This window comes from Streptomyces sp. iso_384 (assembly GCF_056172905.1).
This window is the reverse complement of sequence record NZ_JBWBTT010000001.1, coordinates 2,160,934-2,274,585: the sequence shown is the minus strand read 5'-3', so window position 1 is coordinate 2,274,585 and position 113,652 is coordinate 2,160,934. Positions and strand designations below refer to the sequence as shown.

Genomic DNA, 113,652 nt, shown 5'->3' with positions numbered 1-113,652 from the left:
CCGGCGCTCCATGGCACCGGTGTCCACGGAGACCAGCGGAGCGCCGATCGGAGCTGCGGCAACCGCTTCCACTTCCTCGCGGGTCAGGACCTCGACGCCGCTCGTGGTGACCTTCTCGACGCGGAGCCAGGAGGAGCCGTAGAGCACCCAGATCACGAACGCGGCGAGCAGGGCTGCCACGACGCCGATCAGGATCAGCAGCAGACGGCGGCTGATCCGGGGCCCCTCGGGGCCGATGTGCGGCGGGCGGGCGGAGGTGTCCGCCCGCCCGGGTGCGCCGCGCTGTGCGGTCGTCGGTCCGGCCACGCTCGCTCCTTCGCCGGACCCGGGGCACCCGCCCCGGGTCCGCACCGCATCGCGCCGTACGCCTAACGGCGTGCGGCGATCGCTTCGTACACCATGCCGACGAGCAGGTCGTCGGCGTCGCGCCGGCCGAACTCGGCCGCGGCGCGGGACATTTCGTACAGCCGGTGGGGGTCCGACAGTACCGGCAGGACGTTGCCCTGCACCCATTCCGGGGTGAGCGCCGCGTCGTCCACCAGCAGGCCGCCGCCGGCGTTGACCACCGGCTGGGCGTTGAGCCGCTGTTCGCCGTTGCCGATGGGCAGCGGGACGTAGGCGGCGGGGAGCCCGACGGCGGAGAGTTCGGCGACGGTCATCGCGCCGGCACGGCAGAGCATCATGTCGGCCGCGGCGTACGCGAGGTCCATCCGGTCCACGTACGGTACCGGGATGTAGGGCGGCATTCCGGGCATGTTGTCGATCCGCGGCAATTCGTTCTTCGGGCCGACCACATGGAGGATCTGGATCCCGGAGCGCTGGAGCAGCGGCGCGACCCGCTGGACGACCTCGTTGAGGTGGCGCGCGCCCTGCGAGCCGCCGGAGACCAGCAGCGTGGGCAGGTTGGGGTCGAGGCCGAAGGAGGCGCGGGCCTCCGGGCGGACCCGGGCGCGGTCCAGGGTGGCGATGGTGCGGCGCAGCGGGATGCCGATGTAGCGGGCGCCGCGCAGCTTGCTGTCCGGGGTGGAGACGGCGACCCCGTGGGCGTAGCGCGAGCCGATCTTGTTGGCCAGGCCCGGGCGGGCGTTGGCCTCGTGGACCACGATCGGCACACCGGCCCGCTTGGCGGCGAGATAGCCGGGCAGCGCGACGTAGCCGCCGAAGCCGACCACGCAGTCCGCCTTGGTGCGCTCCAGGATCTGCTCGGCCGCCTTGATGGTGCCGCGCAGCCGGCCCGGGACGGTGATCAGTTCGGGCGTGGGCTTACGGGGCAGCGGGACCGCGGGGATGAGCGCCAGCTCGTACCCCCGCTCGGGCACGAGCCTGGTCTCCAGTCCGCGTTCCGTGCCGAGGGCAGTGATTCCCACGGTCGGGTCCTGCCTGCGCAGGGCGTCTGCGAGGGCAAGCGCGGGCTCGATGTGTCCGGCGGTCCCCCCGCCGGCGAGTACGACATGCACCGAAATTCACCGCTCTCCGGACGAACGCTTCTTGACGCGCCGTCTCATCGTCTTCCATCTCACCCCGGGCCTCCGCATGGCCAGGGCCGCCTTCGCTGCGGGATCCTCCCGTGCGAAGGCGATCATCAGCCCGACCGCGAACATCGTCGGCAGCAGGGCCGACCCCCCGTAGGAGAACAGCGGGAGCGGAACCCCGGCGATCGGCAACAGGCCGAGCACCGCACCGATGTTGATCACGGCCTGGGCCGTGATCCACGTGGTCACGCCTCCCGCGGCATACCTCACGAAGGGGTCCTCCGTGCGTCCGGCCACGCGGATACCCGCATAGCCTAGAGCCGCGAACAGGGCGAGCACGGACAGCGTCCCTGCCAGACCCAGTTCCTCACCGGTGATCGCGAAGATGAAGTCGGTGTGGGGTTCCGGGAGTTGACCCCATTTTTCCACACTCGCACCCAGCCCGGAACCGAACCATCCGCCGGACGCCAGAGCATAGATTCCGTGGGCGGCCTGCCAGCAGCCGCCCTCCGGATCGGGTTCGCTCACGCCCATGCAGGCGAGCCGGGACATCCGGTTCGGGCTGGTTCTGATCAGCAGGAACGCGAGGACGGCGGCGAAGCCGAGGACTCCGGCGAAGAGCCGGGTGGGGGCGCCGGCCAGCCAGAGCAGACCGAACAGGATCGCCGTGAGAATGATCGCGGTTCCCATGTCGCCGCCGAGCATGATCAGTCCGAGCAGCATGAAGGCGACCGGGACGAGCGGCACGAGCATGTGCTTCCACTGCGTCAGCAACCGCTTGTCCTGCTTGCGGGCCAGCAGGTCGGCGCCCCACAGGATGAGGGCCAGCTTGCCGAACTCGCTGGGCTGGAGCTGGAACGGGCCGCCCAGGTAGAGCCAGTTCTGGTTGCCGTTGACCGACATCCCTATCCCCGGCACCTGGACCAGGATCATCAGGAATACGGTGACCATCAGTATCGGGTAGGCCAGCGCCCGGTGGAGCTTCACGGGCATCCGGGCGGCGATCAGCATCAGAGCGCCCCCGATGACGGCGGCGAGGAACTGCTTGCCGAAGAAGTACGTCGAGGGCTTGCTGATGTCCAGCGCCTTGATCATCGAGGCGGAGTAGACCATCACCAGGCCCAGCACGGTGATCAGGAGGCTGGAGCCGAGGATCACGTAATAGGCGGTCAGTGGCCGGTCCCAGGCCCGCCGTGCCCGCTCGTAGGCCCGGCGCGGTCCGCCGCCGCGCCCGGAGCGCGGGGTACGGGAGCCGGAGCCGCCGCGTCCGGAGCCGCGCGGTGTCTCGGGGCGCCGGGCGCCGGTGGCGAGGCGTCCGCGCAGGGCGAGCCCGGGGGGCTGCGGTACGCCGGCGGGTGCGGGCGCCGCGAGGGGGCGGGGTACCGAGGCCCGTGCGCTCTCCCGCCGTACGGCGAATCTCTCGTCGGCCGGCATTGTCGCTGTCCCCTCCACTGCTCGTGCCCGGGGCGGTGACCCCGGGCGCGGAGGCCCGGTCGGTCAGGCGCTCTCGTCGGCGCGTGCGCGGACCGCGTCCGCGAACGCCTCGCCCCGCTTGTTGTAGTTGGTGAACATGTCCATCGAGGCACAGGCCGGGGCCAGCAGCACCGTGTCGCCCGGCCGGGCGAGCTCGGCGGCCCGCGCGACCGCTTCGGACATCGCACCAGTGTCGGTCCGGTCGAGGTCGACCACCGGGACTTCGGGGGCGTGTCGCGTCAGGGCTTCGTGGATCAGCGCCCGGTCGGCGCCCATCAGCACGACACCGCGCAGCCGCTTCGCCGCGCCGATGACCAGCTCGTCGAAGGTGGCGCCCTTGGCCAGTCCGCCGGCGATCCAGACGATGGAGTCGTAGGCGGCCAGCGACGCTTCGGTGGCGTGGGTGTTGGTGGCCTTGGAGTCGTCCACGTAGGCGACCTCGCCGATGTCCGCGACGTGTTCGATGCGGTGGGCGTCCGGCCGGAAGGCGCGCAGCCCGTCGCGGACGGCGGCCGGCTCCACGCCGAAGGCGCGGGCGAGGGCGGCGGCCGCGAGGGCGTTGGCGATGTTGTGCGGGGCCGGCGGGTCGACATCGCTGACCTCGGCCAGCTCCTGGGCCTGCTTCTGGCGGTTGGCGACGAACGCCCGGTCGACGAGGATGCCGTCGACCACGCCGAGCTGTGAGGGGCCGGGGGCTCCGAGGGTGAAGCCGATGGCCCGGCAGCCCTCCTCGACGTCGGCCTCGCGGACCAGGTCCTCGGTGGCCGGGTCGGCCACGTTGTAGACGCAGGCCACGGTGTTGCCCTCGTAGACGCGGCCCTTGTCGGCGGCGTACGCCTCCATCGAGCCGTGCCAGTCGAGGTGGTCCGGCGCCAGGTTGAGCACGGCGGCGGAGTGGGCGCGCAGCGAGGGCGCCCAGTGCAGCTGGTAGCTGGAGAGTTCGACGGCGAGGACGTCGTACTCCGTCTCGCCGAGGACCGCGTCCAGCAGCGATACGCCGATGTTGCCGACGGCCGCGGTGCGCAGGCCCGCCGCCTCCAGGATGGAAGCCAGCATGCGTACGGTCGTGGTCTTGCCGTTGGTTCCGGTGACCGCGAGCCAGGGCGCGGCCTTGCGGCCGTTGTCGCCGCGCAGTCGCCAGGCCAGTTCGACGTCGCCCCAGACCGGGACGCCCGCCTCGGCGGCAGCCAGGAAGAGCGGCTTGTCCGGCTGCCAGCCGGGGGCGGTGACGACGAGTTCCGTGGACGGCGGCAGGGTGGCGCCGTCGCCGAGGCGCACGGTGATGCCGAGCGCCTCCAGTTCGGCCGCCTGCGCGCGGGCGCGTTCGTCGTCGCCGTCGTTGACGACGGTGACGAGCGCGCCGCGCTCGTGCAGGGCGCGGGCTGCGGGGATGCCGCTGACGCCGAGCCCGGCGACGGTGACGTGCTTGCCCTGCCAGTCCACGGTGCTCACTTCTTGGCTGCCCATCCCGCGTAGAAGAGGCCGAGTCCGACGATCACGCACATGCCCTGGATGATCCAGAAGCGGACCACGACAAGGACCTCGGACCACCCCTTGAGTTCGAAGTGGTGCTGGAGCGGCGCCATCCGGAAGACCCGCTTGCCGGTCATCTTGAACGAACCGACCTGGATGACCACGGACATGGTGATCATCACGAAGAGGCCGCCGAGGATGGCGAGCAGGAACTCGGTGCGGGACAGGATCGCGAGGCCCGCGAGGGCGCCGCCGAGGGCGAGCGAGCCGGTGTCGCCCATGAAGATCTTGGCGGGCGAGGTGTTCCACCACAGGAAGCCGAAGCAGGCGCCCATCAGCGCGGCGGCGACGACGGCGAGGTCGAGCGGGTCGCGTACCTCGAAACAGGCGCTCGGGTTGGTCAGCTTGTCCGCGTTGGCGCAGGACTCCTGGAACTGCCAGAGGCCGATGAAGGTGTAGGCGCCGAAGACCATGACGGAGGCGCCGGTGGCCAGACCGTCGAGGCCGTCGGTGAGGTTCACGCCGTTGGACATGGCGAGGATCATGAACAGCGCCCAGACGCAGAAGAGCACCGGGCCGATCGACCAGCCGAAGTCCTCCACGAAGGAGAGCCGGTCGGAGGCCGGGGTGCTGCCCGCGGAGTTGGGGAACTGGAGCGAGAGCACCGCGAAGGCGATGCCGACGATCAGCTGCCCCGCCATCTTCGCCTTGGCCCGCAGACCGAGCGAACGCTGCTTGACGATCTTGATGTAGTCGTCGAGGAACCCGACGAGGCCCATGCCCGCCATCAGGAACAGCACGAGGACGCCGGAGTAGCGGATGTCCTCACCCGTGATGACCTTCGCGAGAAGGTACGCGACGATCGTCGCCAGGATGAAGGCGATGCCGCCCATCGTGGGCGTGCCCTTCTTGCTGCCGTGCGTGCGCGGGCCGTCGTCCCGGATGAACTGCCCGTAGCCCTTGCGGGCCAGCAGCTTGATCAGCAGCGGAGTACCGACCAGGGTCAGGAAGAGCCCGATGGCCCCCGCGAAGAGGATCTGCCTCATCGGCCGGCGACCTCGCCCTCGGTCGAGTTCTCCAGCAGTGCCAGGGCGACCTTCTCCAGGCCGACCGACCGGGACGCCTTCACCAGCACGACGTCTCCCGGGCGCAGTTCACTGCGCAACAGGTCGACGGCCGCCTGTGCGTCGGACACGTGCACCGACTCCTCACCCCACGAACCCTCGTTATATGCGCCCAGTTGCAGCCAGGAGGCTTCTCTCCCCCCGACAGCGACGAGCTTGCTGACGTTGAGCCGGACGGCGAGCCGTCCGACCGCGTCGTGCTCGGCGAGCGACGCGTCACCGAGCTCGGCCATCTGACCGAGCACCGCCCAGGTGCGCCCCCCGTCGGCCCCTCGGGCCTGGCCCATGGCAGCCAGCGCACGCAGTGCGGCTCTCATGGATTCGGGGTTCGCGTTGTAGGCGTCGTTGACGACCGTCACACCGTCCCCGCGCTCGGTGACCTCCATGCGCCAGCGGGAGAGGGTGCCCGCCTCCGAGAGCGCCTCGGCGATCTCGGTCACGGACATGCCCAACTCATGGGCGACGGCGGCCGCGGCGAGCGCGTTCGACACGTGGTGCTCACCGTACAGGCGCATGGTCACGTCGCTGCACCCGGTGGGTGTGTGGAGCTCGAACGCGGGCCGCCCGTCGGGGGTCATCCTGACCTTCTCGCCCCGTACGTCCGCTTCCGGGGCTTCTCCGAAGAGCAGGACCCGGGCCTGGGTGCGCGAGGCCATGGCGCGGACGAGCGGGTCGTCCGCGTTGAGCACGGCGCAGCCGTCCTCGGGCAGGACCTCGACCAGCTCGCCCTTGGCCTGGGCGATGGCCTCCCGGCTGCCGAACTCGCCGAGGTGGGCGGAGCCGACGTTCAGGACGAGGCCGATCCGGGGCGGGGTGAGGTCGGCCAGGTAGTGGATGTGGCCGATGCCGCGGGCGCCCATCTCCAGGACCAGGTGCTCGGTCTCGGCGGTGGCCGTCAGCGCCGTGATGGGCAGGCCGATCTCGTTGTTGAGGGAGCCGGGCGTCCAGACGGTCGGGCCCTTGCGCTGGAGGAGCTGCGCGATCAGGTCCTTGGTGGACGTCTTGCCGGCGGAGCCGGTGAGGCCGACGACGGTGGTGCCGAGGCGTTCCACGACGGCGCGGGCGAGGGCTCCGAGCGCGCCGACGACGTCGTCCACGACGATCGCCGGAACGCCGACGGGGCGGGCCGCCAGTACGGCTGCCGCGCCCGCCTCGACGGCGCGCTGGGCGTAGTCGTGACCGTCGACCCGTTCGCCGGCGAACGCGGCGAACAGGCTGCCGGACACGACCTCGCGGGAGTCGATGACGACGGGTCCGGTCACGGTGACTGCCGGATCCGGTATGTCGTACGACTGCCCGCCGACGATTTCGGCGATCTCGGCGAGGGAAAGGGTGATCACTTGGTCATCCCTGACTGTTGTTCTCGTGATGAGGGGCACGGTCCGCGGCGCCGGGGCGCGTCAGGGACCGCTCGATGGCTGCGTGCAGGACCTTGCGGTCGTCGAAGGGGCGTACCACCCCGTGGATGTCCTGGCCCTGTTCGTGCCCCTTGCCCGCGACAAGGACGGTGTCGCCCGGTTCGGCGCGGGCGACGGCGGCGGCGATGGCCGAGGCGCGGTCGGCGTCGACCAGCACGTCGCCGCGCTCGTGGACGGGCACTTCGGCGGCGCCGGAGAGCATCGCGGCGAGGATCGCGAGGGGGTCCTCGGAGCGGGGGTTGTCGGAGGTCAGTACGGCGGTGTCGGCGAGCCGGGCCGCGGCGGCGCCCATCGGGCCGCGTTTGGTGGTGTCGCGGTCGCCGCCGCAGCCGAGGACGATGTGCACCCGGCCCTCGGTGACCTTGCGCAGGGAGCGCAGGACGGACTCGACGGCGTCGGTCTTGTGCGCGTAGTCGACGACGGCGAGGTAGGGCTGTCCGGCGTCCACCCGCTCCAGCCGACCCGGGACTCCGGGGACGGCGGCGACGCCGTCGGCGGCGATCTGGGGGTCGACACCCGCGACGGCCAGCGTGACGATCGCGGCGAGGGTGTTGGCGACGTTGAACGGGCCGGGCAGCGGGGCGCGGGCGGTGATCCGCTCGCCCTTGGGGCCGACGGCGGTGAAGGTGCTGTCCTGCGGTCCGACCTCGACGTCCTCGGCGTGCCAGTCGGCGTCCGGGTGGCCCTCGGCGGAGAAGCTGGTGACCGGCACCCCGGACTCGGTGAGGAGCCTGCGGCCGTACTCGTCGTCGAAGTTCACGACGCCGCGATGGCTGCGCTCGGGGGTGAAGAGCCGTGCCTTGGCCTGGAAGTAGTCCTCCATGCCGGAGTGGAACTCCATGTGCTCCGGGCTGAGGTTGTTGAAGACGGCGACGTCGAAGACGCAACCGTCGACCCGGCCGAGCACCAGGGCGTGGCTGGAGACCTCCATCGCGACGGCCTCGACGCCGCGTTCGCGCATGACGGCGAACAGCGCCTGGAGGTCGGTGGCTTCGGGGGTGGTGCGCTCGGACTTGATGCGCTCGTCGCCGATCCGCATCTCGACGGTGCCGATCAGCCCGGTGGGCCGCCCGGCGGCGCGCAGTCCGCCCTCGACGAGGTACGCGGTGGTGGTCTTGCCGGAGGTTCCGGTGATGCCGATCTGGAGGAGGCCGATGCCGGGCCGCCCGTAGATGTCGGCGGCCAGCTCGCCCATCACGGCGCGTGGGTTCTCGGTGACCAGGACCGGCAGACCGGTGGCGGCGGCGCGTTCGGCGCCGGCGGGGTCGGTGAGGACGGCGGCGGCGCCGAGCCCGGCGGCCTGGGCGGCGAAGTCGGCGCCGTGGAGGCGGGCGCCGGGCAGGGCCGCGTACACGTCGCCGGGGCGCACGGCCCGCGAGTCGTGCGTGATGCCGGTGATCTCACCGGACCCGGCCGTTTCGACGCCGAGCCGGCCGGCCAGCTCGCCGAGAGGGGTGGGCCGGAGCCGGTCCGGTCGGGGCGCTCCCGGGTAGGTCACAGGCGCGTCCTTCTGAGAGGTTTGGGACTGATCAGCGTGGGGCACGGCGGTGAGCGTACCGGGCCGGTGCGGGCTCTCGCGAAGCGAGGCACCCTGGTTCCGGCGGTTCTCGTTCCGGTTCCCGGGATCGGGGGTGATGGTTGTCACTGAGGGTTCCCTTGGAGGAGATGCTCGCGCATCCCCGTGTTCACTCGCCGGGCTTGAAGGACACCGGCAGCCGGGGCGGCTCGCTGCCGGACGGGGGGGTCTGGAGCGTCTTGAGCGCGAACTCCATGACCTGCTTGTAGATCGGGCCGCAGATCTGGCCGCCGAAGTAGCTGCCCTTGGTGGGGTTCTGGATCGCGCAGTAGACGGTGACCTGCGGGTTGTCGGCGGGGGCGAAGCCCGCGAAGGAGGCGGTGTAGCCCTTGTAGACGCCGCGGACGGGGTCGACCCGGTTGGCGGTGCCGGTCTTGCCCGCGACCCGGTAGCCGGGGATGGCGGCCTTGGTGCCGGTGCCTTCGCGGTCGTCGACGACGGACTCCAGCATCGTCGCCAGGGTCTTGGCGGTCTTCTCGCTGACCACCCGGTTCTCCTCGGGCGCCTCGGCCGGGGTGAACCGGCCGTCGGAGCCCTTGGTTCCCCGTACGAGGGTGGGGGCGATCCGTACGCCTCCGTTGGCGACGGTGGAGTAGACCGAGGCGGCCTGGACGGCGTTGAGCGAGAGGCCCTGGCCGAAGGGGATCGTGTACTGCTGCGAGGTCGACCAGTCCTTCGGGTGGGCCAGCAGGCCGGGCGACTCCCCGGGGTAGCCGAGCCCGGTCTTCTTGCCGAGGCCGAACTTCCGCAGGTAGTCGTAGAGGACCTGGTTCGACTCCGCCTGGGTCTTGCCGAGCTGACCGGTCGCCAGGATGGTGCCGATGTTGCTGGACTTGGCGAGGACCCCGTTGAGCGTGAGGTACCAGGTGGGGTGGTCGACGTCGTCCTTGAAGAGCCGGTCGCCGCGGTGCAGCCGGTTGGGGACGGTGACGTGGGTGCCCGGCGTGGCGGCCCCCTCCTCCAGCACGGCGGCCATGGACATGACCTTGCTGGTGGAGCCGGGCTCGTACACGTCCTGAAGGGCCGCGTTGCCGAGGGATGCCGAGGTGGCCTGGGAGAGGTCGTTGGGATCGTAGCCCGGGGCGTTGGCCATGGCCAGCAGTTCGCCGGTCCTGGTGTTCTGCACGATGACGTAGCCGCGGTCGGCCTTGGACTTGACGACCTGGTCGCTGATGGCCTTCTGGGCGGCCCACTGGATGTCACGGTCGATGGTCAGCTCGATGTCGGAGCCGGGGACGGCCGGGATCTCGCTGCTGCCCGCGGTGGGAACACGGCGTCCGCCGGCCTGTGCGTAGCGGATCCTGCCGTCCTCGCCAGCGAGTTCCTCGTTGAGCTGTGACTCCAGGCCGCCACCGCCCTTGCCGTCGTCGCTGACGAATCCCAGTATCCCGGCGGCGAGGTCCCCGTTGGGGTAGACGCGCTTGGTGGTGGGCTCCTGGAGGACGCCGGCCAGGACGTTGGCTCCCGGGCCGCCGTTGAGCTTGTCCTCGGACGCCTTCTCGGCGAAGACGGTCTTGAGGTCCTTGATCTGCTTCCAGACCTGGGGCGTCTGCCGGTAGGCGAGGACGGTGTAGCGCGACTTGGGCGTCGAGAGCTTCTTGACGAGCTCGTCGACGTCCTTGCCGAGGATAGGGGCTAGCAGGGCGGCGGCCTGCTGGGGCGCGTCGGGGGCCTTGCTGTCCTCGGGCGTGAACATCTTCGGGTCGGCGGTGATGTTGTGCGCGTCCACGCTGGTGGCGAGGGCGACGCCCTTGCGGTCGGTGATCTCGCCGCGCTCGGCGGCGACCGTGTACTCCAGGTAGCGGTTCTTCTCGGCCTTGGCCGCGTACGCGCTGGCGTCGACGGCCTGGACCTGGAGCAGCCGGGCCACGAAGGCCAGCATGACCAGCGTCAGCCCGAGGCCGACGAGCCGCAGCCGGGGGCGCGGGCTGCCCAGGCGCAGGGAGCGCGGGGTGCCTCCGCGCGCGGTGGCGCGCCCCGGGGCGGGGCGGGGGCGGCGGGCCGGTGGGCGTGCGCCGGAGCGGCCGGAGCCCTGTCCCGCGTTACGGGGGCGGGCCGGTCCGGGTACGCGGCGGCGCGGCGGTTCCTTGGGCGGCACTGCGTCACCTGCCGGGGCTCGTCGGGGGCGGGCTGTTCTCCGCCGAGGGGGCGGCTGCGGGGTCGGGGCCGGTCGCGGACACCGATCCGGAGGGCGACGGGGAGCCGGAGGTCCCGGCCGGGGCCCCGGCCTCGGGGGCGTCGGGGTCCGGGGTGGCGTCGGTGCTCGGGCTGGGGCTGGGGCTGGGCGACGGCGGGGCGGTGGCCTCGGCGGGGTCGCCGCGGACCGTGCCGTCGGGGTTCAGGAAGGCGGGGCTGCCGCCGGGGACCATGCCCAGCTCCCGGGCGCGTTTCTCCAGGGCGTCGGGCTGGGAGCGGCTGTCGACGTCACGCTGGAGGGCCTGCTGCTCGTCGGTGAGCTCGGTGGTGTCCCGCTTCAGCTCGCTGAGCCTGAACGATCCTTCGTTGAGGGCGGAGTTCAGCAGGAGCAGGGTGATGAGCCCGCCGCCCAGGAGCAGGACGACCAGCAGGACGAAGGGCGTGCGGGCCGCGGTGCTGGGCCCGGTGGACGGCATCAGCCGGGCGAGCCGCGCGGCCCTTCCCTTCAGCGGTGCGGCCGGTCTGCTCACCCCGCGACTCCCCCGGTGCGGTGCCCGGCCCCGGTGGTCACCGCTCCTCCTCGCGGATGCGCTGGGCGCCGCGCAGCCGGGCGGGGGCGGCGCGCCGGTTCTCGGCGACCTCCTCCTCGGTGGGCAGCTCGGCACCCCTGGTGAGCTGCTTGAGCCGGGGCTGGTAGCGCTCGGGGACGACGGGCAGTCCGGGGGGCGCGGTGTTGGCCGCGCCGGCCGCGAAGACCTGCTTGACCAGGCGGTCCTCCAGCGAGTGGTAGGAGAGCACCGCGATCCGGCCTCCGACGGCGAGGCTGTCGACGGCGGCCGGAATGGCCCGCTCCAGGACGCTCAGCTCGCCGTTGACCTCGATGCGGAGGGCCTGGAAGGTCCGCTTGGCGGGGTTGCCGCCGGTGCGCTTGGCGGCCTGCGGCAGCGCGTCACGGATCAGCTCGACGAGCCGGGCGCTGTTGCTGAACGGCGCCTTCTCGCGCTCGCGCACGACGGCGGAGACGATCCGCTTGGCCTGCTTCTCCTCGCCGTACGCGCGCAGGATCCGGACCAGTTCGCCGGGCGGGTAGGTGTTGAGCACCTCGGCGGCGCTCACGCCGGTGGACTGGTCCATGCGCATGTCGAGCGGGGCGTCCTGGGCGTACGCGAATCCGCGGTCGGCCTCGTCCAGTTGCATGGAGGAGACGCCGAGGTCGAACAGCACGCCCTGGACCTTCGGGACGCCGAGCCGTTCGAGGACCTCGGGGAGCTCGTCGTAGACCGCGTGGACGAGGGTGGCCCGGTCGCCGTAGGGGGCGAGCCGTTCACCGGAGAGGCGGAGCGCCTCCTTGTCGCGGTCCAGGGCGATCAGCCGGGCGGTGGGGAAGGAGGCGAGCAGGGCCTCGCTGTGACCGCCGAGGCCGAGGGTGCAGTCGACGACCACGGGCTCCGGGTGGGCCGGGTCCTGGAGAGCCGGGGCCAACAGGTCCAGACACCTCTGGAGCATCACCGGGACGTGTCGGGTCTGGCTCAATGCGCCCTCTCAGGCTCTGTCCCGCGCGGCCGGCACGTACGTCCTGGTCCCCGCCCGCTCTGAAGGGGAGGTCCGCCGGCGCCGGGGAAGTGGCGTCGGCCGACCGAGAGCGGGAGAGGGCCGGGTCGCACGTACGCCGCACATCACGGGGGAAATACGGAATATTGCAGGAGGTGCGGGGGGTGCGATGGGGCAGTGGGTACGGAGGTGGATGGTGACTTCGCGTTACTTTAGTCCACCCTGCCATTCGATCGATGCGCGATCAACGAACCGCGCAGCGCGTCGCTCCACCCGTACGGATGCGCCGAACTCACTCGAACAGGCGCGTCCCCCGGAGTTCTGTGGGTTAGCTCACAACAAGCCGTGTTGACGTTCTTTGTCCGCTCTCACAGCACGCCCGTGCCAGGTGGGAACGCTAACGTCGTATCCATGTCGACTTCCGCTACCCCCGCCGCCGAGTCCGTGACGTCCTCCGCTCCGGCGGTCCGCGAAGGGGGCCAGGTCACCGACCGGCTCGTCGCGCTGAACGCCGGATACGCGCAGGACTTCCGCGATCCGGGCATGGACGCGCGCCCGGTCCTCCAGGTCGCCGTGGTCGCCTGCATGGACGCCCGTCTCGACCTGCACGCCGCGCTCGGTCTGGAGCTCGGCGACTGCCACACCATCCGTAACGCGGGCGGTGTGGTCACCGAGGACGTGATCCGTTCGCTGACCATCAGCCAGCGGGCGCTCGGCACCCGCAGCGTGGTCCTCATCCACCACACCAACTGCGGTCTGGAGTCCCTCACCGAGGACTTCCGTCAGGACCTGGAGCGCGAGGTGGGCCAGCGTCCGGCCTGGGCCGTGGAGGCCTACACGGACGCCGACCAGGACGTGCGCCAGTCGATGCAGCGGGTGCGCACCTCGCCGTTCCTGCTGCACACCGACGACGTGCGCGGGTTCGTGTTCGACGTGACCACCGGTCTGCTGCGCGAGATCGACTCCGTTTCCTGAACGCATCCCCCTCGTTCTCCGGCCCTCCGCCGCACCTCACGCACCCAACACCGTGGCTCACGGTGGCGAAATCGTGACAGAAGCTGACTTTTCACACCCACTTATCCACAGGCGAGTGACACGAAGCGGTAACGGCAACAAGAATGCGGGTGTGACATCCCCGGGCCTTCCGGAGGAGTGTCCGATTTTTCGGGGTGGGCCGCGCGGGTACGCGCGACGGCCCCTGCGCAAAGGGCCGAGGAGGGCCGGGTGACGACCTATGACGATCGAGCGAGCCTCACGGATCTGACCACCACAGCAGAGCGGGTGCGCAGGTCGGTGGAGGGTGTGATCGAGGGCAAGCCCGAGGTCGTACGGCTCTCGCTGACCGTGCTGCTCGCCGAGGGGCATCTCCTCATCGAGGACGTTCCCGGGGTCGGCAAGACCATGCTGGCCAAGGCGCTGGCACGGTCCATCGACTGTTCGGTGCGACGGATCCAGTTCACGCCGGACCTGCTGCCCTCGGACATCACCGGTGTGTCGATCTTCGACCAGCAGCGGCGGGACTTCGAGTTCAAGCCGGGCGCGATCTTCGCCCAGATCGTGATCGGCGACGAGATCAACCGCGCCTCGCCGAAGACGCAGTCGGCACTGCTGGAGTCGATGGAGGAGCGCCAGGTCACCATCGACGGGCACAGCTACGAGCTGCCCGACCCGTTCATGGTGGTGGCCACCCAGAACCCGGTCGAGATGGAGGGCACCTACCCGCTGCCCGAGGCCCAGCGCGACCGGTTCATGGCCCGGGTCTCCATCGGCTATCCCAGCCCGGAGGCCGAGCTCCAGATGCTCGACGTGCACGGGGGGCTCTCCCCGCTGGACGACCTCCAGCCGGTGGCACACGCCCACGACATCGTGAAGCTGATCGACGCCGTCCGTACGGTGCATGTCGCCGACGCCGTGCGGCGCTACGCCGTGGAGCTGGTCGGAGCCACCCGCAGCCACCCCGATCTCAGGCTCGGCGCCTCCCCGCGCGCGACGCTGCATCTGCTGCGCGCCGCGAAGGCGTCCGCCGCGCTCAGCGGGCGCGACTACGCCCTGCCGGACGACGTCCAGGCGCTGGCCACGCCGGTGCTCGCGCACCGGCTGCTGCCCACCGCCCAGGCGCAGCTGAACCGCCGCACGGCGGAGCAGGTGGTCCTGGAGATCATCCAGCGCACCCCGGTGCCGACCTCGGCCGGCGGCGCCGCGCCGCCCTCGCCCGCCGGGCAGGAGCCGGGCCGCCCGCTGTACAACCAGCAACACGGCGCACGGCGGCTGTGATGGCGGGCGGCGAGCCCGGCGCCGTGCAGGACGGCGACAGCAAGGGCGGTCTCCGGGCGGCCCTGGGCGGACTGACCACCCGGGGACGCTCCTTCCTGGCCGCCGGTCTGGCCGCCGCCGTCTGCGCGTACGTCCTGGGCCAGGGCGACCTGCTGCGGGTCGGGCTGCTGCTGGCCGTGCTGCCGCTGGTCTGCGTGACCGTGCTCTACCGCACCCGCTACCGGGTGACGGGCACCCGGCGGCTCTCGCCGTCCCGGGTGCCCGCGGGCGCGGAGGCCCGGGTGCACCTGCGCATGGACAACGTCTCCCGGCTGCCCACCGGTCTGCTGATGCTCCAGGACCGGGTTCCGTACGTGCTCGGTCCGCGCCCCCGCTTCGTCCTGGACCGGGTGGAGGCGGGCGGCCGGCGCGAGGTGTCCTACCGGGTCCGCTCCGACCTGCGCGGCCGCTATCCGCTGGGCCCGTTGCAGCTGCGGCTCAGCGACCCGTTCGGCATGTGCGAGCTGACCCGCTCCTTCAGCGCCTACGACACCCTCGTCGTCATTCCGCGTACGGTGCCGCTGCCCGCGCTGCGGCTGGCGGGCGAGGCCTCCGGGTACGGCGACGGGCGGCAGCGGTCGCTGGCGCTCGCCGGTGAGGACGACATCATTCCGCGCGGCTACCGGCACGGCGACGACCTGCGCCGGGTCCACTGGCGCTCCACCGCGCGCCACGGCGAGCTGATGGTGCGCCGCGAGGAACAGCCGCAGCGGGCCAGGTGCACGGTCCTGCTGGACACCCGGCAGATCGCCTACCAGGGCGCCGGGCCCGACTCGGCGTTCGAATGGGCGGTCTCGGGGGCGGCGTCCGCGCTGGTGCACATGCTGGAGCGCGGCTTCGCCGTACGGCTGCTCACCGACGACGGCAACGCGGTGCCCGGCGAGGGGTCCGGCGGATTCGCGGGCTCGACCCAGGAGTCCGCGGACTCGGCGGGGCTGATGCTCGACACGCTCGCGGTGGTCGGCCACTCCGACGGCGGGGGTCTCTCCCGCGCCCATGACGTGCTGCGCGGCGGCAACGAGGGGCTGCTCATCGCCTTCTTCGGCGATCTGGACGAGGAACAGGCCGCGGTCGCGGCCAGGATGCGGCAGCGCGCCGGCGCGGGCGTCGCCTTCGTCCTGGACAGCGCCGCCTGGGCCGGCGAGGAGGCCGCACCGGGACGGTCCGAGGAGCGGCTGCGACGGCTGCGCGAGTCGGGCTGGACGGTGGTGCCCGTAGAGCCGGGGGCCGAGCTGCCCGCGCTGTGGCAGCTGGCGGGCCGGATGCGCACGGATACGCCGTCCGCCCCGAGCGGCGGCACGACAGGTTTCGCGGGGGGATGGTCATGAGCGGGCGGGCCAGGCTGGCGCTGTGCGCCTATGCGGCGACACTGCTGGCGGCGGGGTCGCTGATCCCGCTGGTGGAGGGGGTCGGCTGGCTGGTGCAGGCAGGGGTGCTGCTCGGCGTCCAGAGCGGGGTCGGCGCCCTCGCGCGCCGGGTGCCGCTGGCCCGGACACTGACCATCGCCCTCCAGACGCTGGTCACCCTGGTGCTGCTGACGCTGGTGTTCGCCCGGGACCACGCCCTGTTCGGGTTGCTGCCCGGACCGGGGGCCGTGATGCGGCTCGGTGAGCTGCTGGTGGCGGGCGGGGAGGACGTCGGCACGTACTCCACCCCGGCCCCGCTGACCGACGGCATCAAGCTGATGGTGATCGGCGGGGTGGTGCTGATCGGTCTCGTGGTGGACGCCCTGGCGGTGACCTTCCGCAGCGCGGCACCGGCCGGACTGCCGCTGCTCGCCCTGTATTCGGTCGCGGCCGGTCTCTCCGACGGCGGCGCGAGCTGGCTGTGGTTCCTGCTGGCCGCCTCCGGCTATCTGCTGCTCCTGCTGGCGGAGGGCCGGGACCGGCTCTCCCAGTGGGGGCGCGTCTTCGGCGGCGCCGCGCGGAATGCGGGCGGTCTGTCCGACGGCCTGGCCGGGGTGGGCGGCGGCACCTCCCCCGTCCGCACCGGCCGACGGATCGGTGTGCTGGCGCTCGGCATCGCGCTGGTCGCCCCGTTGGCGCTGCCCGCGCTGGACAGCGGTCTGCTGGGCGGCAGCGGTCCGGGGAACGGCAGGGGCAGCGGCGGCGGCACCATCTCCGCGGTGAATCCGCTGGTCTCGCTGCAGAACAACCTCAACCAGCCGGACAACCGGGAGGTGATGACGTACCGCAGCAACATCGAGGACCCGCAGAGCCTCTACCTCCGGATCCTGGCCCTGGACGAGTTCAACGGCAGCGAGTGGCGTTCCTCCACCCGGCGGCTGACGGACGTGCCCGAGCGCCTCCCGCAGCCCACCGGGCTGAGCGGGGACGTCGCGGTCACCGAGGTCCGGACGAACATCTCCGCCTCGCGCTCCTACCAGCAGACCTATCTGCCGCTCCCCTACCCGGCGAGCGAGGTCCGCGTCGGCGGCCGCTGGCGGTACGAGCCCGAGGGCCGCACCCTGGTAGGCGACGACGGACAGACGACGCGCGGCGCGCAGTACGAGGTCGGCAGCCTGGTCGTCGAGCCCACGGCGGACCAGCTCGCCGCCGCGGGTACGCCGCCGGAGGAGCTGGTCCGTGAGTACACCCAGGTGCCCGGCTCGCTGCCGGGTGTGGTCGCCGACACCGCCGAGGAGGTCACCGAGGGCGCGGCCAACGCCTACGAGCAGGCGGTGAAGCTCCAGGACTGGTTCGCGTCCGACGGCGGCTTCACCTACGACACGACGGTCACCTCGGGGACCGGCTCGTCCGCCATCGCCCGGTTCCTCCGCGACAAGGAGGGCTTCTGCGTCCACTTCTCGTTCTCGATGGCGGCGATGGCCCGGACGCTGGGCATTCCGGCCCGGGTCGCGGTGGGCTTCACCCCGGGCACCATGAAGGCGAACGGCGCGACGTCGGTCGGGCTGCGTGACGCGCACGCCTGGCCCGAGCTGTATTTCGAGGGGGTCGGCTGGACCCGGTTCGAGCCCACCCCGAGCCGGGGCAGCGTTCCCTCGTACACCCGGCCCGAGGTCCCCACGGACAGCGCGAGCGACGTGGCCGAGCCCTCCGCGGACGCCTCGGACGCACCGTCCGCCGCGCCCTCCGCCGATGACAGCTGCCCGCCGCAGCTGCGCCAGGAAGGCGGGTGCGGGCCCTCGCAGGAGGCGGGAGCGGCGTTGCCGACCGACCGGGGCACCCCGGCCGGGACGGTGCTGCTGGTGGTCCTCGCGGCGGTCCTGGCGCTGGTGCTGCCGTTGTCACCGCTGCTGTGGCGGACCCGGACGCGCAACCGGCGGCTGGGCTCCGGGGGCCGGACGCCCGCGGACGCCGCAGCCCGCACCCTGGCCGCCTGGCGGGAGATCACCGATACGGCCTGGGACCACGGCATCGGTCCCGACGAGTCGCTGACGCCGCGGAAGGCGGCGGCCAGGATCGTGCGGCTGGGCCGGCTCGACACCGGCGCGGCCGGGGCCGTGCACCGGATCGCTGGCTCGGTGGAGCAGGTGCTGTACGCCCCCGAGCCGCGCCCCGCGGCCGGACTGGCCGAGGACGCACTGGCGGTACGGGCGGGTCTGCGGGCGTCGGCGGGCCGGGGCACCCGGCTGCGGGCAACGCTCCTGCCCCGCTCGTCCGTCCGGGTGGTGTGGGCCGTCGCGGAGCGCCGTACCGCGCTCGCCGAGCGCTGGGCGAACCGTCCGGGAGCCGGTCGCTGGACGGCCCGGCTACGGCGCCTCTCGCGCCAGCACGGCTGAGGCGGGCGCACACGCACATGGGTGAGGGGCGGTCGCGGAAAAGCGACCGCCCCTCACCCATCGGTGTCATGCGTCGTGCCGTGGCACGGCCCGGTGCGGGAACGGCACCGAGACGTTCGGCCGACTGCTACTGGCCCTGTTCGTCGCGGCGGCGCTGCCACCGCTGTTCGATGCGGTTCATCATCGACCGGCGCTGTCTCGGTCGGCGGCGTCCGCCGCTGTCCCCGCCGTCCGCGGCGGCCGGCTGTTGTTCACCGGGCTTGGGCGCTTTGCGCCATCCGGTGACCGCGAGCACGGCACATCCGAGCATGACGAGGAACCCCACCACGCTGATCCAGATCTGCTGGGCGACCATTCCGGCCATGAGGAGCGCGATACCCACCAGGAAGCCAGCGACCGCCTGGTAGACCCTTTTCCGGGTGTACGTACGCAGTCCGCTTCCCTCGAGCGCTGTCGCGAACTTGGGATCTTCGGCGTACAGCGCTCGCTCCATCTGCTCGAGCATGCGCTGCTCGTGCTCCGAGAGCGGCACGGGATCCTCCTCGTCGTCGGCCGCGGGGGCGACCGGTATGCGGCCCTTCCAGGATAGGCAGGGATTCGCCCCCGTGAAACCCGCCCTCTAGCGTTCAGCCAGTCCGGACCGCTATGTCGGCTCGGCTGCTGAGGCGTAGATTCCCCGACGACCGATCCGCCATGCCGGATGGTGTCACCCGATCATACGGGGCGCACGCCCCTTACGGGGGTCCTGAGTCCCACTCCGTCCACAGCTGCGTTGCTGATCAGCGGCGCTTCTCGCCCAGAACGTGCAGCTGGGTGGCGACGGAATGGAACGCGGGCTGCTCGGCCACGGCCGCTTCCAGCTTGAGGAGCGCCTCCATGGCGCCGGGCTCGGTGTCCACCAGGACGCCCGGCACCAGGTCGGCGAAGACCCGGACGCCGTGCACCGCGGCGATCTCCAGTCCGGCATCGGAGACCAGGTCGGAGAGCTGCTCGGCGGTGAACCTGCGGGGCACCGGGTCGCCCTCGCCCCAGCGCCCGGCCGGGTCGGTGAGCGCCTGCCGGGCCTCGGTGAAGTGACCGGCGAGCGCGCGGGCCAGGACGGCCCCGCCCAGGCCGGCGGCGAGCAGGCTGAGCGCGCCGGAGGGGCGCAGCGCCTCGACCGCGTTGCGTACGCCCTCGGCGGGCTCGTCGACGTACTCCAGGACGCCGTGACAGAGCACCGCGTCGAAGCCGTCGCGCTCCACGACGTCGAACAGCCCGAGGATGTCGCCCTGGACGCCCCGGACCCGGTCGGCGACCCCGGCCTCGGCGGCGCGGCGCTCCAGCGCGAAGAGCGCGTTGGGGCTGGGGTCGACGACGGTGACCCGGTGGCCGAGCCGGGCCGCGGGCACCGCGAAGTTACCGGTGCCGCCGCCGGTGTCCAGTACATCCAGGGCGTCCCTGCCGGTCGCCTTGACCTGACGGTCCAGAGCCTCCTTGAGGACCTCCCAGACCACGGCGGTACGGAGGGAGGCGCGGGGGCGCGGCTGGTCCGACACGGCAGATGACTCCTCGGCACGGTGCCGCCGGGGACGGCGGAGCGTGAACAGTGCGGGTGGTGATGTGAGCGGTCACCACCCTATTGCCTCGCACCGTGTCCGGGTCACCCGCCGCCGGGACGCTCCGGACGTGTCCGGGTCACCCGCCGCCGGGACGCTCCTGGCGGGGTTGCGGGAGGACCGGCTGGAGCACCAGCAGCCGTTCCACCAGGCGCAGGAACATGGCCGCGTCGCGGAGCAGGTCGTCGGCGTCGCGCTCGCCGGCGGCTCCGGGAACTCCGGCCTCGGCGCGGGCCCGGCGGTCGGCGCCCGAGGCGAAGAGGGCGCTCCATTCGGTCAGTTCCGGTGCGGTTTCCGGGAGGACTTCCCAGGCGCTGCGGATGCGGTCGCGGCGGCGCTTGTTCGTCTCGGGGCGGCCGCGGGCGGCCAGCACGGCCGCCGCGGTGCGCAGGGCGGCGAGGTGGGCGGTGGCGTACCGCTCGTTGGGGTCGTGGAGCACGGCGGCCTCGTCGAGGCCGGAGCGGGCCTTGGCGAGCAGTTCGAGAGCGGCGGGCGGCGCCATGCTGCGGCGCAGCACGGGGTGGACATCGCCGGCCGGACCGGTCAGTGAGGGGGCAGGGCTGACGGCGCGGCGCCGCGGGGCGGCGGCTGCGGACGAGCTGGCCATGACGAACCTCCTGTCGTCGTGTGACGGCTCCGTGGCCGTCTGTGTCCATGGTGGCGGGCACCACTGACAATCGATCCGAATGCGGCCCTGACCTGCTGTTTTGCTTCGAGCGCAAGTTCGGACTACCTTTTTGCACTGACTGGTCAGTTCAATTAGGGGAGGGTCTCTGTGGAGAGCCCGCACGGCGCGGCTGTCAGCGCCGAGGACTTCGGACTGGAGGGACCGCGCGGCCGGGTCTTCCGGAACGTGACGTTCAGTGCCGAGCCAGGGGCGCTGGTGGCCATCGAGGGGCCGTCGGGATCGGGCCGCACCTGCTTGCTGCTCGCCCTGACCGGCCGGATGCGCACCACCGAGGGCCATGCGGAGACCGGCGGGCTCCGGCTGCCCAAGCAGGCCGCCGCGGTCCGCAGGATCGCCGCCCTGGGCCCGGTGCCGGGCGTCAGCGAGCTGGACCCCGCCTTCACCGTCGCCGAGCACCTCGGCGAGCGCGCCGCCCTCCTCCAGGGCCGCTACGGCGCCTCCCTGCGCACCCTGCTGCGCCCGCGCGCCGAGCGCCGGGCCGCGGCCGAGGCCCGGGTCGACGAGGCCCTGGAGGCCGCTGGCCTCGACCCCGCCACGCTGCCCAAGTCGGGGCGCACCTCCGTACGGGATCTGGAGCGGCTGGAGGCGCTGCGGCTGTCCGTCGCCCTGGCGCTGATCGGCAAGCCGCGGCTGCTGGCCGTCGACGACACCGACCTCAAGCTGTCGGACGCCGAGCGCGACCAGGCCTGGACTCTGCTGCGCTCCGTGGCCGACGCCGGGACGACCGTGCTCGCCGTGTGCAGCGAGGCCCCGGAGAACACCCAGGTCGTGCGCACCGCACCGGTCACCGGGGAAAGCGCCGCCGAAGAACCCGCCCCCGCACCCACCACCGACGAGGAGACGGCCGATGCGATCGCCGAAGCTGGCCGCGCTTGAGCTGAAGCGGTTCGGCAGGGGGAAGCTGCCGGCCGCCGCACTGGTGGCCCTGCTGCTCCTGCCGCTGCTCTACGGCGCCCTGTACCTGTGCTCGTTCTGGGACCCGTACGGAAAGCTCGACAAGCTGCCCGTCGCACTGGTCAACGACGACAAGGGGGCCACCAGCGACGGCAAGCGCGTCACGGCCGGGGACGAGATCAGCGAGAAGCTCCTCGACTCCAAGGTCTTCGCCTGGCACGAGGTGAGCTCCGCCGAGGCCGAGAAGGGCGTCGAGGAGGGCACGTACTACCTCTCGCTGACGATGCCGTCCGACTTCAGTAAGAAGATCGCGTCCAGCGGCGGTGACTCCCCCGAGACCGGCGCGCTCCAGGTGCGGACGAACGACGCCAACAACTACATCGTCGGGCAGATCTCCAAGACGGTCTTCGGCGAGGTGCGCAACGCCGCCTCCACCAATGCCTCCCGGTCCTTCCTGGACCGCATCTTCATCAACTTCTCCGATCTGCACGACAAGACCGCCGAGGCGGCCAAGGGGGCAGACGACCTCAAGGGCGGCATCTCGAAGGCGAAGAAGGGTTCCAAGGACCTCGCGGACGGCCTCAAGGACTCCAAGGAGGGCAGCAAGAAGCTCTCCGACGGGATCGTCAAGCTGAACAAGGGCTCGCGCGATCTCGCCACGGGCTCCGCCCAGGTCGCCGGAGGCACCCAGGTCCTGGCCGACAAGGTCAACGGCATCGCCACCGACGTACGGCCCTTCTTCCAGGACAACGGGAAGTCCATCCGCGACACGGCACGTCTGGTCGCCGACACCTCCGCGGCCGTACGCCACAACCTCGACCTGCTCGTGAAGAGCGCGCCGACCGCCGCCGCCGGCGCCAAGAAGGCGGCCGACGAGCTGACCGAGATCCACCGCACCCAGTGCGAGGAGGCCGAGGAGCCCGACGCCACGGTCTGCCCGCCACTGGAGCGCGCCCAGGTCACGGCCGTCGACGTCGCGAAGATCGCCGCCGATGTGAACACCCTGGTCACCAACCAGAACGGCGACCTGAAGAAGCTGAGCACCCAGCTGACCGCCTTCCAGAAGCAGGCCGAGGACCTCGCGAAGCGCGCACCGACGCTGGACGACGACCTGGCGTCGGCCGTGGCCAAGGTCAACGAGCTCAACACCGGCGCACACAAGGTCGCCAAGGGCGCGCAGGCGCTGCACACCGGACTCGGCGGCGCGCAGACCGGCTCCAGCAACCTGGACACCGGCGTCGGCAAGCTGAAGACCGGCGCGGAGACCCTGGACGGCGGGCTGTTCCGGCTCGGCGACGGTTCGGCCGAGCTGGCCCAGGGCCTCAACGACGGCGTGGACAAGATCCCGGACTACGACAAGAAGGACCGCGACGCGCGGACCGACGTCATGGCCGACCCCGTTCAGCTGGCCTCCAAGTCGCTGCACGCCGCGCCCAACTACGGCACCGGCTTCGCCCCGTACTTCATCCCGCTGTCCCTGTGGGTCGGCGCGATGGTGGCGTACATGCTGATCCAGCCGATGAACCGGCGCGCCCTCGCCGCCGGGGCCTCCTCCTGGCGGATCGCGTTCGCCGGCTGGCTCCCGGTCGCCGCCATCGGCACGGCCCAGGTCGGCGCCCTGATGGCCGTCCTGCACTGGGGCCTCGGTCTCCAGATGGCCCACGCCGCCGGAACGATCGGCTTCCTGGCCCTGGTGACCTGCTGCTTCGCCGCGATCGTGCAGTGGCTGAACGCCTGCTTCGGCGCGGCCGGGCGGATCCTGGTGCTGGTGGTGCTGATGCTCCAGCTGACCTCGGCCGGGGGTACGTACCCCGTCCAGACCAGCCCCGGCTTCTTCGGCGCGATCCACCCGTACCTCCCGATGACGTACGTCGTCGAGGGGCTGCGCAGGCTGATCACCGGCGGGCCGCTCACCCCGGTGTGGCTGGGCTGCGCGGTGCTGGCTGCCTTCACGGTCGGCGCGCTCGCCCTGACCGCGTTCACCGCCCGCCGCAAGCAGGTGTGGAGCCTGAGCCGGCTGCACCCGGAGCTGAGCCTGTGAGCGCGCCGGGTACCGGGCCGGTGAGTACGCCGGGGCCTGGAAGAATCGGGTTCATGGAAAGCAGTGGCACCACGCGCCGCCAGGCCACCCGGCAGAAGCTCTACGAGGCTGCGGTGACGCTCATCGCCGAGAAGGGCTTCTCGGCGACCACCGTCGACGAGATCGCCGAGCGGGCCGGGGTCGCCAAGGGCACGGTCTATTACAACTTCAAGAGCAAGACCGAGCTGTTCGAGGAGCTGCTCCGGCACGGCGTGGGGCTGCTCACGGCCTCGCTGCGGGCCGCCGCCGAGGAGTCCGCGGAGCGCGGCGGCACCCGGGTCGAGGCGCTGGACGCGATGATCCGGGCCGGGCTCGCCTTCATCGACCGTTACCCGGCCTTCACCCAGCTGTACGTGGCCGAGCTCTGGCGCACCAACCGCGCCTGGCAGTCCACGCTGCTGGTGGTGCGTCAGGAGGCCGTCGCGGTCGTCGAGGACGTGCTGCGCGAGGCGGTGCGCAGCGGAGAGCTGAGCGAGGAGATCGACATCCCGCTGACGGCCGCCGCGCTGGTCGGGATGGTGCTGGTGGCGGCGCTGGACTGGCAGGCGTTCCAGCCGGAGCGCTCGATCGACGAGGTCCACTCGGCGCTGTCGCTGCTGCTGCACGGGCGGGTCAGCGGGCACTGAGGCCGCACATCCGGTGAGCCGCCGGGAAAGCCGAAGACGCCGGCCGCCGAAGTTCGCATCCCCCGCGAACCTCATCGGACCGGCGTCTTCCGTGCTTGCCGGAAACCCGTTCCCCGTGACCCCGTATGTCCCCCGTGGTCCCCGGGCCTCCGTCGTGCACCCCCGTTGCGTCGGGGGAACCGCGCCGTTCCGCCGCCCCGTGCCGGCGGTCCTGGCGCAGCGCCCCTTCCGTGGTCATCACTCTGCCGTCCGCGCAGGTGGGGGCCCATCCGCACAGCTACTCATCTGTGTTCCTGAGTACGGGTACTCAGGGGTCCGCACCGAACCCCACCCGGGTCCGGCGCGGGGTCGTTACGATCGCCTGCGTGTCCGTAATCCCCCTGGTGTTCACAAGCGGCTGGGCGAGCGGGATCAACGCGTACGCGGTGGTCCTGCTGCTCGGCCTGTTCGGCGCCACCGGCGTGTCCGACGAGGTGCCCGCCGCCCTGCAGCGCACCGACGTCCTGATCGTGGCCGGCGTGCTGTTCCTCTGCGAGGCGGTGGCGGACAAGATCCCGTACGTGGACTCGGCCTGGGACACGGCGCACACCGTGATCCGGCCGGTGGCCGGGGCGGTGATCGCCGCACTGCTGGCCGGGGAGAGCGGTTCGCTGCCCGAGCTGGCGGCCGGTGCGATCGGCGGGTCCACGGCGCTGATGAGCCATCTGGTCAAGGCGGGCACGCGGATGGCCGTCAACACCTCTCCGGAGCCCTTCAGCAACGTCGGGATGAGCATCGCGGAGGACCTCGGGGTCGCCGGGGTCGTCACGTTCGCCATATTCAATCCGGTGGCGGCGGCCGTGATCGCGGCCGTGCTGCTGGTACTCGGCACCGTCGTCGTGGTCTTCCTCGCCTCGCGGATCCACCGCTTCCTGCGTCGCCGGGCCCAGCGCCGCGAGGAGAAACGCCTGTCCGGGGCGGGTGGGCCCTGGCCTCCTGGCTGAGGTGTCGGTGCCGGTCGATAAAGTCACCGGCATGGCACGAATTGCGGTGATCGGCGCCGGGACGGGCGCGATGGCGGCGGCGGCCCGGCTCGCCGTGGCGGGCAACAGGGTGACGGTGTACGAGCGGTCCGCGAGCTACGGCGGCTCGGTGGGCCGCCATGAGCACGAGGGTTTCGTCTTCGACACCGGGCCCGGCCTGCTGCACCTCCCCGCCGTCCAGCGCGATCTCTTCGTGAAGACCGGCAAGGAGTCGCTGGAGCAGTGCGTGACGCTGACCCAGGTCGATCCCGCGAGCCGTCATCTCTTCGCCGACGGCACGGCGGTGTCGCTGCCCAACGCCTCCCGGGCCGGGGTCGCCGCCGCTCTGGACGGTGCGCTCGGCGCGGGCGCCGGGGCGCGCTGGAGCGCCTTCATGGACCGGGCCCGGGACACCTGGGACCGGTCGCGGCGACCGCTTCTGGAGGAGCCCCTGTGGGCGGACCACCAGGTGCTGGGACGCGATCCGTATCCGGCGGTGCGGCAGCGGCGGCTGCTGCGCGGGGCCCGGCAGGCGGGCACGGTCGCGGAGATCGGCGCGTGGGAGCTGGCGGACGACCGGCTCTCCGCCCTGCTCGACGGGTACGCGCTGCACCACGGCCTCGACCCGCGCTCCGCCCCCGCGAGCGCCGCGCTGCTGCCGTACATGGAGCAGACCTTCGGCAGCTGGTACGTGCTGGGCGGGATGCGGGAGCTGGCGCGGGCGGTGTACGAGCGGTGCGTGGCCCGCAGGGTGGAGTTCGTCTTCGGCGCCGAGGTGGTCCGGGTCGTCGAGAAGGACGGCCGGGCGGCGGGCGTGGAGCTGGCGGGCGGTGAGGTGGCAGAGGCGGACCGGGTGGTGCTCGGGGTCCGGCCGCGCCCGGATCTGGTGCCAGGTCAGCAGCCGGGGGGCGAGGGCGATGTGCCGGTCCGGGCGGGCTCCGGCGCGGGCGCGGCGGGCCGGTTCACGGTGCTGCTGTCGCTGCGCGGGGCCCGGGAGGCGGACGCGGTGCACCGGACCGTGGTGCACAGCGCGCAGGGGGCGGCGGAGCAGGAGGCGGTGTTCGGGGGCCGGGTCGCCGGGCACCCCACGGTGACGGTGCTGCGCCCCGACGATCCGGCGACCCGGCCGGACGCGGAGCACGAGGCGGTGACGCTCACCGCGACGGTGGCCCCGCAGGGGCCGGTCGACTGGCGGGACGCGGCGGTGCGGCAGCGGTTCGCCGACGTCTTGGCGGAGCGGGCGGCGGCGGCCGTGCCCGGGCTGCGGGAGCGGATCCTGCACACGGAGATCCGCACACCGGCGGAGACCGAGGCGGAGACGGGGGCCGAGGGCGGTGCGGTGCCGCCGCCCGCGCTGGCCGGGGCGGGCGGCGCGTATCTGCACCCGGGCAATCTCACCCGGCTGCCGGGGCTGTATCTCGCGGGCGGCTGGTCGCACCCCGGCGGCGGGCTCGCGCACGCCGGGATGTCGGGGACGCTGGTGGCCGGACTCGTCGTGGAGGGCGACGACTTCCGCGGCTCGCGCTGAGGGCGCCCGGCTGCCGGGGCGCGCCCCGACAGCCGGGGGGCTCAGTAGCGGTACTGCTCGTTCTGGCCGGTGTCGTAGCCGTTGCCGTACGAGGCGGGCCCGGCGGGCTGCTCCGGCCCCATCGGGGGGTACTGCTCGGCGTCGCGCTGCTGCGGGACCCAGACGCCGCCGGGCGGGGTGTCCGTGCCGTACGTCTCCGCGCCGTAGCTCTCGGCGTAGGGGTCGGCGTAACTCTGCTGACCGCCCTGGCTGTCGTAGCCGTTGCCGTAGGCGTCGTAACCGCCGTAGGAGGGGGCTCCGTTGGTGGTGCCGATGTACGGGTCGGAGTAGGCGGCGTAGCTCTGCTGGCCGGTGCCGTAGTCGTACGTTCCGGCATAGGGGTCCTGGGCGGGCTGCTGTTCGTAGCCGGTGTACGGGTCGTACGCGGCGTACTGCGGCTGTGCCGAGGGGTCGGCCCCGTGTCCCTGGTCCTGGTCCTGGTGGGCGTTGCCGTTCGTGTCGTAGCCGGTGTCCCCGTACACGCCGTACTGGCCGGTGTCGTCGGGCATCGGCTGCGTCTCGTAGACGGACGGCGTGGGCGGCGCGGACGGCGGGGGCGGGGCCTGGTCGTACCCGAGGTCGGCGACCTCCAGGTCCGAGACCTCCAGCGTGGGTTCCTTCACGGCGGCACCCTCGCCGCCGCCCTTGCGACGCCGGCTCTCCCCCGGGCTGCCGCCTATGGCCCAGCCGGTGGAGAAGCCGCGCCGGAAGGACAGCGTCACAAAGGTCTGGCCGGTGGCGAAGGCGATCGTGCCGACGACGATGACCGGAACGGAGGCCAGCAGCACCCCGACCACCACGCCGAGGAAGCCGGCGAAGGCGAGGAGCCGCCAGCGCAGCCGCGCCTTGTACTGCAGCAGCACCTCGCCGAGCAGCCACAGGGCCACCAGACCGAATGCGATGTAGAGGACCGTCCAGCCCACGCCCGCCCCCTCCTTCGGCCGTAGCCGCATCGGCGGCGGGTACGACCGGTCACGACTGCTTGTGCAGTCCGAGTTTCTCGTAGATTTCGAGCGTAGCCGTCGAGTTGTTGAGCGTGATGAAGTGCAGTCCGGGCACACCCTCGGACAGCAGCTTCGCGCAGAACTCCGTCGCGAACTCGATGCCAATGGAGCGTACAGCGGCCGGATCGTCCTTGGCTGCGAGGATGCGCTCTTTCAACGACGCGGGCACGGTCGCGTTGCTGAGCTGGGAGAACTTTTCCAATTGCTTCACGCTGGTAAGGGGCATGACCTCGGGGATCACCGGCGTTTCGCAACCCGCAGCGACCACGCGGTCACGCATCCGCAGATAGTCCTCCGGGCGGAAGAACATCTGCGTGATCGCATAATCCGCGCCCGCCCGGCACTTGTCCACGAAATGGCCGATGTCCGTCTCCCAGTCGGTCGACCGGGGGTGCATTTCGGGAAATGCCGCGACGCCGACGCAGAAGTCGCCCGATTCCTTGATGAGCCGGACGAGGTCGGCGGCGTACTTCACGCCCTGCGGGTGCTCCACCCACGGGCCCATCGGGTCGCCCGGCGGGTCGCCGCGGACCGCGAGGATGTTCCTGATGCCCGCGTCGGCGTACTGCCCGACCATGTTGCGCAGCTCGGCGATCGAGTGGTTGACCGCGGTGAGGTGGGCGACGGGGGTGAGCGTGGAGTCCGCCGCGATCTCCTGGGTGGCTTTGACCGTCCCGGCGCGGGTGGAGCCGCCGGCTCCGTACGTCACGGAGACGAAGCTCGGGCGGACCGCCTCGACGCGGCGCAGCGCGTTCCAGAGGTTCCGCTCACCTTTTTCCGTCTTGGGCGCCCAGAACTCGAAGGAGTACGACGTTTTACCGGTCGCCAGCAGATCACGCACCGTGCGGGCGTGATCCGTCCTGGTGGAAGGTGTGCCAAGGGCCATAGGGGGAGGTTAACCAGGGGGTGGACACTCACCCAACCAGAGCAGCAAACTTTGCGCCGATTTGTCGGCCTCTTGTCCATCCCTCGGACAGAAGCCCGAGATATCCCCCATTCGCGCGAGCCGGAACACGTGAGCCGGACGGCCGGGAAGATCAGAGCGCGTGCGCCCGGATGCGTCGGGCCAGATCGGCGGTGGCGGCGGCCGGATCGTCGGCCTCGGTGATCGCCCGGACGACGACCACACGGCGGGCCCCGGCGTCCAGCACCTGGTCCAGATTGCCCGCGTCGATCCCGCCGATCGCGAACCAGGGGCGCGGCTGGTCGAGGGAGGCCGCGTGGCGCACCAGGCCCAGGCCGGGGGCGTGGCGGCCGGGCTTGGTGGGGGTGGGCCAGCAGGGGCCGGTGCAGAAATAGTCCACGCCGTCCTGGGCGACGGCCGCGTCGACCTCGGCCTCGGCGTGCGTGGAGCGGCCGATCAGCCGGTCGGCGCCGATGATCGCGCGGGCGGCGGGGACCGGCAGGTCACCCTGTCCGAGGTGCAGGACGTCGGCGCCGATGGCGTGGGCGACGTCCGCGCGGTCGTTCACCGCGAGGAGCTTGCCGTGCCGGCGGCAGGCGTCGGCGAACACGGCGAGGTGTTCCAGCTCCTCGGCGGCCTCCATGCCCTTGTCCCGGAGCTGGACGATGTCGACCCCGGCGGCGAGCACCGCGTCCAGAAAGGCCGGAAGGTCGCCCTGGCGCTTACGGGCGTCCGTGCACAGATAGAGCCGGGCGTCGGACAGCTGCTCGCGAGGCGTGGACATGGTGGAACTCCCCCGTGGTCGTGACGGGGCACGGGCCGCACCGCGCGGCCCGTGCCCCGCTCTCCGTCGTGTCGGTCAGACGGCGAGCGCCTGGGCTCGGCGCTTCACCTCCGTACCGCGATTCTCGCTCAGCGCTTGGGCGGGGGTGCCGGGCAGGGTCGGGTCGGGAGTGAAGAGCCACTCCAGCATCTCTTCGTCGGAATAGCCGTCGTCCTTCAGGAGGGTCAGGGTGCCGGAGAGGCCCTTGACCACCTTGTTGCCGTCGATGAAGGCGGCGGGCACCTGGAGCGTCCGGTTCTCACCACGGCGTACGGCGATGAGCTGGCCCTCCTTGACCAACTGCCGTACGCGCGTCACCTGGACATCGAGCATTTCCGCGATGTCGGGAAGGTGGAGCCAGGCGGGGACGAGAGCATCGGTCTTTGCGTCAATCTCGGTCACAAGGACAAGCGTGCCATCCCGGACTGACAGCCGGTAGCCGGGCCGACCGTACGGGGGTGTCCGCGGCGGCCCCGGGGCGCTCAGAGGGCGGCGGACTTCAGCGGTACGGCCGGGTCGGCCACCTTCGCCGGGTCGAGGACGGCCCCCGACTCGATGAGCCTGCGGCCCTGGGCGAGGTCCCGCGGGCGGCCCACGGCGAGTACGGCGACGAGCGCGCCGTCGCGCAGCCAGCACACCGACCAGGCCGCGTCCGACCCGTCGCCGCGCCACAGCAGGGTGTCGGCGTCCGCGTGGTGGCCGGCGTACTGCACGAAGCGGCCGAACTGCTCGGACCAGAAGTACGGGACGGGGTCGTAGACCGGGAGCGGTTCGCCGCTCTCCGCCGCCAGGATCGCGGCGGCCGCGGTGCGCGGGCCCTGGAGGGCGTTGTCCCAGTGGTGGACCAGCAGGCGTGATCCGTAGCGGGCGGAGGGGAAGGAGGCGCAGTCGCCGACCGCGTACACATCGGGCAGCGAGGTGCGCAGCGCGCTGTCGGCGGTGACCGAGCCGTCCGGGCCGAGCTCGGCCCCGGAGCCGGCCAGCCAGCCGGTGGCGGGGCGGGCGCCGATGCCGACGACCACCGCTCCGGCGGGCAGGGTACGGCCGTCCGCGAGGACGACGACCCCCTCCTCGACGCGGTCGACCCGGGCTCCGGTGAGGAGTTCGGCGCCGCTGTCGGCGTACCAGCCGGCCATCGGGGCGGCCACCTCGGCGGGCAGGGTGCCCGCGAGCGGGCGGGCGGCAGCCTCGACGACGGTGACCGCGCAGCCGGCGGCCCTGGCGGCGGTGGCGAACTCCGCGCCGATCCAGCCCGCCCCGACGACGACCACGTCGTGCTGCCGGTCCAGGACGGGCCGCAGCCGGGCGGCGTCGTCGAGGGTGCGCAGCAGATGGACGCCGGGCACGCCCTCGGCGCCGGGCAAAATGATGGGCTCCGCGCCGGTCGCGAGGATGAGGGAGTCGTAGGGGACGGGGCCCTCGGCGGTGTCCAGCACATGGTCGGCGGCGCGCAGGGCGGTGACGTCCAGGCCGAGGCGCAGGGTGATGTCCAGCGCCTCGAAGTCGACGTCGAAGGCGGAGTGCTCGGCCTTGCCCAGCAGGACGGCCTTGGAGAGCGGCGGGCGGTCGTAGGGCTGATGGGGCTCGGCGCCGATCAGAGTGACGGGCCCGGCGAAGCCCGCCTCGCGCAGGGCCACGGCGCTCTGCACGCCCGCCATGCCCGCTCCGACGACCACGACGTTCCGGTCCGGACTCTTCTGCGTCTGCTGCTCGCTCACCTGTCCACCTTAATCACCTGACGGAACGTCAGGAAAGCGGTCGCCGGAACGACGGCCGTCAGGACGCCACTTCCTCCACCACGCTGGTCCCGCTGCCCTCCTGGGACTCCCACGCCCACCGCTCCTCCAGCCGGACCCGGCCGTCCGCGAGGTCGACGACGGTGGAGAGGCAGTGCCCGGACGAGGTCGTTCCGTCCTGCTTGAGCTGGACGTAGCGGAAGTCCAGCGCGTCCCCGTCCCGGGTCCCGACGAGATGGCCGCGGACGACGTCGCCGCCCGTGTACTCGGCCCAGATCCGGCCGCCTCGCTCGTGGTACGTGAAGCGGGTACGGGTGCCGACCTGGCCCGGGGCCTGGTCGGCGACGGGCGCGAGGACGAGTCCGTCGAGCGAACGGGCCATGGTGGCTGCTCCCCTACTGGGCGAGAGGCGGGTGGGCAGAACCTGTCGTCAAACTGCCGTCGTCGCCCGAAGGGCGGCCGGGCGGCGCATGGTGCGTGCGATCGCAAGGCGCCGGAATGGTCTCGTAGGGGAGCTACTCGGCCATTTCGGCAACGCCGCGAGCGTGCGTGCCAGGCGTCGCCCGGCAGACGGCAGTTTGACGACAGGCCCTATAAGGTGACCAACGTAGAACACTCGCGGGAGCCCGGACGCACCGGGCTGAGAGGGAGGCTGGACGGCCTCCGACCGTACGAACCTGCTCCGGGTCATGCCGGCGAAGGGAGGGGTTGGACACCCATGTGCGCCTCGGGGAACACCTCAGGAGCCTCGCGGAGAACCGCCGGATCCGACGTTCTCGTCATCGGGGGCGGCATCATCGGCCTGGTCACCGCGTGGCGGGCCGCCCAGCGGGGGCTGCGCGTCACGGTGGCGGACCCCGCACCGGGCGGCGGCGCCGCACAGGTCGCGGCGGGCATGCTGGCCGCCGTCACCGAACTGCACTACGGCGAGCAGATGCTGCTCCAGCTCAACCTCGCCTCCGCCGCCCGCTATCCGGCGTTCGTGGCCGAGCTGGAGGAGGCGAGCGGCCGGGACACCGGCTTCCGCACCTGCGGCACGCTCGCCGTCGCGCTGGACTCCGACGACCGCGCGCATCTGCGCGAACTGCACGCCCTCCAGGAGCGTTCGGGGCTGGAGTCGACCTGGCTGAGCGGCCGTGAGTGCCGCCGTCTGGAGCCGATGCTGGCCCCGGGCGTCCGGGGCGGCCTGCGGGTGGACGGCGACCACCAGGTGGATCCCCGCCGCCTCGCCATGGCGCTGCGAGCCGCGTGCGAGCGGGCCGGGGTCGCGTTCCGCCGGACGACCGCCGAGCGGCTCACCGTCGCCGGGGGCCGGGCGGCCGGGGCGCTGCTCGGCGACGGCACGGAGTTCGCGGCCGATCAGGTCGTGCTCGCCGCAGGCAGCCTCAGCGGCCGGCTCGCAGGGCTTCCGCCGGAGCTCGTGCCGCCGGTCCGCCCGGTCAAGGGCCAGGTCCTGCGGCTCACCGTGCCGCCGGCGTACGCCCCCTTCCTCAGCCGCACCGTGCGTGCCGTGGTCCGCGGCGGCCACCTCTACCTCGTGCCGCGCGAGAACGGCGAGCTGGTCGTCGGCGCGACCAGCGAGGAGCTGGGCTGGGACACCACGGTGACCGCCGGCGGGGTGTACGAGCTGCTGCGCGACGCCCATGAGCTGGTGCCCGGCATCACCGAGCTGCCGCTCACCGAGACCCTGGCCGGTCTGCGTCCCGCCTCGCCCGACAACGCCCCGCTGCTCGGCCCGACCGCCCTGCCCGGTCTGCTGCTCGCCACCGGCCACCACCGCAACGGCGTCCTGCTGACGCCGGTCACCGGGGACGCGATGGCCGACGCCCTGACCACCGGCGAGCTGCCCGAGACGGCCCGCCCCTTCGCCCCCGGCCGTTTCGCGGCGACCGCCCCCGTACTCCAGGAGCAGCCCGTATGACCCAGCAGCCCGCCGTCCCGGAAGCCGCCGCCGCATCGGAAACCGCCGCCGCTTCCGTACCGTCCGGAGCCACCGTTTCCGTCTCGGTGAACGGGGAAGCCCGTGCCGTGGTGGCCGGGACCGCCCTGGACGCCCTCGTCGCCACCGTGACCCCGGCCCGTTCCGGGGTCGCCGTCGCCGTCAACGAGAGCGTCGTACCGCGCGGCCGGTGGGCCGCCACGGCGCTCGGCGAGGGCGACCGTGTCGAGATCCTGACCGCCGTGCAGGGAGGCTGACCATGTCGGACGACGTCTTCTCGCTGGGGCCCGCCGCCTTCGGCTCCCGGCTGATCATGGGCACCGGCGGCGCCCCGAGCCTGGAGGTGCTGGAGCGCTCGCTCATCGCCTCCGGCACCGAGCTGACCACCGTGGCGATGCGCCGGCTGGACCCGACGGTGCAGGGTTCGGTGCTCTCGGTGCTGGAGCGGCTCTCCATCCAGGTGCTGCCGAACACCGCGGGCTGCTTCACCGCAGGTGAGGCGGTGCTGACCGCCCGGCTGGCCCGGGAGGCGCTCGGCACCGACTGGGTGAAGCTGGAGGTGATCGCGGACGAGCGGACCCTGCTGCCGGACACCGTCGAGCTGCTGGACGCGGCCGAGACCCTGGTCGACGACGGGTTCGTCGTGCTGCCGTACACCAACGACGATCCGGTGCTGGCCCGGAAGCTGGAGGACGTGGGCTGCGCGGCGATCATGCCGCTCGGCTCCCCCATCGGCTCCGGCCTCGGCATCCGCAACCCGCACAACTTCGAGCTGATCGTCGAGCGGGCCGGGGTGCCGGTGATCCTCGACGCGGGCGCCGGGACGGCCTCGGACGCGGCGCAGGCGATGGAGCTGGGGTGCGCCGCTGTGATGCTGGCCTCTGCGGTGACCCGGGCCCAGGAGCCGGAGCTGATGGCCGGTGCGATGCGTCATGCGGTGGAGGGCGGGCGGCTCGCGTACCGGGCGGGGCGGATTCCGCGCCGCCACTTCGCCGAGGCGTCGTCGCCGGTGGACGGGCGAGCGGTGCTGGATCCGGAGCGGCCGGCCTTCTGAGCCGCGTTGCGTATTCGGGGGCGCTGCCCCCGGACCCCCGCTCCTCGATCGCCGGAGGGGCTTGAACCGGTCGCCGGAGGGTCTTTCGTCGCCCCCGGCGTGTCCCTGTCACGGATCGGCTGCAGAACGACCCCGGGAGTGCCCCGGCCCGTCGGGAGTGTCGGTGGCGGCTCGTAGACTCTCGGGGTGGACACGACCCTCCAGGACCCTCTCGTCGGGCAGCTGCTCGACGGCCGGTATCGCGTAGAGGCGCGCATCGCCGTCGGCGGGATGGCCACGGTCTACCGGGCCGTGGACACCCGCCTGGACCGGGTGCTCGCCCTCAAGGTGATGCACCCGGCGCTCGCCACCGACGTCTCGTTCGTCGAGCGCTTCATCCGTGAGGCCAAGTCGGTGGCGCGCCTGGCGCACCCCAATGTCGTCGCGGTCTTCGACCAGGGCGCCCAGGGTGCGTACGTCTATCTCGCGATGGAGTACGTGGCGGGCTGCACCCTGCGCGATGTGCTGCGCGAGCGCGGGGCCCTGCAGCCCCGGGCGGCCCTCGACATCCTGGAGCCGGTCCTCGCCGCGCTCGGCGCCGCGCACCGCGCGGGGTTCGTGCACCGCGACATGAAGCCGGAGAACGTCCTGATAGGGGACGACGGCCGGGTGAAGGTCGCCGACTTCGGCCTGGTCAGGGCGGTCGGCACGGCCACCGACACCACCGGCTCGCTACTGGGCACGGTGTCGTATCTGGCTCCCGAGCAGATCGAGCACGGCACCGCCGACACCCGCAGCGATGTGTACGCCTGCGGGGTCGTGCTGTACGAGATGCTGACCGGCGCCAAGCCGCACACCGGCGAGAACGCCGCCCAGGTCATCTACCAGCACCTCAACTCCGACGTCCCGGCCCCGTCCGCCGTGGTGCCGGGGCTCCCGGTCGCGCTGGACAGCCTGGTGGCGAGCGCGACCGCCCGCAATCCCGAGGTGCGCCCGCACGACGCGGTGCTGCTGCTGGCCGAGACCCGTGAGGCGCGCGTCGCGCTGACCGACGCCGAGCTCGACGCCGTACCGCCGCAGGCGCTGTCAAAGACGCACGACGGCGCGGACGACCGTACGAGCGTGATCCCGCGAGCCCTCCCGGCGGACGGCGACGGGGCCGGAGTGCACCGCACCAGCCGGCTGGAGATGCCGCCCGCGGGCCCCGCTGCTCCTCGGCGCGGGACCGCCCGGCGCGGCCCGTTCGGCGGGCCGCACCGCAAGCTGATCACGATCCTCACCGCCGTACTGCTGACGCTCGGCATCGGCACGGGCGTCTGGTACATCAACTCCGGCCAGTTCACCCAGGTCCCCTCGCTGCTCGGCCAGACCCAGCGGACCGCCGAGAAGCGGCTCTCCGACGAGGGGCTCGGGCTCAAGGGCGTGGACCGGGTCTTCAGCGACACCGTCGAGCGCGGCTCGGTCGTGAGCAGCGACCCGGCCTCGGGCGCGCGGATCCGGGGCAACGGCTCGGTGAAGCTCGTCGTCTCGCGGGGCCCGGAGATCGTGCGGGTGCCTGATGTCGTGGGCAGCTCCCTCGCGGACGCCCGGCGTGCCCTGAAGAAGGTGGGCCTGGCCCCCGGAATGGTGACCAAGGAGTTCAGCGAGGACGTGGCCCGCGGCGAGGTGATCCGTACGGATCCGCGCGCGGGCACGGACCGCAACCCGGACACGGCCGTGGCGCTCGTCGTCAGCAAGGGCGCCCCCGTGGAGGTCCCGGACGTCAGCGGCCTGTCGGTCGAGGACGCCACCGCCGAGCTGGAGGCCGAGGGGCTGAAGGCCGAGGTACTGCCCGGCCGGGTCCACTCCGCCAAGGCCGAGGGCGATGTCGCCGAGCAGTCCCCCGGCGAGGGCGCCGAGGCCGCCGAGGGCGACACGGTCCAGCTGACCGTCTCCAAGGGCCCCCGGATGCTGGACGTCCCGGACGTCACCGGCCGGGACGTCGACGAGGCGCGGAGCACCCTGGAGGAGGCGGGCTTCGAGGTGAAGGTGGAGCGGCCGTTCCTCTCCTTCAGCGACACGATCGCGAGTCAGTCCGTGGACGGCGGCGAACAGGCCCCCGAGGGCTCCACGATCACGATCAAGACCAAGGGGTTCTAGAAACCAGATGGACGCACTGCGCAATCCGGTCGGCGGCCATGTCCCGGTGGCCGGCGGGCTCGCCAAGGTCGGCCTGGAGTACGCCCGTGAGCTGGCGGCGGAGACCGTGCAGGTCTTCGTGGCCAACCCGCGCGGCTGGGCGACGCCTGTCGGGAACCCGGCGCAGGACGAGCTGTTCCGCGCCGAGTGCGCGGCGGCCTCGATCCCGGCGTACGTCCACGCCCCGTATCTGATCAACTTCGGCTCGCACACCGAGGCGACGGTCGAGAAGTCCGTGGAGTCCCTGCGCCACTCGCTGCGGCGGGCCCGGGAGATCGGGGCGCTGGGCGTGGTGGTGCACACCGGTTCGGCGACCGGCGGGCGGCCGCGTGCCGAGGCGCTGGCCCAGGTGCGGACGCATATGCGCCCCCTGCTGGACGAGCTGACCCACGACGACGATCCGGATCTGCTGCTGGAGTCGACGGCCGGCCAGGGCTTCTCGCTCTGCTCGCGGACCTGGGACTTCGGGCCGTACTTCGAGGCGCTGGACTCCCACCCGAAGCTGGGCATCTGCCTGGACACCTGCCACATCTACGCCGCCGGGCATGATCTGGCCGGCCCGTCGGGGATGCGGGAGACGCTCGATCTGCTGGTGGAGACGGTCGGCGAGGGGCGGCTGAAGCTGATCCACGCCAACGACTCCAAGGACGTGGTGGGCGCCCACAAGGACCGGCACGAGAACATCGGCGCCGGTCACATCGGGGCGGAGCCCTTCCGGGAGCTGTTCACACATCCGGCGACCGAGGGCGTACCGCTGATCATCGAGACGCCCGGCGGCAAGGAGGGGCACGCGGCGGACGTGGCCCGGCTGAAGGAACTCCGCGGGACCGGTTAGGGCGTGTCCGGCGGATCAGGACCCCGGTCAGGATCCGCCGGACACGCCCTAGAGCTCGGGGCCGTCCCCGGGCTCCTCCTGGTAGGAGTAGCGCTGCTCGCTCCAGGGGTCGCCGATGTTGTGGTAGCCCCGTTCCTCCCAGAATCCGCGCCGGTCCGCCGTCATGTACTCGATGCCCCGGACCCATTTCGGGCCCTTCCAGGCGTACAGATGCGGGACGACGAGTCGCAGCGGGAAACCGTGCTCGGCGGTGAGGAGTTCGCCGTCCTTGTGGGTGGCGAAGAGGGTGCGCCCGGAGGCGAAGTCCTCCAGCCGCAGGTTCGAGGAGAAGCCGTACTCGGCCCAGACCATCACATGGGTGGCGTCGGGGGCGGGCGGCGCCAGTTCGAGGACCGTGCGGGCGGGGATCCCGCCCCATTCGGCGCCGATCATGCTGAACTTCGTCACGCAGTGCAGATCGGCGACGACCGTGGAGAACGGCAGTGCCGAGAAATCCTGGTGGTTCCAGCAGTGCTTGTCGCCGTCGGCGGTGGCCCCGAAGACCCGGAACTCCCAGCGGTCGGGCTTGAACTTGGGAACGGGCCCGTAGTGGGTGACCGGCCATCCGCGTTGCAGTCGCTGTCCCGGCGGAAGCTCGGACTGCTCTGTTTCGCGATTTTCCCGGCTTTCCGGCTGACCCATGCCTCCATGGTGACAGACAGGCAGGGGTGGTCATGACCAGGAAGGACCTCATACGGGCAACTCGTACTAAGCGTGCACTTACTGGACGGCCGCTGAGCGCGGTGCGAGGATCTGGCCAACTTGCCAGATCGATCACCGGTTGGAAGGAGCCTTTGCCATGCAGGGCGACCCCGAGGTCCTTGAGTTTCTCAATGAGCAGCTGACCGCCGAATTGACTGCCATCAACCAGTACTTCCTGCACGCCAAGATGCAGGACAACTTCGGGTGGACCAAGCTCGCCAAGTACACCCGGGCCGAGTCCTTCGACGAGATGAAGCACGCCGAGATCCTCACCGACCGGATCCTGTTCCTCGACGGGCTGCCGAACTATCAGCGACTTTTCCATGTCCGGGTGGGCCAGACGGTCACCGAGATGTTCCAGGCGGACCGCCAGGTCGAGGTGGAGGCGATCGACCGCCTCAAGCGCGGTATCGAGGTGATGCGCGGCAAGGGCGACATCACGTCCGCGAACATCTTCGAGTCGATCCTGGAGGACGAGGAGCACCACATCGACTATCTCGACACCCAGCTGGAGCTGGTCGAGAAGCTCGGTGAGCCGCTCTACATCGCCCAGCTGATCGAGCAGCCGGAGAGCTGACCCGGACGGTCGGCGACGAGAGTCAGGCGGCGTCGGAGAGGACCGGGCGGACGACGGCGGGGACCACGGGCTCCTGCCGCTGGTCGAGCAGCTCGCGGCGCGGGCAGTCACCGCGTCCCAGCAGAGCCTGGATGCGGCGTACACAACCGCCGCAGTCCGTGCCGGCCTTGCAGGCCGACGCGATCTGCCGGGGTGTGCAGGCACCGGCGTCCGCATGCTTCTTCACCTGCGCCTCGGTGATGCCGAAGCAGGAGCAGACGTACATGCGGTTCACCTCCCTGCGGGTCGGTCGCTGGCGCCGCCCCGGTCTTCGTCGGTGAGGCTAACCTAACCTTACCCGCCCCCCGGGCAGCGGAAAAGTCCTGGGACGACCTGTGGGGCACGGATCACATCGATCCGTGCCCCACAGGTGTGTCCGGCGGAGACTTCTACTGGTCGCGGTACATCTCGGCGACGAGGAAGGCCAGGTCGAGCGACTGGCTGCGGTTGAGCCGGGGGTCGCAGGCCGTCTCGTAGCGCTGGTGCAGATCGTCCACGAAGATCTCGTGGCCGCCGCCCACGCACTCGGTGACATCGTCGCCGGTCAGCTCCACGTGGATGCCGCCCGGGTGGGTGCCGAGGCCCTTGTGCACCTCGAAGAAGCCCTTGACCTCGTCCAGGACGTCGTCGAAACGGCGCGTCTTGTGGCCGGAGGCGGCCTCGAAGGTGTTGCCGTGCATCGGGTCGGTCACCCAGGCGACGGTCGCGCCCGAGGCGGTGACCTTCTCGACCAGCTCGGGGAGCTTGTCGCGGACCTTGTCGGCGCCCATGCGGACGATGAAGGTCAGCCGGCCGGGCTCCCGGTCCGGGTCGAGGCGGTCGACGTAGCCGAGCGCCTCGTCCACGGTGGTCGTCGGGCCGAGCTTGATGCCGATCGGGTTGCGGACCTTCGAGGCGAACTCGATGTGCGCGCCGTCCATCTGGCGGGTGCGCTCACCGATCCAGACCATGTGGCCGGAGGTGTCGTACAGCTCGCCGGTGCGCGAGTCGGTGCGGGTCAGCGCCGTCTCGTAGTCCAGCAGCAACGCCTCGTGCGAGGCGTAGAACTCGACCGCCTTGAACTCGGCCGGGTCGGTGCCGCACGCCTTCATGAAGTTCAGCGCGTTGTCGATCTCGCGGGCCAGGGCCTCGTAGCGCTGGCCGGCCGGCGACGACTTCACGAAGTCCTGGTTCCAGGCGTGGACCTGGCGCAGGTCGGCGTAACCGCCGGTGGTGAAGGCGCGCACCAGGTTCAGCGTGGAGGAGGACGCGTGGTACATCTGCTTCAGCCGCGCCGGGTCCGGGACCCGGGCCTCCTCGGTGAAGGCGAAGCCGTTCACCGAGTCGCCGCGGTAGGTCGGCAGGGTCACGCCGTCGCGGGTCTCGGTCGACTTGGAGCGCGGCTTGGAGTACTGGCCCGCGATCCGGCCGACCTTCACCACGGGCACGGAGGCCGCGTAGGTCAGGACGGCGCTCATCTGGAGCAGCGTCTTCAGCTTGGCCCGGATGTGCTCGGCGGACACGGCGTCGAAGGCCTCGGCGCAGTCGCCGCCCTGCAGCAGGAACGCCTCGCCCTTGGCGACGGCTCCCAGGCGGGCGCGCAGCTGGTCGCACTCGCCGGCGAAGACGAGCGGCGGATACGACGCGAGGTCCGCGAGTACATCGCGCAGGGCCTCGGAGTCGGGGTACTCGGGCTGCTGCGCCGCGGGAAGGTCTCGCCAGGTGTTGCCACCGGCGACGGAGGTATTGGCGTTCACGGTCACGTGGACAACACTACGGGGTCGCGGAGGGCGTCCATTCGAGCGCTCAATAGTTGAGACACCCGCTCCGATGCCCGGAACGTCCGCTAGGGTCGCAGCATGTCGACGCAACAGATCCAGATCTCGATCCAGAACTGGTGGTGGACCGCTCATCCGGCGGCCCGCTGATTCATCGCGCTGACACTTCGCGAAGGCCGCCCGAGGGGCGGCCTTCTCTGTGTTCAGGAGCCGTTCCTCTCCCTGTGAACCCCGTGCGGATCCCGTTGTGGACCCCGTACGGGCCGTCCGGAAGGAACCTGCTCCCCATGTCCCAGACCTCGTCCCGGTCCGCCTCCGCCCTCATCGGCCGGCTGCTCGCCGACGACGCCCCGCCCTTCGCCCTGCTCCGCCGGCGTACGCCCGGCCGTGACCACGATCACGTCGAACTGCTGATCGGCGGGGTGCGGGAGGCGGAGCGGCTGGCCGATCTACCGGTGGGCGCGTCGCCCGTGCTCGCCCTGGTGCCGTTCCGGCAGATCGCCGAGCGCGGCTTCGACGTGCGCGACGACGGCACCCCGCTGAGCGTGCTGGTCGCCGAGGAGACGCATGAGCTGGAGCTCGCGGAGCTGCTGGCGGCGCTGCCCGCCCATGACGTGAGCGTGACGGACCACGGCTTCGATGTGCCGGACGAGGAGTACGCCGACATCGTGCGGCGGGTGATCCGGGACGAGATCGGACAGGGCGAGGGCGCGAACTTCGTGATCCGGCGGACGTTCCGGGGCGAGATCCCCGGGTTCGGGCGGGCGGACGCGCTGGCGCTGTTCCGGAGGCTGCTGGCGGGCGAGCGGGGCGCGTACTGGACGTTCGTCGTCCACACGGGAGACAGCGGGACCGAAGGGACCTCCGTCTCGGGGCGGCGGCGGGCGACGGGTGGGCGGACGCTGGTCGGGGCCAGCCCCGAGGTGCATGTGCGGATGTCCGGCGGGACGGTCGTGATGAACCCGATCAGCGGAACGTACCGCTACCCGGACGGGGGGCCCACCGCGACGAGCCTGCTGGCGTTCCTCGGCGACCGCAAGGAGAGCGAGGAGCTGTCCATGGTGGTCGACGAGGAACTGAAGATGATGTGCACGGTGGGCGACATGGGCGGGGTGGTCGTCGGGCCCCGGCTCAAGGAGATGGCGCACCTCGCGCACACCGAGTACGAACTGCGCGGGAAGTCCTCGCTGGATGTGCGGGACGTGCTGCGCGAGACGATGTTCGCGGCGACCGTGACCGGCTCCCCGGTGCAGAACGCGTGCCGGGTCATCGAGCGGTACGAGCCCGGGGGCCGCGGCTACTACGCGGGTGCGCTGGCCCTGCTCGGCCAGGACGCCAACGGGGCGCAGACGCTGGACTCGCCGATCCTGATCCGTACCGCCGACATCGCCCCGGACGGCTCGCTCGGCGTGCCCGTCGGCGCCACGCTCGTACGCCATTCGGACCCGGAGAGCGAGGTCGCCGAGACGCACGCCAAGGCCGCCGGGGTGCTGGCCGCCCTCGGCGTGCGGCCGGGCCGCCCGACGGCGGAGGCGGACCGGCCGCGGCTGGCCTCCGACCCCCGGGTGCGGGCGGCGCTGGACGACCGGCGCGGCTCCCTCGCCCCGTTCTGGCTGCGGATGCAGGAGCGCGTCCGGGACCTGGCCGGGCACGCGCTGGTGGTGGACGGCGAGGACACGTTCACCGCGATGCTGGCCCATCTGCTGCGGGCCTCCGGTCTTGACGTCTCGGTGCGCCGCTACGACGAGCCGGGGCTGCGCGAGGTGGTCCGGGCGCACGAGGGGCCCGTGGTGCTGGGCCCCGGTCCCGGCGACCCGGGCGATCTCACCGACCCGAAGATGCGGCTGCTGCGCGAGATCACCGCCGAGCTGGTGCGGGACCACCGGCACGGGCTGCTGGGCGTCTGCCTCGGGCATGAGCTGATCGCGGCGGAGCTGGGGCTGGAGATCGCGCGCAAGGCGGTGCCGTACCAGGGGGCGCAGACCCGGATCGAGCTGTTCGGGCGACCGGAGACGGTGGGCTTCTACAACAGCTTCACCGCCCGGTGCGACGGTCCGGCCGCCGCCGAGCTGGCCGCGCACGGCATCGAGGTGAGCCGTGACGAGGAGAGCGGTGAGCTGCACGCGCTGCGCGGGCCGGGCTTCGCCTCGGTGCAGTTCCACCCGGAGTCGGTGCTGACCGTGCGGGGCTCGGCGATCGTGACGGAGCTGCTGGCGGGGCTGCCCGTGCCGAGCTGAGGCAGGACGCCCTCAGGTGTTCCTGGGTACGAGGACGTTCTCGCTGTGGCGGCGGGCCAGGTAGTCGGTGACGTTCTGGACGGTCGCGTCGATGATCTGGCCCACCGCGTCCTCGGTGTAGTACGCCTGGTGGGAGGTGACGACGACGTTGGGGAAGGTCACCAGCCGGGCGAGGGTGTCGTCGTCGATGCCCTCCAGCGACTTGTCGAGGAAGAACAGCCCGGCCTCCGCCTCGTACACATCGAGTCCGACACCGAGGAAGCGGCCCGCGCGCAGTTCGGTGACCAGGGCGGCGGTGTCGATGAGGCCGCCGCGGCTGGAGTTGACGAGGATCGCGTCGTCCTTCATCGCCTTGAGGGCTGCCTCGTCGATGATGTGCTGGGTGCTGGGCAGCAGCGGCACATGCAGGCTGATCAGGTCGGCCTCGGCGAACAGCCGGTCCTTGTCGACGTACTCCATGCCCAGTTCGACGCAGGCCGGGTTCCGGGCCACGTCCCAGCCGAGCAGCTTCATGCCGAATCCGTGGGCGATCCGGGTGAACGCCTCGCCGATCTTCCCGGTGCCGAGCACGCCGACGGTCCGGCCGCGCATGTCCCGGCCGAGCAGTCCGTCGAGGCGGAAGTCGAAGTCACGGGTGCGGCTCGCGGCGCGGATGATGCGCCGGTTGACGGCCATGGCGAGCGTCCAGGCGAATTCGGCGACCGAGTACGGCGAGTAGTGCGAGACCCGGGCGACGCGCAGGGCCAGGCGCTCGGCGACCTCCAGGTCGATGTTGTTGAAGCCGGTCGAGCGCTGGGCGATCATCTGCGTGCCGCCCGCGGCGAGCGTCTGGAGCACCGGGGAGCCGAGGTCGGCGTTGACGCTGGTGGAGATGATCTCGTGACCGGCCGCGATGGGCGCGGTGTCCCGGTTCAGGAAGACGTCCAGGCAGCGGACCCCGTACAGCCCCTCGAAGGCCTTCTCGATCAGGGGCTTCTCGTCGGACTGCACACCGAAGGCCAGGATTTCCACGGGTTCTCCCGAGCTGTGTCTGGGGGCAGGGCAGGGGCAGCGCCGCGTATACGCGAATATCGCGCATATTACGGCGCTGCCTCCGGGCCCGCCGGATCAGACGTCGTCGAGGCCGCGCTCGATGGCATAGCGCACGAGCTCCACCCGGTTGTGCAACTGGAGCTTGCCGAGGGTGTTCTGCACGTGGTTCTGCACGGTGCGGTGCGAGATGACCAGGCGTTCGGCGATCTGCTTGTACGAGAGGCCCTTGGCGACCAGCCGCAGCACCTCGGTCTCCCGGTCGGTGAGCTGCGGTGCCTTGGGCTCGTTCGACGCCACGGGTGCGGGGTCGGAGGCGAGCCTGCGGTACTCGCCGAGGACCAGGCCGGCCAGGCCCGGGGTGAAGACCGGGTCGCCGGCCGCGGTGGAGCGGACGGCGTCGGTCAGCTCCTGGGTGGAGGCGGACTTCAGCAGATAGCCGGTGGCTCCGGACTTCACCGCCTCCAGGACGTCGGCGTGCTCGCCGCTCGCGGAGAGGACCAGGACCCGCAGGCCCGGGTGGGAGCCGACGAGTTCCTTGCAGACCTGGACGCCGGGCATGCCGGGGAGGTTCAGGTCGAGGACCAGGACGTCCGGGTTCGCGGCCTTGGCCCGGCGTACCGCCTGCGGGCCGTCCCCGGCGGTCGCGACGACGTCGAAGCCGGACTCGGCCAGGTCGCGGGCGACCGCGTCGCGCCACATGGGGTGGTCGTCGACGACCATGACCCTGATGGGCCGGTCCGCCGCCCCCTGCTCGCCCTGTGGTGTGTTCTGCGTGCTCATCGGGCCGATCCTGCCTTCCCCCGGGAAACCTTCGGTGCTTTCGGAACCTTCAACTCGACCTCGCAGCCCTGTCCGGGCACCGAGATCAGCTCTGCCGTGCCGCCCAGGTCGCGCAGCCGACCGCGGATGGACAGCGCGACCCCGAGCCGCCCCTCCCCCTCCGCCTGGGCGAGCCGCCCCTCCGGGATGCCGGGGCCGTCGTCCCGGACGGTGACGATCACCTCGTCCGGCTCGTCCTCGACCAGGATCCACGCCTGGGCGTCCGGGCCGGCGTGCACCCGTACGTTGTCCAGGGCGGCGCTGACGGCGGCGGCCAGTTCCCGGGCGGACGCGGCGGGCAGCAGCACCGGGGCGCCCGGTTCGGCGAAGCTCGTGCGGGATCCGGCGTGCGGGGCGAGCAGGGCCCTGAGGTCACAGGTGGCCCCGTCGCCGGAGCTCTCCGGCCCGTCCGGCTCGTCCACCTCGACCGTGCGGACCACGGCCCCCTCGGCGGCGTCCTCGGAGACCCGGGTCGGCGGGACCAGGCCGCTGGAGACCAGGGTGCGCAGGGCGACCTCCTGTTCCCCGGCCATCCGGCCCAGCTCGGCCGCCTCGCCGCCGATGGCGGTGCCCCGGCGCTGCACCATGGCGAGGACCTGGAGGACGCTGTCGTGGATGTCGCGGGCGAGCCGTTCGCGTTCGCGGGTGGTGGCCTCGATCTCCAGGGCGCGGGCGAGGGTGCGCTCACTGGCGCGGGCGACCTCGACGACGTACCCGATGGCGATGGAGGCGACCCAGACCAGCAGGACGTTGTGGTAGGTGTCCCGGCTGGGCTCGCCGCGCTGGATGATGTTGGCGGCGGCGACGAAGGTGGAGGCGAAGGCCGCCCACCGCCAGCCGCCCTTGATCGCGAAGGCGAGGACCGCGCCGGCCGTCCAGATCGACGGCAGCGTCGGGCCGTCGAAGGACTGGGAGTCGAAGTCGGCGAGCGGGGTGAGCAGGATGCCGGTCAGCGCGACGACCAGGTCCGCGACGAGGAAGCGCTTGGTGCAGCTCGCTGCCGAGCGGACCTTCGGCAGCGTGGCGAGCGTCCAGACGAAGAGGAACGCCAGATACGCGACGGCCACCCAGGGCCGCTCGAACCTCTGCTGGCCGGCGTTGTCCTTGCCGAAGACCGCGAGGAGTACCGCGTAGATCATCGTCAGGACGCGGTAGCCCGTCAGCGCACGCCACAGCGGCAGCTCGACCGACATCCGTACGACCCGCTCACGCTTGGCCATGGCCCACCCCCCGGACGGTGAACGACGCGGCTACGCGCCGGACCGTTCCGTTCCGTTCTCGTCGCTCGCGGCGGCCTGCTTCTGGGCCCGCTTCGCCTCTTCGGCCTTGGCCTTCGCCTCCTCCGCCCTGGCCTTCGCCTCGTCGGCGATCTGGCGCTTGGCGGCGGTGGCGTAGATGTCCACGTACTCCTGGCCGGAGAGCTTCATGATCTCGTACATGACCTCGTCGGTCACCGAGCGCAGGATGAAGCGGTCGCCGTCCATGCCCTGGTAGCGGCTGAAGTCCAGCGGCTTGCCGATCCGGATGCCGGGGCGCATCAGCTTGGGCACCACCTGGCCGGGCGGCTGGATCTTCTCGGTGTCGATCATGGCGACCGGGATCACGGGGGCGCCGGTGGCCAGCGCGACCCGGGCCAGACCGCCGGGCTTGCCCCGGTAGAGGCGGCCGTCGGGCGAGCGGGTGCCCTCGGGGTAGATGCCGAAGAGGCCGCCGCTCTCGACGACCTGGATGCCCGCCCTGATCGCCGCCTCGCCCGCGCCGCGGGCTCCGGAGCGGTCGACGGGGAGCTGGCCGACGCCCTTGAAGAAGGCGGCGGTGAGCTTGCCCTTCACTCCGGGTGCGGTGAAGTACTCGGCCTTGGCGATGAACGTGACCTTGCGGTCCAGCACGGCCGGGAGGAAGAACGAGTCGGAGAACGACAGGTGGTTGCTCGCGAGGATCGCCGGACCGCGCTCGGGGATGTTCTCCAGGCCCTCCACCCACGGCCGGAAGGCGAGCTTCAGGGACCCGCCGATGGAGAACTTCATTGCGCCGTAGATCAACTCTTGTGCCTCCTGTGTGCTGTCGGTCAGACCTTAACCTGTGAGGCCGTCGCGGCCTTTGCCCGGCATGGGAGACCCGGCTGCGTACCCGGGCCGTGCGGGGCGGCCTCCGGGGGCGTGACGGCCCTGGTCGGTGTCGGTCCGGTCGCGTACGGTGAAGTCATCCGTCGAGCACTCCCCCAGGTGCCCCACCCGCCCCCGCCCCGTCCCACGAACAGGAGACCCTGGTGCCGGTCCTCCCTGGAGCCGAGCCGTTCCGCCACGAGGGCGGAGAGGTCGGCGTCCTCCTCTGCCACGGCTTCACCGGATCCCCGCAGTCGCTGCGCCCCTGGGCCGATCACCTCGCCGAGCGCGGGCTGACGGTCTCGCTGCCGCTGCTGCCCGGCCACGGCACCCGCTGGGAGGACATGGCGGTCACCGGCTGGCAGGACTGGTACGCGGAGGTCGACCGGGAGCTGCGGGTCCTCGCGGAGAAGTGCGAGCAGGTCTTCGTCTTCGGGCTGTCCATGGGCGGCGCGCTGAGCCTTCGGCTGGCGGCCAAGCACGGGGACGCGATCAGCGGTCTGGTGCTGGTCAATCCGGCCAACAAGGTGCACGGCCTCTCGGCGTACGCGCTGCCCGTCGCCCGCCACCTGGTGCGGACGACGAAGGGCGTGGCCGACGACATCGCGCTGCCGGGCTCGCACGAGGTGGGTTACACCAAGGTGCCGCTGCACTCCGCGCACTCGCTGCGGAAGTTCCTCCGGCTGGTCGACGGGGAGCTGCCCCAGGTGACCCAGCCGGTGGTGCTGCTGCACAGCCCGCAGGACCATGTCGTACCGCCCGCGGACAGCACGCGGATCCTCAGCCGGATCTCCTCCACGGATGTTTCGGAGATCCTGCTGGAACAGAGCTACCACGTGGCGACGTTGGACCATGATGCGGAGCGGATCTTCGATGAGAGCTACCGGTTCATCGGCCGTCTCGCACCGAACGTCGGGATGAAGGGGAGCACGTCCGGTGGCTGAGCACGACGCGGAACGCACAGGCAGCGACGAGGAGCGCGAACCGCGCGCCACGGAGCCCGCGGCCGTCCCGGAGGGGACGAAGCCGGCCGGGGACGGGGGCGCGGAGCAGGAGCGGGCGATCGACGAGGACGCGGCATGGGCCGCGATCGTCGCGGGGTACGGGGAGGAGCCGCCGGACCCGCCGGGCGCCAAGCCGTTCAAGTCCATCGAGGACCTGGCCCTGCTGGAGGACGATCAGCGCAATGTGACGGGGCCGAACGACGGCTCCGCCGGCGACCCGGCGGACAAGGGGTCCGGCAAGACGCCCCCGAAGCCGCCGGAGAAGAAGCCGCTGGGCAGTTCCGTGGTCTTCGCGCCCGGCGTCGCCGGTCCGCGGGACTACGAGCTGCCCGAGTCCAAGGACGACGGCATCGATGTGCCGGACGACGGGGACGAGGGCCATTTCGTGCCCCCGGAGCCGCCGCCGCTGCCGGAGGCCGACGTCACGGCGAAGTTCGCCTGGCTCGCGGTGATCGGCGGGCCGGTGCTGATGCTGATCGCGGTGCTGCTGCGGTGGGAGATGACGTGGTGGCTCACCACGCTCTGCATCGGCGGCTTCCTCGGCGGCTTCGCCACCCTGGTGGCCCGGATGCCGCACGACGACGATGACGACACCTACGGCGATCCGGGGCGCGGCGCGGTCGTGTAGGTCAGCTCGGGGCGGGGACCCTGAGGGCGGCCAGGACCGGCAGATGGTCCGTGGCCGCCCTCAGGCCGTCCTCGCTCACCCCGGGCAGCCCGGCCGGGACGCCGCAGCCGAGCACCTCGATGCCCGGGGTCGCGAACACCGCGTCGATGCGCTTACGGGGCTCGTCGGCCGGGAAGGTGAGCTCGCCGCCCCACGGGGCGACGGCCCGGCAGTCCTGGAGCGTCCCGGCCAGCCGCCGGAACGCCTTCCCGGTCGGTACGTCGTTGAGGTCGCCGCCCGCCACCGCGTGCTCCACGCCCATGGACGCCAGCCGCTCCAGCAGCAGGTCCGCCTGGGCGAGGCGTTCGTCGCGCTGGAGACTCAGATGGCAGCTCAGCACCCCGATCCCGGTCCCGGCGATCCGCACCACGGCGGTGGCGAAGCCCCTGCGGTGCAGGCCGGGGGTGAGCGGCAGCAGGACGTCCTCGGTGCGCTCGACGGAGGCCCGCAGCGAGCAGAGCAGCAGTGGCCCGGCGGCGGTGGCCCCGCCGCTCAGCACCACCAGGCCGCTGCTCTTCGCGAGCCTGGCCGCGGCCTTGCGCCAGCGGAAGAAGCGCGGGGCCTCCTGGACGAGGACCAGGTCGGGCGCGCAGGCGCTGATCACCCGGGCCAGTGCGGCGGTGTCGTCGTGCATGGAGCGGACGTTGTAGCTCAGCACACGGATCACGGCTGAACCGTCCGGCTCGGTACGGGAGTCGGGCAGGGGCGTCAGGACCATGCGGGCCACCCTACGACGGACGCCCGCCGCTGCCCCGGAGGGCGGCGACGGGCGTGCGTCGTGCTCGGATACGACCGGGTCGGTCAGCCCTGGCGGGCCAGGTCGGCCGCGCCCACGAGCCCTGCCTTGCCGCCGAGTTGGGCGGCCAGCACCTGGGCGTGCGGGCGCCACTCGCCGCCGATCAGCCAGCGCCGGAACGACTTGCGGATCGGGTCGAGGACGAGCTCGCCCTCGTCCGAGACGCCGCCGCCGACGATGAACGCGGACGGGTCGAACAGCGAGGCGAGGTCGGCCAGTCCGGCGCCGGCCCAGCGGGCCAGCTCGCGGAAGGAGTCGATGGCCACCGGGTCGCCCTGGCGGGCGGCCTCGCTGATGTGCTTGCCCTCGATGCCGTCCACCGAGCCGTCGCCGAGACCGAGCAGGACGGCGGCGTTCTCAGGGGTGGCGTTGGCGCGCTGCTTGGCGTACCGGACGAGCGCGCGGCCGGAGGCGTACTGCTCCCAGCAGCCCTGGCTGCCGCAGCCGCACAGCAGTCCGTCCGGGACGACCCGGATGTGGCCGAACTCGGCGGCCACGCCGAAGCGTCCGCGGCGCAGCTTGTTGCCGATGATGATGCCGCCGCCGAGGCCGGTGCCGAGCGTGATACAGATGACGTCGTCGTGGCCCTGACCGGCCCCGAAGCGATACTCGCCCCAGGCCGCGGCGTTGGCGTCGTTCTCGACGACGACGGGCAGGCCGACACGCTGCTCGACCTTGTCCTTGAGCGGTTCGTGGCGCCAGTTGATGTTCGGTGCGAACAGGACGGTGGCGCGCTTGTCGTCGACGTAACCTGCGGCGCCGATGCCGACGGCCTCCACGTCGTGGCCCTCGCTCGCCCCGGCCACCGCCGCGCAGATCGCGTCGACGATGCCTTCGGCCGTCGGCGGGGTCGCCACCTTGAACGTCGAGAGGATCCGGCCCTCTTCGTCGACCACTCCAGCCGCGATCTTCGTGCCGCCGATATCGACGCCGATGGTGAGTCCCATGAATCCCTCAGTTTCGGTCGAGCCCCGCTAGGGGCAACCGTACCCGAGGCGTGGCCCGGCCCGGCCGGGGCCGGTCGGTCCCGGCCGTGGTGTCCGGTCAGTCCAGGTCGATGCGTTCGGTGCCGGAGGGGCCTTCGTCACGGGGGTCGGACGGGTCCTCGGCGGCCTTCTTCGCGGGTCCCGCGGTGCCCGACGCGCCCTCGGTGGTGCGGGTCCAGCGGCTCTCCTGGCCCTCGACCGCGGAGCGGTAGGCGGCCAGCAGCTCGTTGCCCGCGGCGGCGAGGTGGTCGAAGAGCTCCGGGTTGCGCTCGATGACGGGTTCGACGGCGGACTTCGCCTGCCGGATGGCCTGCTGGACCGCGCCCTGGGCGGCGACGCCGAGCAGCGGGGTCTGGAGGGAGGAGACCTTGTCGGCGACCGCGTCGACCAGCTTGCGCAGTTCCTCGGCGGCGGAGCCGGGCGGGGGCCCGTACTGCGCCCGTCGGCGGGCCTTCTCGGCGGCGAGGTCCTCGGCGCAGGCGTCGGCCCACGCGTCGCCGTCGACGGGACGATCGGTGGCTTCACTCATGGCGGACTCCTGCGACGCGGGCGGCCGACGGTCGGCCTGCGGTTCACGTACCACCGACGTTACCCGAATGGCCGCACGCCGTTCAGGAGGTGCGCGGCCACAGGGCCGGATCCGGGGTGAACCGCACCCGTAGCACCCCGTCCGCCAGGGCCGCGCCGGAGACCGTGCAGCGGCGCAGCGCGGAGGCGATCCGGACGATCCGGTGGAAGGGTCCGACGGTCAGGAGCAGTTCGTCGCCCCGGCGGACCAGGCGCAGGTCCTCCTTGGCGGCCCCGGGCAGCGGCAGGCACCAGGTGAGGACCATCGGCGCCTCCTCGGCGCCGGGCTCCTCCTCGGTCCACCAGGGGTCCTCGACGCGGCCGGGCGTGCGGTCGTCGGGGGCGGGGAGCTCCAGCGCGGCCAGATCGTCCGGGCCCTGCGGGTCGCGGCCCAGGTGGGCGGCCTCGTGCACGGGGACGTCCGGCGCCACGTCCTGGTGCCAGTGGTCCAGGCACTTCTCCTGCTGGGCGGCGAGCGCGGCGAACCAGGGGTCGGACGAGTGCCGGGGCAGCACCCGGCAGGCGACCAGCAGGTCGGCGCTCAGTCCGTGCAGGGCGAGGCCGGTCCGGGCGGTGCGCAGGGCGTCCTCGGCGGCCGGGCCCGGCTCCGCGACCAGCCGGAGCGTGGTGGACCCGTCCTCGATCAGGGCCTGGACGGCGGCCAGCTCCTCGTCCTTGCGGGCGGCGGCCTCGTACAGCCACTGCGCGGGCATCGGGACCCCGGCGAGCTGGGCGAGGACCGGGCGCAGGGCGCGGGCGGCCTGACGTTCGGCGGGGAGCAGCCGGCGCAGATAGCGGCGCAGCTGCTGCGGCAGGGCGAGCAGGGCGAGGGCCTCGGTGAGCGGCGGGAGGTCGACGACGAGGGTGTCGTAGCCGGACCAGTCGCCCTCGGCGGCCCGGCGCAGCGTGTGCAGCAGGGCGAGCTGCGCGGAGCCGGGGAGTTCGGTGAGTTCCTCGCCCTCCAGCCGGCCCGCGCCGAGCAGGTCCAGGACGCCGGACGCACGCTTCTGGAGTGCGGTGAGTTCGGCGCGGAAGTGCTCGCCGGAGTCGATACGGGCGTGGTCCAGGCGGTCGGCGACCCGGGTGGGTTCCGTACCGGCGGGGAGGCCGGGTATGACCTCGGCGGAGATCAGGAGGGTGCGGTCGCCCCGTGCGGCGGCGGCCAGTGCGGTGGCCGCGGCGACGGTGCTGCGGCCCGCGCCGCCGAGGCCGGTGACCAGTACCGTACGCACGGCTCTCAGGTCCCCGGGGCGGACTCGACGCGCTTCTTCAGACCGGCCAGGGCGCGGTCGATGATGACCTTCTCGGCCTTGCGCTTGATCATGCCGAGCAGCGGGATCTTGACGTCGACGGCGAGCCGGTAGGTGACCTCGGTGCGCTCGCCGCCGCCGATCGGGGCGAGTGCGTAGGTGCCGTCCAGGGAGCGCAGCATCTGGGACTTGACCAGGCTCCAGCTGACTTCGTTCTCGCCGGTCCAGGTGTAGGAGAGGACGTGGTCGTCCTTGATCGCTCCGGCGTCCAGGACGAGGCGGACCTGCTCGGCGCGGCCCTGGTCGTCGGTGGAGAGGACCTCGGCCTCCTTGACCTCGCCGGTCCACTCCGGGTAGCGGGCGAAGTCGGCAATCACGCCCATGACGTCGGCCGGTGCCGCCTCGATCGTGATGCTCGAGCTGGTGTGTTCAGCCATCGCCGTGGCCCTCCAGTGCGGTGTTTCCGGTCGCGTTCGGCAGGAGCCTGCCGCTGTGCAGGCTATCGCGTGCCCGGGGCGCTCCGGTCCACGGCCCGGCCGCCCGCGGTCACCAGGTGAGCGCCCAGGGCTTTCCGGTCGAGGCGAAGTGGCCGACGTTGACGCATTCGGTGGTGCCGATCCGCATCCGGCGGACCAACGGCTGGTGAACATGGCCGAAAAGCGCGTACCGGGGGCGGGTGGCGCGGATCGCCTCCAGGAGGGCGTGGCTGCCGCGTTCGAAGCGGCGGGCCACGGTGTCGTACGTCAGCTCGGGGACCTCGGGCGGGATGTGCGAGCAGAGGACGTCGACCGGGCCGAGCGCCTCGACCTTGGCCGCGTACTCCTCGTCGCTGATCTCGTACGGGGTGTTCATCGGGGTCTTGAGGCCGCCGCCGACGAAGCCGAAGACCCGGCCGCCGATCTCGACGCGTTCGCCGTCCAGCACGGTGGTGCCGGGGCGGGCGTACTCCGGCCAGAGGCCGGGGACGTCGACGTTGCCGTAGGTGGCGTACGTCGGGGTGGGGAAGGCGGCGAAGAGTTCGGCGTACTGCTTGCGTACCGCGCCGATGATCTCGGTGTTGCGGTCACGGCCCGCCCACAGCTCGCGGCCGAAGGCGCGGGCCTCGTCGTAGCGGCGGGCGGTGCGCAGGGCGACGATGCGGGTGGCGTTCTCCCTGCCGAACAGGTCGGGGAAGATGCCGCGCGAGTGGTCGGCGTAGTCGAGGAAGAGCACCAGGTCACCGAGGCAGATCAGGGCGTCGGCGCCGTCCCCGGCGCGGGCCAGGGCCTCGGTGTTGCCGTGCACGTCGCTGACCACGTGGATCCGGGTGGACCGGGCGGCCGAGCCCCCGTTGTCCGGTTCGCTGCCTTGCATGAGATCACCCTAGAGTGCCCGTTCCACCGCTGGGTAGACCGTCCGGACCTGCGATTACTTCCACGTCGGGACACCGGTGGACTACTGTGCGCGAAAGGGCCATTTATATGTGTGATGCATAAGACATCTGGCCGGAACCCCCTATCCGGAACCGAGTACCGGTGGGTAACGTCCGGGCAGTCCAGTCGTGCTCACCCCACTGAGCACCCGCCATTCTTGGACCGCAGCCGGTGCGTCACACAGAGCCGTGGCACCGGAGCCCGATGAGGAGCAGCAGTCTTGCGCGAGTTCAGCCTTCCGGCCCTGTACGAGGTCCCGACGGACGGCAACCTGACGGATCTCATCCGCCGCAATGCCGCTCAGCATCCCGATGTAGCGGTGATGAGCCGCAAGGTGGCCGGCGTCTGGACGGACGTCAGTGCCACCCGGTTCCTGGCCGAGGTGAGAGCCGCCGCCAAAGGGCTGATCGCCTCGGGCGTGCAGCCCGGCGACCGGGTCGCCCTGATGTCGCGCACCCGTTTCGAGTGGGTGCTGCTGGACTTCGCGATCTGGAGCGCGGGCGCGGTGACCGTGCCGGTGTACGAGACCAGCTCCGCCGAGCAGGTGCAGTGGATCCTCGGTGACTCCGGGGCGGTGGCGGTGCTCGTGGAGAGCGACGCGCACGCCGCCTCCGTGGCCTCCGTACGGGACGCGCTGCCGGAGCTGGAGCATGTCTGGCAGATCGACGCGGGCGCCGTGGAGGCGCTCGGCAAGGCGGGGGCCGAGGTCTCGGACGAGACCATGGACCTGCGGATGGTCAGCGCCAAGGCGGACGACCCGGCGACGATCGTCTACACCTCGGGCACCACCGGCCGTCCCAAGGGCTGTGTGCTCACCCACCGCAGCTTCTTCGCGGAGTGCGGCAACGTGGTGGAGCGGCTGAAGCCGCTGTTCCGTACGGGCGAGTGCTCGGTGCTGCTGTTCCTGCCCGCCGCGCACGTCTTCGGCCGGCTGGTCGAGGTGGCCTCGGTGATGGCCCCGATCAAGCTCGGCTGCGTCCCGGACATCAAGAACCTCACCGACGAGCTGGCCTCGTTCCGGCCGACGCTGATCCTGGGTGTGCCCCGGGTCTTCGAGAAGGTCTACAACGCGGCCCGCGCCAAGGCGCAGGCGGACGGCAAGGGCAAGATCTTCGACCGGGCCGCCGACACGGCGATCGCCTACAGCCGGGCGCTGAGCACCCCGCAGGGCCCTTCGCTGGGGCTGAAGCTCAAGCACAAGCTCTTCGACAAGCTGGTCTTCGGCAAGCTGCGCGCGGTGCTCGGCGGCCGGGGCGAGTTCGCGATCTCCGGCGGCGCTCCGCTCGGTGAGCGGCTCGGCCACTTCTACCGGGGCATCGGCTTCACGGTCCTGGAGGGCTACGGCCTGACCGAGACCTGTGCGGCGACCGCGTTCAACCCGTGGGACCGGCAGAAGATCGGCACGGTCGGCCAGCCGCTGCCCGGTTCGGTCGTGCGGATCGCGGACGACGGCGAGGTGCTGCTGCACGGCGAGCACCTGTTCACCGGGTACTGGAAGAACGAGTCCGCCTCCGTCGAGGCGCTGGCCGACGGCTGGTTCCACACCGGGGACATCGGCACGCTCGACGAGGACGGCTACCTCGCGATCACCGGCCGCAAGAAGGAGATCATCGTGACGGCGGGCGGCAAGAACGTCGCCCCGGCCGTCATCGAGGACCGCATCCGCGCGCACGCCCTGGTCGCCGAGTGCATGGTCGTCGGCGACGGCCGCCCGTTCGTCGGCGCGCTGGTCACCCTGGACGAGGAGTTCCTGGGCCGCTGGGCCGAGGAGCACGGCAAGCCGGCCGGTTCGACGGCCCTGTCGCTGCGCGAGGACGCGGAGCTGCTGGCCGAGGTGCAGCGAGCGGTGGACGACGGCAACGCGGCGGTCTCCAAGGCCGAGTCGGTGCGCAAGTTCCGTGTCCTGCCCGCCCAGTTCACCGAGGAGGCGGGCCACATCACGCCGTCGCTGAAGCTGAAGCGGAACGTGGTGGCGAAGGACTTCGCGGACGAGGTGGAGTCGATCTACCGCGCCTGAGCGGCGTCGCGCGTCCGTGTACGCGTACGGAGAAGGGGCCCGCGCCGACGATCGGCGCGGGCCCCTTTCCCGTACTCACAGCAGGGTCTTGAGCTTCTCCGCCAGCAGGTCCCAGCGCCACTTCTCCTCGACCCAGGCCCGGCCCCGCTCGCCCATCCGCTGCCGCAGCTCCGGGTCGCCGAGCAGTGTCACGATCCGGTCCGCCGACTCCTCGGCGCTGCCGCCGCGCACCACCCATCCGGTCTCGCCGTCGAGCACCGCGTCCGGGGCGCCGCCCGAATCGCCGGCCACCACGGGCAGTCCGGTCGCGGACGCCTCCAGGTAGACGATGCCGAGGCCCTCCACGTCGAGGCCGCCGCGCCGGGTCCGGCACGGCATGGCGAAGACGTCACCGGCCCCGTAGTGCGCGGGCAGTTCGGCCCAGGGCACCGGTCCGGTGAAGCGCACCGAGTCCTGGACGCCGGTCTCCGCCGCGAGGCGCTTGAGGTCCTTGGCGTACGGTCCGCCGCCGACGATCAGCAGCACCGCGTCCGGGATCTGCGCCAGGATCGCGGGCATGGCCAGGATCAGGGTGTCCTGGCCCTTGCGCGGCACCAGGCGGGAGACGCAGACGACCACCGGGCGGTCGGAGAGCCCGAGCCGGGCCCGGACCCTGTCACCGCCGGACGCCGGGTGGAAGGTCTTCTCGTCGACGCCGGGCGGCAGTTGCACCATGCGGCCGGCCGCGTCCGGGGTGAGGGCGGCGGCGATCCGGGAGCGGGTGTACTCACCGAGATAGGTGATCGTGTCCGTGGCATCGCCGATGCGGCGCAGCAGTTGCCGGGAGGCGGGCAGCTGCGCCCAGCCGGCCTCGTGCCCGTGGGTGGTGGCCACCAGCCGCCGGGCGCCCGCGCGGCGCAGCGCCGGGGCCATCAGGCCGAGCGGGGCGGCCGCGCCGAACCAGACGGAGGTGCAGCCGTGTTCGCGCAGCAGGGCGGTGGCCCGGCGGGTGACGCGCGGGGTCGGCAGCAGCATCGTCGTACGGTCGCGGACCACGGTGAACGGCTGCTCGGCGTCGAAGGCGGCGGTGGCAGCCGCGCCCTCCTCGCCGCGCTTCCAGGTGGAGGCGTAGACGACGACCCGGTCGGGGTCCAGGCGCAGCGCCATGTTGTGCAGGAACGCCTGGATGCCACCGGGGCGGGGCGGGAAGTCATTGGTCACGATCAAGGTCTTGTCCATCGCCGCCGACAGTACCCAACGGCCGCGCTTCACCGCTGACGCGCACGGCCCCCGGCATCATGGGCCGCCGGGGCCCGGCGGCGACGACGAAGGCGGACGGCGATGACGGGACGAGCATCCACCGGCGCGGGACCCTGGCCGTACGCGGTGTGGGCGCTGACCCGGGCCTGGCTGCTGGCCTGTGTGTTCAAGGTGGTCACGGTGCCGGGCCCGGACGTCACGGTGGATGTGTCGGTGATCTACCGGAGCTGGTACGAGGTGCTGCTGACGGGCACGTATCCGCTGGACGACGTCACCTGGCAGTACCCGCCCGGAGCGGCCCTGGCGGTCCTCTCCCCGGCCCTGCTGCCGTTCCTGGAGTACGCGGCGGCCTTCTTCGTCCTCGTCCTGCTCTGCGACGCGCTGACGCTGGGGCTGCTGCTGTACGTGGGGCGGCGGCCGGGGATAAGGGCGGCGGGGGCGTGGGTGTGGGTCGTGGGGGTGCCGCTGCTGGGGCCGACGGTGTACGCCCGGTACGACCTGATGGTGACGGCGGTGGCGGTGGCGGCGCTGCTGGCGGGAGTGCGTCAGCCGCAGGCGCTGGGGGCGCTCGCGGCGTTCGGGGCGCTGCTGAAGGGGTGGCCGGCGCTGCTGCTGGTGGGGGTGCGGAAGGGGCGTCCGACGCGGATGGCCTGGGGGTCGGCGGCGCTGGCGGGGGCCGGTCTCGCGGTCTCCTTCGCGCTGTGGATGCCGGGGGCGTTCGCGTTCCTGGCCTTCCAGCGGGACCGGGGCACGGAGGTCGAGTCGCTGGTGGCGCTGCTCTTCCATGGGGCGCGGCGGTTCGGCTGGGAGGGGCGGGTGGAGCTGCGCTACGGCTCGCTGGAGTTCGTCGGACCGCAGGTGGAGCTGGTGTCGACGCTGGCGCTGGGGCTCGGCGTCCTGGCGGCGGGCTGGCTGGTGCTGTGGCGGCTGCGGGCGGGGTCGTTCGCGGCGCGCACCCCGGCCGAGGCGGCGTTCACCGCGGTGCTGCTGTTCACGGTGACCAGCCGGGTGATCAGCCCGCAGTACGTGGTGTGGCTGGTCGGGCTCGCGGCGGTGTGCCTGGCGTTCCGGGCGGCCGCGATGACGCTTCCGGCGGTTCTGGTGCTGGTGGCGGCGGGGGTGACCATGCTGGAGTTCCCGATCGGCTTCGGCCATGTGGTGGCGAGCGACGCGTGGGGCGTGACGCTCCTGCTCGTACGGAACGGGCTGCTGGTGGCGGCCTCGCTGATCGCGGCGCGGCGGCTGTGGCGGTCGACGGTGCCGGGAGGGCCGCGTACGGACGCGGCCCCGCTCGCGGTCGACGGTCAGCCGAGCCGGGTGGCGAGGTAGTCGCGCCAGTCGGCGGTGAACTGCTCGGAGGTGGTGTCGAGCACCGCGTCCAGCGCCTGCTCCACCGCTCCCTCGCGCCCGTCGTGAGCTCCCACGGCCTCGTAGAAGGCGATCAGCTTCTCCTTGCCCCATCGCTCCGCGATCAGCTCGCAGGCCAGCCAGCCGCCCTCGTAGGCCCCCGCGAGCTTCGCCGGGTCGCCGTCGAAGCCGAAGTCCGGGTCGGCGGGGAGCCCGGCGGGGGTCCGGCCGTCACGGACGGCCTCGGCCAGTTCGGGGGCGACCGTGTCGGCGGCGCGGTCCTCGCCCCGGTAGGCGGTCCAGTCGGCGAAGCCCTCGGAGAGCCAGACCGGGGTGGCGGTGGAGGTGCTGGTCCGGGTGGCGACATGGGTCGTCTCATGGGTCAGGACGATCCGCTGCCCGAAACTGCCCAGGGTGGCGTACGCCTGCGGGTTGACGATCACCCGGTCGGCGATGGCCGGGAGCTTGCCGGTGCCGCCGACCTCGCCGGTGGTGACGGCGGCGATGCCCCGGTAGCTGGCCTCGGGCGAGCCCAGCAGCCCCGCCATGTCCTCGACGGAGTCCGGGACGAGGACCACCACGCGGCGGGTCCAGGGCCGCGGCCAGGCGTCCGAGACGGCCGGGACGGCGAGGTCCACGGTGTCGGCGATCTGCCGCAGCTCCTCCTTGCCCCGTCCGACGCCCAGGACGATGCTGTGCGCGCCCTCGACGACCGTCACGTCCCCCTGCTGCCAGAGCTGCCCGGAGGAGCCCTTGGCGGCCCGGTCGGCGGTGATGTACCAGCGTTCGCCGTCCCGCATCAGCTCCAGGACGCGGCGGGTGGCGATCGGGGCGGTGTCGTATCCGGCGATCCGGTAGCGCAGCTCCACGTCGGCGGTGGCCCACCGGCCGTCCTGCTTGGTGATGCCCTTGACGTCGTAGGTCCAGGACTTCAGGGGCACGTCGGCGAGATTGGCCAGTTCGGTGCGCTGGGCGGCCCGCAGCTTCGCGGCCTCCGGGGCGAGGGCGTCGAGATAGCCGGTCGTGTCGTGGGCGAGGACGGCCGCCGCACGGCCCGCCAGGGTGGCGTCGAGGGCGCCGGCGGTGAGGAAGGTGTCCGGTTCGTCGGGGGCCGTGCAGGCGGACGCGGTCAGGAGCGCGGCGAGCAGCAGGCCCGCCGCACGCCGCCGTCCCCGGGGGCCTCCCCCACGCGCGTCACGTCCTCGTACGGCCACCCTGCCGATCGTACGGTCAGATCCGGGTGACCGAGGAGACCGGCATCATGCCGACCGGATCGTAGCGGACCGGGGCGCCCGGGTAGGGGGCGTGGATGACCTGGCCGTTGCCGACGTACATGCCGATGTGGCTGGCGTCCGCGCGGTAGGCGACCAGGTCACCGGGGAGCGCCTGGGAGAGCGGCACCATGCGGCCCGCGTAACGCTGGGCCTGGGAGGTGCGGGGCAGGCTCACCCCGGCCTGGGCGTAGGCCCACTGCATCAGGCCGGAACAGTCGAATCCGGAGGGCCCGTTGGCGCCCCAGACGTAGGGTCTGCCGAGCGCCTGGTGGACGGCGGCCACGGCGGACATCGCGCGGCCCGAGCCGGGGGCGACGCCGGAGAGGTCGGGCAGTCCGTCGCGGCCGGTGCGCGAGGCCCGGTCGAAGGAGGCCCGGTCCTCGGGCGGCAGCGAGTCGAGCAGCCGGCGGGCCTCGCGGAGCTTGCCCTCGACGGCGCGCTTGTGGCGGGTGACGGCGGCCCGGTTGCGCTCCAGCTCGGTCAGGGCGCGGGTGGCCTCGGCGCGGGTCTGGGCGATCCTGCGCTGGGCGTGCCGGAGTTTGTCCAGGGTCATCGCCTGGCGGGCGCCGGCCCGGTCGAGGGCGGCGGCCTGCTCCAGATAGCTGTCCGGGTCGGCGGAGAGCAGCAGCGCGAGCGCCGGGTCGATGGAGCCGGTGCGGTACTGGGCGCCCGCCATGGCGCCGAGCGCGTTGCGCATCCGGTTGACGCGTTCCTGGCCCCGGGCCGTGGCGTCCTGGGCGCGGTCCGCCTCGCCGCGCAGCCGGGTCACCCGCTCCCCGGCCTCGTTGAACCGCTCGGTGGCCTGCTCGGCCTCCCCGTAGAGCCGGTCGACGGCGGCCTTGGCGCTCTCCCGGGTGTCCTTCGGGTCGGCGCTCGCCGGGGCCCCGGTCAGGGTCGCGGCCGCGGTGGCGGCGGCCGCCGAGATGACCGTGACCCGGACGCCTCTGTTGAAGCCGGACTGTGTGGAACGGCGATGGGACACCACAGGTAGCCGCACTCCCTTCCGCTGACGCGGTAGTGCGCGGCCCCTGCCGCCCGGGACGGGCGGATCGACGACCGGGAGCCGCACAGCAGCCAGACAGTAATCGGACGACTACGCACCGGCCAAAGACCGCGCCGGTGGCGGAAGGGGTAGCCGAACGCCGCCACCCCGCCGGTGACCTTGGTCTCCGGCGGGGCGGCGGCGTCAGCGTGGTGCGCGGCGATTCCCTCGTTCGGGCGTGCCGTGGCGTGGCGTGCCGTTGGGCGCGGCACGGTCAGATGCGGACGCCGAACTGGAAGGTGCCCATGTAGTCCATCGACTCGTAGCGGACGACGGTGCCCGGCTTCGGGGCGTGCAGGATCTGGTTGTTGCCGGCGTAGAAGCCGACGTGCGACAGGCCGTTGAAGAAGACCAGGTCGCCCGGCTTGAGCTGGCTGCGGCCGATGCGCTGGCCGTCGTTCTGCTGGGTGTACGTGGTCCGGGTGATGGAGACGCCGGCCTGGGCGAAGGCCCACTGGGTCAGCCCGGAGCAGTCGTAGGAGTTGGGGCCGGAGCCGCCGGAGACGTACGGCTTGCCGATCTGGGTGGCGGCCGCGCTGAGGGCGGCGGCGCCACGGCCGGACGCGGGGGCCTCGTTGCCGAGTTCGACCCGGTCGCTGGCGGCGCGGCTGGCGCGCTGCTCCTCCTGCTGCATCTTGGCCCGCTCGGCCTGGGTCAGCGTGTTGAGGAGCTGCTGGGCGTCGGCCAGCTTGCCCTGGTACTTCTTCTTGTTCTCGCCGAGCGCCTTGCGGACGTCGGCGAGGTCGCCGAGCTTGTCCTGGGCTTCCTTGCGCTGCTGGGCGAGGGTGCGCTGCTTGGACTGGATCTTCTGCAGCGCTTCCGTCTGCTTGACCGTCAGCTGGTCCAGCGCGGAGGCCTGGTCGAGGAAGCTGTCCGGGTCCGAGGCCAGGAAGAGGGCCACCGAGGGGTCGATGCCGCCGGAGCGGTACTGGGCGGTGGCTATCGAACCGAGTTCGCCGCGCAGCGTGTTGAGCTCGGCCTGACCGCGGGCGACCTTGTCCTGGAGCGCGTCGACTTCCTTCTTCAGGTTGTCCTGCTGCTCCTTGGCCCCGTTGTACTTCTCGGTGGCCGCCTCGGCCTCGTGGTAGAGCTTGTCGACCTTCGCCTTGACTTCGCTCTTGCTCGGCTTGGGGTCGGCGTGGGCGGCCTGGGAGGTCAGGGCCACGGCCGCGGCGGCGGTCGCGGTGAGCACGGTCACGCGGGTGCGGCTCGGCTGCTTGGGACGACGGTGGGACGCCACGAAGGCGAGCTCCTTCTTCCTCAGAGCCGCCTACCGGGCTTGTGGGGGAAAGAATCCCCGGCTCCGTGCACATGACGGACTCGGCGGTTCCTTCGCCGTCACCCCCAATGGGTGATCAACCGTGCGAAGGTTCGAGGCCTGACCCTAGTGACCATCTTGTGATCAGTTCAAATCCTCACAGGATTTTTCTTGTCACACCAGGCACTTCTTTACTCTCACCCCACCGCGTGTAGCGGTGACTTGACGGTACGTTCCCAGAAATCCGGCATGCCACACATGCCGCGCAAATCCCTCTAGACGCGCGAAAGGCGCTTGAGGAGCATGACGGACGCGACCGGACGCGCCCCGGCCTTCGCCACACCGTCCGCCACCTCACGGTCGGTGGAGACGACGACCACGGGCCGCCCCGGCGGTTCCGCGCGGGCCAGTTGACGGATCACCTCGTCCGCCGTGACGCCGGGCTTGCTGAACAGCACCCGCACGCCTCTCGGCGGGGCGAGCAGCACCGGGGCGACCAGTTCGGCCCCGTCGAAGACACAGGTCATCTCCGCGCCGGTCTGCGCCGCGAGCACCGAGAGACCGCCCAGCAGCCGCAACCGCTGCTTCTCCAGCGGCATCTGGGGATAGCCGGTCTTGGTGACGTTGTAGCCGTCCACGATGAGGTGCGCCTGCGGCAGCGCCAGCAGCTGGTCGAGGAGGGCCGGGTCGGTCTCCGAAAGGGCGCGCGCGGCAATGTCCTTGGGCGACATCCGGCCCGGCTCCAGCGCGTCCACGGTATCGGCGGGATGGGTGGTCGCCGGGGGCAGCGCCAGCTCGCGGCGCAGCCCCGAGGCCGCGTCCAGCACGGTGTCCAGGAGCAGCCGCAGCCGCATGTCCTCCACCGAGCGGCCCTCGCGGGCGGCCCGCCGGCTCGCCTCCAGGGCCGCCTCGGCCTCCCCCAGCCGCCCCTTGAGCCGCCGCGACTCGCTCTCCACGGCGGAGAGCCGGGCGGCCGCGTCGGCCCGTACGGTGTCGGTCTCGGCGGCGCTGCGGCGCAGGGCGGCCTCGCCGCGCTTCACCTCGCTGAGCGCGCTGCGCAGCTTGCGGTGCAGCGACTCGGCCTCCTTGCGGGCCGCTTCCAGCTCGGTGCGCAGCCGCTCGGTCTCGGTACGGGTGTGGGCGCGGGCCCGCTCCAGCTCCTCGCGCAGCTGCTCCAGTTCGCGCCGGGTCTCCTCGTCCGCCCGTTCCGCGTCGGCGCGCTGGACCTCCTCGCCGGCCGCCTCGACCAGCTTGACCCAGCCGGTCGGGCGCAGCACATAGGCGGCCGCGGCCACATCGAGGGGATCGGCGGCGGCGGGCGGCGAGCCCGCCTCCAGCGCGCCGGTCAGCTCGGGCTGGGACTGGGCCAGCCGTTCACCGATGCGCTGCCGGAAGACGGCGTCGCTCTCCAGCGCGGCGGCCATCGCGTTCCCGGCGAACTTGGCCCGCCGGGTCGGGGTGAACCGGGCGTACTGCCGCAGCTGGGCGGGCAGTTCGGAGACGGTCAGTCCGCCGAAGGCGTCCGAGACCAGCGCGACGACCCGCCGTCGCACACCCTCGGGCAGCGGACGGCCGAGCGCCTCTGCACCGCCGTCGGCCTCATCGGCCGGTCCGGCGCCGCTGGTCGGCTGATCCACCGTCCGTCACCCCATAGATATGTCGAAGGGTGCGCTCCCTCAGGAAGCGGCACCCGGCCTGTCCACCAGTTCGATCTGATCCACCGCGTTGCACCAACGACAGCGGACCGACTCGATGGTCTCACTGACGACCTCCCGCTCCTCGACACTCGACTCACCGGCCAGGTCGAGGTGCACGTACTCCACGACCTTGGAGGAGCGGGTCACGTCGAAGCGCGTGAGGTTGCCGCACAGCGTGCAGCGCCAGCGGGTCGAGTCCGTCGGCAGGGGAACCGTCGTCATCGTCTGCGTCCTCTTTCGTCGTCTCCAGGAGCCCGCGCCGGGCGCGCCGCCGCGACTCCGCCTGTCTACGTCAAGGATCTCGCGGTGCGCCGTCGAACTGCGGAAGTCCTGGCGTAACCCTACGGCCTCGCGTATAGGCATCGGCACGGCGAGGCGCTCCGTCCCGTTCTCCGCCGGTACGTCATGCTCTGTACATGATCGAGTGGCGGCAGGCCGACTGGCGGACCACGGCGGGGAGGATCCGGGACGCGGCGGCGTCGAGCGGCGCCCCGGTCACGTACGGACTGATCGGCGTCTGCGGCGTGGTCTTCCTGATCAGCCCGCTCTCCGGGTTCGGCGGCGCCGTCCACCGGAGCGAGGACGCGCTGCTCGCCGCGCAGGCCGGGTACTTCGAGCGGTGGGGAGTGATCCCGGCGGAGCTGTGGGAGGGCTCCGCGCACGCCCTGATCACGCCGTTCACCGCGCTGTTCGTACACGGCAGCTGGCTGCACCTGCTGGGCAACCTGCTGTTCCTGTACGTGTTCGGCGCGATGGCCGAGGAGCGCATGGGCCGGGTGCAGTTCGCACTGTTCTACGTGGGCTGCGGCTATGTGGCGCTGGTCTGCTACGCGGCGGCGCACGCGGACTCCGGGCAGACGCTGGTCGGCGCGTCCGGCGCGATCTCCGCGGTGCTCGGCGCGTTCCTGTACCTCTTCCCGAAGACCCGGGTGACCAGCCTGTTCCCGTTCCTCTTCTTCCTGCCGCTGCGCTTTCCCGCCTGGATCGTGCTGGTCTTCTGGTTCGCCCTCCAGTGGGCGGCGGCGCAGGGCGCGGACGCCGGGCCGGGAGTGGCTTATCTGGCCCATGTGGCCGGGTTCGCGGTCGGGTTCCTGTACGCGTGGGTGCGTTATGGGCGGAGAGCTAGAGTGAGGGTTCCAGCCACCGAGGGAGACAGCCAGCCGTGATCACCGCGATCGTGCTCATCAAGACCAGCGTGGACCGGATTCCGGAGATCGCCGAGGCCATCGCCGCGCTGGACAGCGTCAGCGAGGTCTTCTCCGTCACCGGCACCTACGACCTGATCGCCATGGTCCGGGTCGCCCGGCACGACGACCTCGCCGATGTCATCCCCGGCCGGATCAGCAAGATCCCGGGCGTCGAGGGCACCGACACCCATGTGGCGTTCCGTACGTACTCCCAGCACGACCTGGAAGCGGCCTTCGCCATCGGCCTCGACGCGTAGGGCCTCGGCACACTTCGGCCGGGGACGGGCAGCGCGCCCGTCCCCGGCCGAAGTGGTTTCCAAGCCTCAGGCCTGCGCGGCCGCACCGCGGTCCGGAACGCAGCGGCCGTCCTCGGTGCGGTACTTCCACCGGGCGCCCTCGCGGACCAGCTCGGAGACCGCGCGCAGGAACCGGTCGATGTGCTCGTCGGGTGTACCGGCGCCGAAGCTGACGCGGATCGCGTTGAGCGAACGAAGTGAGGAGGGGGTCCCCCCGGCCGGAGGCTGGAGGAGCCCGCCCGGCTCGGCCTCGGGGGCGCCGCACTCGCCCGGGTCCTGCGGGTCGCTGCCGAGCAGGGTGCGCACCAGCGGGTGGGCGCAGAAGAGACCGTCGCGGACGCCGATGCCGTACTCGGCGGAGAGCGCGGCGGCGAAGTGCGAGCTGTTCCAGCCGCGCACCACGAAGGAGATGACGCCGACCCGGGGCGCGTCGTCGCCGAACAGCGAGAGCACCCGCACCTCGGGCACCGCGGCCAGACCCTCACGGACCCGGCCCACCAGCTCCTGCTCCCGGGCGACCAGGGAGTCGAAGCCCGCCTCGGTCAGGGCCTTGCAGGCGGAGGCGATGGAGTAGACACCGATGACGTTGGGCGAACCGGCCTCGTGGCGGGCGGCCGTGGTGTGCCAGTCGACGTCCACACCGCCGTCGGCGCGCCGGGCGACCTTGCGGGAGGCGCCGCCGCCGGCGAGGTACGGCTCGGCCGCCTGGAGCCAGTCGGCGCGGCCGGCCAGGACCCCGGAGCCGAAGGGCGCGTACAGCTTGTGGCCGGAGAACGCGACCCAGTCGACGTCCAGTTCGGCGATGTCCACCGGGTGGTGCGGGGCGAGCTGGGCGGCGTCCAGGACGATGCGGGCGCCGTGCGCGTGGGCGGCGGCGGCCAGTTCCCGCACCGGCCACAGCTCACCGGTCACATTGGAGGCGCCGGTGACGCAGACGAGGGCCGGGCCGTAGGGGTCGCGGTCGGCGAGCGCGCGTTCCAGGGTCTCCACCGCCTGGCCCGGGGTGCGGGGCGCGTCGAGGTAGGTGACCTGGGCGTCGCGCCAGGGCAGCAGGGAGGCGTGGTGCTCGGTCTCGTACACGAAGACCTGGCAGTCGGCGGGGATCGCGGCGGCCAGCAGATTGAGGGAGTCGGTGGTGGAGCGGGTGAAGACCACCTGGTCCTCGACGCGGCAGCCGAGGAACTCCGCGACCGTGCGGCGGCTGTTCTCGAAGAGGTCGGTGGAGAGCTGCGAGAGGTAGCCGGCGCCGCGGTGGACGCTGCCGTAGTACGGGGCGTACGCGGCGACGTCGTCCCAGACCCGCTGGAGGGCGGGGGCGCTGGCGGCGTAGTCGAGCGCGGCGTAGGTGACCTCACCGCCGGTGACGAGCGGAACGGTGACGTCCTGCCCCAGAACGGGCAGCGGGGTACAAACCGACGAGTCGAGGGCAGCGGTGGAGACAGACATGGCGAACTCCCGTAACAGGCAGGCGAATTCCACGCGCCTGCGGATACGCGACGGCGCGGAGAAGGAAGAAAGAAGGTGCGCTGAAGAAGGGCGGTCAGCACAGGGCGTGGAGAAGCCCTGGGACGAGCCCTAGGGCCTGTCGTCACCTTCCCGTCGTCGCCCGACGGCGGCCGGGCGGCGCATGATGCGTGCGATCGCAAGGCGCCGGAATGGCCTCGTAGCGGAGCTACCAGGGCATTTCGGCAACGCCGCGAGCGTGCGTGCCAGGTGCCGCCCGGCAGACGGGAAGGTGACGACAGGCCCTAGCGCATTCGCTTGCTCACAAGAGACTCCCTAGGGACCAGGACCCCGGGGGCTGACATCCGCTGGATGCCGAGGGGCCCGCGCTTGCCGCAGACCTCGCTGCCTACGGCCTGGTCTTCACCCGGGGCACCCCGCCACGGACGGAGGGTTGCCGGACAGCGGGCCGGGGCCGTAGTCGCTGTCACTCATGACCTGCGCAGCATCTTGCCATACGTGTCCACACGCGCAAGGGCGCGGTCCGGCATCCGGACCGCGCCCTGCGTCACACCGTGTGCTCCGGAGGTGTCTCTCCGGCGCGCTCAGGCGTTGCTGGCCGCGATCCAGCGCTCCAGCGCACGCTTGGCGGCTCCGGAGTCGATGGCCTCGGCCGCCACCGCGATCTTCGCCGCGAGCTGCTCGGCCAGCGGGCCGGCTCCCGGGTCCAGGGCGACCAGGGCGGCCGCCGAGTTGAGCAGCACCGCTTCCCGTACCGCACCCGTCTCGCCGTCCAGCAGGCGGCGGGCCACATCGGCGTTGTACGAGGCGTCGGCGCCGCGCAGCGCCTCGACGGGCACGATGGGCAGCCCGACGTCGCGCGGGTCGAAGGCCTCCTCGCGGACCGCGCCGTCGCGGACCACCCAGACCCGGGAGGTGGCGGTGGTGGTCAGCTCGTCGAGCCCGTCGTCGCCGCGGAAGACCAGCGCGGAGTTGCCCCGGTCGGCGAGCACGCCCGCGACGATGGGCGCCATCCGGGCGTCGGCGACGCCGACCGCCTGGGCACGCACCTGGGCCGGGTTGGTGAGGGGGCCCAGGATGTTGAACGTGGTCTGCGCGCCGAGCTCCTTGCGGGCCTTGGCGGCGTACCGCAGGGCGGGGTGGAACTTCACGGCGAAGCAGAAGGTGATGCCCGCCGCCTCGGCGACCTCGACGACCCGCTGCGGGGTCAGCTCCAGGTTGACGCCGAGCTTCTCCAGTACGTCGGAGGAGCCGCTCGCGGAGGAGGCGGCGCGGTTGCCGTGCTTGACGACCTTGGCGCCGGTGCCGGCGATGACGATCGCGGACATGGTCGAGATGTTGACCGTCTTGGCGAGGTCGCCGCCGGTGCCGACGATGTCGACGGTGCGGCCGGGCACCTGGATGGTGTTGGCGTGGGCGTACATCGCGCGGACGAGTCCGGTGACCTCGTCGACGGTCTCGCCCTTGGCCCGCAGCGCGACGGCGAACCCGGCGATCTGCGCGTCGGTGGCCTCGCCGCTCATGATGCGGTCCATGGCCCAGGCGGTCTCGTCGGAGCTGAGGTTCTCGCCGCGCAGCAGGGGGTTCAGGAGGCCGGGCCAGGAGTGGGCCGCCACGCTGTCGCCGCCGTTCGGGGTCACAACGTTCATGGTCCGCTCCAGGGTCCACAGCCGGTCAGGAAGATGGCTCCACCCTATCCAGCCGGGGGGACCGCGAAGAGCCCCGTCCATCGAATGGACGGGGCTCTCACGGTGGCGATCAGGTCGGGCGATCAGTGGTGGCCGTGGCCCTCGCTGATCTCCTTGTACTCCTCGGGGGTTGCCTTGGGGATCTGGTTCCCCTCGGCGAAGTACCCCTTGCTGAGCTTGGCGCGCAGCTTCTGCACCGGGGAGATCTTGCGCTTGACGCCGTTCTCGTCGACCGCGGGGCCGAGTTCGAGCGGCGTGTACTGCTCGTGCGCCGTGAGCGTGTGCAGCTGCTCCTGGCTGAGCGGCTCGTGGATCTCGACGAACTCACCGTGCGGCAGGCGCTTGATGATGCCGGTCTCGCGACCGTGCAGCACCTTCTCCCGGTCGCGGCGCTGGAGGCCGAGGCAGATCCGCTTGGTGATGATGAACGCGATGACCGGTCCGGCGAAGAAGAAGATCCGGACGAACCAGGTGATCGAGTTGATCGACAGGTGGAAGTGCGTGGCCCACAGGTCGTTTCCACCGCCTACGAGGCCGATGAAGTACGCCGTGATCCAGGCGACGCCGAACGCGGTCCGGGTCGGGGCGTTGCGCGGGCGGTCCAGGATGTGGTGCTCGCGCTTGTCGCCGGTGACCCAGGACTCGATGAACGGGTAGAGCGCGATGGCACCGAGCACCAGGCCGAAGCCGACCAGCGGGATGAACACGCCCAGCACGAGCGTGTGGCCCCACAGGTTGATCTCCCAGCCCGGCATCACACGCACCAGACCCTCGGCGAAGCCCATGTACCAGTCGGGCTGGGCGCCGGTGGACACCTGGTCGACGCGGTACGGACCGAGCGCCCAGATCGGGTTGATCGTGGCGATGGCCGAGATGACCGCGATGACGCCGAAGACGAGGAAGAAGAACCCTCCGGCCTTCGCCATGTACACGGGCAGCAGCGGCATGCCGACGACGTTCTTGTTGGTCCGGCCGGGACCCGCGAACTGCGTGTGCTTGTGGTAGAAGACCAGGATCAGGTGCGCCACCAGCAGGCCGAGCATGATGCCCGGCAGCAGCAGGATGTGGATCGAGTAGAACCGGGCCACGAAGTCGTGGCCGGGGAACTCGCCGCCGAACAGGAACATCGAGATGTACGTACCGACGATCGGCACGGACAGGATCGCGCCCTGGGTGAAGCGGACACCCGTACCGGAGAGCAGGTCGTCCGGGAGGGAGTAGCCGGTGAACCCGGTGAACATGCCGAGCACGAACAGCAGGAAGCCGAACAGCCAGTTGATCTCGCGCGGCTTGCGGAAGGCGCCCGTGAAGAAGACGCGCATCATGTGCACGAACATGCCGGCCAGGAAGATCAGCGCGGCCCAGTGGTGGATCTGCCGGACGAGCAGACCGCCGCGGACCTCGAAGCTGATCTTCAGGGTCGAGGCGTAGGCCTCGGACATCCGGATGCCCTGCATGGGCTCGTACGGACCGTGGTAGACGATCTCGCCCATGCTCGGCTGGAAGAACAGCGTCAGATACACACCCGTGAGGATGATGATGATGAAGCTGTAGAGGCAGACCTCACCGAGCATGAAGGACCAGTGGTCCGGGAAGATCTTGCGCATGTTGGCCTTGGCCAGGCCGTAGATGCCCAGCCGGCCGTCCGCCCAGTCGGCCACCCGCTCGCCGGCCGGAGCCTTGCGTCCGCTCGCCGGTTCGGCGGCCGAGGGGTTCTTTGTCGCAGTACTCATCCGCGCTCCCAGAAGGCAGCACCGACGGGCTCGTCGAAGTCGCCGAGCGCCTCGAGGTTGCCCTCGCTGTTGACACCGATCCGCAGCTGCGGAAGGGGGTGGCCGGCCGGACCGAAGATGACGCGAGCGCCGTCGGAGAGGTCGAAGGTGGACTGGTGGCACGGGCAGAGCACGTGGTGCGTCTGCTGCTCGTACAGGCTGATCGGGCAGCCGACGTGGGTGCAGATCTTGGAGAACGCGACGATGCCCTCGTGGGCCCAGGCCAGCTGGCGCTTGTCCTTGATGTCGTCCGGCTCGATGCGGACGATCATCAGGGCGGCCTTGCCCATCTGCGTCTGGAAGTCGTGCGCCTCCGGGTCGAGCCCCTCGGGCATGGCGAAGGCCAGCGACCCGACGGTGATGTGCTCGGGGCGCAGCGGCTTCATCGTGTTCATGTTGATGAGCTGCTTGCCCTCCGCCCAGAGGGTGTTGCGGAGCTTCTTCTCCGGCAGCGGACCGAGGTCGCGCAGCAGGACCACACCGGAGAGCGGCACCAGGGCCAGCGCACCGAACATGGTGTTGCGGATCAGCTTGCGACGGCCGATCGCGGACTCCTCGGCACCGGCCGCGAAGTCGGCCATGACCTGGGCCTTGACCTCGGGCGTGGCCTCGATCGGGTGCCGGTCGGCGGCGACCTCGACGTCGGACATCAGGGTGCGCGCCCAGTGGACGGCGCCCGCTCCGATGAAGAAGAGCGCCGCGCCCAGGGTGAGCCCCAGGGAGAAGTTGAGCGCGCTCACGTGGCCGAAGGGCCAGATGTAGACGATCTTGTCCACCGGGAAGATGACGTAGGAGGCGATGAAGCCCACCGTCGCCAGCATCGAGAGGGTGAACATGAACGCGACGGCGCGCTCCGAGCGGTTCGCGGCGCGTTCGTCGAGGTCCTGGATGCGCGGCTGGTGGGCCGGCAGTCCCGGGTCGGCGAACGGGTCGTCCGTACCCTCGACCGCGCCGTGCGCGGTCTCCTGCACCACGGGCAGGCTGTCTTCTGGAATCTGTTGGCTACTCATGACTTCTTGGCCTTAGCGGTGTGGGCCGCGACCCAAACGGCGACTGCGACGAGCGCGCCGAGTCCGAAGATCCAGGCGAACAGACCTTCGCTGACCGGACCGAGACCGCCGAGGGCCAGGCCGCCGGGGCTCTCCGTCTCGTCACCGTTCACGGACTCGATGTACGCGATGATGTCCTTCTTCTCCTGCTCCGGCATCGTCGTGTCGGGGAAGGAGGGCATGCTCTGCGGGCCGGTCTGCATGGCCTCGTAGATGTGCTTCGGGCTCACGCCTTCGAGGTCGGGGGCGTACTTGCCCTCGGTCAGGGCGCCGCCCTTACCGGTGAAGTTGTGGCACTGGGCGCAGTTGGTGCGGAACAGTTCGCCGCCGTTGGCGACGTTCGCGCCCGACGGGTCGACCTGCTTGTCGGTCGGCGTGACCGGACCGGCGCCGAGCGACGCGATGTACGCCGCGAGCTGGTCGATCTCCGCCTGGGTGTAGATGACCTTCTTCTTCGGTACCTGGGCGCCCGGCTGCTGCGCGGGCATACGGCCCGTACCGACCTGGAAGTCGACGGCGGCGGAGCCCACGCCCACGAGGGACGGCCCGTCGGTGGTGCCCTGACCGCCGGTTCCGTGGCAGCTGGCGCAGCCTACGGAGTAGAGCTTCTTGCCCTCTTCGATGGCGAGGGACTGGGCGGTTTCATCGGCCTGCGCCTTGCCCGCAGGCGCAAACGCGGCGTACAGCCCCCCGGTGGCCGCCAGCGCGAGGAGTAGTACGACGACCGCCGCCAGCGGATGGCGTCGTCGTGCGGAGAGCTTTTTCACGGATTACCCCGGTGTCAGGATCTTCTGCGTCGATGGTGGGCGGGTGCGAGCCCCGGTTACTTGATCATGTAGATCGTTGCGAACAGGCCGATCCATACGACATCGACGAAGTGCCAGTAGTAGGACACGACGATGGCGGCGGTGGCCTGATCGTGGGTGAACCTCTTGGCCGCGTACGTTCTGCCGAGGACCAGCAGGAAGGCGATGAGACCGCCTGTCACGTGCAGACCGTGGAAGCCGGTGGTCAGGTAGAACACCGAGCCGTACGGGTCGGACGAGAGGGAGAGCCCCGCGTCCTTGACCAGCTCGGTGTACTCCAGGACCTGGCCGCCGATGAAGATCGCACCCATCACGAACGTGATGATGAACCAGGTGCGGAGCTTCTTCACATCGCCCCGCTCGGCGGCGAAGACGCCGAGCTGGCAGGTGAGTGAGGAGAGCACCAGGATCGTGGTGTTCGTCGCCGAGAACGGGAAGTTCAGATGGCCGGCCATCTCCTTCCAGTAATCGGGTCCCATCACCGATCGCAGGGTGAAGTACATCGCGAAGAGGGCCGCGAAGAACATCAGCTCGGAACTCAACCAGATGATGGTTCCGACGCTGGTGAGGTTCGGCCGATTGACCGACGGGTGCGCGTGCCCGGTTTCTACTGTCGTTGCTGTCGCCACGACCGACATTATGTCGGTCGCTTATCCCGCCCTCACCCCGGGGGGTGCCGTTCGGTGTGTCCGTACCGTCTGCAGGGGTCCTGCCCTGCGCCGAACGGCCCATCGAATCGTCGTCATTACCGGTGCTGACGGCCGGTCGGGCGGAGTACGATCCGCGCATCGGTTCATGCCCCGAGAGCCCCGACGACGTCGATGTCACGGAGGAACAATGCAGGCGACCGCCACGGTCCTGGTCTACAGCGACGACGCCAACATCCGCGAGCAGGTGAGGCTGGCAGCCGGTCGCAGGCCTGCCGCGGACGTTCCACCGGTGGAGTTCCTGGAGTGCGCGACGCTCCCGGCCGTCCTGAAGGCGCTGGACGGCGGCGGTGTCGACGTCTGTGTGCTGGACGGCGAGACGGCTCCCATCGGCGGCATGGGCGTCTGCCGCCAGATCAAGGACGAGATCTTCCGCTGCCCGCCGGTGCTCCTGCTGATCGGCCGCCCGCAGGACGCGTGGCTGGCCACCTGGAGCCGTGCGGACGCCGCTGTGACGCTCCCGGTGGACCCGGTGGAGTTCGCCGACGCGCTGGCGGCGCTGCTGCGCCACCGGCTCGCCGTGGAGGCCTGAGCGGCCCCTGTGCCCCGCTGAGGGCCGTTCAGCACAGCGGGGCACTACCCGGCCCGGGTCAGACGTGGGGACGCAGCCGGGCGGCCTGGAGGGTCTGCGGGCTGTCCGGCGCCCCTTCGTTCAGGGCGCTGCCCTTCTGCCACTTCTCCCAGGAGAGGTTCCAGTCGCCGAACCCGTTGCCGAACGGGTCCATGTCCTCGCCGGCGCTGCCGACGACCTTGACGATGTCACCCTCGCGCACGGTGTCGAAGAACCATTCGGCGTTGCTCGTGCTCATGCCGGTGCAGCCGTGGCTGACGTTGGCGTTGCCCTGGGAGCCCGTGGACCAGGGGGCGGCGTGGACGTACTCGCCGCTCCAGGTCACCCGGGTGGCCCAGTAGACCGGCAGGTCGTACGACTCCGAGGAGCCGGCCGCGATGCCGATGCTCTCGCCGCGCATACGGACGAACTGCTCCTTGGCGAGCACCACCTTGACCCCGTTGCGGGTGGAGAAGCCGGGCTTGCCGGTGGTGACCGGAATGGTGTTGATCACTTCTCCGTTGCGGTACACCGTCAGGCTGTGGTTCGCGGCGTCGGTGACGGCCTCGATGCGGTCGCCGGTGGTGAGCTTGAGCGGCTTGGCCTCGGCTCCGTAGAGCGCGTTGGTCACCTTGATGCCCGCCAGGTTGGAGCGCACCTCGATGGTGGCGTTCGCCGGCCAGTACTCCTTCGGACGGTAGTGCAGTTTCTTGTCGTCGACCCAGTACCAGGAGCCGGTGACCGCCGGGGTTGAGCGGACCTTCAGGGCGCGCTCGACGGTGGCCCTGGCCGCCTTGTCGGTGATCGGAGCGCTGAGTTCCGCCGTGATGGGCTGTCCGACGCCGTAGGTGCCCGCCTCCGGGCCGAAGGCGACCTTCAGCAGCTTCTTGGGCGAGGAGGTGTCGAAGGAGAGCGTACGGACGCCTGGGGCGCCGTCGCTGTTCTCGGTGGAGACCCTGACGGTGTATCCGGTGCCGGCCGCGAGCGGGGCGGTGGAGCGCCAGCGCTTCCCGTCTGCGGAGAGCTCCCCCGCGAGGTGGCGGCCGCCGGTGTCCACGGCGCTGACGTCGGTGATGCGCCCGTCGTCACCCTTGACGGTGACTTCCAGGGGCTTGTCGGGGTCGGCCTTCTCCTTCTTGGAGGGGCCGTTGAAGGAGACCTGGTCGCCCGCGTCGTAAGGCTTCGTCGAGAGCGGGTGGCCGTCGGGTGAGCCACAGGCGGTCGCACCCGCGGCGAGGGTCACGACCAGCAGGGTGCAGCTCACTACGGTGCGGATGCGAGGCGTGTGGTTCATGCCGTCCACGCTAAGAAGGTTCATCCGTTCCAGCGCGTTCAGTGACTCCGAACGAGCGAAAGGCCCGCGTCGCCTTCGGCGATGCGGGCCTTTCGTGGTGTATCGCGTGTCACCACAGACGCGGTGGCACGTAGTGCGGTGTCACTGGGTGCGGTTCTCGCCCCGGTAGTACTCGAAGACCCAGCCGAAGAGGCCGATCAGGAGCAGGGGGGCGGAGAAGTACAGGAGCCACCAGCCGAAGACGACGCCCATGAAGGCGAAGGCTCCGCCGACCGCCAGGGAGAGCGGCTGCCAGCTGTGCGGGGAGAAGAACCCCAGCTCGCCCGCCTCGTCGGCGACGTCGGCCTCCTTGTTGTCCTGGGCCATCGCGTCGACCCGGTTGGCCGTGAAGGCCAGGTAGAAGCCGATCATGATGGCCAGGCCGAAGGCCAGGAAGAGGGCCGTGGTGCCGACCGGCTCCTTCGACCACACGCCGTACACGACGGCCATGCCGAGGATGAAGACGCTCAGCCAGATGAACATCTGTCCCTGGATCTTCACTTGCCTGCCTCCTTGCCGCCGGCCAGAGCCTTGTCCGACTCGGAGTCATGGCCGAGCTGCTCCAGCGCGGTGATCTCCGGGTGGTGCAGGTCGAACGCCGGGGATTCGGAACGGATCCGCGGCAGGGTGAGGAAGTTGTGCCGCGGCGGCGGGCAGGAGGTCGCCCACTCCAGCGAACGGCCGTAACCCCACGGGTCGTCGACCTCGATCTTCTTGCCGTACTTCGCGGTCTTCCAGACGTTGTAGAAGAACGGGAGCATCGACAGGCCGAGCAGGAACGAGGAGATCGTCGAGATCGTGTTCAGCGCGGTGAAGCCGTCGGCGTCGAGGTAGTCCGCGTAACGCCGCGGCATGCCCTCGGCACCGAGCCAGTGCTGCACCAGGAACGTGCCGTGGAAGCCCACGAACAGCGTCCAGAACGTGATCTTGCCGAGCCGCTCGTCCAGCATCTTGCCGGTGAACTTCGGCCACCAGAAGTGGAATCCGGAGAACATCGCGAAGACCACGGTGCCGAAGATGACGTAGTGGAAGTGCGCGACGACGAAGTACGAGTCGGAGACGTGGAAGTCCATCGGGGGCGAGGCGAGGATGACGCCGGTCAGACCACCGAAGGTGAAGGTGATCAGGAAGCCGACGGCCCAGAGCATCGGTGTCTCGAAGGACAACGACCCCTTCCACATCGTTCCGATCCAGTTGAAGAACTTCACGCCTGTTGGTACGGCGATGAGGAACGTCATGAAGGAGAAGAACGGCAACAGCACACCGCCGGTGACGTACATGTGGTGCGCCCACACCGTCACGGAAAGGCCGGCGATGGCGATCGTCGCGGCGATCAGACCGATGTAGCCGAACATCGGCTTGCGGCTGAAGACCGGGATGACCTCGGAAATGATGCCGAAGAATGGCAACGCGATGATGTACACCTCTGGGTGTCCGAAGAACCAGAAGAGGTGTTGCCAGAGCAATGCGCCGCCATTGGCGGAGTCGAAGATATGCGCACCGAATTTACGGTCCGCCTCCAGCGCGAAGAGCGCGGCGGCGAGAACCGGGAAGGCCAGCAGGACCAGAACACCGGTCAGCAGGACGTTCCAGGTGAAGATCGGCATGCGGAACATCGTCATGCCGGGGGCGCGCATGCAGATGATCGTGGTGATGAAGTTGACCGAGCCGAGGATCGTGCCGAAGCCGGAGAAGGCCAGACCCATGATCCACATGTCGGCGCCGACGCCCGGCGAACGGACCGCGTCCGAGAGCGGGGAGTAGGCGAACCAGCCGAAGTCGGCCGCACCCTGCGGGGTGAGGAAGCCCGCCACCGCGATGAGCGAACCGAAGAGGTACAGCCAGTACGCGAACATGTTCAGCCGCGGGAACGCCACGTCGGGCGCGCCGATCTGCAGCGGCATGATCCAGTTCGCGAATCCGGCGAACAGCGGCGTCGCGAACATCAGCAGCATGATCGTGCCGTGCATCGTGAACGCCTGGTTGAACTGCTCGTTCGACATGATCTGCGTGCCCGGACGGGCCAGCTCGGCGCGCATGAAGAGCGCCATGAGTCCGCCGATGCAGAAGAACACGAACGAGGTGACCAGGTAGAGCGTACCGATCGTCTTGTGGTCGGTGGTGGTCAGCCACTTCACGACGATGTTTCCCGGCTGCTTGCGCCGCACGGGCAGTTCGTCCTCGTACGAGTCGTCTGCCGGAGCGGCACCCTGAGGTTCGTTGAGGATGCTCACAGTTGGTTCTTCTCCGCATTCCTGGCCGGGTCCGTCTGCGCGATGCCTGCCGGCACGTAGCCCGTCTGACCCTTCTCAGCCAGCTCCTTGAGGTGCTGCTGGTAACGCTCGGGGGAGACGACCTTGACGTTGAAGAGCATCCGGGAGTGGTCGACGCCGCAGAGCTCGGCGCACTTGCCCATGAAGGTGCCCTCGCGGTTGGGGGTCACCTCGAACACGTTGGTGTGGCCCGGAATGACGTCCTGCTTCATGAGGAACGGCACCACCCAGAAGGAGTGGATGACGTCACGCGAAGTGAGGACGAAGCGGACCTTCTCCCCCTTCGGCAGCCACAGGGTCGGGCCCGGGTTCCCGTTCTGCGGGTTGCGGGTCCCGGGGATGCCCACGTCGTAGACGCCGCCGGCGCCCTCGGGGAAGTCCTTCTGGAACTTGTCGGGGATGGCGTTGAGCTCCTTGGGGACCTCGGGGCCCGCTGCGGGCTGGCCATCCACCTTCTCGATGTAGTTGAAGCCCCAGCTCCACTGGAAGCCGACCACGTTGATGGTGTGGGCCGGCTTGTCGGAGAGCTCGAGGAGCTTCGACTCATCACGCGCGGTGAAGTAGAAGAGCACCGAGACGATGATGAGGGGAACCACTGTGTACAACGCCTCGATGGGCATGTTGTACCTGGTCTGCGGAGGTACCTCCACCTTGGTCCGGCTACGCCGGTGGAAGAAGACGCTCCAGAGGATCAGCCCCCAGACAAGGACACCCGTGACGAGCGCTGCCGCCCACGAGCCTTGCCAGAGGGAGAGGATCCGAGGGGCCTCTTCCGTTACCGGTGTGGGCATTCCGAGGCGGGGAAAATCCTCCCAGTTGTATGAACAACCGGAGGCTGTCGCCAGGACCAGGCCCGCAGTCAGCACCTGCGGCAGCTTCCGCCGCATCGGGCGCCGCGACGAGCGGTCGGAGCCGTTGGGACTCACGTAGCGCCTTCCCGAGAGTCTCGCCCGCACGGTCGGCGCGCCCGTATGTCTCTGGTCGGTCGCCGGCCCTGACGCGGGCAGGGGTTTGGATGTTTATGCGGACCAAACCCTACTGGACGCTATTTGGGGTCGCGCGGGGAGGGTGCCCAACGCGCCGCCCGACACCCCCTGGGGATGGAATCCGGCCCTCCGGCCCTCATCTGACGGCCACTCGCCCGTCCGGAGGGGGCGGCACCCGCCGAGGTGGGGCCGGGTGCGGGCTAGCGTGGCGGGGTGCCCTACTTCGATGCCGCCTCCGCCGCCCCCCTGCACCCCGTCGCACGCCAGGCGCTGCTTGCCGCGCTCGACGAGGGCTGGGCCGATCCCGCCCGGCTGTACCGGGAGGGGCGGCGGGCCCGGCTGCTGCTGGACGCGGCCCGGGAGGCGGCGGCCGAGGCCGTCGGATGCCGCCCGGACGAGCTGGTCTTCACCTCCTCCGGGACGACGGCGGTGCACGCCGGAATTGCCGGGGCTCTTTCGGGGCGTCGGCGTGTCGGCCGCCATCTGGCCCTCTCCGCGGTCGAACACTCGTCGGTACTCCATTCGGCTGCGGCCCACGAGGCGGCGGGCGGCTCGTTCAGCGAGGTCCCGGTGGAGCGGTCCGGGGCGGTGGACCCGGCGGTGTTCGGCGGGGCGCTGCGGGCGGACACCGCGCTGGCCTGTCTCCAGTCGGCCAACCACGAGGTGGGCACCGAGCAGCCGGTGGCCGAGGTCGCCGCGCTCTGTGCGGAGGCCGGGGTGCCGCTGCTGGTGGACGCGGCCCAGTCGCTCGGCTGGGGGCCGGTCCCGGCGGGCTGGTCGCTGCTGACGGCGAGCGCGCACAAGTGGGGCGGTCCGGCCGGGGTCGGGCTGCTCGCGGTCCGCAAGGGGACGCGCTTCTCGCCCCAAGGTCCGGCCGGGGAGCGGGAGTCGGGGCGGGCGCCGGGGTTCGAGAACCTGCCGGCGATCGTGGCGGCGGCCGCCTCGCTGCGCGCGGTACGGGACGAGGCGGCGGCGGAGGCGGTGCGGCTGCGGGCCCTGGTGGACCGGATCCGGTCGGTGGTGGCCGAGCGGGTGCCCGATGTCGAGGTGGTGGGCGATCCGGAGCGGCGGCTGCCGCATCTGGTCACCTTCTCCTGTCTTTATGTCGACGGGGAGACCCTGCTGCACGAGCTGGACCGTAGGGAATTTTCCGTATCGTCCGGTTCGTCCTGCACCAGCAGCACCCTGACACCGAGCCATGTGCTCAAGGCGATGGGGGTGCTCTCGGAGGGGAACGTCCGGGTGTCGCTGCCACCGGGCACGGCCGGGGCGGACGTGGACCGCTTCCTGGAGGTCCTGCCGGGGGTGGTGGCCGAGGTACGCGAGCGGCTCGGCGCTCCGGTCGCCCCGCGCTCGACGCCTCCCTCCCCCGGTCCCGCCGCGTCCCTGGTGGTCGACGCGCTGGGCCGGCGCTGCCCGATCCCGGTGATCGAACTCGCAAAGGTGATCGGAGAGGTAGCGGTGGGCGCCACGGTGACGGTGCTCGCCGACGACGAGGCGGCCCGGCTGGACATCCCGGCCTGGTGCGAGATGCGCGGCCAGGAGTACGTGGGCGAGGAGCCGGCGGACCGGGGCTCGGCCTATGTGGTCCGCCGGCTCGGCTGATCAGGCCAGATGCCGGCGGACGTCGGCGGCGGCCTCGTGACCGTAGGCCTTGGTGAAGCGGTCCATGAAGTGGGTGCGGCGCAGGGTGTACTCCTGGGTGCCGACCGTCTCGATCACCAGGGTGGCGAGCATGCAGCCGACCTGGGCGGCGCGCTCCAGGCCGACGCCCCAGGCGAGGCCGGAGAGGAAGCCGGCCCGGAAGGCGTCGCCGACGCCGGTGGGGTCGGCCTTGGTCTCCTCCTCGGGGCAGCCGACCTCGATGACCGGCTCGCCGACCCGCTCGATCCGGACACCGCGGGCGCCGAGGGTGGTGACACGGTGGCCGACCTTGGCGAGGATCTGCTCGTCGCTCCAGCCGGTCTTGGACTCGATGAGCCCCTTCTCGTACTCGTTGGAGAAGAGGTAGGTGGCGCCGTCGAGGAGGATGCGGATCTCGTCGCCGTCCATCCGCGCGATCTGCTGCGAGAAGTCGGCGGCGAACGGGATGTTCCGGGAGCGGCACTCCTCGGTGTGGCGGAGCATCGCCTCCGGGTCGTCGGCGCCGATGGAGACGAGGTCCAGGCCGCCGACGCGGTCGGCGACGCTCTTCAGCTCGATGAGGCGGGCCTCGCTCATCGCGCCCGTGTAGAAGGAGCCGATCTGGTTGTGGTCGGAGTCGGTGGTGCAGACGAAGCGGGCGGTGTGCAGCACTTCGGAGATCCGGACCGAGCCGGTCTCGACGCCGTGCCGGTCGAGCCAGGCGCGGTACTCGTCGAAGTCGGATCCGGCGGCGCCGACCAGGATCGGGCGGGTGCCGAGCAGGCCCATCCCGAAGCAGATGTTGGCGGCGACACCGCCCCGGCGCACATCGAGGTTGTCGACCAGGAAGGACAGGGAGACCGTGTGCAGCTGATCCGCGACCAGCTGGTCGGCGAAGCGGCCGGGGAAGGTCATGAGGTGGTCAGTGGCGATCGAGCCGGTGACTGCAATACGCACGGGGAGGCTACTCCTGCGGAAGGCGAAGGGCCGTGAGTGCGCCCTCCGGGACGACGTGACAGTTCACGCTACCGGGTGAGCCGATGGCCAGGAAAAGGGAAAACTACCTGATAGTAGGGCTTTCTACCTGAGCTCGACCGTGGTTACGGTGCGGATATGTCGAAGCACACCGCATTGCCCGAGTCGGAATTGAGCCTGGCCGCACTGCGCGGAGACTGCGCGCGGATGGCTCCGCACTGGACGGCGCCGGTGAAGAGCGCACCGGTTCCGGTGAAGCCGTCCCTGATCAACGGGGTGACGGTGCCGCCCTCGTCGGCGCGGCTGATCGACGCGATGTCCGAGTACGGCGACTGAGGGCGGACCCGGCCGGGCCGGACGACACCGTGTTTCGGCCCTTTCGTTGCAGGTTCCGGCGAGAACCGTACGGTGCCCGCGTCCGGGCCGCCGTCGGCCGGGGGAACCGCACGCTCCTCTGTTCCGTCCCATCGGTGTCCCCGTCCGGGGGCACGCGGTAGGCACCGCGACGGCAACGCAGTCGAAGGAGCGATCCGGTGAGCACCGAGCGACCCGACAACGACGTGACCGGCCCCCGGCGGCGGCGTCCGCCGCTCGTGGTGGCCTCGGTGGCCGCGGCCGTGCTGCTGGCCGGGGGCGGCGGGGCGTACTGGGCCTCGACCGCTTCGGGCGACGGCGGCAGGGCGGACAGCGGTGCGGCGGCCAAGGGCGAGGCACCGCCGCTGGCCCTGGACGCCGCCGCGGACGGCCCGGACCGGGCCGCCTCGTCCTCCGACACCCCTCCCCCGGGCATCGCCCCCGGTGAACCGGATCCGGGTGGCCCGCCCGTGACCTACCGGACCGACGGCGACCTCCCGGACGGCCCGGACGAGGCGGCCGTCCACCATGCGAAGGGCACGGTCGCGTCGGCCGATGTCGCCCGGCTGGCGAAGGCGCTGGGCATCCCGGGCTCGCCGCGTACCGAGGGCGCGTCCTGGGTCGTCGGCGACGACGACGGCCCCGGTGCGCTCCTGAAGGTGACGAAGCAGGCGCCGGGCACCTGGACGTTCGCCCGCACCACCCCCACCGAGCCGTGCGAGCCGGGGAAGATGTGCGCGAACGGGCCCACGGAGCCGGGCGGCGACCCGGTGAGCGAGAAGGCGGCGAAGGCCGCCGCGGTCCCGGTGCTCAAGGCGGCCGGACAGGACGACGCGGCGCTGAACGCGGGCCAGCTGATGGGCGACGTCCGGGTGGTGAACGCCGATCCGAAGATCGACGGGCTGCCGACGTACGGCTGGTCGACCGGGGTCCAGGTGGGCCCGGACGGCAAGGTGACCGGCGGCAGCGGACACCTCAAGGCGCTGGAGAAGGGCGCCACCTATCCGACGGCCGGCGCGGAGGAGGCGCTGAAGCAGCTGAACGCGGCGAGCCGGGGCAAGGGCGACGCCTCCGGTGACATCGGCGGCTGCGCCACCCCCGTCCCGCTGGAGGGTGAGCAGAAGTCCCCGTCGGACCCGCAGTGCGTGCCGTCGAACGGCAAGCGGGCCCCGGTGACGCAGACGGTCGAGGACGCGGTGTTCGGCCTGGCGCTGCACTACGTGGACGGCCGGCAGACGCTGGTGCCGTCCTGGCTGTTCACGGTCCGGCAGGCGCCGGGCGGTCCCGAGCACACGGTCACGCAGGTCGCCGTGGACCCGGAGTTCATCGAGAAGCCGGAGACGCCGACGCCCTCCGGGGACCGGAAGGTGACCTCGTACGGCGCGGACGGGCGGACCCTTGAGGTGACCTTCTGGGGCGGTGTGTGCAGCACGTACACGGCGAGCGCCCAGGAGAGCGCGGGCCAGGTCCGGATCTCGGTCACGGAGAAGCCGCAGGAGGGCAAGAAGGCCTGCATCATGATCGCCAAGGAGCTGACCCGGACGGTGACGCTGGAGAAGCCGCTGGGCGACCGTACGGTGATCGACGCGGCCTCGGGCGGTGCGGTGCCGCGCGGCTGACGCCGACGGTGACTGACGCGCCGACGCGGCATACGTACGGCGGCGGCCCCGGGAGTGGTTCCCGGGGCCGCCGCCGTATGCCGTGTGTCCCGCCCCCGGCGTTTAGCTGAAGGAGTCGCCGCAGGCGCAGGAGCCGGTGGCGTTCGGGTTGTCGATCGTGAAGCCCTGCTTCTCGATGGTGTCGACGAAGTCGATGGAGGCGCCGCCCAGGTACGGGGCGCTCATCCGGTCGGTGACGACCTTGACGCCGTCGAAGTCCTTCACGACGTCACCGTCGAGCGAACGCTCGTCGAAGAAGAGCTGGTAGCGCAGGCCCGAGCAACCGCCGGGCTGAACGGCGACGCGCAGCGCCAGGTCCTCGCGGCCTTCCTGCTCCAGCAGGCCCTTGACCTTGGCGGCGGCGGCGTCGGACAGGAGGATGCCGTCGCTCACGGTGGTGGTCTCGTCCGATACGGACATCTGCTTCTCTCCCGGGTTGTACGGACTGCTTGCCGACGGTTCAACCGCCTCGGCCGCGGATTCATTCCGGGCCAAGCGCTTGTCTGTTCCTTTTCATGCTCGCACACCCGGTCGCCCGGGGGATGCGTCACATCGACGCTATCGGCATCGTCAAAGTGACACGAAGCAGCTATGATAGATAGCGTCAAATAGACGAAAAGGCGCGTTCGCAGAAGCGCAGAGCAGAACGCAGAGAAGAAAGGGTGCGTGACGTGACCACGGCCCAGCCCCTGGACGTACAGCCGACACCCCTCGCGCTGCTGCTGCTCGGCCGCGAGGCCGACCCGAGGAGCGAGCGCGGCGTCGAATGCCCCGGCGACCTCCCCTCCCCGTCCGACCCGGACCTGGTGGAGCGCGCCCGCGCCGCCAAGGAGAAGCTCGGGGACAAGGTGTTCGTCCTCGGCCACCACTACCAGCGCGACGAGGTCATCCAGTTCGCGGACGTCACCGGCGACTCGTTCAAGCTGGCCCGTGACGCGGCCGCGCGCCCGGAGGCGGAGTACATCGTCTTCTGCGGTGTGCACTTCATGGCCGAGTCCGCCGACATCCTGACCACGGACGACCAGGCGGTCGTGCTGCCCGACCTGGCGGCCGGCTGCTCGATGGCCGACATGGCCACCGCCGAGCAGGTCGCCGAGTGCTGGGACGTGCTGACGGAGGCCGGGGTCGCCGACCAGGTGGTGCCCGTCTCGTACATGAACTCCTCCGCCGACATCAAGGCCTTCACCGGCAAGCACGGCGGCACGATCTGTACGTCCTCGAACGCGAAACGAGCCCTGGAGTGGGCCTTCGAACAGGGCGAGAAGATCCTCTTCCTCCCCGACCAGCACCTGGGCCGCAACACGGCGGTACGGGACATGGGGATGAGCCTGGAGGACTGCGTCCTCTACAACCCGCACAAGCCGAACGGCGGCCTCACCGCCGAGCAGCTGCGGGACGCGAAGATGATCCTGTGGCGCGGGCACTGCTCGGTCCACGGCCGCTTCTCGGTCGAGTCGGTCGAGGACGTCCGGGCCCGGATGCCCGGGGTCAACGTGCTGGTGCACCCGGAGTGCAAGCACGAGGTCGTCGCCGCCGCGGATTACGTGGGCTCGACGGAGTACATCATCAAGGCCCTGGAGGCGGCCCCGCGCGGCTCGAAGTGGGCCATCGGTACGGAGCTGAACCTGGTCCGCCGCCTGGCGAACCGTTTCGCCGCGGAGGACAAGGAGATCGTCTTCCTCGACAAGACGGTCTGCTTCTGCTCGACGATGAACCGCATCGACCTGCCGCACCTGGTCTGGACCCTGGAGTCGCTGGCCGAGGGGAAGCTGGTCAACCGGATCGAGGTCGACCCGGAGACCGAGAAGTACGCCAAGCTCGCCCTGGAGCGGATGCTGGCGCTGCCGTAGCGGACGCCGCTCCCCCGCCGGGAGCCGCAGGAAGCGCCTGGAGCCCCGGTATGCCACAGGTCGGCGTACCGGGGCTTTCGCCTGCCGGGCTCCCGTGTGCCGGGGCTTTCCCGTGCCGGGCTCCCGCGGTCCGGTGAGTGGGCGGGTTCCGGTCCGGCCGGTTCCTCCGTACGGCAGCCGATGGCACCACCGCGTAACGACGCTGCTACTCACCGCAGCGAACTTCGCGCGGGTGAGAACGGCGAGAACGGTGGGGCGGGCATGAACGACGAGGACCGTGGGGCGGGCGTGGGCGACGAGGCGCGTGAAGCGGGTTCGGGTTCGGGTTCGGGTTCGGGTGCGGGTGCGGGTTCGGGTTCGGGTGCGGGTTCGGGTTCGGGTTCGGGTGCGGGTTCGGGTGCGGGTTCGGGTTCGGGTTCGGGTTCGGGTTCGGGTTCGGGTTCGGGCGATGAGGCGCGTGCGGAGGAAGCCGGCGTGTTGGCGCGGGCCGAGCAAGAGGTACGCGACCGGCGCGACGCCGCCGAGCAGGACCCCGCCGGTCTGCCCGCCCTGGCCTCGGCCCTGCACCGGCTCTCCCACCTGCGCGCTGCCACCGGGGACCGCGCCGGCGCGCCGGCCCCGGCGAAGGAGGCCGCGCGGATCTACGCCGAGCTCGGTATGAAGCGCCCCGGGGACTTCCAGGCCGAACTGGCCCTGACCATGGGCGCGCTGGGCGACCGCGTGGCCGACACCGGGGACCCGGCGGCCGCCGTGCCGTTCGTGAAGCAGTCCGTGCGGCTCCAGCGCGAGCTGGTCGAGGAGCAACAGCCGGGCGCGTCCGTCCCGGCGCTCGCGGAGTATCTCCTGAACTACGCCGCGCGGCCGGCGGACGCCGGGCGGACCGTGGCGGCCGTGCCGCAGGCGGAGGAGGCGGTCGGGCTCCTCCGGGGGCTCGCCGAGGAGGATCCGGACGCCTTCCTTCCACGGCTCGCCGCGGCTCTCCACGCGCTCGGCCACCGTCGCGCGGCCGTGAGCGACACCTCCGGGGCGGTCGAAGCGGCCCACGAGGCGCGCGGCCGCTTCCGCCTGCTCGCCGCCCGGCGGCCCGAGTTCCGTCCGGAGCTGGCCGCGGCCATGGACGGCTTCGCCGGTCACTCAACCAGGAGGGCGACACCGGGGCGGGTCTCCGGGTGGCGCGGGAAGGCGTGGCCCTCCACCGCGAGCTGGTCGCGGAGCGACCCGAGGCCTTCCGCCCGGGCCTCGCCGCCGCGCTGCGCACCCTCGCCCGGAGCCTGGCCGGTGCCGAAGGTCCGAAGGAGGCCTCGGTCCCGGCACGGGAGGCCGTCGAGCTCCTGCGGGAGCAGGGCGACGCCGTCCTGGGCGAGCTGGCCGACTCCCTCCAGGTGCTCGGCGCCTATCTGGAGCGGAGCGGGGACGCCTGAGATCTCTCCGTACGCCGGAGGGGCCTGCCCCACGCGGATGCGTGGAACAGGCCCCTCCGGTCTGTCCGGCTTCTCCGTCCGGCTGCCGGATCAGGCCTGCGCGGGTTCGGCCTCGCGAGCCTCCTCCGGCTCCGGCCGGTCCGCCGTCCCCGCCTTGGCCGCGCGCTTGGCGGCCTTCTTCCTGGCGCGGCGCTCCTTGCGGAGCTCGACCATCGCGTAGAGCGTCGGCACGAGCAGCAGGGTCAGCAGCGTGGAGCTGATCAGACCGCCGATGACCACGATGCCCAGCGGCTGCGAGATGAAGCCGCCCTCGCCGGTGACGCCGAGCGCCATCGGGAGCAGGGCGAAGATGGTCGCGAGCGCCGTCATCAGGATCGGGCGGAAGCGGTGGCGGCCGCCCTCGATGACGGCTTCCATGATGCCGAGGCCCTGGGCGCGGTACTGGTTGATCAGGTCGATCAGCACGATCGCGTTGGTGACCACGATGCCGATGAGCATCAGCATGCCGATCATCGCGGGGATACCCAGCGGGGTGCCCGTGATGAGCAGCAGGGCCAGGGCTCCGGTCGCCGCGAACGGCACGGAGACCAGCAGGATCAGCGGCTGGACCAGCGACCGGAAGGTGGCCACCAGCAGCATGAAGACGATCGCGATGGCCGCCAGCATGGCGAGGCCGAGCTGGCCGAAGGCCTCGTTCTGGTCCTCGGTGACGCCGCCGATGGTGGCGGTGGCGCCCTCGGGGAGGTCCAGTGCGTCGATCTTCTTCGCGAGCTCGGTGCTGACCGCACCGGTGTTGTCGCTGACGGGCTTGGCGGTGATCGTCGCCGAGCGCTGTCCGTCGATCCGGGTCATCGAGACCGGGCCGGGGACGACCTTCACATCGGCGATGTCACCGAGCTCGACCGGGCCGAGCGGCAGGGCCTTCAGCTCGGCCATGGTGGCGGCCGGCTTGGAGGAGCGGATGACGATGTCGCGCTCGGTGTCGTCCAGCGTCGCGGTGCCGGCGGGCGTGCCGCGTACGGCTCCGGCGACGATCCCGCCGAGGGTGGCGGAGTCGAATCCGGCGGCGGCCGCCTTGTCGTTGGCGGTGACGGAGATGCGCGGGACGCTCTGCGCCAGGTCGCTCTGGACGTCGGTGACGTCCTTGACGGTGGCGACCTCGGTGCGGACGGCCTCGGCGGCCTTCTTCAGGACGTCGCCGTCGGCGGCCTTGACCACGACGCTCAGGTCCTGGGAGCCGAAGCCGTCGCCCGCGGCGATGGTGGTGTCGCCGATGCCGTCGAGCTTGCCGAGGGCCTCGTCGATACGGTCCTGGGCGTCCTCGTAGTCCGCGGCGTCCTTCAGGGTGACCTGGTAGGAGGCCTGGTTGGCGCCGGTGCCGCCGCCGAAGGCGGCCATGAAGCCGGAGGAGCCGACGGTGACCTGGTAGTCCTTGACGCCCTTGTCCTCCTGGAGGACCTTCTCGACCTTGCGGGCCGCCTCGTCGGCGGCTTCCAGGCTGGTGCCGGGGGCGAGTTCCTGCTTGACGCTCAGGACCTCCTGCTCGCCGGCGTCGAAGAAGTTCGTCTTCAGCAGCGGGACCATCCCGAAGGTGCCCAGCAGCACGGCGACGGCGATGACGAGGCTGGTGATGCGGCGGCGGGTCGCGAAGCGCAGGACCGGGACGTAGATCCGCTGGAGCCGGCTGGCCGCTTCCTTCTCCTCGGCGAGACGGCGGGCTTCCGCCGCGTCCTCGGGGGTGCCCTTGGGCGCGCGCAGGAACCAGTACGACAGCACCGGCACGACGGTGAGCGAGACCAGCAGGGAGGCGAGCAGCGCCGCGGTGATGGTCAGCGAGAACGAGCCGAAGAGCTGGCCGACCATGCCGCCGACCAGACCGATGGGCAGGAAGACCGCGACGGTGGTGAGGGTGGCGGAGGTGACCGCTCCGGCGACCTCCTTGACCGCGGTGATGATCGCCGCGTGGCGCTCCTCGCCGTAGCCGAGGTGGCGCTTGATGTTCTCCAGGACCACGATCGAGTCGTCGACCACTCGGCCGATGGCGATGGTGAGCGCGCCGAGGGTGAGCATGTTGAGCGACAGGTCGCGGGTCCAGAGCACGATCAGCGCGAGCACGATGGAGAGCGGGATGGAGACCGCGGTGACCAGCGTCGAGCGGATCGAGGCGAGGAAGACCAGGATCACGACGACCGCGAAGGCCAGGCCGAGCGCGCCCTCCGTGGTGAGGCCCGAGATCGACTTGGAGACGGCCGGGCCCTGGTCGGAGACGACCGTCAGCTCGGCGCCGGCGCCGAGGTCCTTGCGGAGGTCGGGGAGCTTGTCCTTGACGGCGTCCGAGATGGCGACGGCGCTGCCGTCCTTGTCCATCGTCGCCATCACGGCGAGGCTCGGCTTGCCGTTGGTGCGGGTGATGGAGACCGCCGTGGACGGCTCCTGCCTCACCTCGGCGACATCGCCGACGCGCACCGGCTTTCCGGGCTCGCCCGGGCCGGCCGCCGGGTCCTTGGCGACGACCTGGAGGTCCTCGATCTGCTTCAGCGAGGTGAAGGCGCCGCCGACCTGGATGGTGCGGCTCTTGCCGGACTCGGAGAAGGAACCGGCCGGCAGGGTGGCGCCGCCCGCCTGGAGGGCCTGGGCGAGCGTGCCCGCGTTCAGGCCGGCCGCCGCGAGCTTTCGGTCGTCGGGGACGACGGAGACCTGGAGGTCCCGCACGCCGTCCACGGTGACCTGGCCGACGCCCTCGATGTCCTGGAGGGCCGGGACGACCGTGGCGTCGAGCTGGTCGGCCAGGACCTGCTGGTCCTTGTCGGAGGTGACGGCGAGGACCACGGTCGGGATGTCGTCGGTGGAACCGGCGATCACCTGCGGGTCGACGCCGTCGGGCAGCTGGGCGCGGGCCCGGTTCACCGCCTGCTGGATGTCCGCGACGAGCTGCTTGGTGCCTTCGTCGCCGAAGTCGAAGGTCGCCATGATGAGGGCGTTGCCCTCGCTGGCGGTGGAGGTGATGCCCTCGACGCCGTCGACGGCCTTGAGGGAGTTCTCCAGGGGCTCGACGACCTGCTTCTCGACCACATCGGGAGACGCACCCTGGTAGGGCGCCAGCACCGAGACCATCGGCAGTTCGATGGTCGGCAGCAGCTGCTGCTTGAGCTGCGGGATCGCTATCGCGCCGAAGACCAGCGCGACAATCGAGATCAGCCCGATCAGGGCCCTTTGCGCGAGGCTGAATCTGGACAGCCAGGACATGGGTGGGTCTCTCTTCTGTGGCGTACGCGGCAGAGGGGCGGGGAGGGAAATAGCGGGACACCTCCAGCCCAGTCCTACGATCTCCGCTGCGCGTCGCCGAAACGTCGCCCCCCGGGCTGCTTTCTTATGCCGCGCATACCGCAGCTGGAGTACGCCGGAGTACGCCGTACCGCCGCCCGGTCAGTCCGCGCGAGGACGCACCAGGCCCGATTCGTAGGCGATTACCACCAATTGGGCCCGGTCCCGGGCTCCCAGTTTCGCCATCGCCCGGTTCACATGGGTCTTGACGGTGAGCGGGCTGACCGCGAGCCGCTCGGCGATCTGGTCGTTGGAGTGGCCGCCCGCGACCTGCACCAGCACCTCGCGTTCGCGGCCGGTGAGCGCCGCCAGCCGCTCCGCGTACTCCGCGCTGTCCGGCCCCAGCCCCTCCCCCGCGCCGCCGCCCTGGGCCAGGAACGTGGCGATGAGCCCCTTGGTCGCCGCCGGGGAGAGCAGCGCCTCGCCGGCCGCGGCGATCCGGATGGCGTTGAGGAGTTCGTCCGGCTCCGCGCCCTTGCCGAGGAAGCCGGAGGCTCCGGCGCGCAGCGACTGGACCACGTACTCGTCGACCTCGAAGGTGGTGAGCATGACCACCCGCACCGCGGACAGCTCCGGGTCGGCGCTGATCATGCGGGTAGCGGCGAGTCCGTCGGTGCCCGGCATCCGGATGTCCATGAGCACCACGTCGGCGCCCGTGGCGCGGGCCAGCTCCACCGCCCGGGCCCCGTCGGCGGCCTCGCCGACCACCTCCATGTCCGGCTCGGAGTCCACCAGCACCCGGAACGCGCTGCGCAGCAGCGCCTGGTCGTCGGCGAGCAGCACCTTGATCGGCGCCTCCCCGGCTTCGGGCGTCGGCTGGGTCATCGGCGGATCCCCGTCCCGCCCGCTGTGCCCGGCTGCTCCGGTTCACCCGTGCGGGCCTCGACGGGAAGGATCGCATGGACCCGGAACCCGCCGCCGTAGCGAGGCCCGGCGGTGAGGGCGCCGCCGAGCGCGGTGACGCGTTCGCGCATGCCGACCAGGCCGTGGCCGCCGCTGTCCAGGCCGTCGTCGGCCGCGGTGCCGGCCGCTCCGGAGCCCGGCTGCCTGCCGGCGCTCCCCCGGCCGTTGTCGAGCACGGTGACCTCGGCGGTGGCGCCCACCCGGACGACGCTCACCTCGGCCTTGGCCCCGGCGCCCGCGTGCTTGCGGACATTGGTCAGGGCCTCCTGGATGACCCGGTAGGCGGCCAGGTCGACGGCGGCGGGCAGCGGGTCGCGGTAGGCGCAGGCCACCTCGACGGGGAGCCCGGCGTTGCGGAAGGTGGTGACCAGTTCGCCGAGGACGGCGAGCCCGGGGGCCGGTTCGGTGGGCGCCTCGGGGTCGCCCTGCTGGCGCAGGAGGCCGACGGTGACCCGGAGTTCGTTGAGTGCGGAGCGGCTGGCGTCGCGGACATGGGCGAGCGCTTCCTTGGCCTGGTCCGGGCGCTTGTCCATGACGTGGGCGGCGACCCCGGCCTGGACGTTGACCAGGGCGATGTGGTGCGCGACCACGTCGTGGAGGTCCCGGGCGATCCGCAGCCGCTCCTCGGCGACCCGTCGGCGGGCCTCCTCCTCGCGGGTGCGCTCGGCCCGCTCGGCGCGTTCCCGGATGGCGTCGACGAACGCGCGCCTGCTGCGTACGGCGTCCCCGGCGGCTCCGGCCAGTCCCGTCCAGGCGAAGACGCCGAAGTTCTCCTGGCTGTACCAGGGGGTCGAGCCGAAGACCATCGCCGCCCCGGTGAGCCCGCCCATGGTGAGCAGTCCGACCCGCCAGGTGGTGGGGCGGTCGGTGCGCGAGGCGACGGTGTAGAGCGCGATGACCGCGCTCATCACGACCGGGGCCGGCGGGTCCACCAGGACGTACTCGGTGGCGGAGAGGAGCCCGGTGGCGGCGAGGACCGCCATCGGACGCCGTCGCCGCAGCACCAGGGCGAGGGCGCAGAGCACCATCAGGAGGACGCTGAGGGGTTCGGGGGTGCGGGTGCCGAAGGTCGGCCCGTGTCCGGTGCCCGGGTCGGCGAAGGAGCCGCCGATCATCGCGACGAGGGCGCCGAGGGCCAGGGCCGCGTCGAACGCCAGCGGATGGTCCCGGAGCCAGCGGCGGGCGCGCGCGAAGCCGGACGAGAGGGTGGTCACGTCCAGCAACGGTACGCGGCCGCTCCACGGGCCCGCCGGGGGCCGGCCCGTGGAATTCAGCTGGGAATGAGGCCGTCGTCGCTGAGCATGGCGCGTACGTCTTCGAGGGTGGCGTCGGGCGCCGGCAGGATCAGCTCGGACGGCTCCAGGGAGTCGTCCGGCAGCGGAGTGCCGAGCTCGCGCACCTTATCCAGGAGCGCGTGGAGCGTCGTGCGAAAGCCTGGGCCGTCGCCGCTCTCCATCTCCTTGAGCAGAACGTCGTCGAGCTCGTTCAGTTCGACGAAGTGACTGTCGGCCAGCTTGACCTGGCCTTCCCCCATGATCCGTACGATCATGACGCTGCCCTCACTGCTTGTCGAACTTGTGCGGGGACGACTGCTGCGACGGCTGCGCGCTGTCCTGCGTGCCGCCCTCGATGGCCTGCTGCGAGGACGAGGAGCCGCCGGCCAGCTCGGCCTTCATGCGCTGCAGCTCCAGCTCCACGTCGCTGCCGCCGGAGATCCGGTCCAGCTCGGCGGCGATGTCGTCCTTCGCCGTGCCGGTCGGGTCGTCCAGGGCGCCGGAGGCGAGCAGCTCGTCGATGGCGCCGGCCCGCGCCTGGAGCTGCTGCGTCTTGTCCTCGGCCCGCTGGATCGCGAGGCCGACGTCGCCCATCTCCTCGGAGATGCCGGAGAAGGCCTCGCCGATCCGGGTCTGGGCCTGCGCCGCCGTGTAGGTGGCCTTGATGGTCTCCTTCTTCGTGCGGAAGGCGTCCACCTTGGCCTGCAGCCGCTGGGCCGCGAGGGTGAGCTTCTCCTCCTCGCCCTGCAGCGTGGTGTGCTGCGTCTCCAGGTCGGTGACCTGCTGCTGGAGGGCCGCGCGCCGTGAGAGCGCCTCGCGCGCCAGGTCCTCACGGCCCAGCGCCAGCGCCTTGCGGCCCTGGTCCTCCAGCTTGGACGACTGGCCCTGCAGCTGGTTCAGCTGCAGCTCCAGGCGCTTTCGGGACGTCGCCACGTCGGCGACGCCGCGGCGCACCTTCTGAAGCAGCTCCAGCTGCTTCTGGTACGAGTAATCGAGGGTCTCGCGCGGATCCTCGGCCCGGTCAAGGGCCTTGTTTGCCTTCGCGCGGAAGATCATCCCCATACGCTTCATGACACCGCTCATGGGCTTCGCGCGCCCCCTTCTGACGGACTGAGCTCCAGCACTCCCGATAGAACCCACAGTACGGGCCCTGCCTCTATTACCGCACTGTTCGGACGCCGATGTGCTCCTCCCCAAGGACGACTGCACCCGCAGAACGCTCCCGCCCAGGGTGTAGGTGAGGCCCGGGGACCTCTCCGTGACGTACTCCGGAACGGGCGGTTAACACCCGTATCCACCCGTCTCCACCCGCTTCCACCTGCCGGAACACTTCCGAGGACGCCGTCCGTTGCCGGATCGTTCCCGCCCGGGGCGACGGGCCCGCGCGGGAACCCCGTACCCTTGGGTTTTGTGTTCCGTAGCCGTGCCAAGACAGAGAAGGCCCCCACCGACAAGGTGACGGCGGACCTCTCCCAGCAGCCCCGCGACCCGCAGGCTCCCAAGGGTCGCCCCACCCCCAAGCGCAGTGAGGCCCAGTCGCAGCGCCGTCGCGCCGCGTCCTCGGCGCCGACCGACCGCAAGGCGGCCATGAAGCGCCAGCGCGAAGCGCGCCGGGCCGACCTGGCCCGGCAGCGTGAGGCGCTCGCGTCGGGCGACGAGCGCTACCTCCCGGTCCGCGACAAGGGCCCGGTCAGGCGCTTCGTCCGCGACTACGTGGACTCGCGCTTCTGCATCGCCGAGTGGTTCCTGCCGCTCGCCGTGATCATCCTGATCCTCAGCGTGATCCAGGTGCAGAACATCCAGAGCATCTCGCTGCTGCTCTGGCTCGGCGTGATCATCCTGATCGTGATCGACTCGATCGGTCTGTCGCTGCGCCTGAAGAAGCAGTTGCGCGAGCGCTTCCCGGACACCCCGAAGCGCGGAGCCGTGGCGTACGGCCTGATGCGCACGCTCCAGATGCGCCGACTGCGGCTTCCGAAGCCCCAGGTCAAGCGCGGAGAGCGGCCCTGAGCACGGAGACCTCCGGCTCGACCGAGGTCTCTTCGGCGTGCCCGGCAGGTCCCGTCGGCGTACGCGACCGGGTCCGCCGGGAGCTCGTCGCACGGCAGCTGGACGAACAGATAGCCGCGCGGTTCCCGGTGGGGCAGCGGCTGCGCGTCCTGGACGTCGGCATGGGCCGGGGCACCCAGGCGCTGCGCCTCGCCCGGGCCGGTCACTCGGTGACCGGCCTGGAGTCCGACGCAGGGCTGCTGACGGGCGCCCGCGCGGCCCTGGCGACCGAGCCGGAGGGCATCCGGGAGCGGGTCAGGCTGATCGAGGGCGACGGCCGGGACACCGGTGTGCACTTCCTGCCCGGCAGTTTCGACGTGGTGCTCTGCCACGGCGTCCTGATGTACGTCGAGGAGCCGGACCCGATGCTGGCCGGGCTCGCCCGGATGCTGGCCCCCGGCGGCCTGCTCTCCCTGCTCGTACGGAACGCGGACGCGCTCGCGATGCGCCCGGGGCTCGCCGGTGACTTCGGCGCGGCCCTGACCGCCTTCGACACCGCCACGTACACCGACCACCTCGGCACCACGGTGCGCGCGGACCGGCTCGGCGCACTGCGGGCCACGCTCGCGGGCATCGCCGCGCCGCTGCACGCCTGGTACGGGGTGCGGGTCTTCACCGACGGCGTGGAGAGCGACGCGGAGCCGCCGGCCGAGGAGCTGGAGCGGATCCTGACCCTGGAGGACCGGGCCGGGCGGACCGACCCGTACCGGGGCGTGGCGGCGCTGCTGCATCTGTGCGGGGTACGCGGCTAGCAGCGGTGGGCGGGCCCGGAGCCGCCCGCACGCACCTTCCGTTCCTGGGCGCGGGACCGCGCCGACGACTTCCGCTGAGCAGTCCCGTTCGGCCCATCAGTACGAGCACCCGAACGGGCCGGCGCCCAGACTCCGGATATGGACGCATCCCCCTCCCGCAGCCGGCCGCGCAGGCTGCTGATCCCCCTGTCCGCTGCCGTCTGCGCCCTCGCCCTGGCGGGCGGCTGTTCCGGTACGGCGCCGTCCCCGGCGCCCGAGGCCCCCGCGTCGGGCACGGCGCAGGGTGCGGTCAAGCGCGCCCCCGCCGATCTGCAGGACGGCTACCGGGCCGTCATCAACGATGTGCTGCCGTCGGTGGTGCAGATCGACGCCTCGGACAGCCTCGGTTCCGGGGTCGTCTACGACGACCGGGGGCACGTCGTCACCAATGCCCATGTGGTCGGCGAGGAGAAGAAGTTCAAGGTCAGCGTGGCCACCGGGGAGGCGGTGCTGAACGCCTCGCTGGTCTCCTCCTACCCGGAGCAGGACCTGGCCGTGATCAAGCTCGACGATGTGCCGGACGGGCTGAAGCCCGCGAAGTTCGGCGACGCGGAGAAGGTCGAGGTGGGCCAGATCGTGCTGGCGATGGGCTCGCCGCTCGGTCTGTCCAGCAGCGTCACCCAGGGCATCGTCTCGGCGCTCGGCCGGACCGTGAGCGAGAGCCGGGCGGGCGGTGGCACGGGGGCGACGATCGCCAACATGGTGCAGACGTCCGCGGCGATCAATCCGGGCAACAGCGGTGGGGCGCTGGTCAATCTGGACAGCCAGGTGATCGGCATTCCGACCCTCGCGGCGACCGACCCGCAGATGGGCGACAGCGCGGCGCCGGGCATCGGTTTCGCGATCCCCGTCTCCATGGTGAAGACGGTCGCGGACCAGATCATCAAGGACGGCAAGGTCACCGACTCGGGCCGGGCCGCGCTGAACATCACCGGCCGTACGGTCGTCGACGACGACTACCGCCCGGCCGGGGTGGCCCTGGTCAGCGTCGACCGGGGCGGTGCGGCGGACAAGGCGGGGCTGAAGCCCGGCGACACGATCACGAAGATCGGGGACACCCCGGTCACCACGATCACCACGCTCTCGGAGGCGCTGGCGGGTGACAAGCCGGGCCAGAAGGTGACGGTGACGTACACCCGCGACGGCGACAGCCGGACGGCGGAGGTCACGCTCGGGGAGATCTGATCCCCTGAAGAACCTGAAGTCAGGGGCGGTACGGGGTTTCCCGTACCGCCCCTTCCCGTCGGCCGGGCGTCAGGCGCTGTCGGCCTGCAGGCTCATCGGGCCGTAGATCTTGGTGGTGTCCTCGAAGAGCGTCACCTGTGCGGCGCCGCCCTCCAGGAGCTCTTTCCAGTACTCACCGATCCAGGACTCCGCGTCGCCCTGGGTGGTGAACTCCTCCGGCTGCAGCGCCGGCTCCGTCTCCGTACCGTCGGACTTCTCGAACCGCCACGTCCACGCCATGCCAGCCTCCCGGGTCGCGTTGCTGCTCCGCAGCCTAGCCGGGCGCGCACCTGACCGGGGGACGCGGGAGGATCAAGGTGTGGAACTGACTCTGCTCGGCACCGGAGCCCCCGAAGGGCTGCCGCGCCCCTCCTGCCCCTGCGCGGTCTGCGCCTCGGCCCGCGGTCCGTGGGCGCGGGCCGCGACGGCCCTGCTGGTCGACGACGCGCTGCTGCTGGACCTCACCCCCGGAGCGGTGTTCGCGGCCGCCCGTGCGGGGCACTCGCTGGGCGCGGTCCGGCAGGTGCTGCTGACCCACCCGCACGACGGGCCCGCCGTCGAGCTGCCCGCCCTGCTGCCGCCGGCCGGCCGGGTGCCGGACGGCCAGGCCCTGACGCTGATCAGCGGGCACCGGGTGCGGGCGGTGGCGATGGACGCCCCGGGGACCGGGTACGAGGTGACCGCGCCGGAGGGCGAGCGGCTGCTCTACCTGCCGCCGGGGGCCGCGCCCGCGGGGCTCGACGGGCGGGTGGAGCAGCATTACGACATGGTCGTCCTCGATGTGATCGCGCGGCCCGACGCGGTGGCCCGGCTGCGGTCGGCCGGCGCGGTCGGCCCGACGACCGAGGTGATCGCGGTCCACCTGGACCACGACGCCCCGCCGGGCGCGGCGCTGGAGCGGCGGCTCGCGGCGGCCGGGGCGCGGGCGGTGCCGGACGGGACGACGCTGGTGGTGGGCGAGTACCACGCGGTGCCGGACGTGCCGCGCCGGGTGCTGGTGACCGGGGGCGCGCGGTCGGGGAAGTCGCTGGAGGCGGAGCAGCGCCTGGAGACGTTCCCGGAGGTGGTGTACGTGGCGACCGGCGGCCGCCGCGACGGTGACCCGGAGTGGGCGGCCCGGGTCGGACTGCACCGGGAGCGCAGGCCGGGCGCCTGGCGGACCGAGGAGACCTGCGAGCTCACGGAGCTGCTGCGCTCGGACGGGCCGCCGCTGCTCATCGACTGCCTGTCGCTGTGGCTGACCGACGCGATGGACCGGGTGGCGGCCTGGGAGGACGGGCGGTGGCACGACGGCGGCGAGAAGGCGTTGCGGGCACGGGTCGCGGATCTGGTCGCGGCAGTGCGCGGCACCCGGCGGCCGGTGGTGCTGGTGACCAACGAGGTGGGGTCGGGGGTGGTTCCGGCGACGTCGGCGGGGCGGCGGTTCCGGGACGAGCTGGGGCGGCTGAACGCGGCGGTGGCGGCCGAGTGCGAGCAGGTGCTGCTGGTGGTGGCGGGTCAGGTGCTGGTGCTGCGGGGGTGAGGGGACGGGCCGTTCCGCGGGGCGCGGGGGCATGCCGTTCCGCGGGGTGCGGGGGTGGCTGGTTCCGCTGCTCGCGGCCCGGTCCGTCCCCAGGGCCGACCGGTACTGTTCCGGGCAGGGCGTGTCCGGCGGACACGCCCTGGGGGCCCGCCGCCGGGTTCCCGCACCGGACCCGACGTGACGACCCGCGAGGCAGACCTCCGTGAACCTGGACGACTTCTCCGACCTGATCCAACGCCCCGACGGGGGTGTGCGGCGCGATGCCGAGGAGCGGCGCGAGCGGCTGACCGTACCGCCGGGGGCGCTCGGGCGGCTCGACGAGCTGGGCGAGTGGCTCAGCGCCGCGCAGCAGTCCGTACCGGTCAGGGCCGTGGAGCAGCCGCGTCTGGTGCTCTTCGCCGGTGACCACGGGGTGGCGGAGCTGGGCGTCTCCGGCCGGCCGGCGGGAGGCGGGTACGAGCTGGTGCGCTCCGCCCTCGACGGGGCGAGCCCGGTCGCGGTGCTGGCGCGGCGCTTCTCGGTGCCGATGCGGATCGTGGACGTGTCGCTGGACTGCGATCCGGAGCTGCTGCCCGAGTCCGTGGTGCGGCACCGGGTGCGGCGGGGTTCGGGGCGGATCGACGTCGAGGACGCGATGAGCGCCGAGGAGGCCGAGCAGGCCGTCCGCCTGGGCATGGCCGTCGCCGACGAGGAGGCGGACTCCGGCACCGATCTGGTGGTGCTCGGCGACCTCAGCGTGGGCGGGACGACGGCCGCGGCCACCCTGGTCGCCGCGCTCTGCGGAACGGACGCCTCCGTGGTGACCGGGCGCGGTGGCGCGGGCATCGACGACCTGGCGTGGATGCGCAAGTGCGCGGCGATCCGGGACGCGCTGCGCCGGGCCCGGCCGGTGCTCGGCGACCAGCTGGAGCTGCTGGCCACCTCCGGCGGGGCGGACCTGGCGGCGATGACGGGCTTCCTGCTGCAGAGCGCGGTGCGCCGGATGCCGGTGATCCTGGACGGGGTGGTCTCGGCGGCCTGTGCGCTGGTGGCGCAGCGGGCGGCGTTCCGGGCGCCGGACTGGTGGCTGGCGGGCCAGGTCAGCGGGGAGCCCGCGCAGACGAAGGCGCTGGACCGGATGGCGCTGACCCCGCTGCTGGACCACGGGGTGACGGTCGGCGAGGGCAGCGGCGCGCTGCTGGCCCTGCCGCTGGTGCAGGCCGCGGCGGCGCTGGCCGCCGAACTGCCGGAGCGTGAGCCGGAGAAGTCCGCGGACGAGGAGCCGGAGGCCCCGGTGGCGTCGGAATCGGAGTCGGACGCCACCGCTCTCGACGGAGTCTGAGACCCCGGACCCCGCCCCGCGCGCGGACGAGATCGGCATCACTCCGGTGTCGCTCAACTTCGCGCTGCCCCGGCCCGTCTTCGGGAGGGACCGCGGCCCGGCGCGCATCCGCGCCGGCGCCACGTACCGACCGACGACCGACCGGGGGCCTGTTCCATGCTGTTCGAGAAGAGCGGATGAGCCGTTCCGCGGCCCTGCGCCGGGCGGCGGTACGGGAGTGGGGCCCGCTGTGCGCGACCGTACGGCGAGGGCTCGCCGGGCGGTGGGTGCGGGCGCTCGCGCTGACGCTGACCGCGGTGGCACTGACCGCGACCGTCCAGGTGGTGCAGAACCAGGGGTGGGGCTACCGGCCGGTGCAGAACCTCGGTGCCGTACGGGCCGAGGACCCGCTCTGGCTCGCCCTGCTGCGGACGCCGCTGTCGCTGTTCGTGCCCGCGCTCGATCTGCCGGTGTGGGGCGCGCTGGCGCAGATCCTGCTGGTGTTCGGCATCGCGGAGGTGTGCCTGGGGCGGTGGCGCACGCTGGCCGTCGCGTACGTCGCGACGCTGGCGGGGACGCTGTACGCCCGGATCGGCGTCGCACTCGGCCCCGGGACGTTTCCCGGACTGCCCGCCTCGGACGCGCAGGTGGTGGACACCGGCCCTTCGGCGGCGGTCGTGGGGCTCGCGGTGTACGTCTGCCACCGTCAACGCGCCTGGTTCACCGGGGCGCTGGTGGTCCTCGCGATGGTGGTGGAGGTCCTCGTCAAGGACAACCTGGCGGGCCGCGAGCATCTGGCCGCCATCGCCGCCGTCCTGGTGGTGTGCGGCGTACGGGAGTGGCTCGGGCGGCGGAGTGGCGCTCGGGTGCCGGACGCGGGCGCCTCCGGAGCGCTTCAGGATCTGGGCGACGGCGGCAGCGGGACCCGGTCCGGGGCGCCGCCGATGAGGTCCTGGAACTTCCGGCGCGGCCCGACCCAGCGCACGTCGTGGTGGTAGGCCCGCAGCAGCGCCCTGGAGCGGGCCCGGTGGCGGTGGCGGTAGAAACGCCTGGCCCAGGGCGAGGTGGGACGGGCCAGCCGGATCGCGCCGACCAGCGCGACGAACGGGACGAGGGTGCCGAGCACCGCCATCCGCGCCTTTCCCTTGAACAGGGCGATCAGGACGAAGCAGAAGTTGATCACGTAGGTGGTGATGACGCCGAAGCGGCCCTGCTGCTCCTCGTCGGTGACGTCGTCGACGCCGAGCGGGGAGAAGCCCGCCAGGACCAGCAGCACCAACGCGGCGGTCAGCACGACCACCTCCACGCTCTGCCGGCCCTCCTCGGTCCAGTACACGTCGTCCAGATGCAGGATCAGCGCGAACTCGTCGAGCACCAGACCGGCCCCCACCCCGAAGATCACCGCACAGACCCCGGCGGCCACGCCGTGCCGCCCGCTGGCCACCGCGCCGAACCCGCCGACCACCGAGAGCACGACCCCCGGCACCACATGGTGGATGTGCACCCCGCCCGGGGTGATGTTGCGGAACGGGCCCTTCCCGGCCCGGATCATGCGGGTGATGGTGCGGGTGATCGCGAAGGTCAGGACGAAGGCGGCCAGTGCGAGGAGCAGCGGCAGTTTGCCCGGCTCCGTGATGTTGTCGTGCCACCAGTGACCCATGCCACCCACTCCCGATACATCAGGTTTCACCATGATTTGCCGTGTTTCGGCCAATCTATCGGTGGGCGCCGGCGGCTAGCCTGCGCGCGGTGACCTCCCTGAACAGCCACGGGCTGCGTTTCGCCTTCGGCACCCTGACCGTGCTCCCCGTCCGCGTGACCCGCTGGGACCGTGCGACCGCCCGCGCCGGGATGCTCTGCGCCCCGCTCGCCGGGCTCGTCGTGGGTCTGCTCGCCGCCGCCCTCGGCTCGCTGTCGCTGCTGGCCGGCCCGGGGCCGCTGCTCGCGGCGGTGGCCTCCGTCGCGGTGCCGGCCGCGCTCACCCGGGGGCTGCATCTGGACGGTCTGGCGGACACGGCGGACGGCCTCGGCAGCGGGAAACCGGCCGAGGACGCGCTGCGGATCATGAAGCAGTCCGACATTGGGCCGTTCGGTGTCATCACGCTGCTGCTGGTGCTGCTGGCCCAGGTCGCGGTCCTCTTCGAGCTGTACGGGCAGGGCTGGGCGCACGGGGCGCTCGGGGCCGTCGTCGCGGCCGTCGCCGCCCGGCTCGCGCTGACCCTGGCGTCCCGTCAGGGCGTCCCGGCGGCCCGGCCGGAAGGGCTCGGGGCGACGGTGGCGGGCACGGTTCCGGCCGGGCGGGCGCTGCTCGCGGTGGTGGTGACGGTGGCGCTGTGCGCGGCGGCGGGCGCGCTGCTGGGCCCGTACGCGGCGCTGCGCCACGCGCTGGCGGTGCTCGGCGCGCTCGCCGCCGCCGAACTGCTGCTGCGGCACTGCGTACGGCGGTTCGGCGGGGTCACCGGGGACGTCTTCGGGGGCGTCGAGGAGACCGCGGCGACGGCGGCCCTGGTGGTGCTGACGCTCGGCACCTGACGGCGTGGCGCTTCGGGCGATCCCCGGCGCGGCGGCAGGGAACGGCCCGCCGCCGTCACGGAGCAGGAACCGCGCGCGTAGGCTCATTCCCGGCACATCGTCGGGGCGTCTACGATGCGCCGGGCACGGTCGGCCCACCCCTCGACCGAACTCGAACTCAACGGAAGCGAGATTTCACCACCGTGACTGCTCTCACTCTCAGCACTGCCGGTGCGGCGACGCTGCGCGCCGACGCACTCGTCGTCGGCGTCGCCAAGGGCGTCAAGGGACCGGTCCTGGCGCCCGGTTCCGAGGCCGTGGACAAGGCGTTCGACGGAAAGCTCGCCGCCGTCCTCGCGACCCTGGGCGCCACCGGTGCCGAGGGCGAACTGACCAAGCTGCCCGCCGCGTCCGGCCTCAAGGCCCCGGTCGTCGTCGCGGTCGGTCTCGGTCCGGTCCCGGACAAGGAGGACGCGTACGACGCCGAGGCGCTGCGCCGCGCGGCGGGCACCGCCGCCCGTGCGCTGACCGGTTCCAAGAAGGCCGGCTTCGCGCTGCCCGCCGGCTCCGTCGAGGACGCCGCCGCCGTCGCCGAGGGCGCGCTCCTCGGCTCGTACGCCTTCACCGCCTACCAGGGCGGCGAGAACAAGCTGGCCCCCAAGGACGCGAAGTCCAAGGACAGCGGCCCGAAGCTGCCGCTCGCCGAGGTCGCCCTGCTCGGCGCCAAGCCGCGCGACAAGGCCTACAAGGCCGCGGTCGAGCGCGCCCTCGCGCTGGTCGAGGAGATCAACCGGGCCCGCGACCTGATCAACACCCCGCCGAACGACCTGTACCCCGAGTCCTTCGCCGCCGTGGCCACCGCCGCGGGCAAGGAGCACGGCATCAAGGTCCAGGTCCTCGACGAGAAGGCGCTCGTCAAGGGCGGCTTCGGCGGCCTCCTGGGCGTCGGCCAGGGCTCCACGCACGGCCCGCGCCTGGTGAAGCTCGCCTACACGCACCCGAAGGCGGAGAAGACCCTGGCCCTCGTGGGCAAGGGCATCACCTACGACTCCGGCGGCATCTCGCTCAAGCCGGCCGGCCACAACGAGACGATGAAGTGCGACATGAGCGGCGCCGCCGCCGTGTTCGCCGCCGTCGTCACGGCCGCCCGCCTGGGCCTGAAGGTCAACGTCACCGGCTGGCTGGCGCTGGCCGAGAACATGCCCTCCGGCAACGCCACCCGCCCCGGTGACGTGCTGCGCATGTACAGCGGCAAGACCGTCGAGGTCCTCAACACCGACGCCGAGGGCCGGCTCGTCCTGGCCGACGCGCTGACCCGCGCTTCGGAGGAGAAGCCGGACGCGATCGTCGACGTGGCGACCCTGACCGGTGCGATGGTGCTGGCGCTCGGCAACCGCACCTTCGGTGTGATGGCCAACGACGACGCCTTCCGTACGTCGATCCACGAGATCGCCGAGGAGGTCGGCGAGGCCTCCTGGCCGATGCCGCTCCCCGCCGACCTCCGCAAGGGCATGGACTCCCCCACCGCCGACATCGCCAACATGGGCGAGCGGATGGGCGGCGGCCTGGTCGCCGGTCTGTTCCTGAAGGAGTTCGTGGGCGAGGGCATCGCCTGGGCCCACCTGGACATCGCCGGCCCGGCCTTCCACGAGGGCGCGCCGTACGGCTACACCCCCAAGGGCGGCACCGGCTCCGCGGTCCGCACCCTGGTGCGGCTCGCCGAGCGCACCGCCGACGGCGACCTCGGCTGAGCCGGACCCCGCCGATGACACGTACGGCCCCGGGCACAGGTCCGGGGCCGTACGTGTTGCCCGGGCGGGACCGTCCGGGGCGGAACCGGTGACCAGAGACCGGGTTTCGCTCTCGACGAACACCGACCGAATCCGTAGGTATCTACGCAGCAGTAACCCTCCGGAACGGATGATCGTCCGTCCCGGACCCGGGCCCCGCGTCCCGCCCACCGTCGACAAGTGCGAAGATGGGTTCTCGGCAGGACAGGGCCCCCACCACAGGGCCGAAGACAAAAGCGGCCGCACACCAGCCGACCGGCCGGTCACACCCCAGCGACGGGGCCCGGCATACGGCGCACATGCATGGAGGACGTGACGTGGCGAACGACGCCAGCACCGTTTTCGACCTAGTGATCCTCGGCGGTGGCAGTGGCGGTTACGCCGCGGCCCTGCGCGGAGCGCAGCTGGGCCTGGACGTCGCCCTGATCGAGAAGGGCAAGGTCGGCGGCACCTGCCTGCACAACGGCTGCATTCCCACGAAGGCACTGCTGCACGCGGGCGAGATCGCGGACCAGGCCCGCGAGTCGGCCCAGTTCGGCGTGAAGGCCACCTTCGAGGGCATCGACATGGAGGCCGTCAACAAGTACAAGGACGAGGTGATCTCGGGCCTGTACAAGGGTCTCCAGGGTCTCATCGCCTCGCGCAAGGTCCACTACATCGAGGGTGAGGGCAAGCTCTCCTCGCCCACCTCGGTGGACGTGAACGGCCAGCGCATCCAGGGCCGCCACGTGCTGCTGGCGACCGGCTCCGTGCCGAAGTCGCTGCCCGGCCTGGAGATCGACGGCAACCGGATCATCTCCTCGGACCACGCGCTGAAGCTGGACCGCGTGCCGAAGTCCGCGATCGTGCTCGGCGGCGGCGTCATCGGCGTCGAGTTCGCCTCGGCGTGGAAGTCGTTCGGCACCGAGGTCACCATCGTCGAGGGCCTCAAGCACCTCGTCCCGGTCGAGGACGAGAACAGCTCCAAGCTTCTCGAGCGCGCGTTCCGCAAGCGCGGCATCAAGTTCAACCTCGGCACCTTCTTCGACAAGGCCGAGTACACCCAGGACGGCGTCCGCGTGACGCTCGCCGACGGCAAGACCTTCGAGGCGGAGGTGCTGCTGGTCGCGATCGGCCGCGGCCCGGTCTCGCAGGGCCTCGGTTACGAGGAGCAGGGCGTCGCGATGGACCGCGGCTATGTCCTGGTCGACGAGTACATGCAGACCAACGTGCCCACGATCTCGGCCGTCGGCGACCTCGTCCCGACCCTCCAGCTCGCCCACGTCGGCTTCGCCGAGGGCATCCTGGTGGCCGAGCGGCTGGCCGGTCTCAAGACCGTCCCGATCGACTACGACGGCGTGCCCAAGGTGACGTACTGCCACCCCGAGGTCGCCTCCGTCGGCATCACCGAGGCCAAGGCCAAGGAGATCTACGGCGCGGACAAGGTCGTCGCCCTCAAGTACAACCTCGCGGGCAACGGCAAGAGCAAGATCCTGAAGACCGCGGGCGAGATCAAGCTCGTCCAGGTCAAGGACGGTGCCGTGGTCGGCGTCCACATGGTCGGCGACCGCATGGGCGAGCAGGTCGGCGAAGCCCAGCTGATCTACAACTGGGAGGCACTGCCCGCCGAGGTCGCCCAGCTCATCCACGCACACCCGACGCAGAACGAGGCGATGGGCGAGGCTCACCTGGCGCTGGCCGGCAAGCCTCTCCACGCCCACGACTGATCCCCCGGTCCCGGGCGCGACGACCGACCACTTCCGCATTTTTGTAAGGAGCAACTGAAACCATGTCGGTTTCCGTAACCCTTCCGGCGCTCGGCGAGAGCGTCACCGAGGGCACTGTCACCCGTTGGCTGAAGGCCGAGGGCGAGCGCGTCGAGGCCGACGAGCCGTTGCTCGAGGTCTCGACCGACAAGGTCGACACCGAGATCCCCGCCCCCGCGTCCGGTGTGCTGGCTTCCATCAAGGTCGCCGAGGACGAGACCGTCGAGGTCGGCGCCGAGCTGGCCGTCATCGACGACGGCTCGGGCGCTCCGGCTGAGGCCGCGGCCCCCGCCACCGAGGCCCCTGCCGCTCCGGCCGAGGCTCCGGCCCCGGCCGCCGAGGCCCCCGCCGCTCCGGCTCCCGAGGCCCCGGCTCCGGCCGCCGCCCCGGCCGGTGGCGCGTCCGGCACCGACGTCACCCTCCCGGCGCTCGGCGAGAGCGTCACCGAGGGCACCGTCACCCGCTGGCTCAAGGAGGTCGGCGAGGAGGTGGCCGAGGACGAGCCGCTGCTGGAGGTCTCCACGGACAAGGTCGACACCGAGATCCCCGCCCCGGTCGCCGGTGTGCTGCTGGAGATCGTGGTCGGCGAGGACGAGACCGCCGAGGTCGGCGCCAAGCTCGCCGTCATCGGCGCCCCGGGCGCGGCTCCGGCCGCCGCTCCGGCGCAGCCCGCCGCCCCGGCCCAGGAGGCCCCCGCGGCTCCCGCCCCGGCACCGGCCGCCCCCGCCGCTCCGGCTCCGGCCGCCCCGGCGCCGGCTCCGGTCCAGGCCCCGGCCCCGGCGGCTCCCGCCGCTCCGGCACCGGCGCAGCCCGCGCCCGTAGCCCCGGCGCCGGCCGCCCCGGCCGCGCCCACCGGTGACGACGGCGCGTACGTCACGCCGCTGGTCCGCAAGCTCGCGTCCGAGAACAACGTGGACCTGAGCTCGGTCAAGGGCACCGGCGTCGGTGGCCGTATCCGCAAGCAGGACGTCGTCGCCGCCGCGGAGGCCGCCAAGGCCGCCGCGGCCGCTCCGGCCCCGGCCGCTGCTCCGGCGGCCGCCAAGGCGCCGAAGCTGGAGGCGTCCCCCCTGCGCGGTCAGACGGTCAAGATGACCCGCATGCGCAAGGTCATCGGCGAGAACATGATGAAGGCGCTGCACTCGCAGGCCCAGCTGACCTCGGTCCTCGAGGTCGACATCACCAAGCTGATGAAGCTGCGCAACCAGGCGAAGGCCTCCTTCGCCGCCCGTGAGGGCGTCAAGCTGTCCCCGATGCCGTTCTTCGTGAAGGCGGCGGCCCAGGCGCTGAAGGCCCACCCGGTCGTCAACGCCCGGATCAACGAGGACGAGGGCACCATCACGTACTTCGACTCGGAGAACATCGGCATCGCCGTGGACGCCGAGAAGGGTCTGATGACCCCGGTCATCAAGGGTGCGGGCGACCTGAACATCGCCGGTATCGCCAAGAAGACCGCGGAGCTCGCGGGCAAGGCGCGCGGTGGCGGCCTGACGCCGGACGACATGTCCGGCGCCACCTTCACCATCAGCAACACCGGTTCGCGCGGCGCCCTGTTCGACACGGTCATCGTGCCGCCGAACCAGGCCGCCATCCTGGGCATCGGCGCGACGGTCCGCCGCCCGGTGGTCATCGACCACCCGGACCTCGGCGAGACCATCGCGGTGCGCGACATGACGTACCTCTCGCTCTCCTACGACCACCGTCTGGTGGACGGCGCGGACGCCGCCCGTTACCTGACCTCGGTCAAGGCGATCCTGGAGGCCGGTGAGTTCGAGGTCGAGCTCGGCCTCTGAACGCCCCCGCTGTAACCAGCCTCACCAGCGGCGCCCCCGTCCGGAACTCTTCCGGGCGGGGGCGCCGCCGTATTGTCTAAACAGCCCGGGAGGCCCACCGCCACCGTGATGATGTAGGCAGCACCGGTCTGCCCTGAAGGAGCACCTCATGACCCCGCCCGTCGTCCACTCGCTGCGCGAACAGATCCGCGAGCACATCGTGGAGGGGATCGTCAGCGGGCGCTGGAAGCCGGGCGAGCGGATCGTGGAGCGCCGGATCGCCACCGAGCTGGAGGTCAGCCAGACGCCCGTGCGCGAGGCGCTGCGTGAGCTGGAGACGCTCCGGCTGATCGAGTCGGCCCCCAACAAGGGCGTCCGGGTCCGCAATCTGACCGCCGCCGATCTGGAGGAGAGCTACCCGGTCCGGGCCGGCCTGGAGCAGATCGCGGCCGAGCTGGCGGCCCCCCGGCTCGGCCAGGACTGCTCGGCGCTGGCCCCGCACGTGGCCGCGCTGTACGAGGCGGACCGGCTGGCCGACGGCGAGGCGCAGGTGCGGCACACGGTGGGCTTCCACCGGGAGATGGTGCGCGCCGCCGGGAACGCGGTGCTGCTGCACACCTGGGAGGGGCTGGGCATCGAGGTGTTCACGGCCCTGTCGATCCGCTGGCTGGGCACGGTGCAGAAGTCGTACGCGGAGGAGCACCAGGCGCTCATCGACGCGTTCCTCGCCGAGGACCCGCAGATCGGGGCCCTGGTGAAGGCGCATGTGCTGGGTTGCGCGCCCCGCGCCTGACCCGTCCGCGAGGCTCCGATCATCTGGCGCCCGACCTGCTCTTCCGTGCAGGTCAGCGCCCTATTTGCACGCTATTTCGCGTCACTCCGTGCCCTGTTTCGAGGCACCCCATGCCACTTTTCTTCGTATCGAGAAGTTTTGCCTTCAATCCTTTGATCGATCATCGATCAGCGCCTTACAGTTCACTTCGCGGGCCCACCGGCCCCATCGCTCTGTCCTGCCAGATAGAGCCTTCTCCACCCCCCTCCTCTCCGGAAGGCGGCGATCATGACCGACCCCGTAGGAAAGCTTCCGAGCGAGCTCGACCAGCTCCCGGACCGTGACCCCGAGGAGACCGCCGAATGGGCGGCCTCCCTGGACGCCGTCACCAAGGCTGCCGGCCCGCACCGCGCCGCATACCTGATGCGCCGCTCGCTGCAGCACGCCGAGGGCGCCGGTCTCGCGCTGCCCAAGCTGCTGGAGACCGATTACGTCAACACCATCCCGACCGCCGCCGAGCCCGCGTTCGACGGCGATCTGGAGATGGAGTCGAAGATCACCGCGTGGAACCGCTGGAACGCGGCCGCGATGGTGACCCGTGGCGCCCGGTACGGGGTGGGCGGCCACATCGCCACCTTCGCCTCGGCGGCCTGGCTCTACGAGACCGGCTTCAACCACTTCTTCCGCGGCAAGGAGGGGGACGGCTCCGGCGACCAGCTCTACATCCAGGGCCACGCCTCCCCCGGCATCTACGCCCGCGCCTTCCTCGACGGCCGGCTCACCGAGCACCACCTCGACAACTTCCGCCAGGAGGCGGGCGGCGAGGGCCTGCCCTCCTACCCGCACCCGCGGCGGCTGCCCTGGCTGTGGGAGTTCCCCACCGTGTCGATGGGCCTCGGCCCGCTCTCGGCCATCTACCAGGCGCGCTTCAACCGCTATCTGGCCAACCGCTCCATCAAGGACACCGCCAACTCGCACGTCTGGGCCTTCCTGGGCGACGGCGAGATGGACGAGCCCGAGTCGACCGCCGCCCTCGCCCTCGCGGCCCGTGAGCAGCTCGACAACCTGACCTTCGTCATCAACTGCAACCTGCAGCGCCTCGACGGCCCGGTCCGCGCCAACTTCCGCGTGGTCCAGGAGCTGGAGGCGCAGTTCCGCGGGGCCGGCTGGAACGTCGTCAAGACGCTCTGGGGCAACGCCTGGGACGAGCTGTTCCAGCTGGACACCCAGGGGGCGCTGCTGCGCCGCCTGCGCGAGGTCCCGGACGCGCAGTTCCAGACGTACGCCACCCGCGACGTCGCCTACATCCGCGAGCACTTCTTCGGCGCCGAGCCCGCCCTCGTCGAGCTGGCGAAACTGCTCACCGACGCGAAGATCGCCGAGTGTTTCTACACCTCGCGCGGCGGCCACGAGGCCCGCAAGGTCTACGCGGCGTACAGGGCGGCGATCGAGCACAAGGGCGCGCCGACCGTGATCCTGGCCCAGACGGTCAAGGGCTACACGCTCGGCAAGGGCTTCGAGTCCAAGAACGCCAACCACCAGATGAAGAAGCTGTCGATCGACGAGTTCAAGGGCATGCGCGAGCTGCTCGGCCTCCCGATCCCCGACAGCGCCTTCGAGGACGGTCTGGTCCCCTACGGCCACCCCGGCGCCGACTCCCCCGAGGTCCGCTACCTCCAGGAGCGCCGCGCGGCCCTCGGCGGTCCGGCCCCGGCCCGCCGGCTGCACGCCTCCGCGCCGCTGCCGCAGCCCGAGGAGCGCGCGTTCAAGGCCCTGTACAAGGGGTCCGGCAAGCAGGAGATGGCCACCACCATGGCGTTCGTCCGCCTGGTGAAGGACCTGATGCGGGACAAGGAGACCGGCAAGCGCTGGGTGCCGATCGTCCCGGACGAGGCCCGTACCTTCGGTATGGAGTCGCTCTTCCCGTCGGCCGGCATCTACTCGCCGCTGGGGCAGACGTACGACCCGGTCGACCGCGACCAGCTGATGTACTACAAGGAGGCCAAGGACGGCCAGATCCTCAACGAGGGGATCACCGAGGCCGGCGCCATGGCCGACTTCATCGCCGCCGCCACGTCGTACGCGACGCACGGCGAGACGATGATCCCGTTCTACATCTTCTACTCGATGTTCGGCTGGCAGCGGACCGGCGACCAGATGTGGCAGCTCGCCGACCAGCTCGGCAAGGGCTTCATCGTCGGCGCCACGGCGGGCCGTACGACCCTGACGGGTGAGGGCCTCCAGCACGCGGACGGCCACTCGCACCTGATCGCGGCCACCAACCCGGCCTCGCTCAACTACGACCCGGCGTTCGCGTACGAGGTCGCGGTGATCGTCAAGGACGGTCTGCGCCGGATGTACGGTCCCGACGCCGAGGACGTCTTCTACTACCTGACGGTCTACAACGAGCCGAAGCCCCAGCCCGCGATGCCCGAGGGCGTAGAGGAGGGCATCGTCAAGGGCCTGTACCGCTTCAAGGAGGGCACGCACGCGAAGGCGGACGCGCCGCGCCTGCAGCTGCTCGCCTCCGGCACGGCGATCCACTGGGCCCTGGAGGCCCAGGAGCTGCTGGCCGCCGACTGGGGTGTCACGGCCGACGTCTGGTCCGCCACCTCGTGGGGCGAGCTGCGCCGCGACGCGTTGGCGGCCGACGAGGCGCTGCTCCGCGGTGAGCAGCAGGTGCCGTACGTGACCCAGGCGCTCTCCGGTGCGCCGGGCCCGGTGCTCGCGGTCAGCGACTGGATGCGCCAGGTCCCGGACCAGATCAGCCAGTGGGTGGAGCAGGACTGGTCCTCGCTCGGCACGGACGGCTTCGGCCTCTCCGACACCCGCGACGCGGCCCGCCGCCACTTCGGCGTCGACGCCCGGTCGATCGTGGTGGCCTCGCTGGCCCAGCTCGCCAGGCGCGGCGAGGTCCCGGCCTCGGCGGTCAAGGAGGCCCGGGAGCGCTACGGCCTCTGAGCCCCGCTCCCGTGGAGCCCGGCCGAACCCCCGGTCACCGGGCGGGCGCGCCCGACAGCGCGCCTGCCCGGCGGCCGGGGGTTCCGGCGTGGGACCGGCCCGCCCTGCCGCCACAATGGGCTCATGCGTGCTGCCCGGCTGATCAAGATGGTGCTGCTCCTGCAGGCCCGCCCCGCGATGACCGCCGCCGAGCTGGCGGCCGAGCTGGAGGTGTCGGAGCGTACGGTCACCCGGGACGCGCAGGCGCTCTCCGACGCGGGCGTCCCGGTCTACGCGGAGCGCGGCCGGGCCGGCGGCTACCGGCTCGTCGGCGGCTACCGCACCCGGCTGACCGGCCTCGCCCGGGACGAGGCGGAGGCGCTCTTCCTCTCCGGACTGCCCGCGGCGCTGCGCGAGATGGGCCTGGAGGACGCGGCGTCGGCGGCCCGCCTCAAGGTGTCGGCCGCGCTGCTGCCCTCGCTGCGCGACGCCTCCTCCTCCGCCGCCCGCCGCTTCCACCTGGACGCGCCCTCCTGGTACCACGAGCCGGAGACCCCCGAACTGCTGCCCGCCATCGCCGACGCGGTCTGGGACGACCGGCTGCTGCGGGCCCGCTACCGCCGGGGCGGGGGCCGCGAGGCCGGCGACGGAGGTACGGAGGTGGCGCGGGAGCTCGCTCCGTACGGTCTCGTCCTCAAGGCCGGCGTCTGGTACCTGTGCGCCCGGGCGGGCGAGGACTTCCGGGTCTACCGGATCGACCGGTTCACCGCGGCGGAGCCCGCCGAGGAGCGCTTCGAGCGGGACGAGACCTTCGATCTGCCCGGGTTCTGGGCGGAGCGGGCCGCCGGGTTCGCCCGGTCCCTGCTGCGGACCGAGGTGACCGTACGGGTGTCCGGGCGCGGGGCGCGGATGCTCGCGTACGCCGGTGACCGGGCGGCGGCCGCGGCGGCGCTCGCGGAGGCATCCGAACCGGACCCGGACGGCTGGCGCACGCTCACGCTGCCGGTGGAATCGCCGGATGTGGCGTACGGCCAGCTGCTGGCGCTGGGACCCGAGTTGGAGGTGCTGGCGCCCGAGTCGCTGCGCCTCCGGTTCGCGGCGGCCGCCGAACGTCTGCGCGAGATGTATCGCTGAAAGGCTTCAATTCGGTGTCTGCGCGTGCGGGAGCCCTCGTCAGGCTGGATGCTGGACCCGTGATGGACGAAACGGAATTCTGGGAGATCATCGACAGCACCCGCGAGGCCGCCGAGGGCGACCCCGAGGACCACGCCGACCTGCTGGTGGAACGGCTGGTGCAGCTCGATCCCGATTCCGTGCTGGACTTCGCCCGGCACTTCGAGGCCCGCTACAACCGCGCCTATGCCTGGGATCTGTGGGGCGCGGCGGCCGTGCTGCTGGGCGGGGCGAGCGACGACGCGTTCGACTACTTCCGCTGCTGGCTGATCGGCCAGGGCCGGGAGGTCTTCGAGGGGGCGCTGCACGATCCGGACAGCCTGGCGGAGCTGCTGGAGGACTTCGACGAGGAGATCGACGGGGACGGCGAGGATCTGGGGTACGCGGCCGACGAGGCGTACGAGCAGCTCACCGGGGTGGTCGCGCCGGACCTGGGGCTGCCGCCGCAGACCACGGAGCCGCTGGGCTCCCCGGTCGACTTCGAGGACGAGGAGGCGCTCGCCGCCCGCTTCCCCGAGCTGTGGGACCGCTTCGGGCCCACCCCGTAGCGGGTGCGTCAGGCGGGTCCGAGCGAGCGGCCCATGCAGACGTCGTCGACGTAACGCCCGTTCAGGAAGAACTCCCCGGGCAGCACCCCTTCGACGGCGAAGCCCTCGGAGGCGTACAGCGCGCGGGCCGGGTCGTTGTGCCCGAGGACCCGCAGGGTGATCCGGTTGGCGCCCTGGCGGCGGGCCTCGGCGAACGCGGCCCGCAGCAGGGTCCGCCCGACGCCGGCCCCGCGCGCCCAGTTCGCCACCGCGAGGCCGCGTATCTGGCGCACATGGGCGTTCGAGGCGAGCGGGGTGGGCGGGACGAGCCGGATGTACCCGGCGATGCCCACCTGCTCGTCCGCCGTCTCCGCCTCCACCACGAGGAAGTCCCCCGGCCCGTGCCCCTCGTCGAAGAAGGGCTCGTACGGAGGCACCGGCCGCGGCAGGACCGCGTGCAGCGTCGACCAGGTGGACCGGTCGAGCTCGGCGAGTTCGTCGTCGTCGGCGGGCACGGCGGGGCGGACGGGGCGGAGGGTGAGTGCGGCCATGGGGTCACTGTGCCACGCGGTGTTCCCGGTGTTCGAGGCGATTCATGGGGCAGGATGGGCCCATGCCGAGCTCCCGTATCGCCGTCAGCGGATCTTCCGGACTCATCGGAGCGGCGCTGGTGCGCTCGCTGCGCACCGACGGGCACGAGGTGGCCCGCCTGGTGCGCCGGCCCGCCAGAACCGGCGACGAGGTCGAGTGGGACCCCCAGCGGGGTTACGTGGACGTGGCCGGGCTCGTCGGCTGCGACGCCGTCGTGCATCTGGCCGGGGCCGGGGTGGGAGACCACCGCTGGACCGAGGCCTACAAGCGGGAGATCCGGGACAGCCGGGTCCTCGGCACGGCCGCCGTCGCCGAGGCCGTCGCCTCGCTCGACGCCCCGCCCCGCGTTCTGCTCTCCGGATCCGCCATCGGCTTCTACGGCGACACCAGGGACAGGCCGGTGGACGAGAGCGCGCCGCCCGGGGAGGGGTTCCTGCCCTCGGTCTGCGAGGAGTGGGAGGCGGCCACCGCCGCCGCCGAGGAGGCGGACATCCGTACGGTGCACGCGCGGACCGGCCTGGTCGTCGGCCGCGAGGGCGGGGCCTGGGGGCGGCTCTTCCCGCTGTTCAAAGCGGGTCTCGGCGGGAAGCTGGGCAACGGCCGGCAGTACTGGAGCTTCATCGCGCTGCACGACCACGTCGCGGCGCTGCGCCACATCCTGGACACCGAGTCGCTGACCGGGCCGGTGAACCTGACCGGTCCGGAGCCGGTCACCAACGCCGAGGTGACCGCCGCGATGGGCCGGGTGCTGCGCCGCCCGACGCTGTTCCCCGCGCCGGCGCCCGCGCTGCGGCTGGTGCTCGGGGAGTTCGCGGAGGATGTGCTGGGCAGTCAGCGGGTGCTCCCGTCGAAGCTGCTCGACTCCGGCTTCACCTTCGCCTTCCCCGGCATCGACGGGGCGATCCGCGCCGCGCAGCGCTGACCGTCGGCCCCTTCGGGGTCCGCCCGGTGCGGCGTGTGCGACCCCGTGCCCCGGTGCTCCCCGGCGCGCGTCTGACCCAGTATCAGCCATCCTCCTAGCCTCGATGCGAACTCCGGCATTCCGGGGGCCTGTTGGGGGCAAGAGCCCCCCACCAGTCGCACCGACTCGGGGAGGGGCACGTGCGCAGCACGGCACACCACGCAGACGTGGTCATCATCGGGGCCGGAATCGCCGGCCTGTCAGCGGCCCACCTGCTCATCGGGGCGGGGCTCGGCGTCAGCGTCCTGGAGGCGGCGCCCCGGGTGGGCGGCCGGCTCGCCACCGACGAGGTGGACGGGTTCCGGCTGGACCGGCTCGGCCCGCTCCTCTGCACCTCCTGGCCCGAGCTGGCCGGCACCCCGGGGCTCGGCGCCCCGGAGCTGCGGGAGTTCGCGCCGGGGCTCCTGGTCCACAGCGAGGGCCGCCGCCATCTCACCGGCGACATACGGAGCGCGAGGGGCGCACTCAAGGCGGCACGCACCCGTTCGAGCGCCCCACGAGCGCCCCGCACGCCCTGGGCGGCGCAGAGCACGTACGGGCACGAGCACGGAGCTCCGGCACGCGGCGGCGGCCGGGGCGGGGTGGTGACCGGGGCGATCGACCGGGCCCGGCTGGGCGCGGCGCTGTCCCGGCTGGCGGCCACCCCCCGGGCCCGGCTGCTGGCCCGCCCGGAGCGCACGGTCGCCGGAGCGCTGGCCGGCGTCGGGCTGCCCGCCCGTACGGTGGACGGCGTCCTGCGCCCGCTCCTCACCGCACTGCTCAGCGACCCCGCCCTCACCACGTCGAGCCGGTGCGCCGATCTCGCGCTGCGGGACTACGCACGCGGCGGGCTGTGCGTACCGGCGGGCGGTTCGTCCGCGCTGCCGGAGCTGCTGGCGGCCTCGCTGCCGCCTGGCACGGTCAGGACCGGGGTGCATGTGACGGCCGCCGACATCACCTCCGTACGCACCAAGGAACACGGTGAGCTGGGGTGCCGTTCGCTGCTGCTGGCGACCGGCGCGGGGGCGGCGGCCGAGCTGCTGCCCGGTCTGCGGGTGCCGTCCTTCCACCCGGTGACGGTCCTTCACCACACAGCGCCCGTCCCGCCGCCGACGGGCAGGTCGCTGGTGCTGGACGGGGACCGGTCGGGCCCGGTGGCGTACACCGCGGTGATGAGCGAGGTCGACCCCTCGCGGGCGCCGGAGGGCCGGGCGCTGATCACCTCGACGGTGCTCGGCACCCCGCCGCCGGACCTGGACCGCTCGGTGCGGGCGCATCTGGCGTCGCTGTACGGCGTGCCGACGGACGGCTGGGAGCTGCTGGCGGCCCATCACGACCCGGAGGCGGTGCCCGCGATGGAGGCCCCGCACGATCCGCGCCGGCCGGTGCGGGTGCTGGCCGGGCTGTATGTGTGCGGCGACCACCGCGACACGAGCTCGGTCCAGGGCGCGCTGCACTCGGGCCGCCG

102 protein-coding genes and 2 riboswitches (2 of these 104 cut by a window edge) are annotated in these 113,652 nt (G+C 71.8%); of the genes, 44 read left to right on the top strand and 58 right to left on the bottom strand.

The features are described from left to right. The 10 genes from AC0VY3_RS09930 to rsmH all read right to left on the bottom strand — a co-directional run. On the bottom strand, window positions 1–306 hold the 5' end (the start) of the coding sequence (locus tag AC0VY3_RS09930; protein ID WP_103506958.1) for a cell division protein FtsQ/DivIB. It extends 489 nt beyond the left edge of the window; the window shows 306 of its 795 coding nt (coding positions 1–306); its start codon is at window positions 304–306; the stop codon falls past the left edge of the window. Window positions 307–368: 62 nt separating this feature from the next. Then, complete coding sequence (gene murG / locus AC0VY3_RS09925; protein ID WP_007451369.1) at window positions 369–1,457, bottom strand: undecaprenyldiphospho-muramoylpentapeptide beta-N-acetylglucosaminyltransferase; 1,089 nt, start codon at window positions 1,455–1,457, stop codon at window positions 369–371. A gap of 6 nt (window positions 1,458–1,463) precedes the next feature. Next, window positions 1,464–2,906 (bottom strand): putative lipid II flippase FtsW, encoded by a 1,443-nt coding sequence (gene ftsW, locus AC0VY3_RS09920; RefSeq protein WP_181010684.1) that lies wholly within the window; start codon window positions 2,904–2,906, stop codon window positions 1,464–1,466. A 63-nt stretch (window positions 2,907–2,969) separates the two neighbouring features. Next, a complete protein-coding gene (gene murD, locus AC0VY3_RS09915; protein ID WP_475549437.1) occupies window positions 2,970–4,412 on the bottom strand; it encodes a UDP-N-acetylmuramoyl-L-alanine--D-glutamate ligase in 1,443 nt (480 codons plus the stop codon). Continuing rightward, a complete protein-coding gene (gene mraY / locus AC0VY3_RS09910) occupies window positions 4,394–5,464 on the bottom strand; it encodes a phospho-N-acetylmuramoyl-pentapeptide-transferase (protein WP_103506960.1) in 1,071 nt (356 codons plus the stop codon). Before mraY ends, murD begins: the two co-directional genes overlap by 19 nt. Further along, window positions 5,461–6,882, bottom strand: a complete 1,422-nt coding sequence (locus tag AC0VY3_RS09905) for a UDP-N-acetylmuramoyl-tripeptide--D-alanyl-D-alanine ligase (protein ID WP_103506961.1) — start codon at window positions 6,880–6,882, stop codon at window positions 5,461–5,463. The genes mraY and AC0VY3_RS09905 overlap by 4 nt, the downstream gene beginning before the upstream one ends. Before the next feature lie 4 nt (window positions 6,883–6,886). Then, entirely contained in the window at window positions 6,887–8,605 is a 1,719-nt protein-coding gene (locus tag AC0VY3_RS09900) for a UDP-N-acetylmuramoyl-L-alanyl-D-glutamate--2,6-diaminopimelate ligase (protein ID WP_373307556.1), read from the bottom strand. Window positions 8,606–8,645: 40 nt separating this feature from the next. Beyond that, entirely contained in the window at window positions 8,646–10,634 is a 1,989-nt protein-coding gene (locus AC0VY3_RS09895) for a peptidoglycan D,D-transpeptidase FtsI family protein (RefSeq protein ID WP_475549436.1), read from the bottom strand. A gap of 4 nt (window positions 10,635–10,638) precedes the next feature. After that, window positions 10,639–11,202: a cell division protein FtsL gene (ftsL, locus tag AC0VY3_RS09890; protein ID WP_475549435.1), complete on the bottom strand. Its 564-nt coding sequence runs from the start codon at window positions 11,200–11,202 to the stop codon at window positions 10,639–10,641. A 37-nt stretch (window positions 11,203–11,239) separates the two neighbouring features. Continuing rightward, the gene (gene rsmH, locus AC0VY3_RS09885; RefSeq protein ID WP_475549434.1) at window positions 11,240–12,205 is read right to left on the bottom strand and encodes a 16S rRNA (cytosine(1402)-N(4))-methyltransferase RsmH; all 966 of its coding nucleotides are present in this window, start codon (window positions 12,203–12,205) and stop codon (window positions 11,240–11,242) included. Window positions 12,206–12,634: 429 nt separating this feature from the next. Here rsmH and AC0VY3_RS09880 point away from each other — a divergent pair, with 429 nt between their 5' ends. From AC0VY3_RS09880 to AC0VY3_RS09865, 4 genes are all read left to right on the top strand, one after another. After that, complete coding sequence (locus tag AC0VY3_RS09880; RefSeq protein WP_030086657.1) at window positions 12,635–13,198, top strand: beta-class carbonic anhydrase; 564 nt, start codon at window positions 12,635–12,637, stop codon at window positions 13,196–13,198. Between the two features lie 249 nt (window positions 13,199–13,447). After that, a complete protein-coding gene (locus AC0VY3_RS09875; RefSeq protein WP_103509728.1) occupies window positions 13,448–14,497 on the top strand; it encodes an AAA family ATPase in 1,050 nt (349 codons plus the stop codon). Beyond that, window positions 14,497–15,864: a DUF58 domain-containing protein gene (locus tag AC0VY3_RS09870; protein WP_103509729.1), complete on the top strand. Its 1,368-nt coding sequence runs from the start codon at window positions 14,497–14,499 to the stop codon at window positions 15,862–15,864. Before AC0VY3_RS09875 ends, AC0VY3_RS09870 begins: the two co-directional genes overlap by 1 nt. Next, window positions 15,861–18,278 (top strand): transglutaminase TgpA family protein, encoded by a 2,418-nt coding sequence (locus AC0VY3_RS09865; RefSeq protein WP_475549433.1) that lies wholly within the window; start codon window positions 15,861–15,863, stop codon window positions 18,276–18,278. Before AC0VY3_RS09870 ends, AC0VY3_RS09865 begins: the two co-directional genes overlap by 4 nt. A 127-nt stretch (window positions 18,279–18,405) precedes the next feature. Here the strand turns inward: AC0VY3_RS09865 and AC0VY3_RS09860 are convergent, their stop codons facing one another. The 3 genes from AC0VY3_RS09860 to AC0VY3_RS09850 all read right to left on the bottom strand — a co-directional run bounded on the left by AC0VY3_RS09860 (window position 18,406) and on the right by AC0VY3_RS09850 (window position 20,483). After that, complete coding sequence (locus AC0VY3_RS09860; protein WP_103509730.1) at window positions 18,406–18,810, bottom strand: DUF3040 domain-containing protein; 405 nt, start codon at window positions 18,808–18,810, stop codon at window positions 18,406–18,408. Window positions 18,811–19,057: 247 nt separating this feature from the next. Continuing rightward, the gene (locus AC0VY3_RS09855) at window positions 19,058–19,816 is read right to left on the bottom strand and encodes a methyltransferase (RefSeq protein WP_103509731.1); all 759 of its coding nucleotides are present in this window, start codon (window positions 19,814–19,816) and stop codon (window positions 19,058–19,060) included. 139 nt (window positions 19,817–19,955) lie between these two features. Further along, complete coding sequence (locus tag AC0VY3_RS09850; protein ID WP_475549432.1) at window positions 19,956–20,483, bottom strand: SAV_6107 family HEPN domain-containing protein; 528 nt, start codon at window positions 20,481–20,483, stop codon at window positions 19,956–19,958. Window positions 20,484–20,651: 168 nt separating this feature from the next. Between AC0VY3_RS09850 and AC0VY3_RS09845 the strand changes: the two genes are divergently transcribed. The 5 genes from AC0VY3_RS09845 to AC0VY3_RS09825 all read left to right on the top strand — a co-directional run bounded on the left by AC0VY3_RS09845 (window position 20,652) and on the right by AC0VY3_RS09825 (window position 26,693). Next, on the top strand, window positions 20,652–21,440 hold the full coding sequence (locus tag AC0VY3_RS09845; RefSeq protein ID WP_475549431.1) for an ATP-binding cassette domain-containing protein: 789 nt from the start codon (window positions 20,652–20,654) through the stop codon (window positions 21,438–21,440). Next, entirely contained in the window at window positions 21,412–23,499 is a 2,088-nt protein-coding gene (locus tag AC0VY3_RS09840) for a YhgE/Pip family protein (RefSeq protein ID WP_475549430.1), read from the top strand. Before AC0VY3_RS09845 ends, AC0VY3_RS09840 begins: the two co-directional genes overlap by 29 nt. A gap of 53 nt (window positions 23,500–23,552) precedes the next feature. Beyond that, window positions 23,553–24,164 carry a TetR/AcrR family transcriptional regulator gene (locus AC0VY3_RS09835; protein ID WP_098024243.1) on the top strand — a complete coding sequence of 204 codons (612 nt, stop codon included), beginning with the start codon at window positions 23,553–23,555 and terminating at the stop codon, window positions 24,162–24,164. Between the two features lie 365 nt (window positions 24,165–24,529). Then, window positions 24,530–25,147 (top strand): DUF4126 domain-containing protein, encoded by a 618-nt coding sequence (locus AC0VY3_RS09830; RefSeq protein WP_103509735.1) that lies wholly within the window; start codon window positions 24,530–24,532, stop codon window positions 25,145–25,147. A gap of 31 nt (window positions 25,148–25,178) precedes the next feature. Beyond that, a complete protein-coding gene (locus AC0VY3_RS09825) occupies window positions 25,179–26,693 on the top strand; it encodes a phytoene desaturase family protein (RefSeq protein ID WP_103509781.1) in 1,515 nt (504 codons plus the stop codon). 41 nt (window positions 26,694–26,734) lie between these two features. On the opposite strand, the gene AC0VY3_RS09820 is transcribed toward AC0VY3_RS09825, so the two are convergent. The 6 genes from AC0VY3_RS09820 to AC0VY3_RS09795 form a co-directional block, all read right to left on the bottom strand. After that, window positions 26,735–27,655 carry a hypothetical protein gene (locus AC0VY3_RS09820; protein ID WP_475549429.1) on the bottom strand — a complete coding sequence of 307 codons (921 nt, stop codon included), beginning with the start codon at window positions 27,653–27,655 and terminating at the stop codon, window positions 26,735–26,737. A 49-nt stretch (window positions 27,656–27,704) separates the two neighbouring features. Next, complete coding sequence (gene metF / locus AC0VY3_RS09815) at window positions 27,705–28,622, bottom strand: methylenetetrahydrofolate reductase [NAD(P)H] (protein WP_065488833.1); 918 nt, start codon at window positions 28,620–28,622, stop codon at window positions 27,705–27,707. 151 nt (window positions 28,623–28,773) lie between these two features. Continuing rightward, window positions 28,774–29,424 carry a thiamine phosphate synthase gene (thiE, locus tag AC0VY3_RS09810; protein WP_086777148.1) on the bottom strand — a complete coding sequence of 217 codons (651 nt, stop codon included), beginning with the start codon at window positions 29,422–29,424 and terminating at the stop codon, window positions 28,774–28,776. Window positions 29,425–29,499: 75 nt separating this feature from the next. Next, window positions 29,500–29,865 carry an Rv2175c family DNA-binding protein gene (locus AC0VY3_RS09805; RefSeq protein ID WP_103509737.1) on the bottom strand — a complete coding sequence of 122 codons (366 nt, stop codon included), beginning with the start codon at window positions 29,863–29,865 and terminating at the stop codon, window positions 29,500–29,502. 80 nt (window positions 29,866–29,945) lie between these two features. Further along, window positions 29,946–31,181, bottom strand: a complete 1,236-nt coding sequence (locus AC0VY3_RS09800; protein WP_475549428.1) for an NAD(P)/FAD-dependent oxidoreductase — start codon at window positions 31,179–31,181, stop codon at window positions 29,946–29,948. A gap of 58 nt (window positions 31,182–31,239) precedes the next feature. Beyond that, window positions 31,240–31,581: an avidin-fold protein gene (locus AC0VY3_RS09795; protein ID WP_103509739.1), complete on the bottom strand. Its 342-nt coding sequence runs from the start codon at window positions 31,579–31,581 to the stop codon at window positions 31,240–31,242. Window positions 31,582–31,807: 226 nt separating this feature from the next. Further along, window positions 31,808–31,921, top strand: a riboswitch (TPP riboswitch). Here AC0VY3_RS09795 and thiO point away from each other — a divergent pair. From thiO to AC0VY3_RS09770, 5 genes are all read left to right on the top strand, one after another. Continuing rightward, window positions 31,918–33,120 carry a glycine oxidase ThiO gene (thiO, locus tag AC0VY3_RS09790; RefSeq protein WP_103509740.1) on the top strand — a complete coding sequence of 401 codons (1,203 nt, stop codon included), beginning with the start codon at window positions 31,918–31,920 and terminating at the stop codon, window positions 33,118–33,120. (Overlaps the previous riboswitch by 4 nt.) Beyond that, window positions 33,117–33,395: a sulfur carrier protein ThiS gene (gene thiS / locus AC0VY3_RS09785; RefSeq protein ID WP_103509741.1), complete on the top strand. Its 279-nt coding sequence runs from the start codon at window positions 33,117–33,119 to the stop codon at window positions 33,393–33,395. Before thiO ends, thiS begins: the two co-directional genes overlap by 4 nt. A gap of 2 nt (window positions 33,396–33,397) precedes the next feature. After that, window positions 33,398–34,192 carry a thiazole synthase gene (locus AC0VY3_RS09780; protein WP_103509742.1) on the top strand — a complete coding sequence of 265 codons (795 nt, stop codon included), beginning with the start codon at window positions 33,398–33,400 and terminating at the stop codon, window positions 34,190–34,192. A gap of 186 nt (window positions 34,193–34,378) precedes the next feature. Further along, window positions 34,379–36,310 (top strand): Stk1 family PASTA domain-containing Ser/Thr kinase, encoded by a 1,932-nt coding sequence (pknB, locus tag AC0VY3_RS09775; protein WP_103509743.1) that lies wholly within the window; start codon window positions 34,379–34,381, stop codon window positions 36,308–36,310. Window positions 36,311–36,317: 7 nt separating this feature from the next. Further along, the gene (locus AC0VY3_RS09770; RefSeq protein ID WP_103509744.1) at window positions 36,318–37,184 is read left to right on the top strand and encodes a deoxyribonuclease IV; all 867 of its coding nucleotides are present in this window, start codon (window positions 36,318–36,320) and stop codon (window positions 37,182–37,184) included. A gap of 48 nt (window positions 37,185–37,232) precedes the next feature. Here the strand turns inward: AC0VY3_RS09770 and AC0VY3_RS09765 are convergent, their stop codons facing one another. Continuing rightward, window positions 37,233–37,865: a sulfite oxidase-like oxidoreductase gene (locus tag AC0VY3_RS09765; RefSeq protein ID WP_103509745.1), complete on the bottom strand. Its 633-nt coding sequence runs from the start codon at window positions 37,863–37,865 to the stop codon at window positions 37,233–37,235. 157 nt (window positions 37,866–38,022) lie between these two features. Between AC0VY3_RS09765 and bfr the strand changes: the two genes are divergently transcribed. Beyond that, a complete protein-coding gene (gene bfr, locus AC0VY3_RS09760) occupies window positions 38,023–38,502 on the top strand; it encodes a bacterioferritin (protein ID WP_007451289.1) in 480 nt (159 codons plus the stop codon). Between the two features lie 22 nt (window positions 38,503–38,524). Here the strand turns inward: bfr and AC0VY3_RS09755 are convergent, their stop codons facing one another. Both AC0VY3_RS09755 and AC0VY3_RS09750 read right to left on the bottom strand, forming a co-directional pair. Then, window positions 38,525–38,767: a (2Fe-2S)-binding protein gene (locus AC0VY3_RS09755; protein ID WP_103509746.1), complete on the bottom strand. Its 243-nt coding sequence runs from the start codon at window positions 38,765–38,767 to the stop codon at window positions 38,525–38,527. 163 nt (window positions 38,768–38,930) lie between these two features. Further along, complete coding sequence (locus tag AC0VY3_RS09750; protein ID WP_030086610.1) at window positions 38,931–40,277, bottom strand: class II 3-deoxy-7-phosphoheptulonate synthase; 1,347 nt, start codon at window positions 40,275–40,277, stop codon at window positions 38,931–38,933. 102 nt (window positions 40,278–40,379) lie between these two features. Here AC0VY3_RS09750 and AC0VY3_RS09745 point away from each other — a divergent pair, with 102 nt between their 5' ends. Beyond that, the gene (locus tag AC0VY3_RS09745) at window positions 40,380–40,448 is read left to right on the top strand and encodes a trp operon leader peptide (RefSeq protein ID WP_106429850.1); all 69 of its coding nucleotides are present in this window, start codon (window positions 40,380–40,382) and stop codon (window positions 40,446–40,448) included. A 137-nt stretch (window positions 40,449–40,585) separates the two neighbouring features. Then, window positions 40,586–42,535 carry an anthranilate synthase family protein gene (locus tag AC0VY3_RS09740; protein WP_475549427.1) on the top strand — a complete coding sequence of 650 codons (1,950 nt, stop codon included), beginning with the start codon at window positions 40,586–40,588 and terminating at the stop codon, window positions 42,533–42,535. Between the two features lie 12 nt (window positions 42,536–42,547). Here AC0VY3_RS09740 and AC0VY3_RS09735 read toward each other — a convergent pair whose 3' ends face one another. From AC0VY3_RS09735 to AC0VY3_RS09720, 4 genes are all read right to left on the bottom strand, one after another. Further along, window positions 42,548–43,546 (bottom strand): 2-hydroxyacid dehydrogenase, encoded by a 999-nt coding sequence (locus tag AC0VY3_RS09735; protein WP_103509748.1) that lies wholly within the window; start codon window positions 43,544–43,546, stop codon window positions 42,548–42,550. Window positions 43,547–43,642: 96 nt separating this feature from the next. Beyond that, window positions 43,643–44,347, bottom strand: coding sequence for a response regulator (locus tag AC0VY3_RS09730; protein ID WP_103509749.1), 705 nt, complete (start codon window positions 44,345–44,347; stop codon window positions 43,643–43,645). Next, window positions 44,344–45,606 (bottom strand): MacS family sensor histidine kinase, encoded by a 1,263-nt coding sequence (gene macS / locus AC0VY3_RS09725; protein ID WP_475549426.1) that lies wholly within the window; start codon window positions 45,604–45,606, stop codon window positions 44,344–44,346. Before macS ends, AC0VY3_RS09730 begins: the two co-directional genes overlap by 4 nt. A 30-nt stretch (window positions 45,607–45,636) precedes the next feature. After that, window positions 45,637–46,428 (bottom strand): lysophospholipid acyltransferase family protein, encoded by a 792-nt coding sequence (locus tag AC0VY3_RS09720; RefSeq protein WP_475549425.1) that lies wholly within the window; start codon window positions 46,426–46,428, stop codon window positions 45,637–45,639. A 227-nt stretch (window positions 46,429–46,655) separates the two neighbouring features. On the opposite strand from AC0VY3_RS09720, the gene AC0VY3_RS09715 reads away from it, so the two are divergent. Further along, window positions 46,656–47,435 (top strand): alpha/beta hydrolase, encoded by a 780-nt coding sequence (locus AC0VY3_RS09715; RefSeq protein ID WP_475549424.1) that lies wholly within the window; start codon window positions 46,656–46,658, stop codon window positions 47,433–47,435. Then, the gene (locus AC0VY3_RS09710; RefSeq protein ID WP_242740424.1) at window positions 47,428–48,123 is read left to right on the top strand and encodes a hypothetical protein; all 696 of its coding nucleotides are present in this window, start codon (window positions 47,428–47,430) and stop codon (window positions 48,121–48,123) included. Before AC0VY3_RS09715 ends, AC0VY3_RS09710 begins: the two co-directional genes overlap by 8 nt. Window position 48,124: 1 nt before the next feature. Here AC0VY3_RS09710 and AC0VY3_RS09705 read toward each other — a convergent pair whose 3' ends face one another. The 6 genes from AC0VY3_RS09705 to AC0VY3_RS09680 all read right to left on the bottom strand — a co-directional run bounded on the left by AC0VY3_RS09705 (window position 48,125) and on the right by AC0VY3_RS09680 (window position 53,114). Next, window positions 48,125–48,880 (bottom strand): endonuclease/exonuclease/phosphatase family protein, encoded by a 756-nt coding sequence (locus tag AC0VY3_RS09705; RefSeq protein ID WP_475549423.1) that lies wholly within the window; start codon window positions 48,878–48,880, stop codon window positions 48,125–48,127. Window positions 48,881–48,963: 83 nt separating this feature from the next. Then, window positions 48,964–49,905, bottom strand: coding sequence for an ROK family glucokinase (locus AC0VY3_RS09700; protein ID WP_030086593.1), 942 nt, complete (start codon window positions 49,903–49,905; stop codon window positions 48,964–48,966). Between the two features lie 97 nt (window positions 49,906–50,002). After that, window positions 50,003–50,473 (bottom strand): DUF5304 domain-containing protein, encoded by a 471-nt coding sequence (locus tag AC0VY3_RS09695; protein ID WP_103509755.1) that lies wholly within the window; start codon window positions 50,471–50,473, stop codon window positions 50,003–50,005. Window positions 50,474–50,555: 82 nt separating this feature from the next. Continuing rightward, window positions 50,556–51,743: an ArsA family ATPase gene (locus AC0VY3_RS09690; RefSeq protein WP_475549422.1), complete on the bottom strand. Its 1,188-nt coding sequence runs from the start codon at window positions 51,741–51,743 to the stop codon at window positions 50,556–50,558. Window positions 51,744–51,748: 5 nt separating this feature from the next. Beyond that, a complete protein-coding gene (locus tag AC0VY3_RS09685) occupies window positions 51,749–52,198 on the bottom strand; it encodes an SRPBCC family protein (RefSeq protein WP_030622669.1) in 450 nt (149 codons plus the stop codon). 109 nt (window positions 52,199–52,307) lie between these two features. Then, complete coding sequence (locus tag AC0VY3_RS09680; protein ID WP_103509757.1) at window positions 52,308–53,114, bottom strand: metallophosphoesterase family protein; 807 nt, start codon at window positions 53,112–53,114, stop codon at window positions 52,308–52,310. 279 nt (window positions 53,115–53,393) lie between these two features. On the opposite strand from AC0VY3_RS09680, the gene AC0VY3_RS09675 reads away from it, so the two are divergent. Further along, a complete protein-coding gene (locus AC0VY3_RS09675) occupies window positions 53,394–55,190 on the top strand; it encodes an AMP-dependent synthetase/ligase (RefSeq protein ID WP_103509758.1) in 1,797 nt (598 codons plus the stop codon). 75 nt (window positions 55,191–55,265) lie between these two features. Here AC0VY3_RS09675 and AC0VY3_RS09670 read toward each other — a convergent pair whose 3' ends face one another. After that, a complete protein-coding gene (locus tag AC0VY3_RS09670) occupies window positions 55,266–56,408 on the bottom strand; it encodes a glycosyltransferase family 4 protein (protein ID WP_103509782.1) in 1,143 nt (380 codons plus the stop codon). A 102-nt stretch (window positions 56,409–56,510) separates the two neighbouring features. On the opposite strand from AC0VY3_RS09670, the gene AC0VY3_RS09665 reads away from it, so the two are divergent. Next, on the top strand, window positions 56,511–57,758 hold the full coding sequence (locus AC0VY3_RS09665; protein ID WP_475549421.1) for a glycosyltransferase 87 family protein: 1,248 nt from the start codon (window positions 56,511–56,513) through the stop codon (window positions 57,756–57,758). On the opposite strand, the gene AC0VY3_RS09660 is transcribed toward AC0VY3_RS09665, so the two are convergent. The 5 genes from AC0VY3_RS09660 to AC0VY3_RS09640 all read right to left on the bottom strand — a co-directional run bounded on the left by AC0VY3_RS09660 (window position 57,734) and on the right by AC0VY3_RS09640 (window position 63,269). Continuing rightward, a complete protein-coding gene (locus AC0VY3_RS09660) occupies window positions 57,734–58,990 on the bottom strand; it encodes a hypothetical protein (RefSeq protein ID WP_475549420.1) in 1,257 nt (418 codons plus the stop codon). The genes AC0VY3_RS09665 and AC0VY3_RS09660 overlap by 25 nt on opposite strands. Before the next feature lie 16 nt (window positions 58,991–59,006). After that, window positions 59,007–60,035 carry a C40 family peptidase gene (locus AC0VY3_RS09655; RefSeq protein WP_103509761.1) on the bottom strand — a complete coding sequence of 343 codons (1,029 nt, stop codon included), beginning with the start codon at window positions 60,033–60,035 and terminating at the stop codon, window positions 59,007–59,009. Between the two features lie 271 nt (window positions 60,036–60,306). Beyond that, window positions 60,307–61,332: a C40 family peptidase gene (locus AC0VY3_RS09650; RefSeq protein WP_030086572.1), complete on the bottom strand. Its 1,026-nt coding sequence runs from the start codon at window positions 61,330–61,332 to the stop codon at window positions 60,307–60,309. 293 nt (window positions 61,333–61,625) lie between these two features. Beyond that, the gene (locus tag AC0VY3_RS09645) at window positions 61,626–62,987 is read right to left on the bottom strand and encodes an NYN domain-containing protein (protein WP_475549419.1); all 1,362 of its coding nucleotides are present in this window, start codon (window positions 62,985–62,987) and stop codon (window positions 61,626–61,628) included. Between the two features lie 39 nt (window positions 62,988–63,026). Next, complete coding sequence (locus AC0VY3_RS09640) at window positions 63,027–63,269, bottom strand: hypothetical protein (protein WP_003969643.1); 243 nt, start codon at window positions 63,267–63,269, stop codon at window positions 63,027–63,029. Window positions 63,270–63,463: 194 nt separating this feature from the next. Here AC0VY3_RS09640 and AC0VY3_RS09635 point away from each other — a divergent pair, with 194 nt between their 5' ends. Both AC0VY3_RS09635 and AC0VY3_RS09630 read left to right on the top strand, forming a co-directional pair. Beyond that, entirely contained in the window at window positions 63,464–64,213 is a 750-nt protein-coding gene (locus AC0VY3_RS09635; RefSeq protein ID WP_103509763.1) for a rhomboid family intramembrane serine protease, read from the top strand. Continuing rightward, entirely contained in the window at window positions 64,210–64,491 is a 282-nt protein-coding gene (locus AC0VY3_RS09630; RefSeq protein WP_003969641.1) for an Lrp/AsnC family transcriptional regulator, read from the top strand. Before AC0VY3_RS09635 ends, AC0VY3_RS09630 begins: the two co-directional genes overlap by 4 nt. 66 nt (window positions 64,492–64,557) lie before the next feature. Here the strand turns inward: AC0VY3_RS09630 and AC0VY3_RS09625 are convergent, their stop codons facing one another. The 6 genes from AC0VY3_RS09625 to ctaE all read right to left on the bottom strand — a co-directional run bounded on the left by AC0VY3_RS09625 (window position 64,558) and on the right by ctaE (window position 71,947). Beyond that, window positions 64,558–65,976 carry an aminotransferase class V-fold PLP-dependent enzyme gene (locus tag AC0VY3_RS09625; protein WP_475549418.1) on the bottom strand — a complete coding sequence of 473 codons (1,419 nt, stop codon included), beginning with the start codon at window positions 65,974–65,976 and terminating at the stop codon, window positions 64,558–64,560. A gap of 378 nt (window positions 65,977–66,354) precedes the next feature. After that, window positions 66,355–66,472: riboswitch (SAM riboswitch) on the bottom strand. A 106-nt stretch (window positions 66,473–66,578) separates the two neighbouring features. After that, the gene (trpD, locus tag AC0VY3_RS09620; protein WP_475549417.1) at window positions 66,579–67,643 is read right to left on the bottom strand and encodes an anthranilate phosphoribosyltransferase; all 1,065 of its coding nucleotides are present in this window, start codon (window positions 67,641–67,643) and stop codon (window positions 66,579–66,581) included. A gap of 122 nt (window positions 67,644–67,765) precedes the next feature. Beyond that, window positions 67,766–69,415, bottom strand: a complete 1,650-nt coding sequence (gene qcrB / locus AC0VY3_RS09615) for a cytochrome bc1 complex cytochrome b subunit (protein ID WP_103509766.1) — start codon at window positions 69,413–69,415, stop codon at window positions 67,766–67,768. Beyond that, window positions 69,412–70,464: a cytochrome bc1 complex Rieske iron-sulfur subunit gene (gene qcrA / locus AC0VY3_RS09610; RefSeq protein ID WP_103509767.1), complete on the bottom strand. Its 1,053-nt coding sequence runs from the start codon at window positions 70,462–70,464 to the stop codon at window positions 69,412–69,414. The genes qcrB and qcrA overlap by 4 nt, the downstream gene beginning before the upstream one ends. After that, complete coding sequence (qcrC, locus tag AC0VY3_RS09605) at window positions 70,461–71,270, bottom strand: cytochrome bc1 complex diheme cytochrome c subunit (protein WP_103509768.1); 810 nt, start codon at window positions 71,268–71,270, stop codon at window positions 70,461–70,463. The genes qcrA and qcrC overlap by 4 nt, the downstream gene beginning before the upstream one ends. Before the next feature lie 56 nt (window positions 71,271–71,326). After that, a complete protein-coding gene (gene ctaE / locus AC0VY3_RS09600; RefSeq protein WP_030086558.1) occupies window positions 71,327–71,947 on the bottom strand; it encodes an aa3-type cytochrome oxidase subunit III in 621 nt (206 codons plus the stop codon). A gap of 199 nt (window positions 71,948–72,146) precedes the next feature. On the opposite strand from ctaE, the gene AC0VY3_RS09595 reads away from it, so the two are divergent. Then, complete coding sequence (locus tag AC0VY3_RS09595) at window positions 72,147–72,548, top strand: DNA-binding transcriptional response regulator (RefSeq protein ID WP_242740405.1); 402 nt, start codon at window positions 72,147–72,149, stop codon at window positions 72,546–72,548. Between the two features lie 58 nt (window positions 72,549–72,606). Here the strand turns inward: AC0VY3_RS09595 and AC0VY3_RS09590 are convergent, their stop codons facing one another. The 4 genes from AC0VY3_RS09590 to ctaC form a co-directional block, all read right to left on the bottom strand. Then, window positions 72,607–73,860, bottom strand: a complete 1,254-nt coding sequence (locus AC0VY3_RS09590) for a L,D-transpeptidase (protein ID WP_475549416.1) — start codon at window positions 73,858–73,860, stop codon at window positions 72,607–72,609. Window positions 73,861–74,001: 141 nt separating this feature from the next. Next, the gene (locus AC0VY3_RS09585) at window positions 74,002–74,400 is read right to left on the bottom strand and encodes a cytochrome c oxidase subunit 4 (RefSeq protein ID WP_010057805.1); all 399 of its coding nucleotides are present in this window, start codon (window positions 74,398–74,400) and stop codon (window positions 74,002–74,004) included. Next, entirely contained in the window at window positions 74,397–76,133 is a 1,737-nt protein-coding gene (gene ctaD, locus AC0VY3_RS09580) for an aa3-type cytochrome oxidase subunit I (RefSeq protein ID WP_032784633.1), read from the bottom strand. Before ctaD ends, AC0VY3_RS09585 begins: the two co-directional genes overlap by 4 nt. After that, the gene (ctaC, locus tag AC0VY3_RS09575; protein WP_006123921.1) at window positions 76,130–77,098 is read right to left on the bottom strand and encodes an aa3-type cytochrome oxidase subunit II; all 969 of its coding nucleotides are present in this window, start codon (window positions 77,096–77,098) and stop codon (window positions 76,130–76,132) included. The genes ctaD and ctaC overlap by 4 nt, the downstream gene beginning before the upstream one ends. 273 nt (window positions 77,099–77,371) lie before the next feature. On the opposite strand from ctaC, the gene AC0VY3_RS09570 reads away from it, so the two are divergent. Next, window positions 77,372–78,763, top strand: a complete 1,392-nt coding sequence (locus AC0VY3_RS09570; protein WP_103509770.1) for a cysteine desulfurase/sulfurtransferase TusA family protein — start codon at window positions 77,372–77,374, stop codon at window positions 78,761–78,763. Here the strand turns inward: AC0VY3_RS09570 and AC0VY3_RS09565 are convergent, their stop codons facing one another. Continuing rightward, entirely contained in the window at window positions 78,764–79,738 is a 975-nt protein-coding gene (locus AC0VY3_RS09565; RefSeq protein ID WP_103509771.1) for a carbohydrate kinase family protein, read from the bottom strand. A 156-nt stretch (window positions 79,739–79,894) separates the two neighbouring features. On the opposite strand from AC0VY3_RS09565, the gene AC0VY3_RS09560 reads away from it, so the two are divergent. Both AC0VY3_RS09560 and AC0VY3_RS09555 read left to right on the top strand, forming a co-directional pair. After that, complete coding sequence (locus AC0VY3_RS09560; protein WP_030080661.1) at window positions 79,895–80,092, top strand: hypothetical protein; 198 nt, start codon at window positions 79,895–79,897, stop codon at window positions 80,090–80,092. A 197-nt stretch (window positions 80,093–80,289) separates the two neighbouring features. Next, complete coding sequence (locus AC0VY3_RS09555) at window positions 80,290–81,729, top strand: hypothetical protein (protein ID WP_475549415.1); 1,440 nt, start codon at window positions 80,290–80,292, stop codon at window positions 81,727–81,729. A 102-nt stretch (window positions 81,730–81,831) separates the two neighbouring features. On the opposite strand, the gene AC0VY3_RS09550 is transcribed toward AC0VY3_RS09555, so the two are convergent. After that, window positions 81,832–82,188 (bottom strand): HesB/IscA family protein, encoded by a 357-nt coding sequence (locus AC0VY3_RS09550; RefSeq protein WP_003969624.1) that lies wholly within the window; start codon window positions 82,186–82,188, stop codon window positions 81,832–81,834. Window positions 82,189–82,430: 242 nt separating this feature from the next. Here AC0VY3_RS09550 and nadA point away from each other — a divergent pair, with 242 nt between their 5' ends. Further along, a complete protein-coding gene (gene nadA, locus AC0VY3_RS09545) occupies window positions 82,431–83,618 on the top strand; it encodes a quinolinate synthase NadA (protein WP_078611128.1) in 1,188 nt (395 codons plus the stop codon). Window positions 83,619–85,129: 1,511 nt separating this feature from the next. Here the strand turns inward: nadA and AC0VY3_RS09540 are convergent. The 5 genes from AC0VY3_RS09540 to AC0VY3_RS09520 all read right to left on the bottom strand — a co-directional run bounded on the left by AC0VY3_RS09540 (window position 85,130) and on the right by AC0VY3_RS09520 (window position 91,611). Further along, a complete protein-coding gene (locus tag AC0VY3_RS09540) occupies window positions 85,130–88,285 on the bottom strand; it encodes an efflux RND transporter permease subunit (RefSeq protein WP_475549414.1) in 3,156 nt (1,051 codons plus the stop codon). A gap of 180 nt (window positions 88,286–88,465) precedes the next feature. Next, window positions 88,466–89,188, bottom strand: a complete 723-nt coding sequence (locus AC0VY3_RS09535) for a response regulator (RefSeq protein ID WP_475549413.1) — start codon at window positions 89,186–89,188, stop codon at window positions 88,466–88,468. Continuing rightward, a complete protein-coding gene (locus tag AC0VY3_RS09530) occupies window positions 89,185–90,480 on the bottom strand; it encodes a sensor histidine kinase (protein WP_103509784.1) in 1,296 nt (431 codons plus the stop codon). The genes AC0VY3_RS09535 and AC0VY3_RS09530 overlap by 4 nt, the downstream gene beginning before the upstream one ends. A gap of 56 nt (window positions 90,481–90,536) precedes the next feature. Next, entirely contained in the window at window positions 90,537–90,815 is a 279-nt protein-coding gene (pspAA, locus tag AC0VY3_RS09525; protein ID WP_103509775.1) for a PspA-associated protein PspAA, read from the bottom strand. 10 nt (window positions 90,816–90,825) lie between these two features. Then, a complete protein-coding gene (locus AC0VY3_RS09520; protein WP_103509776.1) occupies window positions 90,826–91,611 on the bottom strand; it encodes a PspA/IM30 family protein in 786 nt (261 codons plus the stop codon). 339 nt (window positions 91,612–91,950) lie between these two features. On the opposite strand from AC0VY3_RS09520, the gene AC0VY3_RS09515 reads away from it, so the two are divergent. From AC0VY3_RS09515 to AC0VY3_RS09505, 3 genes are all read left to right on the top strand, one after another. Further along, window positions 91,951–92,550 carry a DUF3043 domain-containing protein gene (locus tag AC0VY3_RS09515; protein WP_030080682.1) on the top strand — a complete coding sequence of 200 codons (600 nt, stop codon included), beginning with the start codon at window positions 91,951–91,953 and terminating at the stop codon, window positions 92,548–92,550. Window positions 92,551–92,648: 98 nt separating this feature from the next. Continuing rightward, window positions 92,649–93,341, top strand: a complete 693-nt coding sequence (locus tag AC0VY3_RS09510; protein WP_181010910.1) for a methyltransferase domain-containing protein — start codon at window positions 92,649–92,651, stop codon at window positions 93,339–93,341. A gap of 138 nt (window positions 93,342–93,479) precedes the next feature. Beyond that, window positions 93,480–94,565, top strand: coding sequence for a S1C family serine protease (locus AC0VY3_RS09505; RefSeq protein WP_475549412.1), 1,086 nt, complete (start codon window positions 93,480–93,482; stop codon window positions 94,563–94,565). A 69-nt stretch (window positions 94,566–94,634) separates the two neighbouring features. Here the strand turns inward: AC0VY3_RS09505 and AC0VY3_RS09500 are convergent, their stop codons facing one another. Then, window positions 94,635–94,844 (bottom strand): hypothetical protein, encoded by a 210-nt coding sequence (locus tag AC0VY3_RS09500; RefSeq protein WP_030080718.1) that lies wholly within the window; start codon window positions 94,842–94,844, stop codon window positions 94,635–94,637. Between the two features lie 79 nt (window positions 94,845–94,923). On the opposite strand from AC0VY3_RS09500, the gene AC0VY3_RS09495 reads away from it, so the two are divergent. The 3 genes from AC0VY3_RS09495 (at window position 94,924) to AC0VY3_RS09485 (ending at window position 98,424) form a co-directional block, all read left to right on the top strand. After that, on the top strand, window positions 94,924–96,126 hold the full coding sequence (locus AC0VY3_RS09495; RefSeq protein WP_475549411.1) for a bifunctional adenosylcobinamide kinase/adenosylcobinamide-phosphate guanylyltransferase: 1,203 nt from the start codon (window positions 94,924–94,926) through the stop codon (window positions 96,124–96,126). Between the two features lie 202 nt (window positions 96,127–96,328). Beyond that, on the top strand, window positions 96,329–97,447 hold the full coding sequence (gene cobT, locus AC0VY3_RS09490) for a nicotinate-nucleotide--dimethylbenzimidazole phosphoribosyltransferase (protein WP_103507813.1): 1,119 nt from the start codon (window positions 96,329–96,331) through the stop codon (window positions 97,445–97,447). A gap of 176 nt (window positions 97,448–97,623) precedes the next feature. Further along, a complete protein-coding gene (locus tag AC0VY3_RS09485) occupies window positions 97,624–98,424 on the top strand; it encodes a hypothetical protein (RefSeq protein WP_475549410.1) in 801 nt (266 codons plus the stop codon). Here AC0VY3_RS09485 and AC0VY3_RS09480 read toward each other — a convergent pair. Then, window positions 98,322–99,086: a hypothetical protein gene (locus AC0VY3_RS09480; RefSeq protein ID WP_103507812.1), complete on the bottom strand. Its 765-nt coding sequence runs from the start codon at window positions 99,084–99,086 to the stop codon at window positions 98,322–98,324. The genes AC0VY3_RS09485 and AC0VY3_RS09480 overlap by 103 nt on opposite strands. A gap of 89 nt (window positions 99,087–99,175) precedes the next feature. Here AC0VY3_RS09480 and AC0VY3_RS09475 point away from each other — a divergent pair, with 89 nt between their 5' ends. The 8 genes from AC0VY3_RS09475 to AC0VY3_RS09440 all read left to right on the top strand — a co-directional run bounded on the left by AC0VY3_RS09475 (window position 99,176) and on the right by AC0VY3_RS09440 (window position 110,674). Continuing rightward, window positions 99,176–99,958, top strand: coding sequence for an adenosylcobinamide-GDP ribazoletransferase (locus AC0VY3_RS09475; protein ID WP_242736532.1), 783 nt, complete (start codon window positions 99,176–99,178; stop codon window positions 99,956–99,958). 182 nt (window positions 99,959–100,140) lie between these two features. Continuing rightward, on the top strand, window positions 100,141–101,688 hold the full coding sequence (locus AC0VY3_RS09470; protein ID WP_103507406.1) for a leucyl aminopeptidase: 1,548 nt from the start codon (window positions 100,141–100,143) through the stop codon (window positions 101,686–101,688). Window positions 101,689–102,044: 356 nt separating this feature from the next. Next, window positions 102,045–103,433: a dihydrolipoyl dehydrogenase gene (gene lpdA / locus AC0VY3_RS09465; RefSeq protein WP_103507405.1), complete on the top strand. Its 1,389-nt coding sequence runs from the start codon at window positions 102,045–102,047 to the stop codon at window positions 103,431–103,433. A 62-nt stretch (window positions 103,434–103,495) separates the two neighbouring features. Then, the gene (gene sucB, locus AC0VY3_RS09460; protein WP_475549409.1) at window positions 103,496–105,262 is read left to right on the top strand and encodes a 2-oxoglutarate dehydrogenase, E2 component, dihydrolipoamide succinyltransferase; all 1,767 of its coding nucleotides are present in this window, start codon (window positions 103,496–103,498) and stop codon (window positions 105,260–105,262) included. A gap of 148 nt (window positions 105,263–105,410) precedes the next feature. Further along, window positions 105,411–106,034 (top strand): GntR family transcriptional regulator, encoded by a 624-nt coding sequence (locus AC0VY3_RS09455; protein ID WP_030586293.1) that lies wholly within the window; start codon window positions 105,411–105,413, stop codon window positions 106,032–106,034. Window positions 106,035–106,301: 267 nt separating this feature from the next. Continuing rightward, window positions 106,302–108,974: a pyruvate dehydrogenase (acetyl-transferring), homodimeric type gene (gene aceE / locus AC0VY3_RS09450; protein WP_103508292.1), complete on the top strand. Its 2,673-nt coding sequence runs from the start codon at window positions 106,302–106,304 to the stop codon at window positions 108,972–108,974. A gap of 123 nt (window positions 108,975–109,097) precedes the next feature. Beyond that, complete coding sequence (locus AC0VY3_RS09445; RefSeq protein ID WP_103508291.1) at window positions 109,098–110,087, top strand: helix-turn-helix transcriptional regulator; 990 nt, start codon at window positions 109,098–109,100, stop codon at window positions 110,085–110,087. A 62-nt stretch (window positions 110,088–110,149) separates the two neighbouring features. Continuing rightward, window positions 110,150–110,674, top strand: a complete 525-nt coding sequence (locus AC0VY3_RS09440; RefSeq protein WP_242736522.1) for a DUF4240 domain-containing protein — start codon at window positions 110,150–110,152, stop codon at window positions 110,672–110,674. An 8-nt stretch (window positions 110,675–110,682) separates the two neighbouring features. Here the strand turns inward: AC0VY3_RS09440 and AC0VY3_RS09435 are convergent, their stop codons facing one another. Next, a complete protein-coding gene (locus tag AC0VY3_RS09435; protein WP_475549408.1) occupies window positions 110,683–111,204 on the bottom strand; it encodes an N-acetyltransferase family protein in 522 nt (173 codons plus the stop codon). A gap of 62 nt (window positions 111,205–111,266) precedes the next feature. Here AC0VY3_RS09435 and AC0VY3_RS09430 point away from each other — a divergent pair, with 62 nt between their 5' ends. Further along, entirely contained in the window at window positions 111,267–112,166 is a 900-nt protein-coding gene (locus AC0VY3_RS09430) for a TIGR01777 family oxidoreductase (protein ID WP_475549407.1), read from the top strand. Between the two features lie 179 nt (window positions 112,167–112,345). Next, window positions 112,346–113,652, top strand: partial view of an FAD-dependent oxidoreductase gene (locus AC0VY3_RS09425; protein WP_103508287.1) — the 5' portion only. 73 nt of this gene lie beyond the right edge of the window; the window shows 1,307 of its 1,380 coding nt (coding positions 1–1,307); the start codon lies at window positions 112,346–112,348; its stop codon lies off the right edge, out of view.

Bases quoted from the DNA above. Each gene is read 5' to 3' on its own strand.
- AC0VY3_RS09870 (WP_103509729.1), top strand. From the start codon at position 14,497: ATGGCGGGCGGCGAGCCCGGCGCCGTGCAGGACGGCGACAGCAAGGGC.
- AC0VY3_RS09765 (WP_103509745.1), bottom strand. From the start codon at position 37,865: ATGGGTCAGCCGGAAAGCCGGGAAAATCGCGAAACAGAGCAGTCCGAG.
- bfr (WP_007451289.1), top strand. From the start codon at position 38,023: ATGCAGGGCGACCCCGAGGTCCTTGAGTTTCTCAATGAGCAGCTGACC.
- AC0VY3_RS09795 (WP_103509739.1), bottom strand. From the start codon at position 31,581: ATGGCCCGTTCGCTCGACGGACTCGTCCTCGCGCCCGTCGCCGACCAG.
- ftsW (WP_181010684.1), bottom strand. From the start codon at position 2,906: ATGCCGGCCGACGAGAGATTCGCCGTACGGCGGGAGAGCGCACGGGCC.
- AC0VY3_RS09430 (WP_475549407.1), top strand. From the start codon at position 111,267: ATGCCGAGCTCCCGTATCGCCGTCAGCGGATCTTCCGGACTCATCGGA.
- AC0VY3_RS09625 (WP_475549418.1), bottom strand. From the start codon at position 65,976: ATGTCTGTCTCCACCGCTGCCCTCGACTCGTCGGTTTGTACCCCGCTG.
- ctaE (WP_030086558.1), bottom strand. From the start codon at position 71,947: ATGTCGGTCGTGGCGACAGCAACGACAGTAGAAACCGGGCACGCGCAC.
- macS (WP_475549426.1), bottom strand. From the start codon at position 45,606: ATGGCCAAGCGTGAGCGGGTCGTACGGATGTCGGTCGAGCTGCCGCTG.
- AC0VY3_RS09700 (WP_030086593.1), bottom strand. From the start codon at position 49,905: ATGGGACTCACCATCGGCGTCGATATCGGCGGCACGAAGATCGCGGCT.
- AC0VY3_RS09535 (WP_475549413.1), bottom strand. From the start codon at position 89,188: ATGACCCAGCCGACGCCCGAAGCCGGGGAGGCGCCGATCAAGGTGCTG.
- AC0VY3_RS09730 (WP_103509749.1), bottom strand. From the start codon at position 44,347: ATGAGCACGCAGAACACACCACAGGGCGAGCAGGGGGCGGCGGACCGG.
- AC0VY3_RS09485 (WP_475549410.1), top strand. From the start codon at position 97,624: ATGAGCCGTTCCGCGGCCCTGCGCCGGGCGGCGGTACGGGAGTGGGGC.
- trpD (WP_475549417.1), bottom strand. From the start codon at position 67,643: ATGAACGTTGTGACCCCGAACGGCGGCGACAGCGTGGCGGCCCACTCC.
- AC0VY3_RS09770 (WP_103509744.1), top strand. From the start codon at position 36,318: ATGGACGCACTGCGCAATCCGGTCGGCGGCCATGTCCCGGTGGCCGGC.
- AC0VY3_RS09680 (WP_103509757.1), bottom strand. From the start codon at position 53,114: ATGCAAGGCAGCGAACCGGACAACGGGGGCTCGGCCGCCCGGTCCACC.
- AC0VY3_RS09835 (WP_098024243.1), top strand. From the start codon at position 23,553: ATGGAAAGCAGTGGCACCACGCGCCGCCAGGCCACCCGGCAGAAGCTC.
- murD (WP_475549437.1), bottom strand. From the start codon at position 4,412: ATGGGCAGCCAAGAAGTGAGCACCGTGGACTGGCAGGGCAAGCACGTC.
- AC0VY3_RS09825 (WP_103509781.1), top strand. From the start codon at position 25,179: ATGGCACGAATTGCGGTGATCGGCGCCGGGACGGGCGCGATGGCGGCG.
- thiO (WP_103509740.1), top strand. From the start codon at position 31,918: ATGTGCGCCTCGGGGAACACCTCAGGAGCCTCGCGGAGAACCGCCGGA.
- metF (WP_065488833.1), bottom strand. From the start codon at position 28,622: ATGGCCCTTGGCACACCTTCCACCAGGACGGATCACGCCCGCACGGTG.
- thiE (WP_086777148.1), bottom strand. From the start codon at position 29,424: ATGTCCACGCCTCGCGAGCAGCTGTCCGACGCCCGGCTCTATCTGTGC.
- AC0VY3_RS09665 (WP_475549421.1), top strand. From the start codon at position 56,511: ATGACGGGACGAGCATCCACCGGCGCGGGACCCTGGCCGTACGCGGTG.
- qcrA (WP_103509767.1), bottom strand. From the start codon at position 70,464: ATGAGTAGCCAACAGATTCCAGAAGACAGCCTGCCCGTGGTGCAGGAG.
- AC0VY3_RS09780 (WP_103509742.1), top strand. From the start codon at position 33,398: ATGTCGGACGACGTCTTCTCGCTGGGGCCCGCCGCCTTCGGCTCCCGG.
- qcrB (WP_103509766.1), bottom strand. From the start codon at position 69,415: ATGAGTACTGCGACAAAGAACCCCTCGGCCGCCGAACCGGCGAGCGGA.
- AC0VY3_RS09435 (WP_475549408.1), bottom strand. From the start codon at position 111,204: ATGGCCGCACTCACCCTCCGCCCCGTCCGCCCCGCCGTGCCCGCCGAC.
- AC0VY3_RS09505 (WP_475549412.1), top strand. From the start codon at position 93,480: ATGGACGCATCCCCCTCCCGCAGCCGGCCGCGCAGGCTGCTGATCCCC.
- AC0VY3_RS09560 (WP_030080661.1), top strand. From the start codon at position 79,895: ATGTCGAAGCACACCGCATTGCCCGAGTCGGAATTGAGCCTGGCCGCA.
- AC0VY3_RS09880 (WP_030086657.1), top strand. From the start codon at position 12,635: ATGTCGACTTCCGCTACCCCCGCCGCCGAGTCCGTGACGTCCTCCGCT.
- AC0VY3_RS09440 (WP_242736522.1), top strand. From the start codon at position 110,150: ATGGACGAAACGGAATTCTGGGAGATCATCGACAGCACCCGCGAGGCC.
- AC0VY3_RS09840 (WP_475549430.1), top strand. From the start codon at position 21,412: ATGCGATCGCCGAAGCTGGCCGCGCTTGAGCTGAAGCGGTTCGGCAGG.
- sucB (WP_475549409.1), top strand. From the start codon at position 103,496: ATGTCGGTTTCCGTAACCCTTCCGGCGCTCGGCGAGAGCGTCACCGAG.
- AC0VY3_RS09590 (WP_475549416.1), bottom strand. From the start codon at position 73,860: ATGAACCACACGCCTCGCATCCGCACCGTAGTGAGCTGCACCCTGCTG.
- aceE (WP_103508292.1), top strand. From the start codon at position 106,302: ATGACCGACCCCGTAGGAAAGCTTCCGAGCGAGCTCGACCAGCTCCCG.
- AC0VY3_RS09705 (WP_475549423.1), bottom strand. From the start codon at position 48,880: ATGGTCCTGACGCCCCTGCCCGACTCCCGTACCGAGCCGGACGGTTCA.
- AC0VY3_RS09445 (WP_103508291.1), top strand. From the start codon at position 109,098: ATGCGTGCTGCCCGGCTGATCAAGATGGTGCTGCTCCTGCAGGCCCGC.
- AC0VY3_RS09520 (WP_103509776.1), bottom strand. From the start codon at position 91,611: ATGAAGCGTATGGGGATGATCTTCCGCGCGAAGGCAAACAAGGCCCTT.
- AC0VY3_RS09635 (WP_103509763.1), top strand. From the start codon at position 63,464: ATGATCGAGTGGCGGCAGGCCGACTGGCGGACCACGGCGGGGAGGATC.
- AC0VY3_RS09640 (WP_003969643.1), bottom strand. From the start codon at position 63,269: ATGACGACGGTTCCCCTGCCGACGGACTCGACCCGCTGGCGCTGCACG.
- pspAA (WP_103509775.1), bottom strand. From the start codon at position 90,815: ATGATCGTACGGATCATGGGGGAAGGCCAGGTCAAGCTGGCCGACAGT.
- AC0VY3_RS09455 (WP_030586293.1), top strand. From the start codon at position 105,411: ATGACCCCGCCCGTCGTCCACTCGCTGCGCGAACAGATCCGCGAGCAC.
- thiS (WP_103509741.1), top strand. From the start codon at position 33,117: ATGACCCAGCAGCCCGCCGTCCCGGAAGCCGCCGCCGCATCGGAAACC.
- mraY (WP_103506960.1), bottom strand. From the start codon at position 5,464: ATGAGGCAGATCCTCTTCGCGGGGGCCATCGGGCTCTTCCTGACCCTG.
- AC0VY3_RS09595 (WP_242740405.1), top strand. From the start codon at position 72,147: ATGCAGGCGACCGCCACGGTCCTGGTCTACAGCGACGACGCCAACATC.
- AC0VY3_RS09500 (WP_030080718.1), bottom strand. From the start codon at position 94,844: ATGGCGTGGACGTGGCGGTTCGAGAAGTCCGACGGTACGGAGACGGAG.
- AC0VY3_RS09550 (WP_003969624.1), bottom strand. From the start codon at position 82,188: ATGTCCGTATCGGACGAGACCACCACCGTGAGCGACGGCATCCTCCTG.
- AC0VY3_RS09850 (WP_475549432.1), bottom strand. From the start codon at position 20,483: ATGGCCAGCTCGTCCGCAGCCGCCGCCCCGCGGCGCCGCGCCGTCAGC.
- AC0VY3_RS09740 (WP_475549427.1), top strand. From the start codon at position 40,586: ATGTCCCAGACCTCGTCCCGGTCCGCCTCCGCCCTCATCGGCCGGCTG.
- AC0VY3_RS09695 (WP_103509755.1), bottom strand. From the start codon at position 50,473: ATGAGTGAAGCCACCGATCGTCCCGTCGACGGCGACGCGTGGGCCGAC.
- AC0VY3_RS09540 (WP_475549414.1), bottom strand. From the start codon at position 88,285: ATGTCCTGGCTGTCCAGATTCAGCCTCGCGCAAAGGGCCCTGATCGGG.
- AC0VY3_RS09685 (WP_030622669.1), bottom strand. From the start codon at position 52,198: ATGGCTGAACACACCAGCTCGAGCATCACGATCGAGGCGGCACCGGCC.
- AC0VY3_RS09755 (WP_103509746.1), bottom strand. From the start codon at position 38,767: ATGTACGTCTGCTCCTGCTTCGGCATCACCGAGGCGCAGGTGAAGAAG.
- AC0VY3_RS09670 (WP_103509782.1), bottom strand. From the start codon at position 56,408: ATGGACAAGACCTTGATCGTGACCAATGACTTCCCGCCCCGCCCCGGT.
- AC0VY3_RS09480 (WP_103507812.1), bottom strand. From the start codon at position 99,086: ATGGGTCACTGGTGGCACGACAACATCACGGAGCCGGGCAAACTGCCG.
- AC0VY3_RS09865 (WP_475549433.1), top strand. From the start codon at position 15,861: ATGAGCGGGCGGGCCAGGCTGGCGCTGTGCGCCTATGCGGCGACACTG.